The following is a 115343-nucleotide window of genomic DNA, read 5'->3' on the forward strand; positions in this document are numbered from 1 at the left end:
TCTTGAATTCTTCGGGGTAACGTTTGTTGCTCATGCTCACCTCTGTTTGAGTCATTTTCTCTAACTCAAAGGTGTCTAGCAAACTGGTGGCGATTCACAGCTTGTTCTGCAGTGTGGCTTTCACATCTTCTCTGAACACCAGCAGTACAGTGACGGTCACGATAATAGCGACCCAGCCCAGATTACTTAGGAAAGTATTGAAGAACTGCATTCCCTCTGCTTTGGCTAGGCCTTGCATCCATTGTGGGCCGGTCTTCATGGCAATCAGTCGGGAGTTCACGGCAACGGAAAGCGGCAGGGTAGCCATCGCCCATGCGATAGCGAAGGCTGACGAGCGGCTGATGAGCCATGCAGCTCCACCAGCCATTAGGACTGGAATGAGTATGGCCAGTGATGACATCGGTAAGTGTGGCAGGGTGCCGTTCGTCAGAGACAGGCCGTATTTTCCCAGCGTCAGAATAATAGGCATAAGGATCAGCATTGCGGTGTTGAGCTTCAGGTTCATAGTCACGTCCTTGGTAAGAGTCCTGCCACGTATTCGCTAATAATCGGGCACTTGATGTAGCCATCGGTGCAACGCTTATTCATGTATTTGATGAAGTTGGTATTGATATTAACGAAGGTATCCCTTCTGGCTTCAGAGGGCTCATCGCCCATCGGAGGGTTGTTCTTCATCTCATGCATGAAGAACACCGCAATTTGTCTCAGAGTACGGACATCTTCGCCTGTGCCTAGGAATCGGCTGATGGGAATATCATTGGATGCCTTGATATAGGCCATCTCATGAATCAGGCTGGATCGGAAGTCCCCTTTCTGGGCGAATTCAGCGAAACGTTTGAATTGTGGAATCTCATACTCTGTACCGGCTTGGGTTATGAATAGCTGGTCGTCTCTGAAGCTGAACTTCACCTCGTCGCTCTGTAGAAGCTGTCCCACTGCATAAAATGCGGTCAGGCGCATAGCGGAATCGCCCGTCTCATACAGGTGGAGGAAGGACGTGAATACTTCTGAAGGCGTCAGGTCATAGGGTATATCCAGCGATAGCCAGAGCAGATGGAGGCCTTCTTCTGGATTGTTGCCCTCGTTCATATAGAACAGGCCCAGCTCATTCTGAGCGAATGTATTGCCGGCATACGCTGACTTATCCAGCCACATGATGTACTCATCATGCTTATTCGCAGCCTTAGCCTGCTGAGCCATTGTGTATGTACTGCGTCTGTTGCCGTGTTCTGCACTCTTGGCGAGCCAGAGTGCAGAGTCCTCGTCGTTGGCGGTAATCAGCCCCCTAGTCTTTAAGTTGAACAGTACGTTGTAAGCAGGCAGGTAGTCCTGTTCGGTAGCCTCCCTGAGAAGCTGTTCTGCCTTCTGATACTGCTCAGAATCGACAGCAGTAAGAGCTAGGTGAACCAGAGTGTTGGGATCTTCCTTCAGGCAGCCAGTCAGGCAGAGGCTCATTAAGAGAGCTGTTAGGTACTTCATAGCGCTTCCTTTTTACTAAGAATCGAACATTATTCACTTATAAGTGAATAATACTCACTCATGGCCTGTGGAGGAAGATGGAATAGGCCGGGAACATTGCTCAACTGCAAGCAATGGTCCGAACAATGACTGACAGAGAGCTACTACTCGCAATAGGAAGGAATGTCCGCAGGCAGCGCTTATTGCTGGACATTACTCAGGAAGAGTTATCCGCCCGCTCTGGGCTGCATCCTACATATATATCTGAGGTCGAGAGAGGAAAGCGGAATTTGACGGTTGTCAGTCTGTTCCGGCTGGCTGGAGCGCTGGAAACGGAGCCATCCAGAATTCTGGAATTGGTGAATAGTTCCCCAGTCATAGCAGACGATCAATAAGGCTGATCACCGTTGTTATAAGCACTCTGGATACACATGAGGAGTGCTTATGGACTACGTAACAACCCAACCAATGACCGCCCGCGAAGTTCTGGAGGTAGCTGCTCGGCTGCTGGCAGAACGCTACAAGCGGGGTGACTCATTCACTTCCCCTCATACAAGCCGTCGCTATTTGACAGACCGATTAGCTCACTATGAGCATGAGGTCTTCGCCGTACTGTTCCTAGATAGTCAGCATCGCCTGATCGAGTATAGGGAGATGTTCAGAGGGACTATCGACGCAGCGGCTGTATACCCACGAGAGGTCTTGAAGGAGGCGCTGAGGCTCAATGCAGCGGCTGTGATTCTGGCTCATAACCATCCTTCAGGTGTAGCTGAACCCTCTCAGGCTGACCGGGCGATTACAGATCGTTTGGTTCAGGCTCTGGGGCTGGTGGACATCCGGGTACTGGATCATCTTGTAATAGGTGATCAGTGCTCGGTGTCCTTTGCTGAACGTGGATACCTATGAGGAACTGCAATGAACATAGCAATGCGGATAGCTACAGTGGTGCTGGTGGCCTTGGCTACCTATCTAGCTGAGAGAGTGATGGAGGAAGATGGGCCGAAAGAGTAGTTGGTACAAAAATAAGTACCCGTAAGGGTACTTTTTAGACTTTTAAGTTATTTAACTGTCTTTATTAATTCGTTTACTAAACAATAGATGGGTTATGCACAATCTATCCAGATGTTATCCACAGAAAGATGGCTAACAACCCTTAGTTCGGGGGTTGTATTCGTACAAATGGGAGGTTATCTTTTGATCAAGCTATCTGGAACTTATTGAAAAATAAGGTTTTTTGACCGGGTCGTCAGATTGTTCAGATATGGGTAAGCAATAGCCTTGCCAATATGTTGAATGTTTAGATTGGCTATGTTACTTTGAAGCTAGTCACAAATTTAGGGGTAGGTAGCCCCTACCCTACTACGAGGGAGGGGCATACTACATGACCCAGAAATGATTTACAAGACTTTTGCAGCCTAAGCTGCCGCAGCTGTAAAGCAAGAGAGATCTGTAGTGTTTCGGCAAATTCACTTTAGCATCTCTACTTGAGAGCGCAATACTGTATAGGCATCAGGAGTCGTACAGTCTGTTGTGCTCGCCTAGCCAAAGTCGGCAGCCAGTCCTTATGTAGGAGTCTGGTTATGGCTAATCAACATAAGCCAGCACCTAAGGGGTTTCGATGGGTTTTTTGCCGCTATCGGCGGGTTAAAAATTCTGATCGGTATCTTGATGCTCACGATTATGGTCGTGAGGCGTGGTGCTTCTTAGTTCGGTGTAAATAGCGCCTAACAGGAATCGAGGGTTAGGTTGCTGTTAGCCCTCGATTTCCTAACTAATTTTAAATGTTAAATGGCTTAAGTGAGGTTCACATGGCTAAAGAAAGGAAAACAGTTGATCGGTATCGTGATGCGGATAAGGGACATTTCATTACGGAAAAGGCAGCCAACAAACGGCCACCTTCTACGTGGGTGAAAGAGCGTGTTCCCAAGCCCGGGAATGGTATTGGAAAGTAGAAGGTGCTCAGTGTCTGGAAATAAAATTCCAGACACTTCCGATGCTCTAGTTCAATATTGGAGGCGTGAGTTCTCTCCATCCTCCCTTAATGTCGGAGATACGGAAACCGTTGTATTGGAACTTATCCATTTCAGTTTTTAGCTGTTGCATAGAGAAACCGTCTGAATAGGTTGCGGTTTCGTTCAGATACTTAGGCTCGTGCCCAACCATCTGCTGCAGCTTATGAATATCCATGTCGCAGCGCAGTGACTGGCTGATAAAAGCGTGCCGGAATGAGTGAAATACTTTCTTTTCCTCTTTGAATTGAGGAAAGCATCGCTCACGGTAGCGCTCATTGGACCATTTAGATGCAACCTCGCCGGGTTTTTTCGTCCCCATTTTAATCTGAGGAAGAATCCGGTTAATTCCTGCTTTTTTCAAGCGCTCGACGTAGTCAAGGAATCCCAGATCTATCAGCGCCGCGTGTATGGGCAGAGTACGAATACCAGCATTAGTCTTTACAGACATATCCTCGCCATCATCCGTGATGGTCAGTGTTGGGATCTCAGCGGTTTCGTTGATGTCTTGCGTTCGGAGCTGTACCAGTTCACCAATCCGAGCGCCGGTAAATGCTGCCAGCACCATTAACCACCAATGAGACTGCGTACCTGTTCGGGTGCTGCGCCTGTACTTTGGATCACTGTAGATGGCTGAACTGAAAATGGTCTTCAGATCCGCACTGGTGAATGCTTCATAGCTGTTGGTTTCGGCTCTAAGCTGAAGTCCTGTAAATGGATTCTTAGACGCTGCATCTGTCTGGATCAGATAGTCGAATAACGATGACAGATTGGCCAGCTTGCCATTAATGGTTTTGGGGGAAGGCTTCTGGCTATCTGGCAGATTCAGCCTCAGCAGGTCGGTTATCGACATGCTCTTATATTGGCTTTTGGCTCTGTGTTGCTTGGGCAGTTCCTTCAGCGTATTTCGGAAGTGTTTGGCCGAGTCGTGAGTAACTTCTGATACAGTCTGAATCTCAGTGATTTCGCAGAAGTCACGAACAGCTGCTCTGTATTCGTCCAGAGTCGCAGTCTTGATGCTGGGGTCTTTGGCTTGTTTCTCCTGCAGGAACTCTTCCAGAGCATCCCCTATCAGAATCACCTTGGCAGACGTGGCGGGAGCCGAGACGCTGGCAGTGTCGGACTCCAGTTGTAATCGTGGGTTGCGGTACTTCCGAACGTATGCCCGCTTCATCTCCACGAATAGAAGATCTGCTTTTGCGTCTCGTAAGCGCTCATCGTCCAGTTTTCCGTCGTAGACCAGTTCGCACAGGTCGGAATAGCCGCCATCGTCACTCTCTTGCATTGACTCCAGATAAGCGAGCCGCTCCCGTTCAGGTATATCTAGTGCTTCAAAGCCCAGCACCCAGTCTTCGTACAGTTCACTGGCTAGGCGCTTAGCCTCGTCTTGTATTTGCTTCGGATTCATCTTCTGACGCACGCAACGATTCAGGTGTATGTATATAAGGAGGGCGTGCTCCTTCGCCTGCTTTCTGTCAGTCAGCTTCAGGGACAGGCGGATGAGCTTACCGTGCAAGCGGCGGTTGAAGTAGTAGGTAGAGCCTCGCTGGATCAGATAGTGTGTCACAAATGTGTACCATATGTGTGACAGCCTGAACGGCGGGCATAAAAAAGCCCCGCATTAGCGAGGCTCTTAGAAAGCGTGGTGCCCAGAGGCGGAATCGAACCACCGACACGGGGATTTTCAATCCCCTGCTCTACCGACTGAGCTATCTGGGCGTCTTGTTGAACAACGCTGTGTTCGTCAAGTGGCGCGTATTAAACCCGTTGGCTGAGGGAGTGTCAACCCCTCGCAATCGGTTTATTTATCTTTATTTTCAGGAACATAGCCTTCGGCCTTGTCGAACTCGTCGCCGCTGAAGAATTTGTCCCGTTGTTCGGTCAGATATTTGCGCGCCTGCATGTCCATCATATTGAGGTGCTTCTCGTTAATCAGGCGGGTCTGGTGCACAGTCCACTCGTCCCAGGCTTTACGGGAAACATGCTGGAAGATCTCTTCGCCTTTCGGGCCGGGGAAGGGCTGGCTGCTCAGGCCTTCAAGTTCCTGTTGGTACTTTTTGCAGAAAACGGTGCGGGTCATAACAATTCCTCGGACGGTATGCCGGATTCGGCGCTGGTGCCGGCCATGCTTTGCAGCAGCATTTTTACCGGTGCTGCCAGGCCCAGCGTGCTGGGGTTGCGGGGATTGTACCAGTGTTGCTGCTGGTCGCCAGTTTCGCCTACGGCGAGATGGCTGTGCGGCAGACGGATGAGTATCGGCTGAATATGCAGGTGATAGTGGCTGAATGTGTGGCGGAAAGGGGGCAGCCACTGCTCTTCATCATCGCCGCTGTGATGATTGAGCTGTTCCTGCAGCAGTTGCCGGGCCTGTTGTATGTCCTGCGCCTCCGGAAAGCTCCATAAGCCGCCCCAGATACCTTTTTGCGGACGCTGCAGCAGCAGGTATTCGCCAGCCGGGTTCTGAATCATCAGCAACAGGCTGTGCTTTTCCGGTTTTTCTTTTTTCGGTTTGCTGTTCGGGAACTGTGTCGGCTTACCGGTTTGTAAGCCCTCACATTGTGGCTGCAGCGGGCAGATACCGCAGGCGGGTTTGCTGCGTGTGCACAGGGTGGCGCCCAGATCCATCATTGCCTGGGTGTATTCGCGTGAACTGTGTTGCGGCGTCAGTTCTTCCGCCAGCGTCCACAGCTGGTTCTGTACTTTCGTTTCGCCGGGCCAGCCTTCAATCGCGAAGAAGCGGGTCAGAACGCGTTTGACGTTGCCGTCGAGAATCGGCGCATTGATATTCATGCTGATGGAGGCGATGGCGGCGGCGGTGGAGCGGCCGATGCCCGGCAGTTCGCTTAAGGCTTCGACGCTGCGCGGAAACTCGCCGTTAAAGTCGCGCACCACGGCCTGAGCACAGGCGTGCAGGTTGCGTCCGCGGGCGTAGTAACCGAGGCCGGTCCACAGGTGCAGAACGTCGTCCTGAGTCGCGGCGGCCAGCGCCTGCACATCGGGGAAGCGCTGCATAAAGCGTTCAAAATAGGGAATAACGGTGCTGACCTGGGTTTGTTGCAGCATGATTTCGGAAACCCAGACCCGGTAAGGGTTAATCTGCTGCTGCCAGGGCAGGTCTTTGCGGCCGTGTTTGTGATACCAGCCGAGCACGGCATCGGCGAAAGAAAATGAGCGCGTCATAAATACAGATGATTAAGATTTGGGCGCCAGTATAGGTATTTCAGCGTTGTGGAACGAGGGCTTATTGCAGCAGGCTGATATGGTTGCCCTGCTGACGCATGCGCTCGTTTTCGTTGAGGAACTGATGCAGCTGGCCCAAAGACAGTGGCCGGCTGAACAAATAGCCCTGGCCCTCATCGCAGTTGTTCTGCCGTAAAAAGTGCAGCTGCTCCTGGGTTTCGACGCCTTCAGCCACCACCGTCATGCTCAGTTTATGCGCCATGGCGATTACCGCGGCGGTGATTGCCATATCGTTCTTGTCGTCCGGGATATCCATAACAAAGGAGCGGTCGACCTTCAGTACGTCAATCGGGAAGCGTTTGATATAGGCCAGAGAGGAGTAGCCGGTACCAAAGTCATCGATGGCGATGGCCACGCCGATTTTTTTGATTTCCTGCATGATCTGAATCGCGCTTTCTACGTCTTCCATCAGCGTACTTTCGGTAATTTCCAGCTCCAGACAGTGGGGCGGGATCTGGCTGATTTCGATCACACTGTTAATACGGGCCAGCAGGCTCGGGTCGGTAAACTGACGGGCCGAGAGGTTAACCGCAACCTTGGCGGTATTGGGCAGTACATTGCTGCGGATCAGTGAGCTGATCTGACGGCAGCTTTGCTCCAGTACCCAGCTGCCGATTTCAATAATTTGTCCGGTTTCTTCAGCAACGGGAATAAAACGGTCGGGAGTAATCATGCCTTTGTCCGGGTGCTGCCAGCGGATCAGGGTTTCAACACCGGTGACGCTGTAATCGAACAGGCTGATTTTAGGCTGGAATACCAGACTGAATTGTTCGCGGTTAATGGCTTCGTTGATTTCTTTTTCCAGTGACAGGTGTTCGAGAATCGACTGGTTCATATCCTCGGAGAAAAACTGGAAATTGTTGCGTCCAAGCTCTTTGGCGCGGTACATGGCCAGATCGGCATTTTTCATCAGGGTGTTAACGTCAGTGGAATCGTCCGGCGTCAGGGTAATACCGATACTGACTGTGGTGACGATGTCCTGACCTTTGATGCGGATGGGCTTGGCCAGTGCCAGCAGCAGTTTTTCGGCGACCACCAATACGTCGGAGGTGTGATGAACATCGGTCAGCAGGATGGTGAATTCGTCACCGCCGATGCGCGATACGGTGTCATTTTCGCGCACGGTAGCGCTTAAGCGGTTGGAAACTTCTTTCAGCAGAATATCGCCGGCATCGTGACCCAGAGTGTCGTTGATGCGTTTGAACTGATCCATATCGAGGAACATCAGCGCCATTGAAGAGCCGGAACGCAGTACGCTTTTAACGGCTTTTTCCAGACGATTTTTAAACAGGCGGCGGTTGGCAAGGCCGGTCAGCGGGTCGTAAAAGGCGAGGTTTTCCATCTGAATCTGGGCGGCTTTCAGCTCGGAAATATCTGAAATAGCCCCTAAATAACCCAATAATTCGCCATGACGGTCGTGCAGCGCACTGGCCAGTAACTGAATCCAGGTATGGCTGTGATCGCGGCGTACCAGACGCAATTCCAGTGCGATACTTTCCTGTTCGCAGATCAGCCGGTTCCAGGCTTGCTGGGTGGTGCTGAGATCATCCGGGTGAATACGGGCAAACCAGTCCTGCAGGCTGGGTAATTCATCGGGAATGCCATGAATATCGCGCCAGCGCTGATTCACATATTGCAAACGCTGCTTGCCATCGACCTGAAAAATACCAACGGGCGAGAGGGCGGTGAGTTTGCGGAAACGTTCTTCACTGGTTTTCAGCGAGGCGTTTTCGTCTTCAATAGTCAGCAGCAGACCGTTGAACAGATCGACCAGATCGCCCAGTTCATCGTTATTTTCTTTGGCTGCGCGGGTGGAGTAGTCCTTGTTGAGCATAATATGGCGCAGGGTATTGCCCAGATCTTTCATGGGCCTGGCGACGACATCCTGCAGCTTGGTCGCCAGGAAAATTGCCAGCAAAACCGCTGCTGCGAGAATCAGCAGTGAAAAAATCAGAAACTGATTAATTCGTTGCAGCAGGTCTTTGTGGCTGATCTCTATATAGAGAGTACCGATGGGGTTGTTGTCCAGCAGAATGGGGAAAAACTGGGCGAAATTATGGTGCTGATTATTTTGCAGGCCCTGCAGGATTTCCGGGCACTGTGTTGCGCCGTCTTCCGGATGATAAGACGCTGCCAGCGCCTGGCTTTCGGCATAGATACAGCCACGCACAACACTGCTATCGGCGCGCAGGGTATTCAGATTGGTGCGCAGTAAGGCGAAGTCGCTGAAGGTCAGCGCGGCGGTAGCACGGTTGGCAATAACTTCACCCAGTACGGTCAGTTTTTTCTGGGTGTCCTGGCGGCTCAGATAGTATTCGAGAGAAATAAAGGCGAGGTTTGAAACCAGCAGCGTCAGGCCTGTGGTAATCAGAGCGATGATAACCAGCTTACGGCGCAGCGACTGTGCGCTGAGAGAGCGGATCACAGCTCACTCTCCTGCGCATGCCCGGGATAACCCTGTGTGCAAATCATCGGATGGATACGATTCTCCCGTTGAATAAAACTGCTTATGCGACCCTGCTGCACAACACTCTCCGATTCCCTGCTGCTGGCAATATGCCCCAGGCTGAATACCTGCCAACAATCCTGTTGAGTGGCCGCGACAGAGGCATCTGCATGATTCTGGCGGCCGGAGACAGACAATAAACTGCTGTGCCGGATTGCGGAAGATATTCCTTCGCGGCGGAGGCGGGCTTTGCCGAGTATGTCCGCCTGCGTACGGCACCTTCTTCAGCTTAGGTAAGGAGTGTGAGGATTACCATTGTCTGGCGAAATGCAGGCATAAAAAAACTGGCCGCAAGGGCCAGTAACAGGGGAGGAAAAAAACAAGAAAGAGAGACTTGCTGTAACTTAGTTGGCGTCCTGTGCAGAAAGTTCCGCCAGCAGTTCATTCATGCTGATATTTTGCAGACGCTCGCTCAGTTGCTCGCGGTAGGTTTTCACCATACCCAGGCCAGCAATGACGGCATCGTAGATACGCCATTCCTGGCTGTCTTTATCGCGGTACAGGCGAAAGTCCACAGGAATTGTGTTGCCATTGTTCTGTTTCAGCGTGCCTTTAACCAGTGCTTTATCGCCGCTGTCGTTAAAGCGCGCTTCATCAAATTCGAACTGTTCGCCATTAAAGGCTTTAAAGGCACCACTGTAGGTGCGGATCTGCAGCTCACGGAAGCGGTCAATAAAGGCCTGACGCTGCTCCGGGTTGGCGCGGCGCCAGTACTTGCCCAGTGCGCCCATGGCGATTTTTTCCTGATCAATAGCGGGCACGATATAGGTCTGCACCAGGCGGCGGACTTCCTCTTCGGTGCGCTGTTCCGGCTGCAGTTTGTTCAGCTCGTTAATGATGCCCAGCGTTGCTGAAGCAACCACATCGCGTGGCGCAACTTCAGCCGTAACGGCTGTCGTACCAGTCTCATTGGCTGCAACACCGGAGCAGGCAAGCAATGCGGCTAAAAAAACCGCAAAGGTTGATAATGTCTGGATGGCGATTCGCATATTGGTTATCCGTCAGGAGACTTACAGTTTGACCAGTATGGCTATCGGCGCCGGAGATGAAAAGGTGGCGGTTTATGAATTTTTTGTTGCGTCCATGCAACGATGATGGGTTATTTGTCTGGATTGTATGTCCATAGGTTATCTTTCAGCGTGAATCCGCGGTGCTGCAGAGCAGCAGTAAGGTCGTCCGGGCAGGCTTCAATAAGGAGTGTTTTTCCTTCGTCGGTCGCCCACTGCTGAATAAAATGCAGTAACTGGTGCATCACGCCACGGCGCTGGGTGATGGTGCGTACCGCCGCCTGTTGCAGAAGTACTCCCTCGTTGCTTTCGTTTGCCAGCATCACGCCGATAATACGGTCGTTAAAACGTCCGGCCATAATCCAGCCACCACTCTGCAGGTGTTGCTCCAGTGCGGTGCGGTCAGAAAGCAGGCCGTTGGTTGCGGTTTCCTGATGAATTTTGTCGAGATCGTTCCAGTCGGCATCGGCCGGTGACTGGATATGTTCCAATTTAACGGGCACAGCATGGCTCCATAGGATGGCGGAATAGCAGGCCGGAGCGGAATATTACCGGGAATTTGTCCCGCCGCCTTGTCCCGGCCTATTTTCTTAAGCGCTTTGCTTTATAATGCTTTCTTTTCCTTTTTGCGAGAGTTGGAGCAAGCCCATGGCCCGCAGCGCAACGGTCGAGCGTAATACGCTGGAGACCCAGATCAGCGTCACCATCAACCTGGACGGCACCGGTAAAGCACGCTTTGATACCGGCGTACCTTTTCTGGAACATATGATGGATCAGATTGCCCGCCATGGTCTGATCGACCTCGATATCACCTGTAAAGGTGATAACCACATCGACGATCACCACAGCGTGGAAGACATCGGTATCACCCTCGGTCAGGCATTCGCCAAGGCCGTCGGTGATAAAAAAGGTATCGTCCGTTATGGCCATTCCTACGTGCCGCTGGATGAGGCGTTGTCGCGTGTGGTTGTCGACTTCTCCGGCCGTCCCGGTCTGGATATGAAGGTAGAATTCACCCGCGCCAGCATCGGCAAGCTGGATACTCAGCTGTTCTGGGAGTTCTTCCAGGGCTTTGTTAACCACGCCGGTGTGACTCTGCATATCGATAACCTGAAAGGTTTTAACGCCCACCATCAGGCCGAAACCATTTTCAAAGCCTTCGGCCGCGCACTGCGTATGGCGCTGGAGCTGGATCCACGCATGGCCGGTGTGATGCCGTCCACTAAAGGTTGCCTGTAAGCACAAGGGATAAATGAATGAGCAGTAAACTCTGTGCAGTGATCGATTACGGCATGGGCAATCTGCACTCCGCCCATGGCGCGCTGCAGACTGTGGCGCCGGATACTAAAGTGGTGGTTACCAGCGATGCCGACGTGATCCGCAAAGCCGATCACGTGGTATTGCCCGGTGTCGGTGCTATCCGTGACTGTATGGCAGAAATCCGCCGTCAGGGAATCGATCAGGTAGTGGCCGAAGTGCGTAAAAGCAAGCCACTGCTGGGCATCTGTGTGGGCCTGCAGGCCATGATGGAACGCAGCGAAGAAAACGGCGGCGTTGAGTGCATGGGATTATTTCCCGGCGAAGTAAAATTCTTCGGCAATGATCTGGTAGAAAACGGCGAGCAGCTGAAAGTCCCGCATATGGGCTGGAACCGTGTTGAGCAGGTTGTGCACCCGCTCTGGGCCGGTATCGCCGATAACAGCCGTTTCTACTTTGTGCATTCCTATTATGTGCAGGCGGCTAATGCTGCTCAGGTGAAAGGCCGTGGCCATTACGGCGTCGACTTTGCGGCAGCCATGGGCGAAGACAATGTCTTTGCAGTGCAGTTTCACCCGGAAAAAAGTCACAACGCCGGTCTGGCGTTACTGAAAAACTTCCTCGCCTGGGATGGTCAGGCCTGATTCAAAATTCAGAATGTAAGGTAAAACAATGCTGGTAATTCCTGCGATTGATTTAAAAGATGGTCAGTGTGTGCGTTTGCGTCAGGGCCGTATGGAAGATTCCACCGTCTTTGGTGATGATCCGGTTTCTATGGCCAAGCGCTGGGTCGATGCCGGCTGTCGCCGCCTGCACCTGGTGGATCTGAACGGTGCATTCGCCGGTACTCCGGTTAACGGTGAAGCGGTGACGGCAATCGCCAAAGCGTTTCCGGGTCTGCCGATTCAGATTGGTGGCGGTATCCGCACGCTGGAAACCATCGAGCATTACATTAAGGCTGGCGTCAGCTATGTGATTATCGGTACCAAGGCGGTTAAAGAACCGGAATTTGTTAAAGAAGCCTGTAAGGCATTCCCGGGCACCGTCATTGTCGGTCTGGATGCACAGGATGGCTTTGTGGCTACCGATGGCTGGGCGGAAGTGTCTGATGTTAAAGCCGTTGATCTGGCCAAGCAGTTCAAAAACGACGGTGTAACCTCCATCGTTTATACCGATATTGCCCGTGACGGCATGATGCAGGGCGTGAACGTCGAAGCCACGCTGCAGCTGGCGGTTGAGGGTGGTATCCCGGTGATCGCCTCCGGTGGCGTCACCAATATCGAAGATATCCGTGCGCTGTCCAAAGTGGCCAGTCAGGGCATTCTGGGTGCCATTACCGGCCGTGCGATTTACGAAGGCACGCTGGACGTCGCCGAAGCTCAGACGCTGGCTGACGAGTTAACAGGAGCCTGATATGGCGCTCGCCAAACGTATTATTCCTTGTCTGGATGTTGATAAAGGCCGTGTTGTTAAAGGCGTGAACTTTGTTGGTATCCGCGATGCCGGTGACCCGGTGGAAATCGCCAAGCGTTATAACGACCAGGGCGCCGACGAAATTACTTTCCTCGATATTACCGCCAGTCACGAAGGTCGTGACACCACTGTGCATATGGTGGAAGCCATCGCCGAACAGGTATTTATCCCGCTGACCGTGGGTGGTGGCATCCGCGAGCTGGACGATATTCGCCGTATGCTGAATGCTGGCGCTGATAAGGTGTCGATTAACTCTGCTGCGGTATACAACCCGGAGTTTGTTAAAGCGGCGTCAGATAAATTTGGTGCACAGTGTATTGTCGTTGCGATTGACGCCAAGCAGGTCGGCGATAATCACTGGGAAATCTTTACCCACGGTGGCCGCAAGGCGACCGGTATTAATGCGGTAGAGTGGGCGGTAAAAATGGCGGAATTCGGCGCTGGTGAAATCCTGCTGACGTCTATGGACCGTGATGGCGTGAAATCGGGTTTCGACCTCGGTGTTACTCGTGCTATTGTTGATTCTGTTAATATACCGGTGATCGCCTCAGGTGGTGTGGGCAACCTCGACCATCTGGTGGATGGCGTGAAGATCGGACATGCCGATGCGGTGCTGGCCGCCAGTATTTTCCACTTTGGCGAATACACAGTGCAGCAAGCCAAGCAGCATATGGCTGCGGCGGGCATCGAAATGCGGCTTGATTAACGACCATCTGCAGAAACGGTGATGCTGGTTCTGCAGGTCAATGAAAAAGATTCGCTGGGAGGCGGATCTTTTTATGTTAATTAGCCTGTCAGAATTTAAGGAATGACAATGGGACTTAAGGAAAAAAAAGCAGCACGTGATTTCGAACAGGATCGTTTGAATTCATTGAAGGCTCAGATCTTCGAAGCTGCTAAGTTCGAGTTCGAAATTGAAATTAAGTGGGACACCATTACCATTGATGGTTACTCACATCTGTATGATCAAACCTGGCCTTTGATTTATTTTGAGCCAGTAATTATTGCACTTAAAGAATTGTGCGCCGATGATTTTTGTCAGGAAGCCGTCCAGGCCGATCTGAAAAAGATAGTTATTGAAAATGATGGCGATATTCATAACTCCGATAAATGTGCCTCATACAGCGATGGTGTGTTAACGATTAACCACTCGCCAATTATCAATGCAGAGAATCAGGTGCAGGATCGTGCGAAAACCATTCGGGAAGTTATCGAAAACGCACTTTAAGTAACGACGCTCTTATTGTAATAAAAAAACAGACCGCATATTGGCAGTCTGTTTTTTTATAAGCTGCCGTAAAATATTATTCATCACATAAAAATTGTCAGGTCTGTGATACCAGTCGGTAAGTTCTGTCGTCCTGAATCGCTGCTGCACAAGCATTCTGTATAGATTCCGCCCTGTGTTTATGGGCTCTGGCCGATTTGTTGCGGTATTAACAGGCATGCCGTAATTGTGTACTATCTGGCCACTTATATGGGGCAGGGATGCATAATGAAATCGGGGAACAGGCGCGGGTATGCGGGCCGGATACTGCTTTGCTCATGCATGGTAATATCCGCCACCTCTGTGGCTGCAGAGTTTGATGCCTTTGAATTCGAGCCCGATATCCCTCAGGTTTTAACCCCGGTTCGTCTGCAGCAACCGCTGGCTGAAGTTCCCGCCGCTGTTACCGTTATTACCGCCGAACAGATCCGTCTCTGGGGCGCGGCCGATATCCCTTCTTTATTCCGCTTTGTTCCCGGACTGTTTGTCGCCCGCGAACTGGATTCCAATCGTACCAGTGTGGTTTATCACTCGGGTGAGGTATCGCTGGCGCGGCGGCTGGAAGTGCTGGTGGATGGCCGCTCGGTGTATAAAGCCTCCTTTGCCAATGTCGACTGGGATCAGCTCGGCATTGCCCTGCAGGATATTGAACGCATCGAAATTACCCGCGGCCCGAGTGCGGCCAGTTACGGTATGAATGCCCTGCAGGGCGTTATTCACATTATTACCCGACACCCGGCTGACAGTGCGCGTTTGCGCCTGAATGGCAGCTTTGGCTCAGAGCAGCGTCCGCAATTCTATGCCAGCATCAGCCAGCAGGGCGTGCAGCAACAAAGCCGCCTCAGTCTGTTTGGCTGGCGGGAAGGTGAGCATGGTGGCTACCACGCCGATGCTGGCGATCAGGGGGGATTTCCGGATCTGCGTCAGGTGCGTGGGCTGAACTGGTCCGGAGCCTGGCAGGCGGATATGGATAACGAGCTGCGCTGGCAATTGGGGCGCCAGCAATTGCAGCGTGATTATCTCGCCGACAGTCATTTTCAGACCGACTCGCCACAGCAGACGGCACAGTCAGATCTGGGCTGGCTGCGCTGGCGCAGTCAGCGTTCGGCCGATCATGAGGTTCAGCTTCAGGCTTATTGGCAGGCCGATAACAGTGAAGTGGATTACCACGCCTGTGCGCCGTCCATGGCATTTGATGCACAACTGAGTGAGTTGTATCAGCAGCATCCGCAGCTGGCAGAAAAGCTCGGTTATGGCCTGATGCCGCTGCAGAATCCGGCGTTAAGCAGCAGCGAGCGCAGTGCGATTACTCAGCTTTATCAGGGGCTGGCAGCGGGTGTATTTGATGCCGTGCAATTGCAGCAGGGGCTGGGATTAACTGCGGCGGTAACGGCCGGTGAATACAGCTCGGCGCAGCAGATTGTGCAGCGTGCTGTGGCTGCCAATGCTCTGGATCAGATGTTATGCGGGCGTGGGGATCTGGATGTCTATGAGCAACGCTTTGATATTGAACTGCAGGATACCCGGCGCTGGAGCGAGCAATTGCGTTCGGTGCAGGGGATTGGATTGCGGCGTGATCTGGTGAATTCAGCAACTTATCTGCAGGGTGAAGTCCGCAACGACCAGTGGCTGGCCTTTGCCAGTGCGGAATATCGCCCGGCACCACACTGGCTGCTGTCAGCCGGACTGATGGCACAGTATCAGAGCGAAGAGGAAGTCAGCTACCTGCCACGACTGGCGCTGAATTATCTGCCCGCCGCCGATCAGAGTATCCGCGTGCAGTATTCGCGCAGCCGCCGCACTCCGGATATTGCCGAGCGTTATCTGAATGGCCGTGCGGTACTCACGGATGTAAGCAGTAATTATCTCAATCTGGATCAGGGGGGCTTGTTTATTAATGCCAACGCCGATGGCTGGCGTGATGGTTTGCGCGATGAACGTATTCAGGCCTGGGAGTTGGGCTACTTTTTACATTTACCGCAGGCGGCATTGCAGCTGGATATCAAGCTTTTCCGCGAACTGCTGGATGATCTGATTGGCAGTAATGTGACCCTGAACAGTGCCTCGCTTGCCAATGAAGGTCAGATGACCCTGAGGGGTGTTGAGTCACAGCTGCAGTGGCAGCCTTCGGGGAATCACAGTATCTGGCTGACATTGTTGCGCCAGCAGCGTGACAGCAGCCGTGCCGGCGAGCTGCTGCTGGGGGCAGAGAGCAGTGCGCGACTGGTCTGGACCCACAGTGCCGAGCAGCAGGAGCAAATGCTCGGTATTCTCTGGGATGCAAACCGGCAGAATAATGATTCGGGGCAGGGGCGCTACCGGCAGCAGCGTTTGCTGGCACGCTGGAGCTGGCGTACCTGGCTTGGGGAGTTGTCGCTCAGCAGTCAGTATGATGCCTTGCCTGAGCAGGTGCTGTATGAAACCACGCCGCGCTGGCTGAATCGCCTTGGTTGGCAGATGAGCTGGTGATAGCGGTACGAAGTAACAGATAAATAGCAGGCATAAAAAACGGCAGCCAGGGCTGCCGTTTTTTATGCCGCAATCACAGGGATTACAGCGGAACCGATCAGTACAGAACGCGGGCGCGGATAGTGCCTTCGACAGTCTTGATCTTTTCCAGAGCCAGTTCAGAAGCGTCTGCAGCAACATCAATCACCACATAACCCACTTCTTCAACAGTCTGCAGGTACTGACCTGAGATATTGATACCGTTCTCGGCGAAAATGCTGTTGATCGCATTCATCACGCCAGGAACGTTCTGGTGAATGTGCAGGATACGGTGCACGTTTTTGTTGCCTGGCAAAGCCACTTCCGGGAAGTTAACAGAAGAGGTCGTGGTACCGTTATCACTGTACTGAGCCAGCTTCTCGCCCACTTCTTTACCGATGTTTTCCTGTGCTTCAAGGGTAGAACCACCCACGTGCGGAGTCAGGATGACGTTGTCGAATTCACGCAGCGGAGTAATGAACTCTTCGCCGTTAGCGCGTGGCTCAACCGGGAATACGTCGATCGCTGCACCCAGCAGTTTCTTGCTGCGGATGGCTTCGGCCAGAGCGTCGATATCAACCACGGTACCGCGCGAGGCGTTGAGCAGGATAGAACCCTGTTTCATCTGTGCGAACTGCTCAGGACCCATCATCCACTTGGTGGCTGCGGTTTCCGGTACGTGCAGGGAAACAACATCGGCCAGATTTAGCAGTTCGTTCAGGGAACCAACCTGCTTGGCGTTACCCAGTGGCAGTTTGGTAACCACGTCGTAGAAGTACACGTCCATACCCATGCTTTCAGCCATTACAGACAGCTGAGTACCGATGGAACCGTAACCGATGATGCCCAGTTTCTTACCGCGGATTTCGTAAGAGTTATCCGCAGACTTGTTCCAGCCGCCACGGTGACACTGGGCATTACGCTCAGGAATACCGCGCATCAGCATGATGATTTCAGCCAGAGACAGTTCGGCAACGGAACGGGTGTTGGAGTACGGTGCGTTGAACACTGCAACACCACGCTTGGTGGCGGCTTTCAGGTCAACCTGGTTGGTACCGATACAGAAGCAGCCTACGGCGATCAGTTTTTCGGCGGCTTCGAAGATTTCGTCGGTCAGCTGAGTGCGGGAGCGGATGCCGACAAAGTGTGCGTCTTTGATGCGGGCTTTCAGCTCGTCATCTGGCAGCGAGGTCTTCAGGTACTCGATGTTGGTGTAACCGGCGGCATTCAGGGTCTCGAGAGCCGACTGGTGTACGCCTTCCAACAAGAGAAATTTGATCTTGCTTTTATCGAGGGAGGTTTGAGCCATGATGGTACCTATATGCAGTATGTAGAACCGTTGCGGTGAATCCGGCCGGTGCTTGCACGGTACAGCACAGGTAACGACAGGCGCCGGACTCACTTCCGGAGCGAAAACCACTCCGAAAAATAAGGCGCGTATGCTAGCATACCCGGCCTGTTAACGTGAGCCTCAAACTCGCTTTTCATCGCGAAGAATACTCAATTTGAGGTGAATGACATTCATCTATGCGGAATCTCCCATGACTGCCCTGACTCAAGACGCCCTGATTGAACGGTTATCGGCCATTGTTGGTGCCGATAAGGTTCGTACCGATGCAGACTCTCTGGAAACCTTCGGTAAAGACTGGACCAAAATCTACGCGCCCAAGCCAACTGCGATCGTGTTCCCGAAAACCACCGAGCAGGTGCGCGATATTGTACTGCTGGCCAATGAGCATCAGCTGGCACTGGTGCCATCCGGTGGCCGTACCGGTCTGAGTGCCGGCGCGGTGGCAGCCAATGGCGAAATCGTTGTGGCCTTCGATTATATGAATCAGATCAGCGACTTTAATGCCGTTGACCGTACCGTTAAATGCGGTGCCGGGGTGATTACCGAGCAGCTGCAGAATTATGCCGAAGAGCAGGGTCTGTTTTATCCGGTGGATTTCGCTTCTGCGGGCTCCAGTCAGATTGGCGGTAATATCAGCACCAATGCCGGCGGTATTAAAGTAATCCGCTGGGGTATGACCCGTGACTGGGTGGCTGGTCTGACCGTAGTAACCGGTCAGGGCGAAATTCTGCGTCTGAATAAGGACCTGCTGAAAAACAACACCGGCTACGATATGCGTCAGCTGTTCATCGGCGGTGAAGGCACGCTCGGCTTTATTACGGAAGCCACCATGCGCCTGACCCGTACACCGAAAAACCTGACCGTACTGGTGCTGGCGATTCCTGAACTGGACGACGTGATGAAGGTGCTGAACCAGTTCCAGGGCAGCATGGATCTGACTGCATTTGAGTTCTTCTCCGATAAAGCCATGCGTAAAGTACTGGCGCGCGGCGATGTGCCTGCGCCGTTCGACAGCAGTGCCGATTTTTATGCGCTGATCGAATTTGAAGCCGTCACCGATGCCGATATGGATCTTTCCATGAGCCTGTTTGAGCAGTGTGTGGAAAACGGCTGGGTGGTTGATGGTGTGATCAGTCAGAGTGAAACTCAGGCGGCGAATCTGTGGCGTCTGCGTGAGGATATTTCTGAAACCATTTCCGAGTGGACGCCGTACAAGAACGACATTTCTGTGGTTGTTTCCAAAGTGCCGCCATTCCTGAACGATATCGATGAAATCGTAACCCGTGAATATCCGGATTTTGAGATTATCTGGTTCGGTCATATCGGTGATGGCAACCTGCACCTGAATATTCTTAAGCCGGATGCGCTGGCGAAAGAAGAGTTCTTCGAACGTTGTGCCAAGGTATCCAAATGGGTATTTGAAATCGTGCAGAAATACGACGGTTCTGTTTCCGCCGAACACGGCGTAGGCATGACCAAAAAGCCGTATCTGAAATATACCCGCTCGGCGGCTGAGCTGGCTTATATGAAAGCGGTGAAAGCGGTATTCGATCCGAATAACGTGATGAACCCGGGTAAGCTGGTGGACCTGTAAGCGCCGTTTTATCGTTTGAAATAAACACAAAAAAGCCGGTTGATCCGGCCTTTTTTATGTCTGTATTTCGTCTTCAGCAGTGTTCGTTAGAACAGCTGCTCCGGCACCAGCTCAGTTTCACCACTGCCGTTGGTTGGTGTGATTTTAACCGGCTGGCTGGGCACATCTTCTTCTCTGAAGTATTCAAAAATGGCATTGTTTTGCCCCGGCGCTGCCAGTAAGCCGGTTTCCGGATCAATGCGTACGCTGACGATTCCTTCCGGTTGCTCGAATGGATGCTCGGGCACACCGTTCAGGGCGCTGCCCATATAATCGACCCAGACCGGCAGGGCGGTGTTGGAGCCAAATGCCCAGCGGCCAAGGGTTTTCGGCTGGTCAAAGCCAATCCATACGGTGGTTACCAGATCGGGGCTGAAACCGGAGAACCAGGCATCCTTCTGATCATTGGTGGTACCGGTTTTACCGGCCAGATCATCACGGTTCAGTGCCAGCGCGCGTTTGCCGGTTCCCAGGCGCACCACGTCTTTCAGCATGCTGATCATCAGGAAGTGGGTGCGTGAGTCCATGACGCGTGGTGCGGTGGGCAACGCTTCTTCCTGCTCTTCCGGCTGCGATTCTGTTTCCGGGTTCAGCTGTTGTTGCAGTTGCTGCTCCAGCAATTCGCTGGCGGCAAATTGTGCCTGACCAGCCTCGGTCGCCTGCTGTTTCTCACACTCGTGACACACGGTACGGGGTTTGGCACTAAACAGGATGTTACCGCTGCTGTCTTCGATACGGCTGATCAGATAAGGATCGACGGCATAGCCGCCGTTAGCCAGCACGCAGTAACCGGTGGCGAGCTCCATAGGAGTAACGGCTGATGCCCCCAGAGCCAGCGACAGGTCGGCATTCAGCTTGCTGCGCGGGAAGCCGAAGGGCTCAATATAATTGACGGCTTTGCCTGGTCCGACCTGCTTCAGAATACGGATAGACACCAGATTCTGCGACTTATAGAGCGCTTCGCGCAGACGGGTCGGGCCGTAAAACTTGCCGCTGTTATTCTGCGGGCGCCAGGTGTTTTCCAGGCTGGCGTCTTCGAATACCACCGGCGCATCATTAATAATGCTGGCGGGTGTGAAACCGTTAGCCAGCGCAGAACTGTATATGAACGGCTTGAATGCAGAGCCTGGCTGGCGCTCGGCCTGGATTGCGCGGTTGAATTTGTTGCTGCCAAAAGAGAAGCCTCCAACCAGAGCCTGTATGGCGCCATCTTTTGGACGCAAAGAAACGATGGAGCCTTCAACCTCGGGAACCTGGGCGAGCAGCAGGCCGTCGCGGCTTTCTTCTACCCAGATGCGCTGACCAATACTGAGTACATCGGATGGTTGCTTGGGCTCGGCACCAATGATGTTGACGTCAACGTAGGGTTTGGCCCAGAGCATGCCGCTGAATGGCAGCCAGCGTTCGCTGTTGTTCTGGTAGATCCAGGCGCCATCGTGCTCGACGCTGCGGACAATTGCCGGAGAAATCAGCCCCATATCATCCTGATCGCGCAGAATGTCATTCCACTGGTCGAGGGTTTGTGGCCAGTCGGTATCATGAGCCTTGTCGGCCTTGCTGAGCCAGGGTTCCAGTTCGGGATTGTCAGCCACTTCAAGGGTCATGACCGGGGCCATCGGTTTGGGCTGGCGGTAACCGTGATCGCGGTCATATTTCAGCAATCCGGTCTGCAGTGCCCGGTTGGCTGCCAGCTGGCGGCTGGCATCAACGGTTGTGTAGACTTTGTAGCCTGCAGTGTAGGCATCATCACCATAGCGCTCGACCATTTCGCGGCGCACCATCTCGGCAACGTAGGGGGCAAGAACTTCGGAGGTTGCGCCATGATAGCGGGCGGTAACCGGAGCTCGCGCAGCCTGGTCAAACTCTTCGGCACTGATCATTTCAAGGGTGCGCATACGTGCCAGTACATAGTTGCGACGATCGAGGGCGCGGCGCGGGTTGTTAACCGGGTTGGCCGCTGAGGGTGCCTGGGGCAGGCCAGCGATCATGGCCAATTGCGCCAGATTCAGCTCCTTGATGGATTTGCCGTAGTAAACCTGCGCCGCCGCTTCGATACCGTAGGCGCGCTTGCCCAGATAGATTTTATTGATGTAGAGCTCGAGGATTTCCTGTTTGCTCAAACTTTGTTCAATTTTCAGAGCCAGCAGAATCTCGGTGAATTTACGCGCAAAGGTCTTCTCCGATGACAGGTAATAGTTCTTGGCCACCTGCATAGTGATGGTGCTGCCACCGGATTTTTTCTTGCCGGTGCGGATCAACTCGAACACCGCGCGGGCAAGGCCTTTCAGGTCGATCCCGAAGTGTTCAAAGAAGCCGTCATCTTCAGAGGCGAGCAGGGCATTGATGAATTGTGGCGGTGTTTCAGCAAAGGTCAGAGGTGTACGGCGCTTCTCGCCAAACTCACTGATCAGCTTGTCGTCAGCGGAGTACACCCGCAGTGGCGTCTGCAGTTCGATGTCCTTCAGTTCTTCGGTATCCGGCAGGGTCGGAGCGAGATAAAGGTAGATTGCCATCATCAGTATGCCGGCGCCGGCAAAAATGGACATTACGAGCCAAAAAAACAATTGCAGGAGCGGGTGTGACTTAGTCATAAAAAAAGATTGTCATCGCCTCGGGAAGCCAGTGAATATGCGGGTTGCGGCATTATAAGGGTTTTTTGTTCTTTTAATAGGAATGTGCTTATAATGACTTCGACTATATAGGATCTGAGTGAGCTTGTGCGTGCAAGTTCGCGAATTTGATGGGGATTTTGTCGTGCTGGCTAACTTGTTTAATAAGAAGAACAAGGCAATTCTCGGGGTGGATATCAGTTCCACCTCGGTAAAAGTCCTTGAGTTGAGTCGCAATAACGATCGCTATCAGGTTGAAGCTTATGCCGCTGAACCCCTGCCTGCCAACGCTGTGGTTGAACAAAGCATCAGCAATGACGAAGCGGTTGGCGAAGCAATACGTCGTGCTTTGAGTCGTTCCCGTGCCGGTGCCAAGCGTGCAGCTATTGCTGTTGCCGGTTCTGCGGTAATCACTAAAACAGTGCAGATGAACGGCAAGCTGAAAGATGATGAAATGGATTTCCAGATCCGCGCTGAAGCGGATCAGTATATTCCCTATCCTCTGGAAGAAGTTGCGCTGGATTGGGAAATCCAGGGCCCGTCCGACTCTGGCAATGACATGGTGGATGTTCTGCTGGCGGCCTGCCGTTCTGAAACTGTTGAGCGCCGTAAAGACGCGGTTGAATACGCTAACCTCGAAGCTGCGGTTGTGGATGTTGAAGCTTTCTGTACCGAACGCGCCTTCTCTTTATTAGCAGGTCAGCTGGATGGTGACGAGATTGAAACCGTCGCTATTCTGGATATCGGTGCCACTATGACTACGCTCAGCGTGTTGCATGAAGGCAAATCCATTTATACCCGTGAACAGTTATTCGGTGGTAAGCAGCTGAGTGAAGATATCATGCGCCGCTATGGCCTCAGCGAAGAAGAAGCGACACGGGCTAAGCTGGAAGGTGGCTTACCGGATGACTACGAAAGTGAGGTTCTGGAGCCTTTCCGCCGTGCGGTAGTTCAGCAGGTCAGCCGTTCGCTGCAGTTTTTTTACTCGTCCAGCCAGTTTAATGATGTTGATTACATCATTCTTGCCGGTGGTACTTCTTCTATCCCCTATCTGTCGGACCAGGTTCAGGACGCTATGGGTATCGCAACTGTGATTGCCAATCCCTTTGTGAATATGACGCTGTCGCAGAAGGTTAACGCGAATCTGCTGAATGGCGACGCGCCTTCGTTGATGATTGCGTGCGGGCTGGCGATGAGGAGCTTTGATTAATGGCCAATATTAACCTGCTGCCGTGGCGTCAGGCGCTGCGGAAAGAAAAACAGAATGAATTTTACGGCGTGATTGCTCTGGTTGCTTTTGCTGCGGCTGCGATTATTTATCTTGTTAATGATTATTATGAAAGCGGCATTCAGACTCAGAACCGAAGAAATGCCTACATTACCAATGAAACCAAGGTTCTTGAAGCGAAGATATCCGAGATCCGTGAGTTAAAAGATAAACGTAAACAGCTGATTGAGCGGATGGAATTGATTCAGGCATTGCAGGGTAATCGTCCGATTATCGTGCGTGTGTTCGATGAAGTGGCTCGTTCTGTTCCGGAAGACCTTTATTTTTCATCCCTTAGTATCAAGGGGACTGATGTAACAGTTAAAGGGGTCGCTAAGTCTAATAACCGGGTAGCTGCTTTGATGCGTAACTTTGATCAGTCTGACTGGTTTGCCGATCCTGCTCTTATTCGCGTTCAGGCCAAATCAGAGGGCGTGAATGAATTTGAGGTTACGATGAAGCGTGTTCAGCCAAAAGCGGCAGAGGAGTGACAGCATGGCTGACCTGAAAAAAATAGACCTGAAGGCCCTCACCGAGAAGCTTAATGAGTTTCAACTTGATGATCTGAATAATATCGACTGGGAAAATATGGGCTCCTGGCCTTTTCCCGGAAAGGTTGTTTTCTGTGTATTGATTTTTATTGCAGTGCTGGTCGGTGGCTACTTCGGCATAGTGGAAGAGAATCTTGATCGTCTTAGTCGGGAAGTCAAAAAAGAAGCGACTCTGAAAAAAGATTATGAAAATAAGGCTTTTAGCGTGGCCAACCTGGCCGCGTACAAGTCGCAGATGGTCGAAATGGAAGAAAGCTTCGGCTCGCTGCTTAAACAGCTGCCGCGGGATACTGAAGTTCCTGGTCTTATTGACGATATCAGCTCAGCGGCGTTGAGTGCTGGTCTTAAACTGAATGCTATCGATCCGCAGAAAATGACCAAAACAGAATTCTATAACGAGCTGCCAATTGATATTGAAGTGGTTGGTGGTTATCACGAGATGGGGGCGTTCGTATCATCGGTTGCTTCCCTTCCGCGTATTGTGACCTTGCATGACTTTTCTATCGAAAAGTCAGGTAAAGATGGCGCTCTGAAAATGAAAATTCTGGCCAAAACGTATCAATACAGCAGCGATGAGGGAGGTAAGTAATATGAGTAAACTGATGCTGCCTCTCCTTGTCATCTCTTCTGTTTTTTTGACGGCCTGTTCTGGAACTTCAGACAGTGCGGATCTGAAGCGCTTCGTCGAAGATACTTTGAATAAGCCCCGTGGGCGTATTGAGCCTATACCTGTGTTTAAGCCCTATGAGTTTTTCAGCTATAGTGCCGCCGGCTTGCGCTCCCCTTTTGAATTGCCTGTCGTTGTTGATGCTGAAGTTAATATGCAGCCAGCAAGTGATATTCGCCCTGATATTGAGCGTCCCCGGGAGCATCTTGAGCAATACGCACTGGGCTCTCTTTCTATGGTGGGAACTCTGGCGCGTGATGACGGCGTGCTCTGGGCTTTAATCAAAGACGGTGACAGCAGCGTTGTCCGGGTAAAAGAAGGCAATTATATGGGCCAGAATCATGGCCGTATTCTGTCGATCTCCGAATACAGAATAAATCTTATTGAAATTGTACCTAATGGTATTGGTGGCTGGATTGAGCGGCCGAGAACTTTGGCTCTGGAAGGACTGGGTGGAGAGTAATTTTATGAATACGGTGAAAGGTTTTCACGCAATGATAAAGGCGCTACCAGTCCTGATGCTGGCTTTTATGGCCTCGCTTGCTTCTGCAGCGACACTTAACGATCTTCGTTTTTCATCTTTACCCGGTGATGTGACCGAGATCCGGATGGAATTTGATGGAACACCGCCACAAGTCAGTGGCTATACCATTGAGCAGCCAGCCCGTATTGCGCTGGATTTGCCAGGTGTGGTCAGTACGCTGAAAACAAAGCGCCATCAGATTGGTTCCGGTAATGCACGCAGCGCCACCCTGGTGTCGACCAAAGATCGTTCCCGTCTGGTTATTAATCTGACCCGCCTGGTGGGTTACACCACTAAGGTTGAAGGGAACGCTCTGCTGTTACGGATTGGGCAGACGGAAGGTGACAAAGTATTTGCTGCTGATGTTAAATCCAGTTCCCCAACAGGCATGCTCAATAATGATCTGAAAGTAGTTAATGTTGATTTTCGTCGTGGTGAGCTGGGAGAAGGTCAGGTTCAGATTATGCTGAATGACCCTCGCGCATCTGCCAATATCCGCCGCGAGGGCAATAAAATTATTGCCGATCTTAAAGGCGTACGCCTGCCGGAAGCTTTGAGCCGTCGTCTGGATGTCACTGATTTTGCCACGCCGGTTCGTTATGTTGATACCAAACGCGAAGATAGCTCTACCCGTATCGTAATTGAGCCTGTGGGCGATGATTTTGAATATCTGGCTTATCAGACAGATAAACTGCTCTCTATTAACGTATCTGTAGTGCCGGAAGAGCAGAGAGAAGAGCGTAAGAAGCAATTCCCGTTTACCGGCGAAAAGCTGTCGCTTAATTTCCAGAATATTGAAGTTCGTGCCGTGTTGCAGCTGATTGCCGACTTTACCGGTTTAAATCTGGTGGCATCAGACACTGTTCAGGGCAGTATTACATTACGTCTGCAAAATGTGCCGTGGGATCAGGCGCTGGATCTGGTGCTGAAAACCAAAGGGTTGGGTAAGCGCCAGATGGGGTCTGTACTGTTGATCGCGCCATCCGAGGAAATTGCTGCGCGTGAAAAAATCGAACTGGAAGCGGTGAAGCAGGTTGAAGAACTGGCTCCTCTGGTTACTGAGTACATGCAGTTAAAATACGCTAAAGCCAGCGATCTGGCGAAGCTGCTGACTTCTGAGCAGGGCTTGTTGTCTGAGCGTGGCTCTGCGGTCGTTGATGAGCGCACCAATACTCTGTTGATGAAAGACACTGCTGGTAATCTGGAAAAAGTCCGCGAAGCCCTGAATATGCTGGATGTGCCTGTACGTCAGGTTCTGATCGAAGCCCGTATTGTTGTAGCGACGACCAGTGTCGGTGAAGAAATGGGTGTTAAGTGGGGTGGTGCGGGCTTTAAAAATAACGGCAGTAACTGGACTACGGTTGGTGGCAGTCAGCAGACTCTGACCGAAGGAAATCAAATCTTACTTGATCGTGTCAATGGCGACGAGCCAGAAGCCATTAACCTCACTGCTGCCAATATTGTTGACTTTGGTGTGACTAACGCTGCGGCGACAACCTTCGCTGTAGGTTATCAGACGGCAGATTACTTGTTGGATCTGGAGCTGGCAGCGATTGAAACTGATGGCCGTGCGGAAATCGTATCACAGCCACGGGTTATTACTGCCGATGGCCAGACCGCTTCTATCGAGTCCGGTACTGAGATTCCATACCAGCAGGCAAGTTCCAGCGGTGCAACTAACGTGTCGTTCAAGTCTGCGGTTCTGCGTCTGGAAGTAACTCCGCAGATTACACCGGACGACCGTATCATTATGGATCTGGTGATCAATCAGGACTCCGTTGGTGAGTTGACCCCTGCAGGACCAAGCATCAATACCAATGCGGTGGAAACTCAGGTGCTGGTCGATAATGGTGAAACCGTGGTGCTGGGTGGTATTTTCCGCTCGGAAGAAGTGACGGCAATCAGTAAAACCCCATTCTTCGGTGATCTGCCGTTGATTGGTGCACTGTTCCGTTACACCAGCCACTCTGATGATAAGAGTGAGTTGCTGGTGTTTATCACCCCGCGTCTGGTTAAGGATTCGCTCAGCAACCGTTAATCCATGAAGCGATCACAATCAGTCTTTCTTATAGGGCCAATGGGTGCTGGAAAAAGCACCATTGGCCGTTTGCTTTCCGCTGAACTCAAGCTGGAATTCTTTGACTCTGATAAGGTCATTGAAGAGCGCTGTGGTGCCAATATTCCCTGGATCTTTGATATGGAAGGGGAAAGTGGATTTCGTGAGCGTGAAGAGCAGGCCATTGATGAGCTGACTCAGATGGGCTCAATTGTCCTCGCGACAGGCGGTGGTGTGGTTATGCGTGAAGCGAACCGTCGCCATCTGAGCGCACGCGGTACGGTCGTTTATCTTTGCACCTCGGTCGAGCAACAGCTTGCGCGTACGGCCAAAGATAAAAACCGTCCGTTGCTGCAGGCTGAAAACCCGGAGCGTATTCTGCGCGACCTGTTCAGTGCCCGCGACCCGTTGTATCGGGAAATTGCAGACATCATTATTGAAACCGACCAGCGCAACCCGCGCTGGGTGGTGCAGGAACTTAAAAGGCTTATAAAAGGCTGACACACATGAATACCCTCACCGTCGATCTGGGCGACCGCAGCTACCCGATTTTTATCGGAGCCGAGCTGCTCGGCGATTCTGCGTTATACACCCCTTATATTAAAGGCCGCCAGGTTCTTATCGTCACCAATGAAACCGTCGCTCCTTTATACCTGCAGCAGGTAAAAGCGGCGTTGGCGGATTATCAGGTGGATGAAGTCATCCTGCCGGATGGCGAGGCCTACAAAGATCTCAGTACACTGAACCTTATCTATGATGCCCTGCTGCAGAAGCAGCATAACCGTACGACAACCCTGCTGGCCCTTGGTGGCGGCGTTGTTGGTGATATGTGCGGTTATGCTGCCGCTTCGTATCAGCGTGGGGTGAACTTTATTCAGGTGCCCACTACGCTGCTGTCGCAGGTTGATTCTTCTGTCGGCGGCAAGACCGGTGTGAATCATCCGCTGGGTAAAAACATGATCGGCGCCTTTCATCAGCCGCAGTGTGTGATCGCCGATACCACCACCCTGAATACTCTGCCTGAGCGTGAGCTGTCAGCCGGTCTGGCGGAGGTGATCAAATACGGTCTTATCTGTGACTCCGCTTTTTATCAGTGGATTAAAGACAATATTCAGGCTCTGATGGCGCGTGAACCGCAGGCTCTGGCGTATGCGATTGAACGATCCTGCCAGGATAAGGCCGAAGTGGTGGCGCAGGATGAAACGGAATCCGGTATCCGCGCGATTCTGAATCTGGGCCATACCTTTGGTCATGCGATCGAAGCCCATCAGGGTTATGGTCAGTGGCTGCATGGTGAGGCTGTTGGTGCCGGCATGCTGATGGCAGCTGACCTTGGCTGGCGGATGGGGCATATCAGTGCTGATGAATTGCGTGAGCTGCGCTCATTGCTGCAGGCGGCGCAGTTGCCTGTGGTTGGGCCGGCCAATATGTCAGTGGAAGACTATCTGTCACGTATGCAGGTGGATAAAAAAGTGCTGGACGGTCGTATCCGCCTGGTACTGCTGCAGCGTATTGGCGAGGCTTATATGACCTCGGATGTACCAAAAGACCTGTTGACGCAAACCCTGCTGGCAGGGGATAAACTCGGTACGGCTTAACTCAGACCCTGAAGGAGGCACTATGGAAACCGATTTTAATCTGGATCTGGACGCGCATCGCAACAGCAGCACTGCAGATCCGGAAAACGGATACCACTTGCCTTTGCCGCAGTTACTGTCTGGTCAGCGCAAGCATCTCGAGTTGCTTGCGCATCTGGCGTCTTACAGCGAGCTTCTGGTTGCCGTAACCGGGCCTGAAGGCAGTGGTAAGACCGTTCTGTCCCAGGCTCTGGCTGCTCAGCGTGAAGAACCGGAAGAAAGCCTGTTTATTACCGCAGATCTGATGCTGGGTATGCCGGCCATCCTCAATCAGATTGCCCGCTACTGGGATATGCCGCAGCTGGCCGATGATATTGTTCATGCCCGCGAAGCCATCAAAGATATTGCTCTGCTGCGCTACAACGATGGTATCAGCCTGCTGGTGATTATTGATCAGGCCGACCAGCTTGATGCTGATACTCTTAATGAAATAGCTCACTTTGCGCTGCTGGCCCCTCAAGCAATATCTTTTGCGTTATTTGGTCAGCCGGGTTTTGAGCTGGCATTCCGCGAAAGCCCGGCGCAGGCGCCTGTGCATGTTCTGCATCTTGAGCCTCTGTCACTCGACGATTCCGCCGCGCTGATTCAGCAGGTGTTCAGCCCGGGTCAGCCATTGGCGCTGAGTCAGGATGAACTGCTGTTTATCTGGCAGCAATCGGGTGGCTGGCCGCAGTCGCTGTTGCATCAGGCTGAAGATTATCTGCTGTCACCCGGAATGGCTGAAGCGGTACCGGCAGCCAAAGCAACGGCTCAGGCCAACCGTTTTCCTTTATTGCATATGCTGGCGATTGCCGGTGTGGCTGCGGCACTGATTGTTTCCTTTCTGTACCGCGATGCTGATGAGCCGGCGGCGCTTGTTCCCGCCACCTTGCCGGATAACTCACTGGCGGTTACGGATACACTCACTGACAGTGAGCAATCACCTTTTATCAGTACTCCGGACAACGGCAATGAGCCTGTTGAGGCTGAGCGTATTGAAACAACAGAAATCACTCCACCTGTGGTGAAAACCGACAGTACAACCGGAGAGCCTGATTACAATTATTCCGCAGCAGAAACCTCTGCCGGAAGTGCTGAAACACAGCCCGAAACTGTGGCCTCTGCGCCGACTCAGGTGCCGGTTGCAGAAACAACCGCTATCGCCACGCCGGTGACCAGACAGCCGGTCAGCACTCCTGCTGTAGCTGAAGTGACCGCGCCTGCCGTTGTCAAACCGCAGCGCAGCCCCGATGAGCGTGCCTTGCTGGCAGCGAACAGTGGTTTTGTTGTGCAGCTGTTTGGTAGTTATCAGGCGGAGAATGCCAAAGGTTTCCGCCAGCAGTGGCAATCGCAGGTTGCAGGTTCGCTATACCAGTACCGTACCGAGCATAATAACCGTCCGTGGTTTGTCGTGGTGGCGGGTGTTTATGGCAATCGCGCTGAAGCCAAAGCTGCGGTAAATGCGCTGCCGCGGGAACTACGTACGCAGTCTCCCTGGATTCGTGAGGTTTCTGCGGTGCAGGATGTACTGCGCTGAGAAGGCTTTTCTGACTGCTATTTGACTCCTCAGGCAGCCTTCCGTCGCTGCCTTACAACAATACGCAAAAACGCTCATATTTGTGACAGGGCCCTCAGATGTGTAGAATGAGCGTCCTTTTGTCTCGATGCTGCTTAAATTTTGAGCATTAGGCTGTTGTAAGCCCTTGATTTTTCAATTGTTTTTACTGATGAGAGCTGTTCTATGAGAACTGGTCTGTATACTCCAGGCGACTTTAAGGACAACTGTGGATTCGGTTTGTTAGCCCATCTGGAAGGGCAGCCGAGTCACAAGCTGTTAACGACAGCAATCGAATCCTTAACCTGTATGACACACCGTGGCGGTATTGCTGCGGATGGCAAAACCGGTGACGGATGCGGTCTGTTGATCCAGAAGCCGGATTCTTTCCTGCGTGCTGTATCTGCACAAGCAGGTATTGAATTACCGGCTCAGTACGCTGTTGGTATGCTGTTTATGGATCTTGATGATGCCATTTTCAGCAAGCAGAAAACCGCCGTTGAGCAAGCTCTCAGCAGTCAGGGTCTGTCTGTCTTGGGCTGGCGCACCGTGCCAACCAATAATGACTGCCTGGGACCGATGGCTATCGACTGCCTGCCGCGTTTTGAGCAGGTATTTATTGCTGCCGACTCTGAGCTGGACGAAACCACGTTCGCCGTGAAGCTGTTCTACGCGCGTCGCTACGCCGAGAAAGCACTGAGCGAATATCCGGATTTCTACATCGCCAGTCTGTCAGACCGCGTGCTGTCCTATAAAGGTCTGACCATGCCGGTCGATCTGCCGAACTTCTTTCTGGATCTCGGTGACGAGCGTATGGAAACCGCTATCTGCGTATTCCATCAGCGTTTCTCTACCAACACCATGCCGCGCTGGCAGCTGGCTCAGCCATTCCGCATGCTGGCGCACAACGGTGAGATCAACACCATTCAGGGGAACCGCAGCTGGGCCAATGCCCGTACCGGTAAGTACCAGAGCGATCTGCTGCCTAACCTGAGTGATCTTGCTCCTATTGTTAACACCACAGGTTCTGACTCTTCCTCCATGGACAACATGCTGGAATTGCTGGTTACCGGTGGTATGAACCTGTTCCGTGCCATCCGTATGATGATTCCGCCTGCCTGGCAGAACGTCGAAACTATGGATGCCGATCTGCGTTCTTTCTATGAATACAATTCCATGCATATGGAGCCGTGGGACGGCCCGGCGGGTCTGGTTATTACCGATGGCCGTTACGCCGTGTGTGGCCTTGACCGTAACGGTCTGCGCCCATCGCGCTGGGTTATCACCAAAGACAACTTCATCACCGTTGCATCTGAAGTCGGTGTTTACGGCTACAAGCCGGAAGACGTCGTGGCCAAAGGCCGTGTCGGTCCGGGTGAAATCCTCGCGATTGATACCAAAGAAGGTAAGTTGCTTAACGCCGCAGACATCGACAATGCGCTGAAGTCTGAGTTCCCGTACAAAAAATGGCTGAAAGAAAATGCCATCCGTATGGAAAGCCAGCTGTTGCTGCAAAAAGTTGATGATGCTGAAGCGCTGTCCGGCGATCAGCTCAATACTCATCAGAAGCTGCAACTGGTTACCAACGAAGAGCGTGATCAGGTGCTGCGCCCTATGGGCGAAGAGGGTCAGGAAGCGACTGGCTCTATGGGTGATGATACGCCGATGGCTGTGCTGTCTCAGCGCGTACGCCATATGGCCGATTATTTCCGCCAGCAGTTTGCGCAGGTTACCAACCCGCCGATCGATCCGCTGCGTGAAGCTATCGTGATGTCGCTGGAAACCTGCATCGGCGCCGAGAAAAACGTGTTCGAAACCGGTGCTGATCATGCCAACCGCATCATCCTGACCTCACCGGTACTGTCACCGCTGAAATTCCATGGCCTGAAAACCACAGGTCTGGAAGCGTTTTCTCATACTACCCTGTCGCTGGCATTTGACCCGGCAGTTGGTCTGCAGCAGGCGGTGATCAACCTGGCTGATCAGGCTGAACAGGCGATGCGTAACGGTACCGTTATGATCATCCTGTCGGACCGCGATGTGAACGACAGCCAATGGGTTATTCCTGCGGTTATGGCAACCGGTGCGGTGCATCACCGTCTGGTTAAACAGGGCCTGCGTACCAACGGTAATATCATCGTTGAAACCGGTTCTGCCCGTGACGCGCATCAGTTTGCTGTGCTGTTGGGCTTCGGCGCGACCGCGGTTTATCCGTGGCTGGCTTATGACGTACTGACCGATCTGCACCGCACCAACGAATTACTGGGCGATCCGCTGAAGTCTCAGCAGAACTTCCGCAAAGCCATCCGTAAGGGCCTGCTGAAAGTGATGTCCAAAATGGGTATCTCGACCGTGGCCTCTTACCGTGGTTCGCAGCTGTTTGAAGCTGTGGGTCTGAGCAGAGAAGTTGTGGATTTGTGCTTCTGTGGTGTTACCAGCCGTATTCAGGGCGCAACCTTTGCCGATTTCGAAGAAGATCTCGAGCTGGTGCGTAAGAACGCCTGGAAGACCCGTAAGAAAATCGACCAGGGTGGCCTGATCAAATACGTGCACGGCGGTGAGTACCACGCCTATAACCCGGATGTTGTGAAAAATATTCAGGAAGCCGTACAGACCAACAGTCAGGCAGCCTATGACCGTTTCGCCGATCTGGTGAATAAGCGTCCGGTAGCGACTATCCGTGACCTGCTGAGCCTGCGCAAAGACATCACGCCAATCGATATCAGCGAAGTGGAACCGGCTGAGAAGCTGTTCCCGCGCTTTGATACCGCCGCGATGTCTCTGGGTGCGTTGTCGCCTGAAGCGCACGAAGCACTGGCTGAAGCCATGAACGAACTGGGTGGCCGTTCCAACTCTGGTGAGGGTGGTGAAGATCCGGCCCGTTACGGCACCAACAAAAACTCCAAGATCAAGCAGATTGCTTCCGGTCGTTTTGGTGTAACCCCGGCCTATCTGGCCAGCGCTGATGTGCTGCAGATTAAAGTCGCTCAGGGTGCCAAGCCGGGTGAAGGTGGTCAGCTGCCGGGTGGTAAGGTTAATGACCTGATCGCGACCCTGCGTTACTCCGTGCCTGGTGTAACCCTGATTTCGCCTCCACCGCACCACGACATCTACTCGATTGAAGATCTGGCACAGCTGATCTTTGACCTGAAGCAGGTGAATCCGAATGCTCTGGTATCGGTGAAGCTGGTATCTGAGCCGGGTGTGGGCACGATCGCGGCCGGTGTTGCCAAGGCGTACGCCGACCTGATCACCATCTCGGGTTATGACGGTGGTACTGCGGCTTCGCCGATCACCTCGATTAAATATGCCGGTTCGCCATGGGAGCTGGGTCTGTCCGAAGCTCACCAGGCGCTGCGTGCCAACGACCTGCGCGGTAAGGTCCGCGTACAGACCGATGGTGGTCTGAAGTCTGGTCTGGACGTGGTGAAAGCGGCGATTCTGGGTGCTGAATCTTTCGGTTTCGGTACGCTGCCAATGGTGGCTGTGGGTTGTAAGTACCTGCGTATCTGTCACCTGAACAACTGTGCGACCGGTGTTGCCACCCAGAACGATGGTCTGCGTGAAGAGCACTACATCGGTACCGCCGAGATGGTGAAAAACTACTTCCGCTTCCTCGCTGAAGAAGTACGCGGCTGGATGGCTCAGCTGGGTGTGCGCAGCATGGAAGAGCTGGTTGGCCGTACTGATCTGCTGGACATGCTGGAAGGCCTGACCAGTAAGCAGCGTAATCTGGATCTGATGCCGTTACTGGCTAACGACCATATTCCTGCTGATAAGCCGCATACCGTTAAGGTCGAGCGCAACACTCCGTACGATGAAGGCCTGTTGGCTGAGCGCATGGTGCAGGATGTTCTGCCAGCTATTGAAAATAAAGCCGGTGGTGAATTCAGTTTCCGCATCACCAACTGCGACCGCTCTATCGGTGCGCGTCTGTCCGGTGAGATTGCCAAGCGTTATGGCAATCAGGGCATGGCTGACAAGCCAGTACGCATGAATCTGACCGGTGTTGCCGGTCAGTCATTCGGCGTGTGGAACGCTGGTGGTCTGGAAATGGTGCTGGAAGGTGATGCCAACGATTACGTGGGTAAAGGTATGACCGGCGGTAAGCTGGTGATCTTCCCACCAAAAGGTTCGGCCTTTAATTCGAATGACACCTCTATCGTTGGTAACACCTGTCTGTATGGTGCGACTGGCGGTAAATTGCTGGCGGCCGGCCGTGCCGGTGAGCGTTTCGGTGTACGTAACTCCGGTGCGCATGCGGTTGTTGAAGGCGCAGGCGATCACTGCTGCGAATATATGACCGGCGGTATGGTCTGTGTGCTGGGCGCAACCGGCTATAACTTCGGTGCAGGTATGACCGGTGGTTTTGCGTATGTACTCGACCTCGATAACAGCTTTGTCGACAAGTACAACCACGAGCTGGTGGATATCCATCGTATCTCCAACGAACTGACCGAAGCACACCGCAGCCATCTGCGCGGCGTGCTGCGTGAATTCGTCGGCGAGACCGGCAGCGCCTGGGGTCAGACCATTCTGGATGACTTCGATGGCTTCATCGGCAAATTCTGGCTGGTGAAACCAAAAGCGGCCGACTTACAACAATTGCTGAATAACACCCGTGCTCGTCCTGAGTAATCGGTACAGGACGAGAGAGAGAGGTTCGAGATGGCGCAACGTCTGAACAATAATTTCCAGTTTGTCGAAGTGGGTCGTCAGGACCCGGCAAAAAAATCCATCGATCTGCGCAAAGCGCAGTTCGTGGAGATTTATGAGCCTTTCAAACAGGAACAGGTTAATGACCAGGCACACCGCTGCCTGGCGTGTGGCAACCCATACTGCGAGTGGAAGTGCCCGGTACACAACTACATTCCTAACTGGCTGAAACTGGCCAGCGAAGGCAACATTCTGGAAGCGGTAGAGCTGAGCCATCAGACCAATACCCTGCCGGAAGTCTGTGGCCGTGTATGTCCGCAGGACCGTCTGTGTGAAGGGGCCTGTACCCTGAACGACGGCTTTGGCGCAGTAACCATTGGTAATGTTGAGAAATACATCACCGATACGGCCTTCGCCATGGGCTGGAAGCCGGATATGTCTAAGGTGGTGCCAACCGGTAAGCGCGTTGCCATCATCGGTGCCGGCCCTGCAGGTCTGGGTGCAGCCGATGTGCTGGTGCGTAACGGTGTTACCCCGGTGGTATTCGACAAGTACCCGGAAATCGGTGGTCTGCTGACCTTCGGTATCCCTGAATTCAAGCTGGAAAAGAGCGTGATGGTTAACCGTCGCAAAGTCTTCGAAGGCATGGGTGTGGAATTCCGTCTGAACACTGAAGTGGGCAAAGACGTTGATTTCCAGAGCATCATCGATGAATTCGATGCGGTGTTCCTGGGTATGGGTACCTACAACTACATGAAGGGCGGTTTCCCGGGTGAAGATCTGCCGGGCGTTCATGACGCACTGGATTTCCTCATCTCCAACGTCAACCGTAACCTCGGCTTTGAGAAAGGCGCTGCGGATTTTGTCAGCGTTAAAGGCAAAAAAGTTGTGGTTCTCGGTGGTGGTGATACAGCGATGGACTGTAACCGTACCTCCATCCGTCAGGGGGCAGCCAAAGTAACCTGTGCTTACCGTCGTGATGAAGACAACATGCCGGGTTCCAAGCGCGAAGTGGTTAACGCCCGTGAAGAAGGCGTGAACTTCCTGTTCAACCGTCAGCCGGTCGCCATTGTTGGCGATGGCAAAGTGGAAGGCGTAAAAGTCGTGACCACGCAGATGGGTGAGCCTGATGAAAACGGCCGTCGCCGTCCGGAAGTGGTGGAAGGTTCTGAAGAGATCCTGCCAGCAGACGCGGTACTGGTGGCTTTCGGTTTCCGTCCAAGCCCGGCGCCATGGTTTAAGGATTTCGGTATCGAACTGAACAGCTGGGATGGTGTGGTTGCACCGGAAGAGCAGGAATTCAAGTTCCAGACCACCAATCCGAAAGTGTTTGCCGGTGGCGATATGGTACGTGGTTCTGATCTGGTGGTTACTGCCATCTGGGAAGGCCGTAACGCCGCTGAAGGTATTCTCGACTACCTCGACGTATAAGCCATTTTCTGCCTGTTTTAGGCAGAATGTGACAAACGGCATAAAACGCGGCTTACCCGGTGGGTAGCCGCGTTTTTGTTTATGGCCTCTTTAACCGCAGCAATGCTATCCTAACCGGCAATAAGAATACTGTTGGGACAATTACAAATGGAGCGCGCGCGCATGTTCAAGCCCACTGCATTAATCAGTCTTCTGCTGACCCTTCTTCTGACCGCCTGTGGTGGTGATAGTGGTTCGGTGGTTGGAGGTTCAAATAATTCTGATGGCGATACCACAACGGTTGGTACCGGGGATAATGTAACTACTGGTTCTGATATAGATAAGCCGCGTTTGGGCACGGGGAGTGGTTCTTCGTTTACTATTGCTGCGCTTGATATCGCAGTTACTACGCTAAGTGCTGGTGGCACAACAAACATCAGTGCAAACATCGTCGATATTGACAATAACAATGCAAAAATTGCATCAAAACAATATGGCGTTGAGTTTACCTCTGATTGTGCGGATACCGGCAAGGCAGAATTCAGTAAAGCGGATGACGTTACATCGAATGGTTCGGTAAGTGTCACATACAAAGCAAAAGGCTGTGCGGGGGCTGATCTGGTCTCGTTTAAGCTCTATGCTGCGGAAGATGGCAGTATTGATAAAGGTAACGTCTTACATGCAGCGTCAGGAAGTCTCACGGTAATTCCGCCGGAGGTGGGCGCAATTACTTTTGTTGGACTTAGTAACACAGCGATTTCGATTAGTACAATTGCCAATGCCGTTTTACCCAAGTTCACAGAAGTGACCTTTAAGGTTTTAGATCAAACTAACAACCCAATTGAGGGACGTACTGTTGAATTTGCACTGACAAATGAAGTTGGTGGCCTTAGCTTGAATTTAGCCAATGGCATTACCAATGAGAATGGGGAAGTGGTTGCTATTGTTCAATCTGGCAGTACCCATGCAGTAACATCTCTTGTTGCTACAACTCTGGCCAATGATGGCGTCACGAAAATAAGTACCAGTTCGTTACCAATATCGATTACATCCGGGATTGCAGATCAGAATAGCTTCAATGTTGTTGCTCAAGTGCTGAACCCACTTGCGTTTGATGTAACTGGCTCGACGGTACAGATTACCGCCTATGCTGGTGACGCATATGGAAATCCGGTTGCAGACGGCACTGTAGTTAACTTTATATCGGAGTCTGGCATGGTGGTGCCATCGCAGTGTCCGACTAGCAATGGCAAGTGCTCAGTTGAATGGGTAAGTACCTCGCCAGTTTCAGGTGGTACTCTGAGTGATGGCAATTACAAGACAGACCGGGTTGGTTTTCCAGGTTATGATGCATCTTGGACGGGAGGTCGCGCAGGTGTTAATACAATTCTTGCCTATACGCTCGGAGAGGCGGGTTTTGCCGATAATAATGGAAATGGTCTTCTTGATGCTGTAGGAGCTACTGATGATGAGAGCTACCTTACACTGTCAGAGGCTTTTTTAGATGCCAATGAGAATGGGGGATTCGATTTAAGTGATGCCGATAATCCATACGAGAAGCTGGTTGAATTTAATGGTAACGGATCTTTTGATTCGGCACCAAGTACATATCAAGGCGTTATGTGCACCGAGGCAACCAAAGCTCAGGGGCATTGCGCAAACTTAGTCCATGTGCGTGATAGTGTAACCATTGTTGCTGCGGCAGGAGTTAACTATGTACCTGTCATTAATCTCACAGCTATTACTGGTAGTGTAACTTCTGATTTAAGTGGTAACAGTTGCATTAATGTTCGCAATGAATCACCGGTTTCTTTTTCCTTTAATCTGACTGACGTCAATGGGAATGTTCCACCAATCGATACAGGTATCTCATTTACTGCGGACGGATTTGATGTCATTGAATTCGCTCCTACCAAGGTTAGGAATGTTTTCAGTACTACCGGTTTTCCTTTCACCGTTATTATTGGTGCGGATGACACTTTTGATAGCGGGATCGCTAAGTTAGTTGTTAAAACGACACGAGATGCTCAGACTAGCTGGTCATCAGTTCGGCTAACAGATGATCCAAGAATAACCGTGACTCCTGACCAGTATCTGTTGGATGTGTCGGGTGGTAATCAAACGGTTACTTATACATTTAAAGATGCCTGTGGTAATGCCCCCGCAGCTAATACTGTAATTCTCTTCCGTTTAGGGAATGGCCAGTTTGCTGGTGGTGGTACCAAGCTGCAGATTAGCGGCGCTGATCTGACAGCGGGTGCTTACACAGTGACATATGCAACGGATGGTACGCCAAGTACTGGTAACGTAAGCATTACAACAATTGAGTCAAATGATGGGATCAGTAACTCGGTTGACTATGAAATCGAAGACTGATTTTTCATAACAAAAAACCCGGCCCCGGCCGGGTTTTTTGTGTCTACCTCTGGCTTGCAGGTGCTGTTCTGCCCTTTGCTGCGCAAAGTCAAAAATCGCCTAGGCGATTTTTTGGTATGATAGCGCGCAAATTCTCTGGTGCTGATTTAGGTATTCCATGTCTGAACTGAAAAATGATCGTTTTCTGAAGGCTTTGCTCCGTCAACCGGTTGACCGCACTCCGGTGTGGATGATGCGTCAGGCCGGGCGTTACCTGCCGGAATACCGCGCCAGCCGTGCTCAGGCCGGTGACTTTATGTCGCTGTGCAAGAACCCCGAGCTGGCCTGTGAAGTCACCATTCAGCCGCTGGACCGCTTCCCGCTGGATGCTGCGATTCTGTTCTCTGACATCCTGACCATTCCTGATGCGATGGGGCTGGGTCTGTACTTTGAGACCGGCGAAGGCCCGCGTTTCAATAAAATCATCCGCACCGAAGCCGATGTGCAGAGTCTGAACGTGGTGAATACCGCCGCCGATCTGGATTACGTGCTGAAAGCGGTTTCCACCATTCGCCGCGAACTGAATGGTCGCGTACCGCTGATCGGCTTCTCCGGCAGTCCGTGGACGCTGGCGACCTATATGGTTGAAGGTGGCTCGTCGAAAGATTTCCGCCACGTGAAGGCGATGATGTATGACACGCCGGAAGTGATGCATCAGCTGCTGGATGTACTGGCAAAATCTGTGATCGATTATCTGAATGCGCAGATCAAAGCCGGTGCCCAGGCGGTACAGATTTTTGATACCTGGGGCGGCAGCCTGAGCGATGTGGCTTACCGTGAATTCTCGCTGAAGTATATGCAGCAGATTGTGGCTGGTCTGATCCGCGAACACGATGGCCAGAAAATTCCGGTTATTCTGTTCACCAAAGGCGGTGGTCAGTGGCTGGAAGGCATGGCTGATACCGGTGCCGATGCGCTGGGTCTCGACTGGACAACGGATCTGGGTAATGCCCGTGGTCGCGTGGGTAACCGGGTGGCGCTGCAGGGTAATATGGATCCGTCTGTGCTGTACGCTTCACCGAAAACCATCCGTGCCGAGGTTAAACGCATCCTCGACAGCTACGGCAATGGCTCTGGCCATGTGTTTAACCTGGGTCATGGCATTCATCAGTTTGTTGATCCGGAACATGCCAAGGCCTTTGTTGAGGCTGTGGTTGAGTTAAGTCCTGAGTACCACCAGGGCTGAGCGCGACGATTATCCCTTAGCTATCCGGGCCGGAGTTTCGTAAGGAACTCCGGCTTTTTTATAACTGCATGATTTCTTTGTATTTATTCTGGTTATCAGGTTAGGCACGGCTGACAATTCTTTGCATCGCAATGTCGCCTTTTGTGTAGCGCGGGCGCTGATCATGCTATCTTTTGGCGGTTCAGGTCATGGTGGATGACCGTCACCTTCAGGTATGAGGCTTTCATTTTTATGAATCTGCTCTGGATTCCGTTGCTGCCATTGCTGGGAACTTTGGTGCCATTACTCAGCTATCGCTTTGGTCGTACGGCGACGGCCGCGCTGACCGCATTACTGCCGGCGATATCATTGATTCTGGTGGTGCAGGCTATTCCGGCGGTTTTTGCCGGTGAGGCTTTAACCTGGCAGGCCAGCTGGATTCCGCAGATAGGTCTGAATCTGGCCTTTCACCTCGATGGTCTGGCTCTGCTGTTTAGCCTGCTGATTCTGGGGATTGGCCTGCTGGTTATTCTGTATGCGCGTTATTACCTGTCTGATAACGATCATATGGGGCGCTTTTATTCGTATCTGATTCTGTTTATGACCGCCATGCTCGGCGTGGTGCTGTCGAATAACCTGCTGCAGCTGTGGTTCTTCTGGGAGCTGACCAGTATCAGCTCCTTCCTGCTGATCAGTTTCTGGTCACATAAGACTGATGCCCGTAAGGGTGCCCGTATGGCGCTGACCATCACCGGTGCCGGTGGTCTGGCTTTGTTGGGTGCGTTGATTCTTATTGGTCAGACGGTGGGCAGTTACGACTTACGCACCGTGTTGGCGAGTGGTGATGTACTGCGTGAGAGTGCGGTGTATCCGGTCATTATTGTGCTGTTCCTGCTGGGAGCGTTTACTAAGTCAGCACAGTTTCCGTTCCATTTCTGGCTGCCGCATGCCATGGCGGCACCGACGCCTGTTTCCGCCTATCTGCACTCGGCCACTATGGTGAAAGCCGGTGTATTCCTGCTGGCGCGTTTTTATCCGGTGCTGGCGGATACTGATCTGTGGTTTGTGATTGTCAGTATGGTGGGTCTGGCTACCTTGCTGCTGGGCGCTTATACCGCTTTGTTCAAACACGATTTAAAAGGACTGCTGGCGTATTCCACCATCAGTCATCTGGGTCTGATTACGCTGTTATTTGGTCTGGATACCGAGCTGGCGGCCATTGCCGCGGTATTCCATATTATTAACCACGCAGTATTCAAGGCGTCATTATTTATGGCGGCGGGGATTATTGACCACGAGTCCGGTTCGCGTGATATGCGTCAGCTGAATGGTCTGTGGAAATATATGCCGTATACCGCAACGTTAGCGATGGTGGCTGCAGCATCCATGGCGGGCGTTCCCTTGCTGAATGGCTTCTTATCGAAAGAAATGCTGTTTGCCGAAACTCTGCATCAGGCCACGCTTGGGTCGTTATCCTGGTTGATTCCGCTGCTGGCCACCATTGGTGGAGCACTGGCGGTGGCTTACTCGCTGCGTTTTATTCACGACGTATTTTTTAATGGTGAACCGATTAATCTGCCGCGCACACCTCATGAGCCACCACGCTATATGCGTGTACCGGTAGAAATTCTCGTTGTGCTCTGTCTGCTGGTCGGTATCGTCCCTGATTTTGCCGTTGGTGATTTATTAAATGCGGCTGCCAGTGCTGTTCTGCATAAGCCACTGCCGGATTTCAGTCTGGCGGTATGGCATGGTTTTAACGGCCCTTTACTGATGAGCCTGCTGGCGGTGGCTGGTGGCGCTACGCTGTATTATAACCGCCGCCATCTGTTTGCCTTTCAGGGACAATTTGCCGACTTCGATGCAAAAATCGAATTTGAAAAAGGCATTCAGTGGACCACCGAGAAAGCCGCAGTTATTCACCGCTGGCTCGATAATGCCTCACTGCAGCGTTATGTTTTCCTGCTGATTATATTCTCGCTGTTTGTTACCGCCTGGCCACTGCTGCAGCTGGAAAATGCTCAGGGCAGCCGGCCACAGTTACCGGTTAATGGCATAGTACTGGTGGCTGCCGGATTGCTGATTATCGGCACACTGGCAACGGTAATCTTCAGTCATCTGCGCTTACTGGCGCTGATTATGATTTCTATTGTCGGCTTGATTGTGGCTATCGCCTTCGCTTACTTTTCTGCTCCCGATCTTGCACTGACTCAGCTGTCGGTAGAGGTGGCGACCATTATCCTGTTTTTGCTGGCGCTGTATTTTCTGCCACAGAAAACGCCACTGCGTGACAGCTCACCACGGCGGATTGTGCGTGATCTGAGCATTGCCTCGCTGGTGGGTGCAGTGATTGGTACTCTGTGTTACGCCATGCTGACCCGGCCATTGCACAGTATTTCCGAGTTCTTTATTGCCAACAGTAAAACCGGCGGTGGCGGCACCAATGTGGTGAACGTGATTCTCGTGGACTTCCGTGGTTTCGATACGCTGGGTGAAATTACCGTTCTGGCGATTGCCGGTCTGGGTATTTATAAACTGCTGGCCGGAATGCGCTTATACGTTCCTGCTGCAGATTCTGAAGGCCGGCCATGGGCTAAAGATAAAAACCCGATGATGCTGGCGCTGATTTCACAGAGCCTGTTGCCACTCGCTTTGCTGGTGTCGGCCTATATTTTCCTGCGTGGCCATAACATGCCGGGCGGTGGTTTTATCGCGGGCCTGATTACCGCCATTGCTTTAATCCAGCAGTACATCGCTCATGGTGTGGCATGGATGAAAATCAGACTGAATTTCCCGTATCACTGGCTGATTGCTGCAGGTTTACTGTTGGCAACGTTCTCTGGTTTGGGTAGCTGGCTGTTTGACCAACCCTTCTTAACCACCTGGTTTGATTATTTCTCGCTGCCCTGGATTGGTAAATTCGAACTGGCCAGTGCCATGGTATTTGATTTAGGGGTTTATTTTACGGTGATCGGTGCAACACTTCTGATTCTGGCAAATCTTGGTCAGCTAACCACCAGTGAGCGGCCGCTGCCGGGAGGAAAATAATGGAAACAATTTATGCAATCTGTGTAGGGATAATGACTGCGGGTGGTGTGTTTCTGGTGCTGCGTGGTTACACCTTCGCGGTGGTGCTGGGGCTGACACTGCTGTCTTACGCGGTCAATCTGTTTTTATTTGCCAGTGGACGTCTGGTCATTAACGGGGCCGCCATTCTTGGTGAGTCGGAGGTGTACGCCGACCCCTTACCACAGGCGCTGGTATTAACCGCGATTGTTATTGGTTTTGCCATGACGGCTTTTGCCTTGATTCTGGCACTGCGTGCCCGTGCTGATCTGGGTAATGATCAGGTTGATGGAGATAACGACTGAATATGCTGCAGCATCTGATCTTTTTCCCGGTTTTATTGCCTCTGCTGGCAGGTATCTTTTTATTGCTGCCACCACTGCATGGGCATGTTCAGCGCCAGCGTGTGACCGTATTTCTGGTCAATATTCTGCTGCTGGCCAGTGCCGTGCTGCTGTTGCAGCAAAGCCTGCAGCACGAACCGCAAATGTACATGATGGGTAACTGGCAGGCGCCGTTTGGTATCGCTCTGGTTAACGATAAGCTGGCGGCCATTATGTTGCTGTTAAGTGCAGTGTTGGGCTTTGCCGTGCATTTATACGCCTGCGCCGGCGATGATCAGCGAGGACCTTTTTTCCATCCGTTGTTTATGTTTCAGCTGATGGGGATTAACGGTGCATTTTTAACCGGCGATGTATTTAACCTCTTCGTATTCTTCGAAATTCTGCTGATCGCTTCATACTCGTTGCTGATCCATGGCGGTGGTAAGCAGCGGACTCAGGCTGCCGTACATTATGTGTTTCTGAATCTGGTGGGCTCGGCCTTTTTCCTCTTTGGTCTGGGAATTATTTACGCCACTTTCGGCACGCTCAATCTGGCCGATATGGCGCATAAGGCTGCGCAGTTAAACAGTGAAGATGTCGCACTGGCAAAAGCGGGCGGGCTGTTATTACTGGTTGTATTTGGTCTTAAAGCCGCGTTATTACCTCTGCACTTCTGGCTGCCGCGCACTTACGCCCATACCTCTACACCGGTTGCCGCGTTGTTTGCCATTATGACCAAGGTGGGCATTTACAGTATCTGGCGCGTGCATACGGCGGTGTTCGGTGAATTTGGTGGTGAACTGGCAAATATTGCCATCAGCTGGTTGTGGCCGCTGGCACTGGCAACGTTGGTTGCCGGCATTATCGCTTTGCTGGCCAGCCAGACACTGAAAATGCTGGCGGCTAATCTGGTGGTGGTTTCTGCGGGTTCATTACTGCTGACGATTGCGCTTAATACTCCGCAGGCAACCGCCGCGGGGTTGTATTATTTAATTCACAGCACGCTGATGGCCGCTGCTTTGTTCCTGATTGCGGGCCTTGTACATGAACAGCGCGGGCAGGCACAGGATCGTTTTGTGCGTTCGCGTCCGGTGAATCAGCCGGCACTGCTTGGCGGCTTATTTTTTATCGCAGCTCTGGCATTAATCGGTATGCCACCGCTGTCCGGCTTTGTCGGCAAAATCATGTTATTGCAGGCTGCGGGTGCGGGAGCAGACGCTGCCTGGATCTGGCCGCCGCTGCTTATTTCCGGTCTGGCAGCGCTGATTATGTTTTCCCGCGCGGGTACCACTTTATTCTGGCGTGTGCAGGGAACGTCACAAAATCAGGTTATGGCACATCCGCTGCAGATTACAGCGATCATTGTGTTATTGCTGACGTCGCCTTTGATGGTGATCTGGGGTGGTGCTCTGACAGATATGACAATCGCCGCTGCCAATGAACTACACCGGTTACCCCAGCCGCTGAGTCCGGCGGTAAGTACATTGCAGGAGGTGCTGAAATGAAACGTTGGTTACCGATGCCACTGCACACTTTGCTGCTATTGCTGGTCTGGCTGTTGCTGAATGGTTTTTCTGCCGGGCACTTTGTTCTCGGTGGCTTTCTCGCCTGGCTTATTCCGCTATTAACCGCACCTTATTCGGATCATCAGAACCGGGCCGGAAAGCCACTGGTGGTTATCCGTTATGTCCTGCGTCTGTTGCTGGATATTGTGTTGTCCAATATTGATGTCGCACGGCGGGTGCTGAAATCCAACCGGAGCCTGCAGCCGGGCTTTGTTGCTTTTCCCCTGGCACTGCAGGGGGATTTTCCGCTGACGGTTTTAGCCAGTACGATTTCCCTGACTCCCGGTACGGTGAGTGTGGATTTTTCCGAAGATAAACAGTGGCTGTATATTCATGCATTGCATATTACCGATGAGCAGGCACTGATTAACGATATTAAGCAGCATTACGAAAAACCCCTGCAGGAGATATTTTCATGCTGAGCCTGACAATATTGCAGGGTGCCGTTTTACTGACATCGACTCTGGTTGTGGTGGCGCTGATTTTAAATATCTGGCGTATGTTGCGTGGTCCGGATATCACTGACCGTATTCTGGCTCTGGATACGCTTTACATAAACAGCATTGCGCTGATTATCCTGCTTGGCCTGTATAACGGTTCGGCCCTGTACTTTGAAGGCGCACTGCTGATTGCCATGCTGGGTTTTGTCAGCACGGCGGCGTTGTGTAAATACCTGTTGCGTGGCGACATTATCGAGTAATGCTTATGGAATCTGTAGTACATATTATCGCTGCGGTGCTGTTGTTAACGGGTGGTTTCTTTGTTTTTGTCGGCTCTGTCGGCCTGTTGAAACTGCCTGACTTTTTTACCCGCCTGCATGCACCAACCAAGGCGACCACAATGGGTATTGGCGCGATTCTGCTGGCCTCTATGGTACTGACGACCATGCGCGATGGTCGTTTGAGCATTCATGAGCTGGTCATCAGCCTGTTTTTGTTTATTACCGCGCCGGTATCTGCACATATGTTGGCCAAGGCGGCACTGCATCGCCGGGTGAAATTGCTTGATCACAGCAAAAATGCACAACTGGCACCGAAGGCGGCAGAGCAGAAAACACCGGAGTGATTTTCGCCGGGCAGATTACAGATCATTGCTATACTTATCAGTATATAGTCTGAGAAGATTCTGCCGTCTGGGCAAATCACCACCGGAATCAACATGCGTAATGGCAGTCAGTACCAGCAATCCCAGGGGTTGCTGCTGTTTAAAATCAACGAACGGCAGACCTTTGGCCTCGGCACTCTTAAAGTAAAAGAAATTGTGCCCTGGCAGCCATTAACTTCTATTCCACAATCCCATGCAGTTGTTGCCGGAACGGCTTATATCCGTGGTGTTACTATTTCGGTAATCGACCTGGCGGCTGCTATTGGTTATCGCCCGGTCAGTCCGGCAGAAATGAAAGACTGCTTTATTATTATTACCGACTGCCAACGCCAGAATGTCGGTTTTCTGGTGCGTAAAATTGACCGCATTATTGATTACAGCTGGCGCAATATCAGCCCGCCCCCCAGTGCTGCCGGGCGGCATATTTATTCCACCGGTATTATTGAATATGACAAGAAGCTGATTCAGCTGCTGGATATTGAAATGGTGCTGTCGACCATCTTTCCGGCCGACGAAGAAGCATTGCATGCTGATATCAGCCGTGAAGAGCAGAGCCGCTTACGCGCGCATCCTATTTTACTGGTGGATGATTCCAGCGTCGCACGCCGGCAGCTGGCGGAAGCACTGAATCATGTCGATGTGCCGTTTGAGGTTTGCTCCGATGGTAAGCAGGCGTTAACGCTGCTGACCGAAGCTGCAGCACGCGGTACACCGTTCGATATTCTGGTCAGCGATATTGAGATGCCGGGGCTGGATGGTTATGAACTGGCCTTTGAAGTGCGTAATAACAGCACGACTCAGGGCATGTACATTATTCTGCACACCTCGCTTTCCAGCGAAATCAGCGTCGACCGTGCCCATCAGGTGGGTGCCAACGAAGCGCTGACGAAATTTGATGCCGCCGAGCTGATTCATGCCATGCTGCGCGGCGCTGAGCAGGTTGAGCGTGGCGATGTGATTCCCGGCGTGGAAAGCCGTCGCCAGAATTAAAACGGATTCCTGCGACGACTTTCCTGCCGGCTTATCAGCGCTGCTGTTAAACGGCGTTGATGGCTTCCTGTAATTTATCCACACCAATAATGGTCATGCCGGGTATTGCCTGACGCGGAACATTGGCTTTCGGCACGATAGCGCGGGTAAAGCCATGCTTGGCGGCTTCTTTAATGCGTTCCTGACCGGAGGGCACCGGCCGGATTTCTCCGGATAAACCCACCTCACCAAACACGATTAACTCCTGCGGCAATGGCTGATTACGGAAGCTGGATAACGCAGACAGCAACAAGGCCAGATCGGCAGCGGTTTCTCCGACTTTTACCCCTCCGACTACGTTGATATACACATCCTGGTCACCCAGATGCACGCCACCATGGCGATGCAGTGCTGCCAGCAATAAATTCATGCGGTTCTGGTCGAGGCCAACGGCCACCCGCTTAGGATGGCCAAAGTGGCTGTCATCGACCAGCGCCTGAATTTCGACCAGCAACGGCCGCGTACCTTCCCAGATCACCATCACCACGCTGCCGGCGGCGGGCTCTTCGCTGCGGCTTAAAAAGATCGAACTGGGGTTTTTGACTTCTTTTAAGCCGCTGTCGAGCATGGCAAAGACGCCCAGCTCATTAATGGCACCAAAGCGGTTTTTAATACCGCGCAGGGTACGGAAGCGGCTGTCGCCGGAGCCTTCGAGCATGATCGAACAGTCGATCATATGCTCCAGTACTTTCGGCCCGGCCAGGGTTCCGTCTTTGGTCACGTGGCCGACGAGAAATAATACGGTGTTGGTTTGTTTGGCGTAGCGGGTCAGGGCGGCGGCGCTTTCGCGTACCTGTGACACGCTGCCCGGCGCCGATTCCACGCCTTCAACGTGCATCACCTGAATCGAGTCGATCACCACAATCTTCGGCTTATGCTGCTGCAGGGTATTAAGCAGGCGCTCGACGCTGGTTTCACTCAGCATATTCAGCTGGTCGGTTGGCAGGCCTAAACGTTTGGCACGCATGGCTACCTGTTGCAGGCTTTCTTCGCCGGTAACGTATAAAGCGGGCATATTCCCGGCTAGCGTGCACATAGTCTGCAGCAGGAGTGTGGACTTACCAGCACCGGGATGGCCGCCGATTAAAATGGCCGAGCCCGGCACCAGACCGCCGCCCAGTACCCGGTCAAATTCCAGCATGCCACTGCTGATACGCGGTACTTCGGCCAGATCAACATCGGCCAGACGCTGAATTCCCTGACTGCCCGCGGCGCCGGCATAACCTGCGTAACTGGCATCACGGGACGGAGTTTTGGATGACGATACAACAAATTCCTGCAGCGTATTCCAGGCACCACAGTCGGTACATTGCCCCTGCCATTTGGCGTGTTCAGAGCCACAGTCGTTGCAGACGTAAGCGGTTTTTTTCTTGGCCATAGCGATTTCTGTGCAATAAGCGGAAGGGGAGAGTGTAAGGCATTGCGCGTTCAGCGTCAGGGCCGTTACGTGTTCATCGTCAGGCTCGGTAAAGAGGCTGCATTCTCCCTATGGCGGCGCGGTACAAATTGTTAAACTCCCTGCTTTCCGTCAAACCTGACAATAAGGATAAGATCAGCATGAAAATTGAAACTCAGGCGATTCACGCCGGCTTTGCGGATGATCCGACAACCCGTGCCGTTGCGGTGCCTATTTATCAGACCACTTCTTACAGTTTTCGCGATACTCAGCACGGTGCTGACCTGTTTGACCTGAAAGAGCCGGGTAACATTTACACCCGCATCATGAACCCGACCAACGATGTGCTGGAACAGCGCGTTGCGGCGATGGAAGGCGGTATCGCCGCACTGTGCATGGCATCCGGTATGGCCGCCATTACCGCCAGCATCCAGACCCTGGCCCGTGCCGGCGATAACATCGTCAGCGTCAGCCAGTTATACGGCGGCAGCTATAACCTGTTTGCCCACACCTTCCCGCAGCAGGGCATCGAAGTACGCATGGCCTCCGGTGATGACGTTGCTGCACTGGAAGCGTTAATTGACGATAAAACCCGCGCATTATTCTGTGAGTCGATCGGTAACCCGGCGGGTAACGTGGTGGACATTCAGGCGCTGGCCGATATGGCACATAAGCATGGCGTACCGGTCATCGTCGATAACACCGTTGCCACCCCTTACCTGTGCCGTCCGTTTGAATTCGGTGCCGATATTGTGGTGCATTCGCTGACCAAATACATCGGTGGTCACGGTACCACCGTTGGCGGCGCGATTGTCGATTCCGGTAAATTCCCATGGAAAGATAACCCACGCTTCCCGCACTTTAACCAGCCTGATCCGTCTTACCACGGCGTGGTGTATGCCGATGCCTTTGGTGAAGCGGCCTTTATCGGTCGCGCCCGCGTGGTGCCGCTGCGCAATATGGGTGCAGCCCTGTCGCCGTTTAATGCCTTTATGATTTTGCAGGGGCTGGAAACTCTGGCTCTGCGTATGGATCGCCATGTGGAAAACGCGCAAAAAGTGGCTGAATACCTGGCCGCCCATGAGCAGGTTTCCTGGGTGAATTATGCCGGCCTTAAAACCAGCAAATACCACGAACTGGCACAGCGTATGCTGAATGGTAAGCCATCGGCGATTCTCAGCTTTGGTATCAAAGGCGGTGCCGAAGCCGGCGCTAAATTTATTGATGCCCTGCAGATGATCAAGCGTCTGGTGAATATCGGTGATGCCAAGAGTCTGGCCTGTCATCCGGCAACCACCACACACCGTCAGCTGAATGAAAAAGAACTGGCATCCGCCGGTGTCAGCACCGATCTGGTCCGTCTGTCGATTGGTATCGAGCACGTTGACGATATCATTGCCGACGTTGAGCAGGCGCTGAAAGCTGCTCTCTGAGCAGGTTGTATCTGAAAACGTCCGGCGCTGTGCGCCGGACATTCTCCGGAGTTTTTTGGTTATGTCTTTTGGTCAGTTTATTGCCCTGATCTGCACAGTACTATCACTCGGCACCATTGCCGTGACTTATGCCGTTGGCGTAAACGAAGGTACTGCTGTTGCCTGTAATCCTTTCTTTGATGGCTGTACTGACATTACCCATACCGGAATGAAAGGCGATGCCGGATTTATTTTCCGTGGTGGCATGATTGCCGGCTGTGCATTTTTTATTGTCTGGTGGCAGGTAATGCGTACCTGGCTGGCCGGACACAGTGGCCGTATGGCTTTAAATGCCATGCAGTTTTTTGGTGTGATCGCTGCTGTTGGTTTATTGGTCGGGACTGCGGTGCTGGTACCGGAAAAAGACGCAACCCGCTGGGGTGTGCATGTGCGTGGCGCGAATCTGTTTTTTCAGGGCATGCTGATTGCTCTGACAATTAACTATGTATTGATTTTCCGCGCCCGTAAGGCCGGACTGGAAGTGCCGTCGTTTATCGCCAAAAGCGTACTGATGGCGATTCTCTGGCTTATGTTTGTCGCCTTTGCCGGTGTGACTGTTGGCGTGGAAATGAGTAACGGCAAACGCATTATCGAGTGGTGGGCCACGCTCTTTATCGGCCTGTACTTTTTGACCTCTTATTGGGACTGGCAACGGGTTCGTCTCAGTCATTATTAAACCGCAACTGTAAAATAACGGAACAAGGATGTTGTTATGACCTTACCGCAACGAACGGCGCTGGTAGCTTGCCTGCTGCCAATAATTACCATTGCGCTGAGTTATTTTCTTACCGTGCAGGGCGGACATAAGCCCTGGTGTATTCCCTATTTTGAGGGGTGTACCACCATTACCGCGACCGGTATTTATTATCCGGCGGCCTATGTATTCCGCGCCGGGTTAATCAGTGCCGCCGTAGTGTTTATTCTCTGGTGGTATTGCGTGCGCGCCTGGCTGGAAAGTGTTGGCCGCCCTGAACATCATCCGTGGATTCACCGTATTGTTACTTTCGCCATTATTGCCAGCATGCTGCTGATCGCCTCCATTGCGGTGCTGGGAGAGCATATGCTGCCGCCTTCTGATCATCGTTTTTTATGGCGTTTTCACACGGTGACGGCGGGGTTGTTTTTTCTGGTAACGGCGTTGTGCCAGATCATGATGACGCTGCGTATGCGTCAGTTGCAGCGTGAGCTGAATATTAAATTCAGCCGTATTGCCAGCAAACAGATTCTGGCGGTTTTGCAGTTGTTATTACTGGCAGCCTTTGTACTGATTCTGCTGCTGGATTTAAAAACCGATGGCGTGGAAGAGATTTTTGAATGGTGGCTGGCAACCTTCAGTTGCTTATATTTTTACACTACCTTCCATGACTGGCGCGATTTCCGTCTGACCCGGCGGGAAAAAGAGCTGGCGTTGCAACAGGATGAAACTCTGCAGGAGGTGACCGCATGACTTTACCGCAACGCATTGCCTTAAGCAGTTTCTGGTTATCACATCTCACCTTCTGGCTGACTCTGGCGCTGAGCATGGCCTGGGGGGTAACCGATATTTGTATTCCTTATCTGACCGGATGTACCAGCATTACCGCTACAGGTATCCCCGATCCGCAGGCGTTTATTTTTCGCGGTGGTTTAATTGCTGCCTGCGTTCTGTTTATTGTCTGGTGGTACTGCATGCAGGCCTGGCTGATTGAAATTGCTCCTGAACGGCCGATCTGGACGGTACGTTATATGGTAACCGCCGGCATTATCAGCTCGGTCTGCCTGATTATCGCAACGGCCGTATTAAGGCCCGATAAAGGCAATTTACCCTGGATATTGCATACCGTTGGTGCGGCTTTATTTTTCCTGATTTCACTGGCGGTACAGACGCGTATCACCTATTGGCTGAAACATCTGGCCAAGCGTGGTGTGGATATTGGTTCCAGCCTGCCGCAGAAATTTATTCTGGTGTATGCCCAGTGGTTTTTCCTTGGGGTAATGATCGTGCTGCAGGTTGCCGATAGCGATGATCGCTGGAAAAACGTGGTTGAATGGTGGATGGCGTTGTTGATAGGGCTGTTTTACCTGACCAGCTATCGTGACTGGGCGGATTTTCGCCTGACAGATACAGAATAACTGACCGGAATCATAGCTCCGGCGGCGGCAGCGGTTTATGCTGTGTTTTCCTGGCGGGTGTATTGAAACCGCTCACTGACAAGAACAAGAGGACAGACCCTATGCCGATTTCTCAGGATTTACTGCAGGAGATGAATCTGCTGGCACAGTTTGATCTGCACAGCATGCAGCAGGGAATTAAAGTACATTCTGATGCCGCGCCGGAAATTGTCGCTGCTGCACAGCGGTTGTTTGATAAAGGCCTGATTGATCAGGCTGATGGTGGTTATCTCACCAGTCTGGGACTGGATGCCGCCGAGCATGTGCAGAACGTTTTACAGATATTGCGCGGCTGAGTTCTGAAATCTCAGCTGAGCGTCTGCTCAGCTGAAATCTCCCCACTGAAACTGAAACACGCTCAGCGCTGCAAGGGCTGCGGTTTCGGTACGCAGAATTCGCGGGCCCAGTGTCAGTCCGGCAAAGCCGCTGCTCATGGCCATTTCCACTTCCTGTTCGCTGAATCCACCTTCTGGTCCGACCAGCAGGGCGACGCTTGCCGGCTGCGGATAGTCACGCAGTGGCTTCTGCCGGTGAGGATGCAGTAACAGACGCACATCGGCGTTATTGTTTTTTGCCCAGTCGGCAAAATATTGCGGCTGATTAATGGTTGGTATGCGGTTACGACCACTCTGCTCACAGGCAGAAATCGCCACTTTCTGCCAGTGCTCCATTTTTTTATCCAGTCGCTCGCCTTTTAAGCGGACTTCACAGCGCTCACTCCACAGCGGGGTAATATCGCTGATGCCCAGTTCGGTCGCTTTCTGAATAGTGAAATCCATGCGGTCACCTTTGGATACCACCTGCCCAAGTTGCAGCTTAAGTGGGGTATCTGCTTCACTGCGCAGAATGTCGCCAACCAGCACCGACGCACTTTTTTTCTGCACATCACACAGTTGTCCGGCGTATTCATGGCCGTCACCATTAAACAGGCGGACAGGATCGCCGTCGTTCATGCGCAGCACGCGGATCAGGTGGGCAAAGGCCTGATCATCCAGTTCAGTGCGCAGACCGCTGCTGAGAGCGGCGGCAGAATAAATACGGGGGCCGGACATAATGAACGGATTCCTGCAGAAGGTAGAGCTCTGCATGATAACAAAAAAGTGCAGAAATCAGAGAGTGGACAGAGAATCGGGCGGCGCCAGGCTGGCCCGGCGCTGGTATTTTATTCGTGATCGCGTTGCTGGCGTAAGGTCCGGCTTTGCAGCTGGAACAGGTGCTGAATCAGCAGTTCCTGCTCGGTTTCTTTCAGGCCTTCAAAGTTAACCCGCACCATATAAGGAGCATCGCTTTCACCGCTGTCATCGATAGAAACAATATTACCCGCCAGAGACAGAATGGCATTGGACGGTTTCAGCTGCAGGTTAAACAGCAGGTGGCTGCTGCCGCGCAGGTCGGCGTCGGTGTTAAAGGCCATACCACAGGCGCTGAGGTTGACCCTTACCCGGGCTTCCGTCATCGACAGGTTGAGCTCCGGGTGAGTGGTACTGTTGCCGTTCAGCAGATTGAGTTTGCGGTTCAGTAATTCGAGCACCTGACCAATTGCCGGATGTACCGAACGCACCTGATGAATCAGATTGCCGATATCCTGTTCCAGTTGCTTCAGTTCGCTCTTCTGTTGGCTGTGATTCTCTTTCCAGTGGCTGAATTCATCCTGGGTGATGGCCTGAAAATCCATCACCACCTCATCATCAAGGCGAAAAAAGCGGCGTCTCTCTTCCATTATTTTTATTATCCCAATCAGAATATTTCGTCAGGGCTCAGCTCGAAGTCTTCGGGCCGGGCATTTACCGCATCTTTTACCTGTCCGTCTTCCGGTTGTATTTCCGGAACATCGTCATCGTCATTTTCGTGGGTACGCAGAATCACGATTTCCACCCGGCGGTTACGGGCGCGGGATTCAGCATCGGTATTCGGTACCAGTGGCTGAGTATCGGCATGGCCGACAATCTGAAAACGGCTGGAGTCCAGTTCCGGTGCGACAAACAACTCTTCGGCAAAGGCTGCAGCCCGGGCGGAAGACAGCGTCCAGTTGGAACGGTAGCGGCCACCGGCAACCGGAATATCATCAGTATGTCCCTCAACGGAAATCCGTCCCGGAAGTGTTACCAGCACTTCACGGATTTTATCGATAACCGGCAGGAATTTATCGTCGATATAATCCGAACCTGAGCGGAAAGCGCCGCGCTGCTCGATGCGGATAATAATTTTCTTACCCACGGTTTCGATTTCCAGCTGACCTTGCGCTATTTCGCTTTCCAGTTTGGCTGCCACTTCCATGGCTTCAGCTTCGGTCTTTTTATTTTCAATATCTTCTTTGGGAACCACGACCTCACGGGTTTGCTGCCCCTGATCGCCCTGGCGCTCTTCCTGCTGGGTAACTTCATCCTGGCACAACACTTCCAGTGAGCTTTTGGTGATATCGCTGGTTTTTTGCCGGACTTCATTAATAGGCGTCGGCTCCGGAATCGACGGACTGAAATGACGGGCAATAATACTGGTTCCCTTTGGTGGATCACTGACGTTCACAACCGTTTGCACGCCAAAAGCCTCGCGCAGCTCACCGGCCAGGCGTTTAAACTTTAAGGCGTCCATTTCTGAAAATGACAGCAGCAGCACGAAAAAGCACATCAGCAGTGACATCAGATCGGCAAAGGTCATTACCCAACCGGGAATACCGGCCGGACAGGGTGGACATTCCTGTTCTTCTTCAGCGGCCATAATGCTCAATCACCTGATGTGTTGCGTTTGCCTTCCTGAATATAGGCCTGCAACATGGTTTCAATAACGCGTGGATTCTGGCCGCTCTGAATGGCAAGCAGCGCATCAATAATCATAGCTTTCAGCCGGTCTTCTTCGTTTTTACGCAGCGTCAGCTTGTCGGCAATTGGCAGCGACAGCATGGTCGCCATCATTGCGCCATAGAGAGTGGTCAGCAGTGCAACCGCCATGGCCGGGCCGATGGATTTCGGATCGTCCATATTGGCCAGCATGGCAACCAGACCGATCAGTGTACCGATCATGCCCATCGCCGGAGCCACATCACCCAGCGATTTAAAAATCGTGATACCAATATCGTGGCGTTCGCTGGCCTGCTTCAGTTCTTTATTCATTAGAGTCCGGACAACGTCCGGATCGTGGCCATCGACCAGCAGCTGAATACCTTTACTGAGAAAGTCATCACTGACTTCTTTGCCTTCCAGAGAGAGCAGGCCGCCTTTGCGCGCCATACCGGCCATTTCCACCACTTCTTCAATAATGGCTTCGGGTTTACTGAGCTTGAATGAAAAGGCTTTGGCGGCGACTTTGATGGCGCTGAGAAACTGGCCGAGTTCAAACTTCATCATAACGGCGAACATACTGCCAACGATCACAATCAGGATCGAAGGCACGTTCACAAACATACTGATATCGCCGCCCAGAACCATCGCCATAACGACGATGCCAAAGGCGCCGACTACCCCAACTAACGATGCGAGATCCACTGATGCTCCTTGCCACTAAACCATTCACTGCCTCTGAGTTTAGTCAAACATTCGTGATCTTCCTTCGCATTGACGAAATTGTTGGCAGGCTGATTTGTTTGCCGCCAGAGGGCAGACAGGGGCCGCCATAAGCGCACAGGTTGACCCGCCGGAGCCTTGGGTTTAGTGTGGCCGCTCTCCGGGAGAGCGCGATATATGACTGGTAAAAATGCCCCTTTTGAATTTGAAGCAGCACTGACTGAGCTTGAGCAATTGGTCGTGCGTATGGAAAACGGCGACCTGTCGCTGGAAGACTCGTTACGTGCCTTTGAGCAGGGCATCGGCCTGACCCGTCAGTGTCAGCAGGCGCTGAGTGCTGCCGAACAACGGGTACAGCTGCTGCTTGAACAAAATGGTCAGAGCGTGGCACAGCCTTTTGCCGCAGGTGAGGAACCCTGATGGCACCGGATTTACAGCCATTGCAGCAACAGCTGCAGAGCGTCCAGCAGCGTCTGGAACAGCAACTGCATCAGCATCTTCAGGCTCTGCAACTGGCGGATTCGCGCCTGGCGGAGGCCATGACTTATGGCGTGTTAAATGGCGGTAAACGCCTGCGGCCATTTCTTTGCTATGCCGCAGCGCAGGCGCTGGGTGGTAACTGGGAGCAGGCGGATGCCGCGGCTACCGCGCTGGAAATGGTGCACAGCTACAGTCTGGTGCACGACGATCTGCCGGCCATGGATGACGACGATCTGCGCCGTGGTAAGCCAACCTGTCATATTGCTTTTGATGAAGCCACCGCCATTCTGGCCGGTGATGGTCTGCTCACGGCAGCCTTCGAAGTACTGGCCAATGCACCACAGCAAACGGCAGAACAACGCCTGACCCTGATTCGTCTGCTGGCACAGGGGTCCGGTGGTGCGGGAATGGTGGCCGGACAAAGCATCGATCTGGGCCATGTTGGCAAGCCGATGACGCTGCCCGAGCTGGAACGCATGCACCGTCACAAAACCGGTGCGCTGATCCGCAGTGCGGTGTTAATGGGCGCTCATGCCGCCTGCGCCGAGGTGGATCAGGCAACCGAGCAGGCGTTGGTACGTTATGCCGATGCTGTCGGTCTGGCCTTTCAGGTACAGGACGATATTCTCGATATCGAAGGTGATACGGTCACTCTGGGCAAAACCCAGGGCGCTGACCTTGCACTGAACAAACCAACCTATCCGGCATTGCTGGGCCTTGATGGTGCGCGGGCCAAAGCCCGTGAGCTGGTGGCCGACGCCCATGCGGCACTGGCTGGTCTGGGTGGTGATACCTCGGTACTGGCGCAGCTGGCCGATTACATCATCAACCGCGATCACTGACCTGCGTTAAATCTTATTCGTGCAGTGGCAGGGGTAAAAGCACAGTCTCTTAGCTGTCAGACCGGGACATATACGTCACAGTGCTACTCATTACCGTCAACAGCCGTTAGAATGGCAGCCCTTTTGCGGGGCTGCCTTACGGTTTACGGTTCTTATTGTTTCCTGAACATGCCCCCTCCCGACGGATACCGCGACCGCGCTGATATAAGCTGATGACATTGACTGAAATTCCGGGCTCCCGCCCCAGTACACCGCTGCTGGACAGCATTGACTCTCCGGCCGAGCTGCGTGCGCTGGATGCAGACCTGTTGCCACAGGTGTGTGCTGAGCTGCGTGAGTTTCTGCTCTACAGTGTTGGCCAGTCCGGTGGTCATTTTGCCGCAGGTCTGGGTGTGGTCGAGTTGACGGTTGCCCTGCATCACGCATTTAACACCCCGGAAGATCGTCTGGTCTGGGACGTGGGTCATCAGGCGTATCCGCATAAAATTCTGACCGGCCGCCGTGAGCAGATGCCAAGCATCCGCAGCGCCGAAGGGCCGGCAGCGTTCCCGCTGCGTGAAGAAAGCGAATACGACACCTTTGGCGTGGGCCACTCCAGCACCTCTATCGGTGCGGCCTTAGGTATGGCGCTGGCGTTGCGCGCGCAGCAGAAAGAACAGCAAACCGTGGCCATTATTGGCGATGGTGCCATGAGCGCCGGTATGGCTTTTGAAGCGCTGAATCACGCCGGCCACGTTAAAGCCGATATGCTGGTGATCCTGAACGACAACGATATGTCGATCTCCAACAATGTCGGTGCACTGAACAAATACTTCACCCGCATCTGGTCGAGCCGTACCTATTCCGCTTTGCGTGAAGGCAGTAAACGGGTGCTGGAGAAGATTCCGGCGGCGTGGGAATTTGCCCGCCGAACCGAAGAGCACATGAAGGGCATGGTCGCGCCCGGCACCTTATTCGAGGAACTGGGCTTTAACTACTATGGCCCGATTGATGGCCATGACCTGGATGAGCTGCTGCTCACCCTGCAGAACCTGAAAAAGCTCAAAGGCCCGCGCTTCCTGCATGTGGTTACCCGTAAAGGCAAAGGATTTCAGCCGGCCGAAGATGATCCGATCAAATACCATGCGCTGAAAGGCAGCAATGCCGACGCTGGTGTGAAAATGCCGAGCTATTCCAATGTGTTCGGTAACTGGCTGTGCGATATGGCCGCTGCCGATGAGCGTCTGATGGGTATTACCCCGGCGATGCGTGAAGGTTCCGACCTGATCCGCTTCTCGCAGGAATTTCCTGAGCGTTACTTCGATGTAGCCATTGCCGAACAGCATGCAGTAACTCTGGCTGCGGGCCTAGCCTGTGAAGGGGCCAAGCCGGTGGTGGCGATTTATTCGACCTTCCTGCAGCGCGCTTATGATCAGCTGATTCACGACGTCGCATTGCAGAACCTCGATGTACTCTTTGCCATCGACCGTGCCGGCCTGGTCGGCGAAGACGGTCCCACGCATCACGGTGCCTACGATTTAAGTTACCTGCGCTGCATTCCGAATATGGTGGTGATGACCCCATCAGATGAAAACGAATGCCGCCAGATGCTCTATACCGGCTATCAGCACGAAGGCCCGGCCGCGGTGCGCTATCCGCGTGGCTGCGGCACCGGAGTTGAGCCAACCACAGATATGCAGGCACTGGCGCTGGGTAAGGGCATTATCCGTCGTGAAGGCAATGCGGTTGCAGGTAAACGCGTTGCCATTCTCGCCTTTGGCGCGCCGTTACGCGAAGCTCAGCTGGTGGCTGCCACTCTGGATGCCAGCGTCGCCGATATGCGTTTTGTTAAGCCACTGGATACCGAACTGGTATTACAGCTGGCGGCAGACCATGACCTGCTGGTCACTCTGGAAGAAAACGCTGTGATGGGCGGGGCCGGCAGTGCGGTGCTGGAAGCGCTGGCAGCCGCCAATGTGCAGATTCCGGTACTGACTCTGGGCATCCCTGACCGCTATATCGAGCATGCTTCTCCTGCCCAGCAGCAGCGGGATATTGCGCTGGATACCGATAGTCTCCTCAGCAGCATCCGTTCGCGGTTGGCGCAAGGCTGATCTACCTTTAATAACCCCTCGTTTTTCTCCCAGACAGTGCTTTACTGATAGCTTAAGCAATGTCCAGGGAGAGGAACTCATGGCTAAACGTCATGTTCTGCTCAGTCTGCTGATTTCCACCATTATTGGATTTGGAGTCTACGAGCTCAGCGTCCGCGTAGAGCAGCAACGTACTGCCGCTGTTTCCCACGATTTACTGCAGCATGTATACATCCGTTCGCTGCGTGAGTATTACCAGCTGCTGGCAGATGCCGAACAACTGCTGAACGATCATCCGCCAGGCTATGTTGAGCTGCAGCAATACCGGCAGAATTCGCCGCTGGGGCCGTTCATGCTGATCAGTGAGGAAAGCAGTGAAAAGCTGGCCGTTACCGGCGACTGGTTGCTGCATATGTCGCTGCAGGATCTGAAAGCCGATATCACTATTCCCGGCCGTCTGGTCGAGCGTCCCGGTCTGGTGCTGACTCTCCATTCCGCGATGAAAGAGCGCAGCCTGATTGTCCGGCTTGAACTTTATGAATGGTTGCAGCAGATCACCTCCGATATGGGTTATGGCGATATTCCGATGCTGGTGATGTACCACGCCCAGCCATTATCCGATCCGGCGCCGCAGCAGCGTCAGCAGATGATGGTATTCAATGATTTTCTGTTACCGGAATTCAGCCTTTATCTCGATCGCAGTCAGATCGAAGGACACTTTTTTCAGACCTATTTGCCATATTCGGCTGCCAGTGCTGCTATGGCGCTGAGCCTGCTGTTACTGATTGTTCTGTTTTATCAGTATGGCCGCCGTATGCAGGTTAGCCGTGAGCTTGAAGGCCGTTCAGCCGAGCTGGCAGAAACCAGTCATATTCTGCGTACCCAGATGGCGCTGAATGCGCGCAGCCAGAAAGAACTGTTGAAAAGCAATTATCAGTTGCGCGGTCTGAACCGTGATCTGGAAAACGCCCAGACACGGCTGAAACTCTCGGAGCGGCTGGCCGGGTTGGGAGAGCTGTCGGCTGGTATTGCCCACGAAATTAATAATCCTGTGGCTTATATCAGCAGCAACCTGAAAGAACTGGGCCATGATCTGCAGGCGTTGCTCGATTTTGTCCAGTCCATCGATGAAGCCTCTGACCTTCTGGATATTAAGTCAGATTTCTATCAGGAGCTGCTGCTCGCCTATCAGCGTCTGGATATCCCGCATGTGTCCAGTGTGGCACCTTCTCGCCTGCAGGACTGCATTCGGGGTACCGAACGTGTTACCCAGATTATTGCCGATATGCGTAAGCTGAGCCGTACCCAGTCACATATGCAATGGTGCCAGCTGAATGATGACGTCAGCAGCATTATCAATATCGCCCGTTCCCGACTGCCCGACAACGTAAACCTGACGGTAGAGCTGATTGATCTGCCGGAAGTGTTCTGTAATCCATCGCAGATTGGCCAGGTCGTACTGAATGTGCTGATCAATGCCATTCAGGCGCTGGAGGGCAGTGGCGGCAATATTTATATCAGTGAAGCACTGGATCAGAATGTGCTGAGTATCAGTATCCGCGATGATGGCCCCGGTATGGAGAACAATGTTGCATCCCGGGTGTTCGAACCCTTTTTTACCACTAAACTGGAAGGAGATGGCACTGGTCTAGGGCTGGCGCTGTGCTACAAACTGATGCAGGAACATCAGGGAGGGATTGAGCTTGAGACCGCTCCCGGTAAAGGCGCTTGTTTTACCCTGATTCTGCCGATCGGAGAAAAGAACCATGCTGAGTGACAACGTCCAGACTCTGGTACGGGAAAAACACGGCCGCTTACTGATCGTGGATGATGAAGAAGCCGTGCTGCAGGCACTGAAACGCTTATTTCATCGTCACTACGATGTCGTGCTGGTTACCAGCGGAGCCGCCGCCGTGGAGCTGCTGCAGCAGGAAGAGTTTGATCTGATCATTTCCGATATGCGCATGCCGGGCATGAGTGGGGCTGAACTGCTGAAGCATTGCTTTGAACAATATCCGGAGATGATCCGTATTCTGCTGACGGGCTACTCCGACCTGGAATCCGCCATCAAAGCGGTTAACGAAGGCAATATCTATCGTTATATATCCAAACCCTGGGATAACGATCAGCTGCGCAATATCGTGGCCGAAGCGCTGGATACCCGTGAGCTCAAAGCCGCCAATATTAAGCTGAATGCGCATATTACCGAGCAGAATGCCGAACTGGCGCGCCTGAACCGTGAGCTGCAGGATAAATACCAGCAGAAATCCGATCAGGTCGGCGAGGCCGAGGCCAAGCTGAGTGACGCTTACCGCACGTTGCGGCAGGAGTTTAACAGCATGGTGCACATTCTGGTTGGCATCATGGAGGCACGTAATGGTGAAGAAAAAGGCAGCAGCGAGCGTCAGGCGCGGCTGGCCAAATTATTTGCTGAGTTTTCCGGTCTCGACGGGCAATCCATTCAGGACGTTTATTACGCCGCTCTGCTGAAGAATATCGGTAAGGTATCGCTGCCGGACAGTGTGCTGGGCAAGGCGCTGACTCAGATGAGCGCCAACGAAAAATACGAATATGCCCACTTCACAATTAATGGCCAGACCAGCCTGATGCTGCTGGAACCTTTACAGAATGTCGCCAATATCATCCGCTCACATATGGAGCTGTATAACGGCAAAGGCTTTCCCGACAAGCTGAGTGGCAATGCCATCCCCAAAGAGGCGCGCATACTGCGTATCGTCAGCGACTATGTTGAGCTGCAGCGCGAACATAACTTTCTCGGCGAAACCCTGGATGAAGAAACCGCCAGAGCCTATCTGCTGAAAATGGCCGGGCAGCGTTACGACCGCGAGCTGGTGGATGTCTTTATGACGGTGCTGGATGACTTTGAAGAAGGTGTGGTGCCGAATCTGGAGCGTATCAACATCAAAGAGGCGCGCGTTGGTATGATTCTGGCCGGCAATCTGGTCAGTCCGGCGGGGGTGGTTCTGCTGTCAGAAGGAACACAGCTGACGGAGCGTCATGTGGCCAAACTGCAGGCCATGGAGCGGCAGTTCGAGGGCCATGAAATCAAACTGCACGTGCGGCGGGAATCCGCCGCGAAAAAGTAAGCAACAGGCCGTCGCTTACTTCTCAGTGTCGTCGCTGCTGCCCGGAATATCATCATCCTGATGAGTGACAATACCGGCCGCCGATTGCGGCAGATAATGTCCCAGCTTGCTGGCTTTGGTGTTCAGATAGCCATCGTTATGCGGGTTGCGTCCCACCTGTAACGATACCCGCTCAACCACATCAACCCCGGCTTCGCTCAGTGCTTTTACCTTGCGGGGGTTATTGGTCATCAGACGGATAGCGTGAATTCCCAGGTGATCGAGCATTGGCCGGCACATACTGTAGTCACGCATATCGGCGCCAAAGCCCAGCTGTTCGTTGGCTTCAACGGTGTCTGCTCCCTGATCCTGCAGGTTATAGGCACGGATCTTATTCAGCAGGCCAATGCCACGGCCTTCCTGACGCAGGTACAACACCACACCACGGCCGGCTTCGGCCACAGCGCGCAGCGCTTCTTCCAGCTGGTAGCCACAGTCACAGCGCATACTGAACAGCGCATCGCCGGTCAGACATTCAGAATGTGCCCGTGCCAGTACCGGCTCGCCATTGGCGATATCGCCCATGGACAGAGCTACGTGCTCTTTGCCGTTGCTGCTGTCTTCAAAGCCATGCATGGTGAAGACACCGAACGGTGTCGGTAATTTGGACGAAGCAATGAATGTGATACTCAATGGGAGTACTCCTGGGTAAAACAGGGCGCGTATTCTAACAGTCTGACACTGCCCTGCCTAATGCGATGTCGCCAAAGACCGGCGGCTTGTTATCCACTGTGGCTTTGTTGTTGCCGTGGCGATTGTGCATCAATGCCCCCGGGAGCAGGCGGAATACAGGGAAAAGTGCAGTAGAATTGCACCATCAGAACGTCGCTGGCGGCGTTATTTTTTTCTCAGCGAACAATGAATACAGGAAACCGACCCAATGATCTGGCTGCTGTTGGCCTTGTTAGTACTCGCGATTCTTATTTTACCCGGCGTATGGGTGCAGCATGTGCTGAAAAAGCACAGTGCTCCGCGCAATGATTATCCGGGTAACGGTGGCGATATGGCGCGTCACCTGCTGGCCAAACTGGAGCTGAATGATGTGCAGGTGGAAGCCACCGATCAGGGGGATCACTATGATCCACGCAGCAAAACGGTACGTCTGACCAGCGATAAACTGGACGGCAAAAGTCTCACCGCGGTAGTGGTCGCGGCCCACGAAGTCGGCCATGCACTGCAGCATGCGCGTAAAGAAACCCTGTTTCAGAGCCGCACCGGCTTTGCCGTGCTGGCCTACTGGATGCAGCGTATCGCTCCATTGGCGCTGCTGCTGGCGCCGTTTCTGGCGGTGGTTGCCCCTGTTGCCTCGCGTTTTGCCCTGGTTGTGGCGGTTGGAGCCATGCTGATCGGCACTCTGGTGCATATTGTTACTTTACCGGTGGAGTGGGATGCCAGCTTCGGTAAAGCGCTGCCATTGTTGCGCGAAGGAGAGTATCTGGACGAGCGCGATATGAAAGCCGCGCACAGCATTCTGACGGCAGCGGCTTTAACCTATGTTGCCGCTTCGCTGGTCAGCCTGCTGAATATTGGTCGCTGGCTGCGCCTGCTGCGGCGCTGATATTGTGCTGCCTTTTCGTTTAGGGCCTGTTAACGTGCACGCATGGACACCGTAGTGAGTGAAGGATGAACCTGTCTCAATATTCCAGCCGCCGTTATTTCCTGTTACTGCTGGCACCGTTTCTGGCAGTACTGTTGCTGGCGCCTGCCGCTCATGCGGCTTTACCCGGAATCGACTGGCCCGGATTGGCAATGATGCTGCGTGCAGAATGGCAGCAATTGCACACCACCTTAAATAATGTTGTCAGCGCCTGGGACAGTCTGCTGCATGGCATTCCCGAAGGTCAGCGCACACAGGTAATTATGAACAGCGGTGCACCGCTGCTGCTGGTTTTTCCCCTGCGCTGGCTGGCCAAACTATTTGCCAGCTGGACTGCCAGTATTTTAGCGGCACTGCATAACCGTCTGATTGGTGGCGGTATTCATCATCAGGGACTGCGTGCGATTACCCGGTTTATCAGTGGTATTACACCACTGCTGCCCTGGGTGCTGCTGCTATGGCTCAGCACGTTGCTGCCGCCTATGCAGCAAGAAACCGCCGGAGTCGGAGGCGCACTGCCTCTGCTGATGCAGGTTTATATTCTGTATGTGTTGCTGAAACTGGCTTCGGAGTGGTTTCTGTTCAGTGTTTGTCAGGGCGCTGGCAGTTATTTAAATGCCGACAGCACCGCGCTGCTGGAGCAGCGTGCCCGTTCATCGACTTCCTGGTTGTTGTTGCCCTGGGCGCTGATTGCGCTTGCCGATTATCTGTTTCACCGTTCGATGATCAGTCAAATGGTGGGTGGTTTTGTCTGGCTGTTCAGCTGGGTGGTTATCAGCTACCTGCTGCATTTTTACCGCGAAGAATTAATACAGAATCTTAAGCGTCTGTTGCCCGAACAGATGGACCCTCTGATTGAAAAAGCCGGTCATGGGCGCTTTATGAATCTGATTCTGCCGCTGTGGATTCCTTTTAATCTGCTGCTGTTCCTGCAGGCATTTATTGCCCAGTTGCTGGTGGAATTTACCTGGTATCAGAAGCTGAATGCACGCTGGTTCCGTATGAAAAATACGGTGGCTGATAACGGCGAAGAAGATGATCAGGGTGAATGTACCGACGACAATTATCTGCGCTGGTTTAATGCCGGCAATGACTGGGATTATCCGATTATCGATACCGGTCTCAGTGCTGCTATCCGCAAGAATTTTGATGCCTGGGACGCCGAACGCAGCGACGATAACGTTATGCTGATTACCGGCGAGCCGGGAATCGGTAAAAAATCGGCGGCCAAACGTTTTGCCAATGCCCTGCAGAATGAAAACAGGGAGGTACAGATACGGCAGCTGGACGTGCCGGCAAAAACCACGAATGCCGCCGACATTTATCGCCTGATAGGTGACGCGCTGGAAATAGATTTAAGTGCCGGCCCGGCAGCGCTGGCAGCCCAGGATGAACAGCTGCAACCAACGCTGATTATTCTCAATAATGCTGAAAACTCATTCCTTGCCGACGTAGGTTGCCTGGATGGCTGGCGCACACTGCTCAGCCTTACCAATACCCGTGTACAGAATATCTACTGGCTGATTGTTATTAATAATCAGAGCTGGGCTTATCTGTGTAATGTGTTTGGCCGTGATTATCAGATGCGTAATGTGATCCGGGTAAAACGCTGGACGCAGGCAGAAATCCGTTCGCTGATTTTGTCGCGCAACCAGAAGAGCGGTTATCGCCTGCAATACGATGATGTGCTGATTGATCCGCGCTCGCCGGTTGCCGGCGCATTGCGCAATGCCGAGCAACGTTATTTCAGCCTGCTGTGGGATGCCTGTCACGGTATTCCGGTCACGGCGCTGATGCTATGGAAAGAGTCGGTCAGTACCCAGCGTGGTGTGGCTACAGCCAGCATTCCACGTTTGCCTGCCAGCACCGGCTTTGAAAAATCCGGGCCGCGCATGCTGTTTATTTTTGCGGCCATTGTAACCCACGGCAATCTGACTACGGCGGAACTGGTACGGGTAACCAATACCGCAGAAAACATTGTACGCTTTGCTCTTAAAACCGGGCTGGAAGCCGGTATGATTGAAAAAGGCAATGATGGTCGCTACGGCATTACCGCGCTTTGGTATCACACCGTGGTGAGCACACTGAACAGGATGAATATGCTGAATGAATGAAACCAACGGTCTGGTCGATGGCCTGCTCAGCATCGCCGGTATTTTTAATCTATATGCGATTTTCTGGCTGATTATCGGTGGCTTTGCGCTGTGGGGTGGCGCTCAGGGATTAAATAACCTCAGCCAGCGGTTGATGGGAAAAATTCCCGCCCGGCGTTTTTTAATTCTGCAGATTTCCACGCTGCTGACGTTTGCGCTGTATATCTTCGGTACCGTTGGCTTATTTATTGCCGTGCTGCAACCGCCGAAAGAGCTGCTGTTTGCCGCCGCCGGTTCCGTGGCTGTTGCACTGGGTTTTGCCTTAAAAGATATTGCTGCATCGCTGGTGGCCGGTATTCTGCTGCTGTTTGACCGCCCGTTCCGTGTTGGTGACCGCGTCAGCTTTGGCGATACCTATGGCGAGATTGTTTCTATTGGTCTGCGTACCGTGCGGCTGGTGACACTGGACGATAATCTGGTCACTATTCCCAACTCGCGTTTTATTACCGATGTTGTCGCCTCCGGTAATGCCGGTGAGCTGGACATGATGGTGGTTACTGATTTTCATCTGGCCCTCGGCGCCGATCTGGCTGAAGCACAAAAGTTAATCGAAGAAGTGGTGGTGACCAGCCGTTACGCCTACCTGAAAAAACCTGTGGCTTTTACTCTGGAAGAAGTTGAAATAGCTCATGTGCTTGCCATCCGTCTGCGGGTAAAAGCCTATGTGCTTGATGTGCGTTACGAGAAAGCCTTTCAGTCGGATATCGTTCTGCGTGGCACGGCGCTGCTGGCACAACATGATATTGCGCGTCCTAAACCGCTGCAGGCTTTATAGTGGTTTAGTGTTTCTGGCCTGAGGTAACAATTGATATGATGCTGCCTTCAGGAATTCTCACCAGGGACATAAAAAAATGAACATTCTCTCTCTGCTTAAAATGCCGCTTATTGCCAGTGTTGTACTGCTCAGCGGCTGTATCGACGGCTTTGAAAAACATCTGCAGGATGCCATCAGCTTGTATGGCGAACGCAAAGTGCAATACAGCGAACAGACCGGTGGCGCCACCGATGCTTTGTTTGACCGCTTGATTCTGACAGAAACCCTGTTGCTGCCGGTTGCCAAAACCTATGATGCGCGCGCTTATCCGTTTACCGAACAGGGCATTGCGATTATCCAGAATGACTTTGTGCCGATGGACGATAACCGTGGCTTTGATTACCCGTTACCGCCTGCTGCGGAGCTGACCGCAGAACTGGAACAGCAGGCACGGGATATTATCCGGCAATTATTTGCCATTGACGGTCAGGATGCCTTTGCCGTCAGTGATGCCGTTAATAACGTGCTGCGCAGTATCGATGTGCTGGAACACCGTCACAATATTTATCTGCCTATGAGCAAACACCTGATTGAATCTTTGGGCTATGGCGCGCTACACAGTTTGTATTACCGTTGCGAAAGTGCCAATAAAACCTACCAGCTGGGGCAGGATCTGATGGCACTGCAACTGCTGGCGATTAAAATCGGCAACCCGCTGGGTTACGACCGCGACGCTAACGTATTTCATCAGCAGCGTGTCGGCGTATTACTGAATGATCTGCCTCATATTCCTTTTCTGCAGGAATACGACCAATACATAATGAACGACAGGGATCGCCTGCAGATTTGCCTGCAAGCGTTTTAAGTCCGGATTGATCGACGGAAAAACGGTTATGACCATCGAATTTATTTACCATCCCGCCATCGTGCCAGGCGAAGACAGTCCGCAAACTCTCAGCCTGTATTTTCTTGGCGAGCGTCTGCTGCTGAAGCCCGGGGTGATGGACAATGCAGAGCAAGCCATGCCGTGGACAACCGATTCCGTTGAACAGGACCCACGGCTGGAGTTATTGCTCGGCAGTGTTAATGGTGTGTCGCTGCGAGTGGTTGGTCTGGCCGATATTCCGCCGGGGTTTGAAGAGGTGGCATTGCGCGATTATCTGCTCGCCGCCAGCGACGATATTTTCCGTGTGGTAAATGCTGCCGCACAGTTACGTTACTGGCGCAGCACGCAGAACTTCTGCAGCCGCTGCGGCACGCTGCTGAAGCCTATTGTGAATGACCGTGCACTGGTTTGCCCGGCATGCAGCTATCGTTCTTATCCGAAAATATCCCCGTGTGTGATTGGCGTTGTGCGCAAAGGACGGACATTATTGCTCGCTCACTCCAACCGCCACCGCACCGCCATGTATTCCTGTCTTGCCGGTTTTATTGAAGCCGGCGAAACCGCCGAGGAAGCACTGGCACGGGAAATATTTGAAGAAGCCGGAGTTCAGATTAAAAATCCGCGCTACCTCGTCTCGCAGGCATGGCCATTCCCGCACCAGTTAATGCTCGGCTATTTATGCGACTACGACAGTGGTGAACTGAATATCGACACCACTGAACTGGAAAGTGCCGACTGGTTTGATATCGACAACCTACCGCAACTCCCGGCACCACAGACCGTGGCGCGTAAATTAATTGAAGCGGCGGTGGAGCTGATTAAAGAAGACGAGGGAAGTTGCTGATTACTGCAGATAGGAGCAATGGTTGTTGCGGATAACTACTGTGGTTTTTCTCCGTTAATCAGCATCGTTAGGAATTTTTCAAATCTTGCCTGTCGGGTTTCGGGCTTTTTTGCTTCCGCCAGACGGAAAGCTATCAGGGTGCGGCTTGATTTGGGCAGCGTTGCAAAAAACTGCTTTGCCTCTGGTCTGCTTTCCAGCGCCTGCAGAAAGTCGGCGGGAACTTCCATATCGCTGACGCAATAGGCTTTTTCCCAACGGCCATCCGCTTTGGCTGCGTGTACGTGCATCAGGCCGGGTTCCTGCATCCGGCCTTCTGCGATTAAGCGTTCTATATGTTCAGTATTTTTCTTCGACCAGATACTGCGCGGGCCTCTTGGCGTAATCCGCTGCAGATAAGCCTGTTCATCAAGAGATTTGCGGATACCGTCAATCCAGCCCCAGCACAGAACTTCTGATACAACATCTTCCCAGACAACGCTGGGAATACCTGTGTTTTTCTTAAAAATCTTCACCCACAATTCACGCTCAACCGCGTGGTTCTGCCTGAGCCACAGGCCAAGTTCTTCAGCCGTGGCAAAGGCAATGATTTTCTGCGGATCGGGGACAGGCATAAGGCTGGAGCCTCCTCAGTCAGAACAGCGACTGGCGTTCTCAGTCATCGCCAGCGTGGTTACATATTTTTTGCACCAAAGGCTATTTTGTTGTTATCCAGATCACGCACATAAGCCGAGAAACGCGGCCCTCTCTGGCCGGGTTTGCCTTCACAGCTTCCGCCTAATTCAATGGCTTTGTTATACAGACGGGTAACTTCATCCTCAGAATCAAGGCTGAAACCCAGCATTGTGCCATTGCCATTGGTCGCTGTGTTTTGATCAAAAGGAATTGCCACGGCAAAGGCTCCGTCTTCATCCTCACCCTGCCAGAATGTCATACGCTCGCTCGCAAAGGTCTGGCGCATTTCCGTATTTTCGAACAGGGCATCATAGAACTTAACCGCTGCTTCCATATTGTTGGTGCCAAACACAAAGTAATTCATCTTCATTATGGTTCTCCTTCAGAAAGCAGCGAGGATAGCGGCGGCTGGTGACAGAAAGCGTCAGCAGTATTGATATCACAATACTTCGCCGACATAGCAATGAGTCGCCGGCATGGCCAGCTCCTGCGACATGTGTTGCCGCAACGGCTTTGCAGCATATTAATGTGCCAGCAGGCTGGCGAATTATCCCAGCGCCAGTACCGTTCCCTGCAATACCAGCAAGCCAAAAATTCCGGCAATCACATCGTCAATCATAATGCCGAAACCGCCATGGACTTTGGCATCCAGCCATTTAATCGGCCATGGTTTGAGGATGTCGAAAAAGCGGAACAGCACAAAGCCGTACAGCAACCAGCCAAAGTCGGTGAGCACATCGCCGCTGTGCGGCAACCAGAGCAGTGTTATCCACACACCGATCCATTCGTCCCAGACAATGCCGCCGTGGTCATGTACGCCGAGGTCGCGCGAGGTGATTTCGCACAGCACGACGCCTAAGGCAAAACCGGCAATCAGAATGCCCAGATACGGCAGCGTTGGCATGCCCTGTAATAAAAAATACCAGACGGGTAATGCTGCCAGAGTGCCGAAGGTGCCGGGTGCTTTTGGTGCCAGGCCGGAGCCTAAACCGAAAGCCAGCAGGTGAATGGGGTTTTTAAGATTGGGGCGTACAGCAGACTGGTTGACTGAGTTACTCACAGGGTTCTCCGGCTGACCTGTTTCAGGCCAGCAGCTGACCCTCTTTAATAGCGGTGGATGATAGCAGCCGGGCGGGATTAATTTCCATGATGGTCACTTCATTACCGGCGATGCGGATGCCTTTCAGCCAGCCACGGGCAAAGGGCGGCATATAGTCCTGCTGCTCTTTTTCCAGCTGTGCGGCGCTGCAACTGAACACTTCGCCGACGTCATCGACCCGCAGACCGAGGGTTTGCTGTTCACTGCTCTGCAGCATGATTACGGTCGGGCGGATGCTGCTGCGTACCATGTTCGACGCTTCGGCAAACAGGTCGCGCAGGCGTTGCAGCGTACTGCTGCCCTGATGACTCAGAATGTTCAGGGCTTCTTCGGCCTGGTCGTTATCACGCAGGGTGAGCAGCTGATCAGCGAGTGCGTGAATACGTTTATGCGGTTCGTCAAAGCTGCGCAGTACATGTTGCAACTGGCTGTCGTCGGTGCGGAAGTTGTCGTACCACTGGCCGAATTTGCATTGGTGCGGGTCGCGCGCCAGATCAAAGCTGCCGCCATGCTGCAGGCAGTCTTTTAAGGTGTTAAGCCAGAGAACATGGTCCTGCTCACGGGCCTGCAATAACTCGAGTAGTTCACGGCTTTTGCTGCGTTCGGATGGCTGATTGAGCAGACGTGCCAGCGACAGAATAATGCAGGCCTGGCCTTCAAATTCCACCATATCGAATTGCTGGCCTTTACCGGTGGCAACCTGCGTGGGCGTCAGAGCACTTTCGGCGGCAATAAAACGCACGCTTTCAATGGGAACGGCAAAGTGCTGGCGGGCGTGACGGAAGCTGAGGTATTCCATGGCGGGTCCTTGCGCGGGCATTAGGTTGGCAGTGTGCAGTGGCTATCCTGATAAGTAAGACCAAGTATAGATGGCGCTCGTTATCCTGCCGGACAGTCTGCTGTCTGCCTGTTCAGAGAGTGTCGATGGGGTCGATATCCAGATTCCAGCGCACCTTTGATAAGCCCTTGTGCTGCTCAAGAAAATGCACCAGTGCCGCTGCGGTACGGTGCAGCACACTGCGTTCGGCAGCGTAAAACTGTAACTGAAAACGGAAGCGGCCATTGCGCCGTTCCATGATGGCGGGGAAGGGGCCAAGCAGGGTAACCGGTGCCTGCCAGCTGGCGCCGCTGTGGGTTTGCAGCCATTGCTGCACAAAGGCACGCGCCTGTTGCAACAGTTGCTGCGCCTGCATACGGTCTTCGCATTCGCTGCGCAGTAATGCCATATGGCTGTACGGCGGCAGCTGCTGTTGTTGGCGTTCCTGCAGCAGCGACAGTGCCAGTGCGTGGTAGCCGCTGTCGAGCAGCAGGTTAAGCAGCGGATGTTCGGCGTACAGGGTCTGAATCCACACTTCGCCCGGTGCTTCTTCACGCCCGGCGCGGCCGGCCACCTGACAGATTAACTGCGCGCTGTGTTCCATGCCGCGGAAGTCGGCGCTGAATAAACCGGCATCGGCGTCCAGCACTACCACCAGAGTGACATCGGGAAAGTGGTGGCCTTTGGCCAGCATCTGCGTGCCGACCAGAATGCAGGGGCCGCCGCTGTGAATATCGTCGAACAGATTATCGAACGCCTGCTTGCTGCGGATGGTGTCGCGGTCGACCCGGCGCACCGGCACCTGCGGGAACAGTACGGCAAGCTGATCCTGAATTTTCTCGGTGCCCTGACCAATCCCCTCAACGTGCTGACTGCCACATTGCGGACACACCGCAGGAATACCCTGCTGGAAGTCGCAGTGGTGACAATGCAGATGCGGCGGATACTGATGCAGGGTCAGGCGTGCATCGCAGCGCCGGCATTCGGCCATCCAGCCGCAGTCACGACAGGCCAGCAGTGGGGCAAAACCGCGGCGGTTAATAAACACCAGCACCTGTTTGCCGTCGCTTATATGTTTATGCATGGCGTTCAGCACGGGCTGGGCGAAACCGGCGGTCAGTGGCTGGTGCAGAATGCTGTGCAGCTTCATACCCGGTGCTTTGGCATCACCGGCGCGCTGGCTCAGTTTCAGGTGCAGGTATTTACCGCTGAGCGCGTTGTGCAGGGTTTCCAGCGAGGGCGTGGCCGAACCGAGCACAATAGGTACGCTGGCTTTGTGCGCCCGTACCAGAGCAAAATCGCGCGCCGAATAGCGCAGGCCATCCTGCTGCTTAAATGAGGCATCGTGTTCTTCGTCGAGAATAATCAGGCCGAGGTCGGGCATCGGCGTGAATACCGCCGAACGGGTGCCGATGAGAATGCGTGCGCCGCCCTCACTCACCTGACGCCAGCCCTGCAGACGCTCGCGGTCGTTCAGGCCGGAATGCAGCATGGCGATGGGTACATTAAAACGCGCCTGGAAACGGCGTACGGTTTGTGGAGTCAGACCGATTTCCGGTACCAGTACCAGTGCCTGTTTGCCCGCCGCCAGTACCTGCTCGATCAGACGCAGATAGACCTCGGTTTTGCCCGAGCCGGTTACGCCTTCGAGCAGGCAGGCGCGAAAGTGATGCAGCTCCGGTTCAAGTGCCTTCAGTGCACTCTGCTGTTGCGGGTTCAGGCTGTGAAAACGCTGATTCTCCTGAATAACCGGCGGCAGTGGCAGCTGCTGGCGTTCTTCAATCAGTCCGGCGTCGGCCAGGCTGCGCAGCTGGGCAAGGGTAAATCCCTGAGAGGTCAGCTCGCTGTGTGGCCATTGCGGGCTTTGCTGAAATAACTGCCACAGCGCCTGTTGTTTGCTGCCGCGCAGGGCTTTGGCCGGCTCGTCTGCGGTTTTCAGCCAGACCCGTTCGTCGGCCTCGCTCAGCTCACAGCCACGGCGCAGCATGGTTGGCAGCATATGCTCCAGCACTTCGCCCATGCTGTGGTGATAGTAATCGGCCAGCCAGCGGCACAGCGCCAGGCTGTGTTCATCAATAAGTGGGGTGTCGTCGAGGCGGGCCAGCAGTGGTTTGAGCTTATTGCTGGGGACATCCGACTGATCACGGCAGCTGAGCACGATGCCGAGCAGCAGCTGACGGCCAAATTCCACCCGTACGCGTTGGCCGGGCCGATAGTGATCCGGCGTTTCTCCGGGCAGCGGCAAGTAGTCAAAAGTGCGGCGTAGCGGGAGGGGAAGAGCAATTTCGACAACAAAAAAGGACATGAAAAGACTTGCTGCTTAGGTCGGCTCTGGTATTATGCGCGTCCTTATTGCCCATGCAAGGGCAAGTTTTTGTAATCCAGTAGCGCGGTACTTGTGGAGAGAAGATTCGCAAGTGGCGGCGTGAAGACCCAAGAGGTGTCCCATGAAAGAAGGTATTCATCCTGAGTACGCTGCTCTGGAAGCAACTTGCTCCTGCGGCAACGTGATCAAAACCAAATCCACTAAGCCTGGTACTATGTACCTGGACGTGTGTTCAGCTTGCCACCCGTTCTACACTGGTAAGCAGAAAGTTGTTGATACCGGTGGCCGTATCGACCGCTTCAACAAGCGTTTCGGTGCTTTCAAGAAGTAATAAAGCCCGAACCGAAAAAACCCGCCTTGTGCGGGTTTTTTTATGCCCGCCGTCCGTGGCGGGCACCCTGCGGGCCATTGCTGCGCAATGTTGATCAACGCTCCCGGCGTTGATGCTATGCCCGCCGTCAGAGGTCAGTCGTCCGACATCCGACGATCACTCTCACTGCGCTGCAAGCTCCCAGCTTTGCTGGCAGCGCTGCATATATTGCGCATAGATCGTCAGGCCGACCGCAGGGCCAACGGCAGCGCTGTCGGCGCACAGGTTGGCAATCAATTCTTCCGATACCCGGCTAAGTCGGTTAATCCGCTGCTGCAGGGCATCGCCTTCGCGTTGTTCCAGCGCCAGTGCTTTATCCACACTGGCCAGACGTTGCTGCCACTCCTGTTGTTGCGCACTGGCTTGTTGCTGCTGAGCCAGTAACTGCTGCTGTGCGGCAGTGATCTGGTGTTGGTATTCCTGCTGCGTATGCCGCCATTCGGCCCGTTCCTGCTGTTGTACGGTTAACTGCTGCGCCAGTTGTTGCTGACTGGATTGCAGACTTTGCTGCAGGCTCAGGAGTTGCTGTTGCAGGCTGTGGATATGTTGCTGCTGGCTGAATGTGAGGCTGGCAGCGGTGATGCACAGTAACAGCAAGGCAAGCAGCATCATGCGTGGAGCAGTAATGGCAGACCAAAGGGAGGCGCTGGAGTCTGCAGAACAATCCGTGCGCATCAGGGGAGGTTGTTGCGGCGGCAGGTTTTCTGCACCCGTGATGTGGGCTGAGACCTCAACAGCAGCCTCGTCCGGGCTGGTTGCCACAGGTTCGTTAAGCAGACTCTGGCGGGCGGCAATCAGCTTATTCAGCGACAGGCAGAGTGCCTGCTGTTCGGCGGGCTGGTGCTGCTGCAGTAGCTGGGTGGCCGTCTGACGCAGTTGATGCTGATAGGCCGCCTCAATGTCCTGTGCCTGATTGCTAAGGGTTCCCAGCAGCTGTCTGGCTGCAGCCTGATCGGTCTCCGGTGGTGTATTGCTGGTCTGTGCCATCGTCTGCTCCTTCACGCGATGAATGTGGCGTACCATCCTCGGCTGCTCTGCGCATGGCGGCAATCAGGCGAAGCGACGAATCTGCGTTTGCTGAACGAAGAATGCGCCAATGTTGTCAGAGGTGGTCGGGTGGTAACGCAGACTGTGCCGCGCCGGGATGACTGTTGTATGACGCTGTCAGACCGGTGGTGTTGGTGTATCGGTTTGTTGATTGGCGCTACAGCCAATCCGTTACTAAACTTATCCTGCCATTTGTATACAGAGAGTTTTTTGTGACAAGACATGAAGAAGGCGAAGGTGAGCTGAGCGAAGCCCAGCGTCTGGCAATGCTGGAAGACACCGTATCCACTAACCGGGTTGTACTGATGATCATCGCTGTACTGGCGGTGGTGGCGATTTCTGTGGCGGTAACCATCGCGGTGGTGAAGCTGATGCAGCCGGATGTGGCTTATGTCGACAGTAAGAGTTTTGCCAAGCTGGAGCGTGATGTTGGCATTCTGAAAGAAGCGGCTATCGCTTATGAACAGAGCATGACCGACACCAAAAATATTCTCGACAGCAGTAATGCCACGGCGTTTAAGGCGTTGATGCTGGAGCAGGAAAAAAGCTATCAGCTGCACCTGAATGCGCTGAAGCAGGGGATGCGTGATCTGGCGCGTATGGTGCCCGGTTCGCGCACCTGGCTGGATATTTACGAGGAGCAGATGGATGAAGCACTGGCTGAGAGCCGGGCGCGGATGAACCGGTTATCGCGTCTGCAGACCTCGGCCCTGCCAAATGTTGAGGCAATTCCTCTGCCGGACAGGGGAGAGCCGGTACCGGTGCTTAACTGATGACTCTGCCTGGAATAAAAAACGGCGTGCTCTGCACGCCGTTTTTTTATGTCCGTTGTTTACCGGGCAGGGTGATCAGCCGCGGTGATCGGAAACAAAGGGATTGGTACGGCGTTCGTGGCCAAAGGTGGATTCCGGGCCGTGACCGGGAATAAAGGTAATGTCATCACCCAGCGGAAACAATTTGTCGCGGATGGAAGACACCAGCTCGGCATGGTTGCCCTTGGGGAAATCGGTGCGGCCGATGGAGCCCTGAAAAATCACATCACCGACAATGGCCAGCTGGTCGGCAGCGCTGTAAAACACCACATGGCCGGGTGTGTGTCCGGGGCAGTGAATCACATCCAGCTCAACCCCGCCGACCTGTACTTTATCGCCATCGTTAAGCCAGCGGTCCGGGGTAAAGATCTCAGCCGGCGGAAAGCCAAACATCGCGGATTGCTGTGGCAGTCCCTGAATCCAGAACAGATCGCCTTCGTGCGGCCCTTCAATCGGCAGGCTCAGACGGCGTGCCAGCTCGGCGGTGCCGCCGGCATGATCGATATGGGCATGGGTCAGCAGAATTTTTTCGGCTCTGGCACCCATGGCATTTACCTGCTGCAGAATACGTTCAATATCGCCGCCCGGATCGACAATGGCTGCGGCCTTGGTGGCATTACACATCAGGATGGAGCAGTTCTGGGCGAAGGCGGTAACGGGAACAATAGCGACAGATAACGACATGAACAGGGGCTCTAGGTTTGCAGTAAAGGCGCAAGGGTAGCCTAACAGGAAGGATGGGAGAAGCCCGCAGGCTTCTCCCGCTGGTGCAGTAACGGGCGGCTCAGAAGGCCATGATTTTCGGTTTGACCCCGGCAAACTGCGGCATGGTCATACCGGCGTCGGCATTCACATAGGTGGGGTCGGCGATGGTGTAGCGCTTGCCCTGCCAGCTCCAGTTATCGCCCTGCACGCCGCCGTTAAAGGCGACTGCGGTGGCAACGTGCCCCGGAAAGTCGAGAATCACGACATCCAGCCCCAAAAGCGATTCGGTCAGCCAGGCAAACAGTGCGGCGCGGTCTTCGCAATCGGAGTAGGGGTAGTGCAGGGTTTCCAGCGGGAACAGGTAATTTTCCTCGTGGAACTGCTCATCGTCGGTCTGATAGGCAAAAGCGGTCTGCACAAAACGCAGCAGGTGATTCACCGCTTCCTGCTCACTTTTCCCGGCCACGACCGGACGCAGCTGATTGAGCAGCGATTCGCTGGTTACCGCCGGTAAGCCGGCTTTGAAATAGTTCGGCAACGACAGCTGCGGATAGCTGCTGAAGTAGCTCACGAAACGCTGTGGATACGCTACTTTGATGCTGTACGACTGGTCACGGTATTTAAATTTCAGCTGGCGCTGTTCTTCGCTGCCGCCAATGGCAAAACGATTCGGCTGGCTGAAATCAAGGGCGCGTGAGCCTTCGTCATGCTGGCCTTCGTAGGTAAATACTTTGCCGGGCTTCAGTGCTTTTTCATTCAGATTGATGGCGTAATATTTTTTATTACCGAGGCGGAAAAAAGTAACACCAAATATTTCCTGTTCGGATGTCAGCAGCAGATGAACTTTGTCGTTATAGGCGACACGGGCATCGTAACCGGCTTTTACCAGCAGGAACCAGCTGGTCAGCTTACGGCTGGTGCTGTCTTTATGCAGGGCGCGGGCAAACTGATCAAACAGCTGGGCGCTGCCCCAGTCGTTCAGACCCAGACGTTGTGCTTCAGCCTGCAGTGCCTGCACCGTTGGTTTGTGCTCAGCACTGGCCAGCTGCTGCCAGTATGAAGCAATTTTTTCGTTATTAATTTTACCGCTGAAATTGCGTTTGAATTTGGCGTTGTACGGAATTTCGATGGCATTTCCGTAGAAACCAAAACGCGCAACCGGACCGCTGACCGGAGATTTTTTCGCGGGTTTTTCTGCTACTGGTTTATCCAGCGTTGGCTTTTCTGCACCAGGTTTGTCGTCAATCGGTGGCTTGGTCAGTGGTGGCTTGATCAGCTCCGGAGCCGGTGGTTTGGGCGCAGGAACTTCTGCGACCGGCGGCAGCTTGGGCAGGACGACTTTAGGCGTATCATCTACCGCAGGTTTGGCATCTGGCTTGGCAGAAGCCGGAATTTCCGGCAGATCAACCGGCTTGGGTTTCGGATCACGCTGCTCGGCGGGTTTCACATCAACCGGTTGCCATTTCTGCTGCAGAAACTGAATAAAGGCTTTGTCGTTTTCATCCAGATAGGTCTGAAAATCGCCACGGGTTTTCTTTAACCATTGTTCATATTCAGACTCGGCTGTTGCTATAGCCGACAGACTGAGTACTGGTAAGACACAAAGGTAAACAGAGAGCTTTGCTGGAAATTTCATCGGGATTCCTCGCATAAAAAAGCCGGCAGACGCCGGCTTCTTATTATGATCGTGCGTCAGCGTTAAACGCTTACTGCATGTTGGAAATTTCAGAAGCCAGTTCGTCAAAAGACTTCTCGGCCTGGAATTTCTGCCACAGGGCACGTTCATTGTTCATAGAGGTTTTGATTGCCTGTTCCGCCAGTTTATTAACGGTGTCAGCATCCAGACCAACCAGAACTACGATACCGCCGCTTGGGGTTGGCATCTGACGGAAGATTTTAGAACCTACCAGAGTTTCTTTGGTGATCTGTTTGGTTACAGAAGTATTAACGCGATCAACGGTTTCAGAATCACCGGTACCAGTGGTTTCGGCGTACTGTTTGATCATGTTCTGCACTTCCACTTTCATGGTTTGTGCCAGTTCAACACGGGCAGCGGTTGCAGCCATCTGCTTCATGAAGTTAGGGCCGGCAGCAGACTTGTCAGCGTAACCAACAGCAGACAGATCCAGACCATCAACCGGAGCGCCACACACCCACTCAGGAGCGGCCTGACCAGAACCATCGGCGAATACGCAGCTGGCTACCGGAGCTTGAGTTGGTTGGTTAGAAGCACAGGCGACCAGCAGAGTGGTCGTCGCTACAGCGAATAAAGCGCGAAGTTTCATCTTCCTCTCCTTGAATGAAGTGAGCGGTTTAATAAAAGTAAACTGCTATAAAAGGTGTGCCGAGAATAGCGGATGCTATGGCAAAATGCCACACGGGATTATGGCGGATGTGAGACGTGTCAAAGATGAAAAATACAGCGCTGGCAGCAGCATTATTGATCACAGTTTTATTACAGTATGGCTGTGCCGGAGCTAAGGTTCAGGATGGTGCCCCGGCGTGGATTATGAATCCGGGCAACGGCGTTGTGGCATCCTGCGGGTTTAATATTAAAGGCCGTTATGCTCAGGAAGAATGCGCATTGCAGCGTGCCCGCGAGCGTCTTGCCGCGCAGCAGGGGGTAGAAATCAGCAGCGTGTCTTATTTATCGGAACGGGTACGCAACGACGCCAGCAGCGTCAGCCTGAATAAAGAAACGGTGGAAAAGGTCAGCGGCGTAACGGTAAAAGCGCGCATCCGTGACACCTGGTATGACGCTCAGCGGGATGAATATTACGTCTGGCTGGAAAGCCATTAACGATCAAAAAATAGGCTGAACGGCCGGTGGCGGAACAATAAATTCCGTTGCGGGCCGTTCAGTCTGGGTTCAGTCAGGGGCTGTTTTCTCTGATTAAACAGCCTTAGTGCTGGTGGCCACCGGCACCGTGGGCATGCTTATGCGCAATCTCTTCGGCGGTTGCAGCGCGTACAGCAACGACATCCACTTCGAACTTCAGTGTCTTGCCGGCCAGCGGGTGGTTGGTATCGACGTCAGCCATAAAACGGCCAACTTTAACGATGGTTACCTGACGGGTGCCCTGTTCGGTTTCGACCCAGGCAACCATGCCTTTCTTCCAGCTTTTCGCGCCCTGCAGGTGTTTTACCGGCACGCGTGCGACGGCATCGGCCTGACGCTCGCCATAGGCCTGATCCGGGGTCAGGGTGATGCTGATATGCTCACCGGCTTCTTTGCCGGCAACGGCCTGTTCAAATCCGGCAATCATATTGTTGTGGCCGTGCAGATAAGCGATTGCTTCGCCGCCGGCATCTTTATTGGTGCTTTCGATCAGCTGGTCCTGCTCGTCGAACAGGCTGTAGTGCAGCTGCACCACGGTATCCTTGGCGATGATCATGATGACTTCCCCATAAACATTAAAAGGCGCGAGTATCGTTTCCGGCCCGGTCTTTGGCAACACCTGTCGCGTTCTGGCGGTTACGCAGGGGAGTGACTTGATTTGTCTGCGGCGACCCCCATATCGGTTATTCGTGCATCAGAAAGCAGGAAATTTTCATGACAACTATTGTATCCGTACGCCGTGGTAATGATGTGGTGATTGGCGGTGACGGGCAGGTTTCTCTGGGTAATACCGTAATGAAAGGTAATGCCCGTAAGGTGCGGCGCCTGTACAACGATCAGGTGCTGGCCGGTTTTGCCGGGGGAACGGCAGATGCCTTTACCCTGTTTGAAAAATTTGAAGCGCAGCTGCAGAAGCACCATGGGCAACTGACCCGTGCTGCGGTTGAGCTGGCGAAAGAGTGGCGTTCTGACCGTGCGCTGCGCAAGCTGGAAGCGATTCTGGCGGTTGCCGACCATACGGCGTCGCTGATCATCACCGGTAACGGCGATGTGCTGCAGCCGGAAAACGATCTGATTGGCGTAGGCTCCGGTGGTAATTATGCGCTGGCATCGGCCCGTGCGCTGCTGGAAAACACCGAGTTAAGCGCCCGTGAAATCGTCGAAAAAAGTCTGAATATTGCCGCAGATATCTGCGTATTTACTAACAGCAACCTCACTATCGAAGAACTGAAGGCGGGAGAATAATCCATGAGCCAGATGACCCCGCGCGAAATCGTGCATGAACTCGACCGCCATATTATCGGACAGCACAATGCCAAACGTTCGGTTGCCATTGCGCTGCGTAACCGCTGGCGCCGGATGCAGCTGCAGCCGGAACTGCGTGATGAAGTAACGCCAAAAAATATCCTGATGATCGGCCCGACCGGTGTTGGTAAAACCGAAATTGCCCGCCGTCTGGCGAAGCTGGCCAATGCGCCTTTTATTAAGGTTGAAGCCACCAAATTCACCGAAGTCGGTTATGTAGGTAAAGATGTTGAATCCATTATCCGCGATCTGACCGAAACCGGTCTGAAACTGCTGCGTGAGCAGGAAATGGTCAAGGTTGCCAGCCGTGCCGAACTGGCCGCGGAAGAACGTATTCTGGATGTACTGTTACCGCCGGCGCGCAGCAGCACAACCAGCTGGGACACTACCGAAGAACCAAAAACAGAAGACAGCTCAACGCGCCAGGTTTTCCGTAAAAAGCTGCGTGAAGGGCAGCTGGATGACAAAGAGATTGAAATCGATCTGGCACAGGTCAGCGTTGGTGTGGAAATTATGGCACCTCCTGGCATGGAAGAAATGACCAGTCAGCTGCAGAGCATGTTTTCCAACCTCGGTGGCGAAAAGAAAAACAAACGTAAATTAAAAATCAAAGAAGCCTTCAAACAGCTGCGCGACGAAGAAGCCGCCAAAATGCTGAATATGGACGAGCTGAAAGCCCGTGCACTGGAGGTGGTGGAACAGAACGGCATCGTCTTTATTGATGAAATCGATAAAGTCGCCAAACGTCATGAAAGTGGTTCTGGTGGCGACGTTTCGCGTGAAGGTGTACAGCGTGATCTGCTGCCATTAATCGAAGGCTGCACCGTCAGCACTAAATATGGCATGGTCAAAACCGACCATATTCTGTTTATTGCCTCCGGTGCTTTCCATCTGTCCAAGCCTTCCGATCTGATTCCGGAATTACAGGGCCGTCTGCCAATCCGGGTGGAACTGGAAGCGCTGACGCCGGATGACTTTAAGCGTATTCTGACCGAGCCAAAAGCATCGCTGACCGAACAGTATAAAGCGCTGCTGAAAACCGAAGGGCTGGATATTAACTTTACCGAGGATGCGATCAAGCGTCTGGCAGAAATTGCCTTTGAGGTGAACGAGAGCACAGAAAATATTGGTGCCCGCCGTCTGCATACCATTATGGAGCGACTGCTGGAGCAGGTATCTTTTGATGCAACCGATATGACTCAGGCGGTCGAAATTGATGCTGCCTATGTTGAGAAGCAATTGGGCGATCTGGCCCGCGATCAGGATCTGAGTCAGTTTATTCTCTGACACAGATACGGATAAAAAAAGAGGCCTGCAGGCCTCCTTTTTTTATGTGTAACGCTATTTGGCGCAATTTAAATCCTGAAGCGCTCAATTAATCTGACCAGAGCTTCACTGCTGTCGGACAGCTTCTGTCCATACTGATCGGTTTTTACCATATTGTCGGCAATATGCCCTGAAGATTCAGCGATCCGTACAACGTTGCCGCTGATCTCGTTGGCGGCGGCGCTTTGTTCCTCAACCGCACTGGCAATGCTCAGGTTCATTTCGGTAATAGTGCTGACTGCTGTGCTGATGGTTGATATCGCGTCCAGTGCCTGCTGTGAAGTGACGGAGGTGGATTCAGAATTTTTCACGTTTTCTTCCATCGAATGTACAGCGCTGGCGGCCTGATCCTGCAGGCGGGAAATCATTTTATTAATTTCTTCAGTCGATTCCTGGGTGCGCGAGGCGAGGGTGCGTACTTCGTCGGCGACCACGGCAAAACCGCGGCCCTGTTCACCGGCACGGGCGGCTTCGATGGCGGCGTTCAGTGCCAGCAGGTTGGTTTGTTCGGCGATACCACGGATAACATCCAGTACCGAACCGATAGCGTCGGTTTCACTCTGCAGACCCTGAATCACCTCGCAGGAGCTCTGGATATCGGCGGCCAGGCTACCAATGCTTTGCTGTGTGGTTTGCATGGTTTTCATACCACGGCGGGCGTTGTCATCGACTTCCCGGGCGGCGGCGGCAGCGCGTTCGGCATTGCCAGCCACTTCGTGAATAGTCTGGCTCATTTCATTAGAGCCTGTGGCAGCAAGATCGGTCTGTTGCAGCTGATCGTCGGTGAGGCGGCGTGTTTCACTGCTGACGGTGGCAATCTCACGGGTCAGTTGCGCCAACAGTTCTGAGGCGGTTTTACTTTCGCTCACAACTTTGTGAATCTGACCAATAAAGGTATTAAAGGCCTGAGCAATATTGGTGATTTCGTCCTGACCTTTGGAAGGTAAACGCTGGGTCAGGTCACCTTCGCCGCGGGCAATATCATCCATCGCCTGAGTGATAACCCGCAGCGGATGACGGATGCTGTTCGATACCAGCATGATGACGGCAATCAACAGAATAATAAAAATCAGACTGGTGGTAATAAGGCCGGTGGCACTGTGCCAGAAGGCGGTCATTACGTCGTCGGTATAAACACCGGTGCCGACAATCCAGTCCCAGGGTCTGAACTGTTTAACGTAGCTGACCTTGGATACCGGATCTGAGCTACCAGCCTTGGGCCAGTAATAGTTAACGTAATTGCCTTCGGGTTTACTTTTTGCCGCTTTTACGATTTCACGAAACAAATACAGGCCATTGGTGTCTTTAACGTCGTTAACGTTTTTTCCTTCCAGCTCTGCTTTGGCGCCATGCACGACGACAACAGGCGCGGAGTCGTTAACCCAGAAATATTCATTGCCGTTATAACGCAGCTCGCGGATGGCATCCTTTGCCCGTGTTTGTGCTTCTGCTACCGGCATTCCCTGCTGGCTGAGCTGGTAATAATGCTCAATCAGGCTGTATGCACTGTCGACCTGCTGTTTTACCGCCTGTTGTTTCGCATTGCTTATAGTGTCGTAAATATGCTGCATGGCTTGCAGTTGGATCAGCAGAACACATATTACGGAAGCACTGAGAATTACCCATAAACGGGCACGGATACTGATATTGCGTAAAGAATTCATAGGCAGCTCAATCTCACCGATAGTAAACTACATCAGGTACAACCGGAGCCTGATATTGGGCGACACACCATGTATGCCTTACATAAAAGTGTAGCGCGCTTTATCTTATCCGCCCGTTATCCTTACTCCCGGAGTGGAATAACAGTGATTCCAAAAGCAATAAAAGTGAAGAAAGTCAGCCACTGTCTTGAGTTGACCTATGGTGAGCAGCCTTATGAGCTGTCTTATGAATTTCTTCGTGTGCACTCACCTTCGGCAGAAGTCCGTGGTCATGGTGTCGGCAATGAGGTGTTGCAGAGCGGTAAAAAAGATGTGGTATTGCTGCGTATTGAACCGGCCGGTAATTATGCCCTGAAACTGGTGTTTGACGACGGCCATGACTCAGGTCTGTATGACTGGAGTTATCTCTATCATTTGTGCACGCATCGTGATGAACTGTGGGCTGATTACCTGCAGCGCCTGCAACAGGCCGGAAAAAGCCGCGACAGCGCGCAAATCAACTTTAAAGCCCTGTAAATACGTGTGTAACCGTTATACTGGGCGCAAATTAATTATAGGAGCCGCACATTGACGGATTCCAACGCACCAAAAGCCCCGTTCCATGACCCAAATGCCGAGGCCGAAGCGCAAAAATATGAAAACCCGGTTGCCAGCCGTGATGCCCTGCTGGCATTGCTGGAGCAACTGGGCCACCCGGCTACCCACGCGGAAGTCTGCGAAGCACTGGGTGAAACCGATGAAGACCGCGTAGAAGCTCTGCGTCGCCGCCTGATTGCGATGTCGCGTGATGGCCAGCTGATCAGCAACCGTCGCAGCCAGTTTGCACCGCTGCGCAAAGTCGATCTGGTTACCGGTGTGGTGATGGGCCATCGCGATGGTTACGGCTTTGTGCTGCGTGACGGTGCTGATGATGTGTACCTGTCTAACCGCCAGATGAGCAAAGTCTTTCACGGTGACCGCGTTGCGGTACAGATTCTTGGTCTTGATCGCCGTGGCCGCCCGGAAGGCAAAATTGTCGAAGTGCTGGAGCGTAATACCCAGCAGATTGTCGGCCGTTACTTCGATCAGTCCGGTGTCGGCGTCGTACAGCCGGATAACAAACGTGTGGCGCAGGAAATCCTGATTCCGCCGGTTGGCCGCAAAGGCGCTGAGCATGGTCAGTTTGTGGTGGTGCAGATTGTTGAGCAGCCCAAGCCCGGCGGCTTACCTATGGGTGAAGTGGTCGAAGTGCTGGGTGATCATCTGGCACCGGGGATGGAAATTGATGTTGCCATCCGCAGCCATAATATCCCGCACGAATGGCCGGAGGCCGTGCTGGTAGAAGCCAAAAAACTGCCGGAACAGGTCAAAGATAAAGACAAACACAACCGCATCGACCTGCGTCAGCTGCCTTTTGTCACCATCGACGGTGAAGACGCCAAAGACTTCGACGATGCCGTCTACTGCGAACCTAACCGCAAAACCGGTGGCTGGCGTTTATACGTTGCCATTGCCGATGTATCCCATTACGTACAGGCAGGTTCGGCACTGGATGTTGAAGCTCACGGTCGTGGCAACTCGGTGTATTTCCCTGAGTTTGTGGTACCGATGCTGCCGGAAAAACTGTCCAACGGTTTATGCTCGCTGAACCCGGAAGTAGATCGTCTGGTGATGGTATGTGAAATGACCATCTCCAAAGCCGGTAATATTTCCGGTTATCAGTTTATGGAAGGTGTTATCCACTCCCATGCGCGCCTGACCTATAACAAGGTCTGGAAAATGCTGCAGCCGGAACGTGGTGACGACGGCGATGCCTGGCGTGAACATTACAAAGACGTTGTGCCGCATCTGGAAAATCTCTACGTCCTGTATAAAACCCTGCGCGCCAAACGTGAAGAGCGTGGTGCGATGGATTTCGACTCGGTCGAAACCCGTATCGTGTTCGATGCTGAGCGTAAAATTCAGGAAATCGTACCGACCGAACGTAACGCGGCCCATATGCTGATTGAAGAATGCATGCTGGCAGCCAACGTCTGTGCTGCCGATTTCTTCCAGCGTTATGACGTGCCGGCACTGTATCGTGTGCATAACGGCCCGAGCGCAGAAAAACTTGAGAACCTGAAATCTTTCCTCGCCGAAGTCGGTTTATCCATGCCACATGGTCAGGACCCGTCGCCGAAAGATTATCAGGCATTGCTGAGTCAGATTGGCGACCGTCCGGATTCACATTTAATCCAGACCGTGCTGCTGCGCTCGCTCAGTCAGGCCGTTTACAAGCCGGATAACGAAGGTCACTTTGGTCTGGCTTATAAAGCCTATACCCACTTTACTTCGCCAATCCGCCGTTACCCCGATCTGCTGGTGCACCGTGGTCTGCGCAGCGTGATCCGCAGCGAACGCGAATGCAAACACGTAAAACGTGCCGACGGTGCCAAACCACTGGCCCAGAAAACCATTTACCCATACGACACCGCAGCGATGGTGGTGATGGGTGAGCACTGCTCGATGACCGAGCGCCGTGCCGATGATGCTACCCGTGATGTGGTGGATTTCCTCAAGTGCGAATTTATCAGCGACCGTATCGGTGAAGAATTCGAAGGGGTTATTACCGCGGTTACCGGCTTTGGCTTATTCGTTGAATTAAAAGACGTCTATGTCGAAGGTCTGGTGCATATCAGTGGTCTGGCAAACGATTACTACCACTTTGATGCAGTGAAACATCGTCTGGTCGGTGAGCGCACACGCCGCAGTTTCCGCCTTGGCGATAAGCTCTGGGTAAGGGTCATGAACGTGAACCTCGACGAGCGCAAAGTCGACTTCGAACTGACCACAGCACCGGTTAACGCCAGACGCAGCAAAGCCAGCGATCTGCCAACGCCTGCGCGTTTACCGCGCCGCCGTAATAAACAGGCCGATGGCAAAGTAACCGAAGAAACGCTGGAGCCAAGCCGCCAAAAAAAAGCACGGGCACCCTCGACAGAATCTGGAGATGGTGCCAGAAGTGGCGGTAATAAAAGCGGCGCTAATAAAAGCGGCGTTAAAAAAGCCGGTGTTAAGCGTACGGCTGACAAGGGCGCTAAAACCTTTGCTGCTGACGATTCTGACGGCACTAAAAGCAAAAAGAAAAAGCCCAAGCCGAGCAAACGGCAAAAGCTGAACGCCAAAAAGAAAACCGAAAGCAAAAAAGCGGTAAAGAAAAAGACCGCCAAGAAAAAACCGGCCAAAAAGGCCGGAAAGAAACAGGTTGATTAATCAATGAAGTTAGAAGCCGTTTACGGTTTGCATGCCGTTACCACCTTATTGCAGCGCAGTCCGGATCAGGTGGTGGAGCTGTGGGTGATGAAAGGCCGTCAGGACCAGCGTATGCAGCGCGTGCTGGAACTGGCTGCCGAACAGGGGCTGGATATCCGTGAGGCCGATAAAGGCCTGATGAATCAGAAAGCCGATGAAGGTAATCACCAGGGCATTATTGCCTGGCGTAAGCCTGTGCAGAATAAAAACGAGAAACACCTGCCGGATATTCTCGACGGTATCAGTGGCAATGCGCTGATTCTGATTCTGGACGGCGTTACCGATCCGCATAATCTGGGTGCCTGTCTGCGTACGGCAGACGCCGCCGGCGTGCAGGTAGTGATTGCGCCGAAAGATAAATCCGCACCGTTAAATGCAACAGCCGCCAAAGTGGCCTGTGGTGCAGCCGAAGCCGTGCCTTATATTCAGGTCACCAATCTGGCGCGCACCATGAAAGAACTGCAGGAGCGCGGTATCTGGATTGTCGGCACCGCCGGTGAAGCAACGCACAGTATTTATCAGCAGGATTTTACCGGGCCAACGGCTCTGGTTATGGGTGCTGAAGGTGCGGGTATGCGTCGTCTGACCCGTGAACATTGCGATTATCTGGTGAATATTCCGATGGCCGGCGAAGTCAGCTCGGTTAACGTGTCGGTGGCTACCGGCATTTGTCTGTTTGAAGCGGTGCGTCAGCGTCAGTTGAGCTGAGTACCTGTTTGCGGGCAGGTAACCGCTGTTGCCTGTCTGCGCAAAATTCCCTTCTGAATAAATGGAGTCTTCTGCGTGGAGTGGTGGAACGAATTAATTTCACAGAATTATGACTGGTTCTGGGATGTCAGCATTGCCCTGAGTATCACGCTGATTGCCGGTGCGGCATGGCGCTTTACCCGCAAGCGTCTGGTTAAGCTGGCGCTGGCGACCAAGAACCGCTGGGACGATATTGTGCTGGAGGCCATTGGCGTTCCTATCAGCTGGATTATTTTTGCCATTGGTGCGACCTGGATTGCCGACATTACCGCCGGTCATTTTTCTTCTGAAATTATTTCCAGTATTCCGGTAGTACGTCAGCTGGCGCTGATTATTCTTACCGCCTGGGCGCTGTGGCGTCTGATTAACCGCGTGGAAGAACGGCAGATTGTGAATGGCATCGATCCGACCACGGTACAGCTGGTGGGTAAGGTGGCCAAACTCAGCGTTACCATTCTGATTATTCTGCCGATTTTTCAGCTGCTGGGCATATCCATTTCCGGCATTCTCGCCTTTGGTGGTGTCGGTGGTCTGATCGTCGGTATGGCCGCCAAAGATCTGCTGGCCAACTTCTTTGGCTCGCTGATTATCTATCTCGACCGCCCGTTCAAAGTCGGTGACTGGGTGCGTTCGCCGGACCGCAGCATCGAAGGGACGGTAGAGCATATCGGCTTTCGCGTAACCCGTATCCGCACCTTTGATAAGCGTCCGCTGTATGTGCCGAACTCGGTGTTCACCAATATCTCGGTGGAAAACCCATCGCGCATGACCAACCGCCGTATCTACGAAACCATTGGTATCCGCTATCAGGATTCGCGTCATCTGCCGGCGATTATGGAAGGCGTGCGTGCCATGCTGCGCGAACATCCGGAAATTGATAATAACCAGACCATGATCGTGAACTTCAACAGCTTTGGTGAATCCAGTCTGGATTTCTTTATCTACACCTTCACCAAAACCACCGACTGGGTAAGGTTCCACGAGATCAAGCAGGATGTACTGCTGAAAGTACTGAATATCATCCACGAGAAGGGTGGCGACTGCGCCTTCCCGACCCGCACGTTGCATGTCGATTCTTTACCACCGCAACTGGCGGGCACGGCCCCGGCCCAGCGCTGACAAGGCTCAGGCTCTGCCCTGTAACCCAGGGCAGAGCACTTATCCTCCGGACTGTTAGTCAAACGGTTCAATAGCTATACCTAATAGCCTTCTTTGAAAAGATCAATTTAACTAATCAAGAGCATACCCCTACTATAGATCCTGTTCCCAACACAAACCTATGGAGTAAGACCACATGATCAACACTGAAATCAAACCATTTGCAGCAACCGCTTTTAAACAGGGCGAGTTCGTAGAAATCACCGAAGCTGATGTTAAAGGCAAGTGGGCAGTATTCTTCTTCTACCCAGCCGACTTCACTTTCGTATGCCCGACCGAACTGGGCGATCTGGCTGACAAATACGAAGAACTGCAGAAGCTGGGCGTAGAAGTATTCTCTGTGTCTACCGACACTCACTTCTGCCACAAAGCATGGCACGACAGCTCTGAAACCATCGGTAAGATCAACTACTACATGGTTGGCGACCAGACCGGCACCATCACCAACAACTTCGGTGTAATGCGTGAAGGTCAGGGCCTGGCAGACCGCGCTACTTTCCTGGTTGATCCACAGGGCGTTATCCAGGCGATGGAAATCACTGCTGAAGGTATCGGCCGTGATGCAGACGACCTGATGCGTAAAGTAAAAGCTGCTCAGTACGTTGCTGCTCACCCAGGTGAAGTGTGCCCGGCTAAGTGGAAAGAAGGTGAAGCGACTTTGGCTCCTTCTCTGGATCTGGTCGGCAAAATTTAATCGAAGCTGGCTGCGTTGACATCGCGTTGTTAAAAGCCGATTCAGAATGCTCACTTAGTCCACTAAGCTCCGCTTCTTCATCGGCTTTTGCCTAGCGCTGTCGGCCTCGCCAACGCTTCGGGCCGGCATTTGCCAAATGCTGCCGGCTTCGGGACGCGGGCCGACACTGTAATTGCAATACCCGGCTCCGGTTTTCCGGAGCCGTTTTAAAAATCTTCAATCGGACGGTATTTCCATGCTTGATGCAAATATGAAACAACAATTAGGCACCTACCTGAACAATCTGCGTAATCCGATTGAACTGCAGGTGTCTGTTAATGATTCGCCAAAATCCAAAGAACTGGAAACCCTGGCGCGTGAGATCGCAGAACTGAATGATCAGATTTCCCTGACGGTGACCAACGAAAAAATCGGTGGCCGTTCTCCGGTAATGACCATTGCCAAAGCGGGCAGCGAAGCCCGTGTCGCCTTTGCCGGTGTGCCAATGGGCCACGAGTTTACCTCGCTGGTGCTGGCTTTATTACAGGCGGGCAGTCACCCGTCGAAAGAAGATCAGGCATTGCAGGATCAGGCAAAATCCCTGACGCGCACCCTGAATTTTGAAGTCTATGTATCGTTGTCGTGCCACAACTGTCCTGATGTTGTACAGGCGGTGAATTTAATGGCCGCGCTGAATCCGAACGTAACCGCCACCATGATCGACGGCGGCGTATTTCCGGACGAAGTGAAAGAACGCAATATTATGGCGGTCCCTTCGCTGTACCTGAACGGTGAAGTGCTGGCCAACGGTAAAATGACGCTGGCAGAAATCCTCAATAAAGTGGATGACGACGCCGATGCCAAAGCCGCGGCGGCAATGGCCGATAAAGATCCGTTTGATGTGCTGGTGGTGGGTGGTGGCCCGGCGGGTGCTTCAGCTGCCATTTACGCGGCGCGTAAAGGTATCCGTACCGGTCTGGTGGCCGAGCGTTTTGGTGGTCAGGTATCGGATACTGTTGGCATCGAAAACTTTATTTCTGTGCCTTACACCGAAGGTCCGAAGCTGGTTGCACATCTGGAAGAACACGTTAAAGAATACGACGTGGATGTGATGAAAACCCAGAAAGCCGTTGCGGTACGCAAAACCGATTCCGGCTTAACCGAAGTCGAACTGGCCAACGGTGCGGTACTGGCGGGTAAGTCGGTGATCCTCGCGACCGGTGCGCGCTGGAGAGAAATGAACATACCCGGCGAGCAGGAATACAAAGCCAAAGGCGTATGCTTCTGCCCGCACTGTGATGGCCCGTTATTTAAAGGTAAGCGTGTTGCGGTGATCGGTGGTGGTAACTCCGGTATTGAAGCCGCTATTGATCTGGCCGGACTTGTTGAGCACGTCACCGTACTGGAATTTTCCGATGTACTGCGTGCCGATGCGGTGCTGGTGAAAAAAGCCGAAGCCACTGCCAATATCGACATTATTAAAATGGCGATGACCACTGAAGTGATTGGCGACGGTGAGCGGGTAACGGCGATTAAATACCAGGACCGTAATACCGGCGAAAGCCATGTGATCGAACTGGCGGGTATTTTCGTACAGATTGGTCTGGTGCCGAATACCGAATTCCTGAAAGGAACGGTCGAGCTGACTGAGCGTGGCGAGATTATTATCGACGGCCATGGCCAGACCAATGTACCGGGCGTATTCGCCGCCGGTGACTGCACCAACGTGGCGTACAAGCAGATTATTATTTCGATGGGCGCGGGTGCAACCGCTGCACTGGGTTCCTTCGATTACTTAATCCGCAACTGAGCGACCGCATAATTTAAAAATTCAGCACCCTGAATGCTTGTTGGGAACAGACAAGCAGCCCGCGGCCCGGAAGCAATGATTGCTTCCGGGCCGTTTTTGTTTTTAATCGCATCAAAGTCCGCTATTGTCAGGCGGAGTGTTGGATTATTAACAGGAATGGATGCAGATGATCTCTTGTATTGCGTTATTACGCGGCATTAATGTCGGCGGTAAAAATATTCTGCCGATGAAAGATCTGGTCACCGTGTTTGAACAGGCCGGCTATCAGCAGGTTAAAACCTATATTCAGAGCGGTAATGTTGTTTTTCAGAGCGCTGCACAACCTGTGGCTGCAGACAGTACGCGGCTGCGCAGTCTGATTGCTGCTCAGCATGGATTTGAGGTGGACGTTCTGTTGCTGAGCGCGGCTGAGTTACAAGCAGTTATCGCTGCCAACCCTTACCCGGTGGATGATGGCAAAATGCTGCACTTCTTCTTTCTGGCTGCACAGCCAAAGACCGTAGACTCAGAACGCCTTCAGGCTCTGAGTAAGGCATCGGAATCTTTTCAGTTGGCTGACGGCGTATTTTATCTGTATGCGCCAGAAGGTATTGGCCGTTCAAAACTGGCGGCAGGTGTGGAAAAAGTTCTTGGGGTTCCTGTAACCGCCAGAAACTGGAACACCGTCAGCAAGTTAGAAAGCCTGCTGAACGCTGTGGATTAACTCCGTTAACATTCAGGTATGCCAGAGCGCGGGAACTTTCCTTGACCCTCTGGCTGGTTCAGGCATGCTCAGTCATTCACGGACAGACAGCAGCGCACGGAGCCACTATGACCACGACAGTCAAAACCCCGGGTGTTTATATCAATGAGATAAACACCTTTCCTGATTCGGTTGTGCCCAGTGCAACCGCTATTCCTGCGTTTATCGGTTATACGCCTGCGGCACAATTAAACGGTCAGTCACTGCTGAATAAAGCGGTGCTTGTACAATCTTACGAAGAATTTGTCTCGCGCTTTATGCATCCGGACGCACTCCAGCCGGTACAGTATTACCCACAGGGCGGAGATGATAATTACGAACTTATGCCCGATCCGGCAACGGTGTATTACCTGTGTAACAGTATGCGGCTGTTTTTTGAAAACGGGGGTGGCAGTGCTTATGTTGTATCGGTCGGAAATTACGGTAAGCCGAGCGGAAACCCCTTAAATAGTGCGCAGGCAGCGATTATTAATCCGAATATTCTGTTGGCTGATCTGCTGCGTGGACTGCAGGTTCTGGCAGAAGAATCAGAGCCGACGCTGTACCTGTGTCCGGACGCAACACTGCTGTCGGTGGCAGAAAATGCAACACTGATGCAGGCCATGCTGTTGCAGGCTGAACAGCTGGAGTATCCGTTCTGTCTGTTCGATGTCATTGGCGGGTGCAATCCTGACCCGGTGTTATACAGCGAAGATATCCGGAATTTTCGCGAAAACACGGGCAGTAACGGGTTAAAAAATGCTGCCTGCTATTATCCGTTTATCGGCACCACGATGGTGGGAAGTAACGAGCTGAATTACACCAATTTGTTTGGCGGTAATCTGCATCAACTGGCGGAGTTTCTTCATGCAGAGTCTGATGGTACATCGGCAGTCAGCCGCATTCTGGCGGATGTCGCAGCCTTAGCAGAGCCATCTGCAGCGCAGATCCGGCAGCACGATATGGCATTACGGAATGCCAGTAAGCGTTATAACAGCTTGCAGCAAAGACTGAATACCGAGGTCAATATTTTGCCGGTCAGTGCGGCGATGGCTGGCATTTATGTGCTTAACGATAGTAACGAGGGCGTATGGCGTGCACCAGCTAATGTCAGCATCGTTGGCGCAGCTGCGTTACCTATCCGCTTATCAGATCATCAACAGGCTGAGCTGAATATTGATGAAGCTTCCGGCAGATCCATTAACGCCATCCGTTTTTTTAATGGCCAGGGCATTCTTGTCTGGGGCGCCCGCACGCTGGATGGTAACAGTCAGAACTGGCGTTATATTCCGGTGCGGCGCACGGCGATTTTTCTTGAGCGTTCAATTCAGGAGGGCATGAAGCGTTATATTTTTGCAGCCAACGATGCCAACACCTGGAATGCTGTAAAAGCCATGATTGAGAGTTTTCTCACCAGTATCTGGAAAGAAGGTGGTCTGCAGGGCTCGTCTGCCAGTGATGCGTTTAATGTTGCGGTCGGGCTGGGGAGTAGCATGACCAGTGACGATATTCTGAATGGCTGGCTGCGGGTTAATGTAAAAGTAGCACTGGTTCGTCCTGCTGAATTTATTGTGCTGAACTTCGAGCAGCAGCAGGCAGATTCCTGATGCTGCCGGAAACGCTGACTGGCCGGTAATCCCGGCCAGATTGTTCAGCAGAGCTCTTCGTCGCGCAGCTGGGAGCTCATGCCGTCGCAACTTTCTGACCAGGCGCTGAGCCAGTCTGGCAGCGGTGGTGATTGCGGAGCAAGATTCATTTCGGCGATAAACTCCTGCGGATCGACCAACCCTTTTGCCGAACGGAACAGGCCACGCATCATCACCACGCCAATAACCCGTTCTTTGCGCATAAAACGGTGTTCAACAAAGACCCATTTATCATCCCAGCCGAGCATACGGCTGTGAATTTCAAAGGCTTCAAACAGCCGCAGCTCACGGCGGAATTTCCCCCAGACATCACCCACAACCGGAAACGCTTTATGGCGCAGAGCCACTTTGTAGGCGCCGCTGCGTAATACGTAATCCATACGCCCGACATCGGCCATGGTGAAGTAACGGCCATTGGTTACATGGCGGTTAAAATCCAGATCCAGTGGCCATACGCGCATTTTCACCACCGTGGTGTCCAGGCCGCCGACCGGCTTGCGCCACGGGCGGCGCAGCAGCATAAGTAACAATCGAAACCAGAGATTCATCTTTATTTTCCTGACTGCTTAAACAGGCGGCCACTCTAAGGCTTGCGGGGGCGGCGTTGTATATGCATAAATGACTTGTTTCACGCGAAATCTGCAATCGAGGCATTATGCACGTTACTTTGCTGTTGGCTGATCAATGCTCTGCGGCCAGTGCGACTATGGCGCAGGAGATCTTTTATGCCGCCAACTTATTTTCCGGTCAGGAGAAGCCGCTGTTTGAGTTGAGCCAGGTGTCGCTTGATGGCTTGCCGGTTACGGCCTCAGCCGGTCAGCAGCTGATGGCAGACTGCGGGATTGCCGATATCCGCCAGACCGATCTGATTGTGATTCCGGGTTTTCTCTTCAGTCTGCAGCAGGCGATGCCGGAGTTTGGCCGCTACCGGGCGTGGCTGACGGAGCGTTACCGGCAAGGCGCGACGATTGCCACCATGTGTAATGCAACGTTTTTATTGGCCGAAAGCGGTCTTGCCGATGGTATGCGGGTGACGACTCATTGGGCTTTCGCCGGGCTGTTCCGGCGCAGTTTCCCGCAGGTCCGGCTGGATGAGCAGCAAATGTTATGTGAAGACGGCCAGCTGATCAGCAGTGGCGGAGCGACGGCGGTGCTGGATCTGCTGCTGCACCTTATACGCCGTTTTGCTTCATTAGAGCTGGCACAAACCTGCAGCCGTTATTTGCTGATTGATAATGTCCGCAGCGTACAAAGCCCCTATGCCTTATGGGCCGCGCCGAAAAATCACACTGATCAGGATATTCTGAAGGTACAGAACTGGCTGGATGAACACTTTGCCGGAGCGCTGGTCATCGATGAACTGGCCAGCCGTTTCGGCTTTGGTGTGCGTAACTTTAAGCGGCGTTTTAAGGAGGCGACGGGGCAGGCGCCGCTGGCTTATCTGCAGGCGCTGCGCATAGAAAAAGCCAAGCAGCTGATTGAGTCGACCCGCATGACCATTGACAGCATTACGCTGGCGGTCGGTTATGAAGACAGTAATTCATTCCGCCGTCTTTTCCGTCAGCGGGTGGGTTTATCGCCGGCGGCTTATCGTAAACAGTTCCAGCCAAAGTCCAGAGCGGAGTCATCTGCAGAGTAATTAACGTATTGCATAATGATATACAATGTATATCATTAAGTTCTCTTCATCTTATTGGGTTTCAGGCGTCGTGGATAAGGCAAAGGCTTCAGCCAAAACTGGCCGCAGTAAAAAGGCCAAAGCTGTAAAGAATGATGCACAGCTGCTTATCCGTATTAATGGCGAAGAGCGGGAGCAGTTTCTTGCTCTGTGCGAAGAGCTGGACACCAGTGCAGCCCGTGAAATCCGGCGATTTATCCGCGGTTTTATCCGGAAAAATCAGCAGACTGAAGAGTCATAGTGCTTAATGCACCCATCGGAATAAAGAAGGAATTTGTTATGTCTAAGAAAGTATCCAAGAAAGTCGTCAGCCTGAAAAAAGAGATCAAAGCGCGTAAGGCCAAGATCTCCAAGCAGGAAAGCAAACTGAAAGTGCTGAAGAAAAAGCTGAAAAAAGCCGCTTAATCGCAGGCTGATATAAAAAATGACACCTGCGGGTGTCGTTTTTTTTGGTCAGGACTTCAACTGTGGGTTACGTAAAAATACCTGCTCGAACTGTTTAATATTCTGCTGAATATAATCAATAAAAGCCTTCATGGCCGGGGTCGGATGTTTGGCCTGCGGATACACCACACACCAGCTGCGGCGCAGTGGAAAGCCCGGAATATCCAACACCCGCAGCGTCCCCAGCTGCAGTTCCGGCAGGATGCTGAGCTTAGGCAGCACGGCTACGCCAAGGCCGGCAATCACGGCGTGTTTAACGGCGTCGTTCGAGCCGATTTCCATGCTGGGTTTCACCCGCAGGCGTTGTTGCTGGCAGTGTACTTCCAGCGCCAGGCGGCTGCCGGAACCCGCCTCGCGCATCAGCAGGTTGCTGTCGAGGAAGTCCTGCGGGCTGACCGCTTCCTGCAGTAACAGCGGATGTCCGGCCGGCACCACCGGCACCAGCTCATTATTCAGAAACGGCAGCGAGGCCAGCGGCTTCTCGCTTGGCACCATGCCCATAATCACCAGATCGTCACGGTTATCGTTCAGGCGCTGAATCGCTGCGGCGCGGTTCACCACGCTGACGCTGACGTTGATCTGTGGGTAAAGATTAAGGAAAGCGCGCAGCAGGTAGGGCACAACATATTGCGCCGTATTCACCGCCACCAGTTTCAGCTCGCCAGCCACTTTACCGTCCAGCTCGGCCAGATCGGTCTGCAACCGGCGCAGTTCACCGAAAATACCATCCACGCTCAGGGCCAGCTTCTCTCCGGCCGCTGTCACAAATAAACGGCGACCGACGTATTCGAATAAGGGCATTTCCAATGCCTGCTCCAGCTGGCGCATCTGGCTGCTGACCGCCGGCTGGGTCAGTCCGAGCAGCTCGCCCGCCTTGCTGTAACTTTCCAGCTCATATACTGCGTGGAATACCTGCAATTGGCGAAAAGTCAGGCGGCTGGCTAATTTTTGTACGCTGATTGGCATGCTATGTTGCTCGTTGGTCTTTATGTATAAGTAATACCTTATAGGTTGGGTAAAAAATATCAATTTTTGCTTTGGTCTGGTGTTGTCTAAGCTGATCTGACCCTTTCACTCAGGGACTACGAACGAGGAGTTCCCCATGCTGAAGAAAGTTCTTATTGCTAACCGCGGCGAGATTGCCGTCCGTATCGTGCGCGCATGCGCCGAGATGGGCATCCGCTCGGTGGCTATCTATACCGAACCGGACCGCTATGCGCTGCATGTTAAGCGTGCGGACGAAGCTTATATGCTGGGTGAAGATCCGCTGGCCGGTTATCTCGATCCGCTGCGCATTGTGAATCTGGCATTGGAAACCGGCTGCGATGCCATTCATCCGGGCTACGGCTTTTTGTCAGAGAACGCTGAGTTCGCCCGCCTGTGTGAACAGAAAGGGGTCACCTTTATCGGGCCGAAGTCGGATGTTATCCACAAAATGGGCGATAAAACCCAGGCCCGTGATTCCATGCGCGCCGCTGGCGTACCTATTACTCCGGGCTCCGACGGTAATCTGGCCGATCTGGATGAGGCGCTGAAACTGGCCGCCGAGATTGGTTATCCGGTGATGCTGAAAGCCACTTCCGGTGGTGGTGGCCGCGGTATCCGCCGTTGTGATTCTGCCGACGAATTAAAATCCCAGTACCCGCGGGTTATTTCTGAAGCCACCAAAGCCTTCGGTTCGGCCGATGTGTTTATGGAAAAGTGCATCGTAAATCCGCGTCATATCGAAGTGCAGATTCTGGCCGACAGTCAGGGCAATGTGGTGCATCTGTATGAGCGTGACTGCTCTATTCAGCGCCGTAACCAGAAGCTGATTGAGATTGCGCCAAGCCCGCAATTAACGCCGGAACAGCGCCAGTATATTGGTGGGCTGGCGGTGAAAGCGGCCGCAGCCGTCGGTTATGAAAATGCCGGTACGGTCGAATTCCTGCTGACCGGCAATGAAGTGTACTTCATGGAAATGAATACCCGTGTGCAGGTCGAGCACACCATTACCGAGCAGATTACCGGGGTGGATATTGTGCGTGAGCAGCTGCGCATTGCCGCTGGCCTGCCGCTCAGTTATCGCCAGGAAGATATTGCCTACCGCGGTTTTGCCCTGCAGTTCCGTATTAATGCCGAAGACCCGAAAAACGATTTCCTGCCAAGCTTCGGCCGTATCTCTCACTATTATGCGCCGGGTGGGCCGGGTGTACGGGTCGATACAGCAATTTATACCGGCTATGAAATTCCGCCGTATTACGACTCCATGTGTTTAAAACTGGTGGTCTGGGCGCTGACCTGGAAAGAAGTGATTGCCCGTGGGCAGCGCGCGCTGGATGACATGCGTCTGCACGGTATTAAAACCACTGCGCACTATTACCAGCAGATTCTCAGTAACGCCGATTTTAAACGGGCGGAATTCGACACCAGCTTTGTGCCGACCCATCCGGAATTATTGAATTATTCAGAAAAACGTCACCCCAGCGAAGTTGCGCTGGCCATTGCCGCAGCCATTGCCGCACACGCCGGCTGGTAATCCGCAGGAGGAATGAATGATGAGTAACGTGAAAAAGATTGAAGTCACCGATGTGGTTCTGCGTGATGCACACCAGTCGCTGATTGCGACCCGTATGCGCACCGAAGACATGCTGCCGATCTGCGACAAGCTGGATAAAGTCGGCTACTGGTCGCTGGAAGTCTGGGGTGGAGCCACCTTTGATGCCTGTGTGCGTTTCCTTAAAGAAGACCCGTGGGAGCGTCTGCGTCAGCTGAAAAAAGCGCTGCCCAATACCCGTTTGCAAATGCTGCTGCGTGGTCAGAACCTGCTCGGTTATCGCCATTACGCCGATGACGTGGTGGAAGCGTTCGTGCAGAAAGCGGCTGATAACGGCATTGATGTATTCCGTGTATTCGATGCGCTGAACGATCTGCGTAACATCGAAACCGCAATGAAAGCGGTTAAAAAAGCCGGTAAACATGCGCAGGGCACCATCTGCTACACCACCAGTCCGGTGCATACGCCAGCGCTCTTTGTTGAACAGGCCAAAGCCATGCAGGCCATGGGCGCCGACTCTATTGCCATTAAAGATATGGCGGGTCTGCTCACACCATACGGCACCTATGAGCTGGTAAAAGCGATTAAAGCCGAAGTGGATTTACCGCTGGTTATTCACAGTCATTCAACGGCAGGTCTGGCACCTCTGTGTCAGCTGAAAGCGATAGAAGCCGGTGCCGACCGTATCGATACCGCGATTTCTTCCTTTGCCTCAGGTACCAGTCATCCGGCGACCGAGTCGCAGGTTGCTGCGTTAAAAGGCACAGGCTACGACACCGGTCTGGATCTGGAACTGCTGGGTGAAATTGCCGATTACTTCCGTGAAGTGCGGAAAAAATACCACCAGTTTGAAAGTGAATTTACCCGCGAAGATGTTTCCGTGCAGATTAATCAGGTGCCGGGCGGCATGATGTCTAACCTGGCCAATCAGCTGAAAGAACAGAACGCGCTGGATAAAATCCGTGAGGTGTTTGCCGAAATTCCACGGGTACGTGAAGACCTTGGTTTTCCTCCGCTGGTAACGCCAACCTCACAGATTGTTGGTACTCAGGCGGTATATAACGTGCTGGCGGGTCAGCGTTATAAAACCATCACCAACGAAGTTAAGCGTTACCTGCAGGGTGGCTATGGTGCAGCACCGGCGCCGGTGAATGCTGAGCTGCAGAAAAAAGCCATTGGTAACGAGAGCGTTAATGATGGTCGTCCGGCGGATTTATTAAGCCCGGAAATGAATAAACTGCGTGATGACATTGGTGCTCTGGCGCAAAGCGAAGAAGATGTTCTGACCTTTGCCATGTTCCCGGATCTGGGCCGTGAATTCCTGCAGCAACGTGCTGATGGCACCCTGAAACCGGAAGAACTGCTGCCACCGGACCAGAAAGGCAAAGGCCGTATGGGCGAAGCGATGGCAACTGAATTCCGTATCGACGTACACGGTGAAAGCTATGAAGTGGCTATTACCGGTGTCGGCGACTCCGGTGCCGGTAAACGCAAACTGTACCTGTCGCTGGACGGTATGCCGGAAGAAGTAATTTTTGAATCGCTGAACGAATACGTCGCCGAAGGCAGCAGCAATCATGGCCGTAAGCGTGCCACTCAGCCGGGTCATGTTACCGCAGCAATGCCGGGCAATATCGTCGATGTGCTGGTGAAAGAAGGTGATAAAGTCGAAGCCGGCCAGTCGGTGTTGATTGCCGAAGCGATGAAAATGGAAACCGAAGTTCACGCCAATATCGCCGGTACCGTACAGGCGGTTTATGTGAGCAAAGGGGACCGGGTAACGCCGGGTGAGGTATTAATCGAAATCGGTTGATACCGGGAAGGATTGTTGTGTCGTCAGCGGCACAACAGTCCGCTGAGAAAATCATGTTTCTTACGGAGGGAATACCGTATTCTTAGCGCCGTTGATAAGGGGAGATTGCAGTGGAAAAACTGATACGTGGTGTACTGAATTTTAAACAGAATGTGTATCCGCAACAGAAAGACCTGTTCGGCACGCTGGCTGACGATGGCCAGAATCCGGACGTACTCTTTATTACCTGTTCGGACTCCCGTATCGATCCGAATATGGTTACCGGCTCAGCCCCTGGTGATCTCTTTATTTGCCGTAACGCCGGTAATATTATTCCCCCACACTCTAACGAAACCGGTGGCATGACCGCATCTATTGAGTATGCCGTTGCGGTATTAGGCGTACGCCATATTATTGTGTGCGGACATACCGATTGTGGTGCGATTAAAGGCGCTCTGGATATGACCAAGCTAAAGGGGCTGCCGCACGTTAAAGAATGGTTAGGTCATTGCCGTTCCGCGATGGAAATCGTGCGCGAACGTAATGGGATTCCATCGGATATGTGTCTGGGTCATGAGCACCTGAACGAAGCCATTGAAGAGAACGTTTTGCAGCAGGTTCAGCATTTACGTACCCATCCGGTGGTGGCCGCCAAGCTGTCGACACAGAAAGTACATATTCACGGCTGGGTGTATGACATTAAAAGCGGTGGCATTCGTTGCTGCAGCCATAACAGCGATACCTTTAACGATTTCTCGGCTCATTATGCCGATATTATTGCGAGCGTCGGCGAATAATCGTCCGGGCCGGTTTCTTCACCGGCCCTGATTCTGCAATCAGCAGGTCCAATAAATTTTATTCTCCAGATCAACGACCGCCGGACCGTCGCTGCAACCGCCAACATCTTTTGCCTCTTTATCCTTCGGTTCATAGATAATAATCCAATGACCGGAGCGGGCATGCCAGTACAGCTCTCCCTCATCAATTAATCCCAACGGAAATACGCCGTCACTATCGTTATTGGTCAGAGAGATCCTTCCCTGTTTTATTTCGGTATCCAGATTGATGCCCTGCATCTGTGGGTGCTCGGCGTAGCGTTGCTGAAATACATACTGACCATCGGCCAGCGGTAATTCTGGTGCTGCGTACGCTGTGCCAAGGGTCAGGCTGGTTAGCAGCAACAGGGTGTGTGTCAGAGTGGGGGTCATCTTCATTCCTTTGAATTTACAGGGTACTGTGCGGACGTTATTTCTCTTTATAGCGTGGCAAAACCAGATTCCAGCGGATGGCGCTGAGGCGCAGCAGAAAAATAAAAATACCGGCAACCAGAGCAGCGGCGCCGATATTAATATCGTTATGAATCAGCAAAATATACAGCAGAGAACCGCTCCAGGCGGCGGTCGCATACCACTGCCCCTGAAATACCAACGGGTCCTGATTGAGCAGTATGTCCCGCAGAATCCCACCGGCCACACCGGTAATAACACCCATAAATGAAGCGACCAGCATATCGGCACCAACACCCAGGGCAGCCTGAGTGCCGGCTACGGTATATAAACCCAAGGCCGCAGCATCCGGTAGCACAAACCAGCGGCCGGATAATTTAATCCAGCGTGCCAGAAAAAAAGTGGCCAGTGCACCAAACCAGGTAAAAATCAGATAGCTGGAATCCGCTACCCAGAATACGGTGCGGTCGAGCAGGGTATCGCGCAGGGTGCCACCACCGAGGGCGGCACAAAACGCGATAATCATAATGCCGAACAGATCAAACTGTTTGCTGCGCGCATCCAGCACACCGGCGGAGGCCGACAGAATCGAAGCAAACATGGTTGACCAGTACATCACTTCAGCGGTGCTCAGAACCATAGTGATCGTCCGGCGTTAAGTAATATTAAAAAACCAGCAGCGCTTATTGCGCTGCATAACGGTTCTGCAGATATGCGAAAACGGCACGCATACCCATGGCTTCACCACCCACCGGACGGCCCGGTAATTTACGGCGGTTCCAGGCCATTACGTCAAAATGCACCCAGGGCGTGTTATCAACAAAATGCTCCAGATACAGCGCGGCGGTAATCGCGCCACCAAAGGGCCCGGGTACAGAGTTCACCAGATCGGCGATATCGCTTTTCAGAGAATCGCGGTAAGCCTGATGTAGGGGCAGGTGCCAGACCGGATCGGTAATGCGCTGACCGACCTGCATTAAATCAGAAGCGAGCTGCATCTGATTGGTAAAGAAACCCGGTAATTCAGTACCCAGCGCGACCCGGCAGGCGCCGGTGAGCGTGGCGAAATCGATGACCAGATCCGGTGACTCACTGACCGCTTCGGTTAATGCATCGCACAGAACCAGACGGCCTTCGGCGTCTGTGTTGTCAATTTCAACGGTTGAGCCTTTGCGCGTATTCAGTACATCACCGGGACGGAAACTGTCAGCGCTGACGGCATTTTCAACCGCCGGAACCAGCACGCGTAAACGCACCGGCAGCTGTTGAGCCATAATCAGGTAAGCAAGACCAACCACATGGGCAGCACCACCCATATCTTTCTTCATGGTGCGCATGGCATCGGCAGGTTTTAAATCCAGACCGCCGCTGTCAAAGCACACACCTTTACCCACCAGAGTGACCAGCGGATGTTTTTCATCGCCCCAGCGCAGATCGAGCAGACGCGGAGCATGGGCACTGGCGCGCCCGACCGCATGAATCATCGGATAATTTTCGCTCAGCAGATCATCGCCGACAATCTGAGAAAACTGTGCGCCAAACTCCTGCGCCAGATTTTCCAGAGTAGCTGCCAGATGCTGCGGCATCATATCGGCGGCAGGAGTATTGACCAGATCACGGACATGACGGGTTGCGCTGACCAGCTGCTGGGCGTACGCCAGTGCGCCGCTGTCGGCCAGTAATAAACGCGCCTGTGGCTTACCCGGTTTGACATAGCGTTCAAAGCGATAGGCGCCAGCGCCCCAGGCAAAGGCAATGCTGATTAATTGATCGGTATCGCTGATATTGTCGATCACATAATCCGCTGCGGGCAGCAGGTTGGCCAGCTCGCCACAGGCGAACATATCGTCGAGGTTATCGCAGACAAAGAGCGCGCTTTGCAGGGAGCCATTGGCTGCCGGTAATAACTGTACTCCCTTGCCGCTGTAGCCGCAGGCATCCAGCCAGGCTTTAACGCTGTCAGCCTGTTGTTCGAGCCAGCGCGGAAAATCGCTGCTTTCAAGAATGGTAAGAGGGATACCCTGCTGGCCTGCGGCTAAAACATCAGACATGGAAACTCCGGACTACTGAAAATAATGTTCACAGTATAGGTAATTCCCGCAAATTACAGAATGGGCGGCACCAGCGACCTTGGTGGTGAATATCAGCTTGCTGCGCGCGGAAGCGCCAGCAGACGCGCCGGCAGACGTAACCCGGCACATGGATTAGAATACCCCACGGTTTTATTCAGGTATCTCTTCTATGAACGAATTTATTCCGGAGCTGATCGGCGGCACGCTGATTGGTCTGGCGGCAAGTCTGTTGTGGCTGGGCATTGGCCGTATCAGTGGTATGACCGGGGTGTTATCCAGTCTGTTTTTGCTGCGCGAAAAGCAGCGCTACTGGGCACTCTGGTTTCTGGCCGGACTGGTGCTGGCTTACCCCTTGTATCTGGCTCTGGGTTACAGCGCGGCTATCGTCGTCACCAATAATACGCTGTTGCTGGGCAGTGCTGGTCTGCTGGTCGGATTCGGCACTTATATCGGCAATGGCTGTACCAGTGGTCATGGTGTGTGCGGTATGGGGCGGTTATCGCTGCGTTCTGCGGTGGCCACAGTCACTTTTATGGTTGCGGGTGTGGCTACTGTTGCGGTTATGAATCTGGCCGGAGGTATTTTATGAACGCACGCCTGCTGGGTCCGCTGGTGGCTTTGGCCAGTGGTCTGATTTTTGGGCTGGGGCTGCTGATTTCCGGAATGAATAACCCGGCGAAAGTGAGGGCATTTCTCGATGTTTTTGCTGCCTGGGACCCATCGCTGATCGCGGTTATGGGATCGGCCATTCCGGTGTTTGCGCTGTTTTTCTATTTCAGTAAGCGCCGCAAAACGCCGTTCTGCGCCACGGCTTTTCATGAGCCTAAGCTGACACGTATTGATCTGCGTCTGCTGGCCGGAGCGCTGCTGTTTGGTATTGGCTGGGGCCTGGTTGGTCTTTGTCCGGGACCGGCGCTGGTGAACCTGCTCGCATTTGAGCCGGGTGTGCTGATCTTTGTGCTGGCCTTGTTAGCCGGCAACCGTATTGCACACTGGCTGGTAGGGCCTGTGCGATAACAGAGTCAGGCGGCTTTGTCGGTACACATCATACCGTCACACAGAGCGGCAGAGCCGGCAATACTGCCGGCATCGTCTTCTGAGCTGATGCGTAACGGTTCGACAACGGCGCTGTTGTTTTTCGCCTGACGGTTGCTGGCCATGGTTTCGCTAAACTGACGGGTGATGCCGGGCAGCAGGTCGAAATAGGCGGTAAAGTGGCGCTGTGGCTGTTGCTCTTGTTGTGCTTCTGCACTGGATTCCTGTGGAAATTCCATCTGAGTATCTTCCATTCTGGTTATTGAATCTGCACTGTAACGGACTGAGTCTGAACCTGAGCTGAATTTCCCGTTCAGCTGGCGTCGTTATTTATTCAGCTTTGGTTCACCTGCAGCGGGTATCCTGTTTAAATTGCCCGAATACTGATGTACAGGTACCCCACTCTTGATCCTCACTTTCATGTCGCTGCAATCTGTATTCAGTGCCCGGATGGCATCGCCTGCGTTGTCCCGGTCTGCTGATCGCCGTGCGCTGCGGTTGCTGTTATGCCTGCTGCTACAGGCGCTGGCATGGCCGGTGCTGGCCGGGCAGGATGACAAGCCGGAAGAAGAATCCGACTGGGTAGAGGAAACCATCAACCCTAAAACGGAATGGGTTGAAGAGGTGTTTACCCCATTTAACCGCTGGGTTGAGCGTAAAATTCAGGGCAAACCCGCTAAATCAGAACCGCCGGCGGTACCACCACCGGATGTGTTCTCACACCGGGTCAACCCTCCGGCAAATGCTATTTCGCCACAGGAAGCCGGGCGCTTATTGCGTTTGCTGTATCCGGGAGAAATCCTGCGTATTCATTTTGAGCCAGGCCCACCACCTTATTACCTGATCAAGCTGCTTGGCAGTAAGGGCAATATTGCCAGTTACTATATGCACGCAATCGATGGCACGCTGCTCGACACTATTCCCCCTGCAGCTGATACCGTCCCGGCGCGGCAGAACGAAGCACAAGGAGAACAGCGATGAAAATCCTGATTGTGGAAGACGATGCAAATCTGCGCAGCCAGCTGGCCGAAGGTCTGGATAAAGCCGGCTTTCAGTGCCAGTTGGCAGCCGATGGGCTGGAAGGTTATTTTCAGGCCAGCGAATATCCATACGATATGGCCATTATTGATCTGGGCCTGCCCAAAATTGATGGCATCGAGCTGATTCGTCGTCTGCGTAAAGATGGCTGTGCTTTTCCGCTGCTGATTCTGACAGCCAGAGGCGGCTGGAAAGCCAAGGTAGAAGGGCTGGAAGCCGGAGCGGATGACTATCTGGAAAAGCCCTTTCATATCGAAGAATTAATTGCGCGTAGCCGGGCGTTATTGCGCCGTATTACCGGCCACAGTGCCGTACTCAAAGCAGGCCCGCTGGAACTGGATGTGCAGAGTCAGCAGGTTTTGCTGGCAGGAGCCCGTCTGGAACTGACCGCATTTGAATACAAAATTCTGGAATATATGCTGCGTCACAGCAGTGAGGTTATTTCCAAAAATACCCTCACCGATTATCTGTATGCGCAGGATTTTGACCGTGACAGTAATGTGATTGAAGTACTGATTGGCCGGCTGCGTAAAAAGCTGGCTCAGGCGGATGGCTTCAGTCCGATTGTTACCCTGCGGGGGCGGGGTTATCAGTTTATAGCGGAAAACGGTTAATGCTGAATTCGCTGCGTGCCCGGCTGATGTTATTGACAACATTATTGTTGGCAGTATTAATGCTGGGTATTGGCGTATGGCTTTATCAGTCGTTTTATTACGCGCAGGTTAATGGTCTGCAGGAGCGTTTGCGCCTGCACAGCTATTCACTGCTGGCTTTGGCTGATTATCGCTCGGGCAAACTCTGGGTTCCTGATTACCTGCCGGAAGAACGCTTTAATCATACCGGCTCCGGTTTGTACGCTCAGATTCTGGATGCCTCTGATCAGATTGTCTGGCGCTCATTGTCCGCCAAAGAATTACCACCGGTGAGCGGCAGCAACGCCGCGCCTGGGGAGTGGCGTTACAGCTTTGCACGCATGCAGGGCGAAGAATATATGATTGCCCGGCTGGGGGTTAACTGGGGAAATGCCGGTAATAATAATCCGCAGTTTAATCTGCTGATGATCGAGAATCTGCATGATTTTAACCGGCAGCTGATCGACTACCGCAACAGTATGGATTATGCGCTGCTGACATTTGCGTTACTGCTGATCGTTATGCAGCTGCTGATTCTGCGCTGGGGGTTGGCACCGCTACGTCGTGTCAGCCATGATCTGGAAAAACTGCAGCGCGGTGAACAGGCCGATTTAACCGGTGAGTATCCGCGTGAACTGCAGCCACTGACCACCAACCTGAATCAGTTACTGCAGAGTGAGCGGGCACAGCGTGAACGCTACCGTAATATGCTCGCCGATTTATCACACAGTCTGAAAACGCCGCTGGCGGTGATGAGTGGCATGGTACATCAGCCGCAGATCAGTGATGATGACCGGCAGGAGCTGGAGCGGCAGATTAATACGATGAGCGAGCGCATCCGGTTTCAGTTGCAGCGCGCGGTCAGCCAGGCACAAAGTTTCAGTCTGCAGAAAGTAGCGGTAAAACCGGTGGCTGAATCGCTGCTGGGTGTTATGAAAAAAGTGTATGCCGATAAACATCTGACGTTACAGCTGGTTGCTGATGACGATGTATTCTTTCTGGGTGATGATAACGACCTGACCGAGATTATCGGTAATCTGCTGGATAATGCCTGTAAATATGGTCGCCGGCAGGTGCTGATCAGTGCGCATAATACTTTATCCGGCTGGCAGCTTTGTGTTGAAGATGACGGCCCGGGGGTTGCCGAAGAGCAACATGAGCATGTTCTGCAACGTGGTGTGCGCCTGGATACCATGACCGCGGGGCAGGGACTTGGGCTGGCACTGGTCAGTGATATTCTGGCATTGTATGACGCCCGCCTCAGTATTCGCGAGTCGCTGTTGGGCGGAGCCTGTTTTATTCTGGAGTTTGAAAATCAGGGAGCTCTCTGAGGTGTCGATGAACAAGGGATTAATCCGATGCAGCGTATTACGCAATATCAGCGTAATGCGTTTGTCTGTGCTGGCAGGATTGCTGTTTCTGACAGCCTGCTCCAGTGTCACTATTCGTCCTTATGGCGGCGAAAAAGACACTTCACCACCGGATTATCAGTCGAGCAAAACATTTTATCTGGCCGGGATTATTGGCGAACACGAAGTGAACACCAGTGTTATTTGTGGTGAACGGCGGGTTATGCAGATGCAGGCAATTACCAGCTTATCGGACTGGCTGCAGAGCGTACTGACACTACTGATTTATACGCCGCGTACGGCCAAGGTATGGTGTGATCATCCGGCACAGGAGACGCAGAATGACTGAATGGAAAATTGTCAGAACTGCAGCCGTTATTGCCTGCACACTGCTGTCAGCCTGCAGCACAATTCATTTTACCCATGACCTGAGCAGCAACCGTCAGCCGGCAGAACCTCTGCGCATCAAATGGCATGACACAACCATCGACGGCATGATTGAAATCAGCCCACCGGTGAATCTCTACCGTGAATGCCATGGCAAGCCCTGGAGTAAAGTAACGGTGGAGTACACCTTTGCCAATGGTCTGACCACTGCCCTGATCAGCGGCACCTTGGTCAGCGTGGCACCCGTTTTTAATTTGGTCAGTGTGTATTCCCCATGGTCGGTACAGACCTACTGTTCTGTCTCTGTCAGCGATCTGCAGGCTGCTGCAGTCAGCAACAGTGACTGATATGTTTATCGCAGCACCGGAGTGCTGCGATGTTTGCCGCGTATTAACGGCGGCTCTTTGTTGGATAATTCCTCAGAACTGGTAATTCACCTGCAGGTAAGTCCGGTCACCGCCTTCGTCTTTATCAAAGCCGTAGGCGTAGCCCAGACGTACCGGTAGCGCAAAACCATACATCACAACAACTTCTGTCATCAGCTCCATACCGGCGCTGGTAAGATAATGTGAGCGCCCGCCTTCCTGCCAAGCTGCACCATGATCGGCAAAAATATTGGCATTAATACCACCAAGACCAATAGGTAATAAATTCCAGCCACGTTCAACGTTCAGCAACGGGAAACGATATTCGAGGCTGTTGGTCTGAATGCGGTTACCTTGCTGCACATTTTCTTTATAGCCACGCAATGCCCATTGATCGCGGCCAAATAATGACTGCTCGAGAACACCTTCTTCGCCGCCCAGCTCAAAAGGTTCCGGTTGTTCGAAACCATAAGCGCCGCTGCTGTGCAGAGCCAGTACCTGATTGCCGGGTAAATCAATAAAATGACTGATGCTGGCATTAATGATGTCGCCATTGTAGTCGCTGTCGAGATAGTCATTGGATTCCCACAACAGGGTTGCCTGGGTTCCCCAACTGACCGAAATCGACTGGCTGTACATTTCGCGGTTATCAAAATCCAGACGGGCACCGACCACTGAATTATGTAAGCTGTTTTCCTCGCGCAATAAATCATCGGCCGGAATATCGTACTCGTGGCTGCGGTTAATACCGGCGCTTAACTGCAGTTTATTTTCCAGAAAATTGACGATATTCGTGCGCGCGAGTTCTACCGTATCTTCGCGGCGGATGCGTTGCAATCTGTCGCTGTTATCAAGGTAGTAACTGTGGTTGCGCTGTGCCAATAGCTGCCACTGGTTATTGTAGGAATACATCAGGTTGCCACTCGCGATGTCGTTTTCGGTATCGACAAACAGAGTGCTGCTGTAATTATGCCGCCCGAGGGCATCCTGACCGGAAGTGCTCAGTCCGATGGCATTATATTCTTCGTTGCCCGAATACACCGGCAGCCACTGCTGTGGCATCAGGCTTGACCATGGGCTGTATTCTTCGGCTTCGCTATGTGTCTGTGGCTGATTATATAAGGGGGCATAATCGTACTGGCTCTGCAGCTCGGACAGCGGCAATACCGCCAGCGGTTTACGTTCGGAAGCCGGCAGGCGTACGTGGCTGAAGCCACGGGCCTGATAACTCTGGAAATAAATATCATCGCCCACCAGAACTGGTTGCACTGCACCGCCTAATAAATGGGTTAGCTGGGACACCTCTCCGCTGGCCAGATTCAGACTGAAAATATTATAGGTAGCCGTCGCGCTGGCCAGATCAACACCTTTAACGTTGCTGTAATCGGCGCTGAAAATAATATGCTGATCGTCGTGGCTGAAATTCGGACTGCTTTCATTGGCGCGGGTATTGGTCAGCGGCAACCATTGTGGTTGCTCAGTCTGCATATTAAGTAACTCAAGGTTCCAGCCCTGTTGCTTGCGTTTAATGCTGGCAACGATTTTTTTCCCGTCGTGGGAGATGGCGTAATCACTGATAACATCATCCAGCGATCCCTGCCACAGAGTGCGGATAAAGTGCCCGTTCTTATCCAGCATATCCAGCTGGCTGATACCGGCCTGAATACGTTTGGCAATTAAATAGGGTTGTTGTGGGTCGGCTGCGTTTGGCATCCAGCGTACGGCACGATAGCGCTGACCGCTGGTCAGGCGTTGCTCGCCACCGTCACGCATAATAAAAATATCACTCCAGCCGCGCAGGTCGGCACGGTCGGTAATACGGGTATAGGCAATATCCCCCCGGGGACTGACATCCAGGCTGAGCATGCCGGTGGTTTGCAGTAATACTTCGCTGACCGGATTTTCGGCTGTGTTGCTGGCAGTGCGGACTTTAACCAGACTGTTACGGTCTTTACCGTTTTCGCGCAGGTAATAATAATTTTTACCATCGCTGGCGGCAGCATTGATGGATAAACCTTCGTTGCTGATAGCCTGTACCGGGGTGTCAGCTGTCTTTTTCAGCTCGGTAATTTGTGGGGAAAAACGCTGCTGCAGCCAGACTTTAAACTCCTGCCATAACACCTCATGGCTTTTGCCGAAGACTTTACGCGCTTCGTAATTCTGCAAAAAGAACGGAATAATATTGCGTGAGTATTCACTCAGGTAATCACGGATTTTGTCATCACCGTAGGTGTCGGCGATAAACTGCCAGTAGTAGTAACCGTACAGATAATGCTTACCCAGCGGCCAGTCACGCAGGGTGACGACAGCCTGGGATAAATCGTCGATGCCGTTAATCACTTCCATACGCATCATCATGTCGTAGGTCGTGCTCTGGCCACGGCCATACCCCTGAGCCGCGTTGGTTTCTTTATAAACCGCCAGTCCCTCAATGATAAAACCCGGCGTGTAGGCATGAGGAAAGGTCAGCGGATTACGTCCCAGAATCTTACGGATAACAGCCGGAATGCCGCGCGCCATATCAACATGAATGATATGCGTCAGCTCGTGGGTGATCAGCAGATTCAGCCAGTCGTCATAGGCTTCCAGAGTGCTGTTGCCATCGGGCGGACTTAAAAACAGCCGGATCTGATTAAAAGGCTCCGGATGTGCCCAGCCGTTGGAAAAATCAAAGTCGTCGGTCAGTACCACATGAACGCGGTCTTTGGGCGTCCAGTCAAAATCCTGCGTCAGTTCGCTCCAGGCTCGCTCGGCAATCACAGCGGCCCGTTCGGCCTGCGCTTTATGGGCCGGAATAAAATGAAAGTAAAAGTGGTCGCTGCTGAACGTTTGCCATTCCATACCGGGCAGGTCCGGGCTGACCGCCAGTGGGTTTTCGGCATGCGCGGCCGGAGTCAGAACCATGGCCGGGCCGGCCAGCAGCAGGCTGATGGCGCTGGCCAGTAACAGCTTCCGGCTCTTCAGGGTCTGTGCCGGCGGCAGAAGTGCATCAGAATGGGATATCAATAAGGTAGGGTGTGGATACGTCATACCGCAATCTCCGTTAAAAACCGCGGCAGTATAGAAATTGGCCACTGAACCCGTGGTGAACCACCGGGCGCTGAATGATTCAGTCGCGGTTCAGCTATAACGGTGGATGTGGCGGATTGTGCAAAGATTGATCCGTCGTCAGACCTCTGGTAGACTCCGCGCTCCTTTTTATCCGTATATTGGCCCTCGGGCGAACAACGGACTCCTTGCCTTACCGGATGGGCCGGAAGGCTGACTACCCATAAGGAGTTGACAATGCGTCACTACGAAATCGTTTTTCTGGTTCACCCAGATCAAAGCGAGCAGGTACCTGCGATGGTTGAGCGTTACACTAACTCAATCGAAGCCGCTAACGGCAAAATTCACCGTTTCGAAGACTGGGGCCGTCGTCACCTGGCTTACCCAATCAACGATGTGCACAAAGCCCACTACATCCTGATGAACATCGAATGTACTCAGGAAGTTCTGGACGAACTGACCACCAACTTCCGTTACAACGACGCTGTTCTGCGTAACATGGTGATCCGTTGTGATGAAGCCATCACCGAAATCTCTCCGATCAAAGCTGCTGAAAGCCGCGAAGATCGTCGTCGTTCCGAGCCACGCGCTGAAGAATCTGAAAGCGCTGCGGAAGAAGCGGATGACGCTGACGAGATCGATTCTGACGATAACGCTGAATAAGAGAGGATTTGAGTCATGGCACGTTTTTTCCGTCGTCGTAAGTTCTGCCGTTTCACTGCTGAAGGCGTAAGCCAGATCGATTACAAAGATCTGGATACCCTGAAAGGCTACATCACTGAAACTGGCAAAATCGTACCAAGCCGTATCACTGGTACCCGTGCTAAGTATCAGCGTCAGCTGTCTACTGCGATCAAGCGCGCGCGCTACATCGCACTGCTGCCGTACACTGATCAGCACGACAACTAAGTTCGCCTTTCCAAGCTGGCTGCGTTGATGCAGCGGCGTTAAAAATGCCCTCGGAATGCTCATGTATCACTTATACACTGCGCTTCCTCGGGCATTTTCGCCTTGCTTCATCGGCCTCGCCGACGCTTGGTTTGCGCAATTGAGTTAATAGTATGAAAGCACTGGCACGTTGGGCTATGACCGGACGCTGGCAGGCAGCGGTTGCTGCCGGTGGCTGTCTGGCTGTGCCACTGCTGTTCTGGATCGGAGCAGCCATTCTGGCGCTGGTTATCCTGCGTCAGGGTGTCCGTGAAGGGGGACAGGTGGTTTTATGGGCGGTTTTACCGGCCATCGCCTGGAGCGCCATTGGCGATCCGACCCCGTTACTCGTTGCCATTGGCACCAGCGCCATGGCCGCGTTGCTGCGCTACAGTATCCGCCTTGACTGGTCGATGCTGCTGGCCTGTGCTCTGGGCGTGCTGGTGTATCTGTTGTTGCCGCTGATGTTGTCTGAGGTTCTGCCTCAGGTTGTGGCCAGTAGTGAAACCGCCGTCAGTGAAGCACTGAAAGATCAGCCGGAATTACTGGCTCATCTGCAGCCACTGATTGCCCCGATGATCAGCGGAGTGCTTGCTGCTCTGCATGTGCTGGTATTTATTTTGTGTCTGTTACTGGGACGCTACTGGCAAAGCGAACTGTATAACCCCGGCGGCTTCGGCACCGAGTTTAAGCAGCTGCGTTTGCCTCTGGCCTTCAGCTTACCGGCGGTGCTGGTTTGTCTGACTGCCGGACAGTTGCAGCCTGAACTGGCAGGATTAACGCCCGTATTAACGGTACCGTTAATGATTGCTGGTCTGGCCTTGTTCCATGGTGTTGTGAAAATATCACAGGCCAGTCCGAACTGGATGTTGCTGGTATATCTGGCACTGATGTTGTTCGGGCCTTACATGTACACATTACTAATTTTCGTAGCGTTGCTGGATAGTTTACTGAACATCCGCGCGCGACTAAAAGACACGGCGGGTAATGCATAGCCGCCCTGTAATGAGGATTTTAAGATGCAAATTATTCTGTTAGAAAAAGTAGCAAACCTGGGTTCACTGGGTGAACAGGTTAACGTTAAGCCAGGTTATGCCCGTAACTTCCTGTTCCCACAGGGTAAAGCGGTTCCTGCGACCAAAGCCAACGTTGAGCATTTCGAAGCCCGTCGTGCTGATCTGGAAGCTCAGGCAGCTGCCAAACTGGCTGATGCACAGGCCCGTAAAGAAAAAATCGAAGAAATCGAACTGTCTGTTGCTGTTAAAGCTGGCGACGAAGGCAAACTGTTCGGTTCTCTGGGCAACCGCGACATCGCAGACCTGATCTCTCAGGCTGGCGTTGAAGTGAGCAAAGCTGAAGTTCGTCTGCCAAACGGTCCTATCCGTGCTGTTGGCGAATTCGACATCGCGATTCACCTGCACGCAGAAGTGAACGCAACTCTGAAACTGCACGTAGTAGCAGAATAATTCAGAGGCTTATGGCTGCCGCATCGGCGGATGCTGGCTGGCAGCGATGAGCAAGATAAGGCACTATTAGCGACCAGCTGATAGTGCCTTTTTTTATGTCCGCTCCATTGCCGGAAGGCGGGCCGCTATCACCTTTTATTGTCTGAACACCTCCGGGAACCGCCTGCATGAATGATGAGTATTCTGCGCAGCCATATGAGCAAAGGCAGGAAAGCAGCCAGCGCACGCCGCCGCACTCGGTAGAGGCGGAGCAATCGGTGCTTGGCTCGCTGATGCTTGATGAGCGCGCCTGGGAAACGGTTGCTGAAACCCTGCAGGACAGCGACTTTTACCGTCACGACCACCGCCTGATTTTCCGCGCGATCAAACATCTGGTTGATCAGGAGCAGCCGATCGACGTGGTGACGGTTGCCGAAGAGCTGGAAGAGCGTGGCAAGCTGGAGAGCGTCGGCGGCGCCGCCTATCTGAGCCGTCTGGTCGATATGACGCCATCGATCGACAACTGCTCAGCCTACGGTGAAATCGTGCGTGAACGCTCACAGCAGCGCCGCCTGATTGAAGCGGCCTCCGACATTATGGCCAAAGCTTATGAGCCTGAGGGGGAAACCTCGCTGACGCTGGTATCGGACGCGGAAAAAGCCATTGCCCAGATTGCCGAAGGCAGCCGCAAAGACGGCGGTCCGCAACTGGTAGCGCCGATTCTGAAAAATACCCTCGAACAGCTCGATCAGATGTTCAATCAGCCGGATGGCCTGACTGGTATTACCACCGGCTTTAATGAAATCGACAACCGCACTTCCGGCTGGCAGAAGGCCGACCTGGTGATTGTCGCGGCGCGTCCGTCGATGGGTAAAACCACGTATGCCATGAACCTGGTGGAAAATGCTTTATTGGCGACGAAGCGTCCATGCCTGGTGTTCAGTCTGGAGATGCCATCGGAATCCATTGTGATGCGTATGTTGTCGTCCATCGGCAAAATCGACCAGACCCGTATCCGTTCCGGTAAATTAATCGACGAAGACTGGCCGAAATTATCGGCGGCGGTGAATCTGTTAAAAGATCTGCCGCTGTATATCGACGATACCCCGGCGCTGACGCCACAGGAAATGCGTGCCCGTGCGCGTAAAGTCTACCGCGAAAACAACAACGATCTGGCCCTGATCATGGTCGACTACCTGCAGCTGATGCGGGTATCCGGGCCGTCAGAAGGCCGTACCCAGGAAATTTCGGAAATTTCGCGCACCCTGAAAGTCATCGCCAAAGAATTTAACTGCCCGATGATTGCCCTGTCGCAGCTTAACCGCTCGCTGGAACAGCGGCCGAATAAACGTCCGGTCAGTTCCGACCTGCGGGAATCCGGTGCGATCGAGCAGGACGCCGATATTATTCAGTTTATTTACCGTGACGAAGTGTATAACGAAGACACGCCGGACAAAGGTGTGGCCGAAATTATTACCGGTAAACACCGTAACGGTCCTATTGGTATCGACCGTCTGGCTTTTATCGGTAAATACACCCGCTTTGAGAATCTGGCCCGCCCTTATGATGGCGGCGATGATGAGTATTAATTAAAAACCCGCCACTACTATGGTGGCGGGTTTCATCTCCTGGATTTCAGTATGAAATTTACCCCCGAATTATCCTTCTCCGGTGGCCGTGTCCGGCCGCTGACCTACGATGATGTGGATGCATTATTCGAACTGTATCAGCACCCTGAATTACCGGGCCAGCGGGTACTGGACAATAAAGATAACCTGATCCGTATGGTCGACCTGAGCGTGCA

General features: G+C 53.0%; 109 protein-coding genes and 1 tRNA gene (1 of these 110 running past the window's edge). 75 read left to right on the forward strand and 35 right to left on the reverse strand.

The window, feature by feature from the left end:
* Window positions 1-94: 94 nt before the first annotated feature.
* Both LGT44_RS14495 and LGT44_RS14500 read right to left on the reverse strand, forming a co-directional pair.
* Window positions 95-505: a hypothetical protein gene (locus LGT44_RS14495; protein ID WP_230331211.1), complete on the reverse strand. Its 411-nt coding sequence runs from the start codon at window positions 503-505 to the stop codon at window positions 95-97.
* Window positions 506-507: 2 nt separating this feature from the next.
* Window positions 508-1479 (reverse strand): tetratricopeptide repeat protein, encoded by a 972-nt coding sequence (locus tag LGT44_RS14500; protein WP_230331210.1) that lies wholly within the window; start codon window positions 1477-1479, stop codon window positions 508-510.
* A 125-nt stretch (window positions 1480-1604) separates the two neighbouring features.
* Here LGT44_RS14500 and LGT44_RS20280 point away from each other — a divergent pair, with 125 nt between their 5' ends.
* On the forward strand, window positions 1605-1853 hold the full coding sequence (locus LGT44_RS20280; protein WP_408033932.1) for a helix-turn-helix domain-containing protein: 249 nt from the start codon (window positions 1605-1607) through the stop codon (window positions 1851-1853).
* A gap of 49 nt (window positions 1854-1902) precedes the next feature.
* Window positions 1903-2364 carry a RadC family protein gene (radC, locus tag LGT44_RS14505; protein WP_230331209.1) on the forward strand — a complete coding sequence of 154 codons (462 nt, stop codon included), beginning with the start codon at window positions 1903-1905 and terminating at the stop codon, window positions 2362-2364.
* 1092 nt (window positions 2365-3456) lie between these two features.
* Here the strand turns inward: radC and LGT44_RS20185 are convergent.
* The 7 genes from LGT44_RS20185 to LGT44_RS14540 form a co-directional block, all read right to left on the reverse strand.
* Window positions 3457-5034, reverse strand: coding sequence for a tyrosine-type recombinase/integrase (locus LGT44_RS20185; RefSeq protein ID WP_230331208.1), 1578 nt, complete (start codon window positions 5032-5034; stop codon window positions 3457-3459).
* A gap of 76 nt (window positions 5035-5110) precedes the next feature.
* A tRNA-Phe gene (locus tag LGT44_RS14515) sits at window positions 5111-5186 on the reverse strand.
* An 82-nt stretch (window positions 5187-5268) separates the two neighbouring features.
* On the reverse strand, window positions 5269-5547 hold the full coding sequence (locus LGT44_RS14520) for an oxidative damage protection protein (protein WP_230331207.1): 279 nt from the start codon (window positions 5545-5547) through the stop codon (window positions 5269-5271).
* The gene (gene mutY, locus LGT44_RS14525; RefSeq protein WP_230331206.1) at window positions 5544-6647 is read right to left on the reverse strand and encodes an A/G-specific adenine glycosylase; all 1104 of its coding nucleotides are present in this window, start codon (window positions 6645-6647) and stop codon (window positions 5544-5546) included. The genes LGT44_RS14520 and mutY overlap by 4 nt, the downstream gene beginning before the upstream one ends.
* Before the next feature lie 61 nt (window positions 6648-6708).
* Window positions 6709-9132 (reverse strand): bifunctional diguanylate cyclase/phosphodiesterase, encoded by a 2424-nt coding sequence (locus tag LGT44_RS14530; RefSeq protein WP_230331205.1) that lies wholly within the window; start codon window positions 9130-9132, stop codon window positions 6709-6711.
* A 425-nt stretch (window positions 9133-9557) separates the two neighbouring features.
* A complete protein-coding gene (locus LGT44_RS14535) occupies window positions 9558-10202 on the reverse strand; it encodes an MlaC/ttg2D family ABC transporter substrate-binding protein (RefSeq protein ID WP_145470712.1) in 645 nt (214 codons plus the stop codon).
* Window positions 10203-10312: 110 nt separating this feature from the next.
* Window positions 10313-10723, reverse strand: coding sequence for an acetyl-CoA sensor PanZ family protein (locus LGT44_RS14540; protein WP_230331204.1), 411 nt, complete (start codon window positions 10721-10723; stop codon window positions 10313-10315).
* 145 nt (window positions 10724-10868) lie between these two features.
* Between LGT44_RS14540 and hisB the strand changes: the two genes are divergently transcribed.
* The 6 genes from hisB to LGT44_RS14570 all read left to right on the forward strand — a co-directional run bounded on the left by hisB (window position 10869) and on the right by LGT44_RS14570 (window position 16686).
* Window positions 10869-11459: an imidazoleglycerol-phosphate dehydratase HisB gene (gene hisB / locus LGT44_RS14545; protein WP_145470716.1), complete on the forward strand. Its 591-nt coding sequence runs from the start codon at window positions 10869-10871 to the stop codon at window positions 11457-11459.
* Window positions 11460-11476: 17 nt separating this feature from the next.
* Window positions 11477-12121 carry an imidazole glycerol phosphate synthase subunit HisH gene (gene hisH, locus LGT44_RS14550; protein WP_230331203.1) on the forward strand — a complete coding sequence of 215 codons (645 nt, stop codon included), beginning with the start codon at window positions 11477-11479 and terminating at the stop codon, window positions 12119-12121.
* A gap of 28 nt (window positions 12122-12149) precedes the next feature.
* Window positions 12150-12890, forward strand: coding sequence for a 1-(5-phosphoribosyl)-5-[(5-phosphoribosylamino)methylideneamino]imidazole-4-carboxamide isomerase (gene hisA / locus LGT44_RS14555; RefSeq protein ID WP_145470719.1), 741 nt, complete (start codon window positions 12150-12152; stop codon window positions 12888-12890).
* A gap of 1 nt (window position 12891) precedes the next feature.
* Window positions 12892-13656: an imidazole glycerol phosphate synthase subunit HisF gene (gene hisF, locus LGT44_RS14560; RefSeq protein ID WP_145470721.1), complete on the forward strand. Its 765-nt coding sequence runs from the start codon at window positions 12892-12894 to the stop codon at window positions 13654-13656.
* Window positions 13657-13764: 108 nt separating this feature from the next.
* Complete coding sequence (locus LGT44_RS14565) at window positions 13765-14178, forward strand: hypothetical protein (RefSeq protein ID WP_230331202.1); 414 nt, start codon at window positions 13765-13767, stop codon at window positions 14176-14178.
* 342 nt (window positions 14179-14520) lie between these two features.
* Window positions 14521-16686, forward strand: a complete 2166-nt coding sequence (locus LGT44_RS14570) for a TonB-dependent receptor plug domain-containing protein (RefSeq protein WP_230331201.1) — start codon at window positions 14521-14523, stop codon at window positions 16684-16686.
* A 97-nt stretch (window positions 16687-16783) separates the two neighbouring features.
* Here LGT44_RS14570 and serA read toward each other — a convergent pair whose 3' ends face one another.
* Window positions 16784-18013 (reverse strand): phosphoglycerate dehydrogenase, encoded by a 1230-nt coding sequence (gene serA, locus LGT44_RS14575; RefSeq protein ID WP_145470727.1) that lies wholly within the window; start codon window positions 18011-18013, stop codon window positions 16784-16786.
* Window positions 18014-18245: 232 nt separating this feature from the next.
* On the opposite strand from serA, the gene LGT44_RS14580 reads away from it, so the two are divergent.
* Window positions 18246-19649 (forward strand): FAD-binding oxidoreductase, encoded by a 1404-nt coding sequence (locus LGT44_RS14580; protein WP_230331200.1) that lies wholly within the window; start codon window positions 18246-18248, stop codon window positions 19647-19649.
* Window positions 19650-19735: 86 nt separating this feature from the next.
* On the opposite strand, the gene LGT44_RS14585 is transcribed toward LGT44_RS14580, so the two are convergent.
* The gene (locus tag LGT44_RS14585) at window positions 19736-22204 is read right to left on the reverse strand and encodes a penicillin-binding protein 1A (RefSeq protein ID WP_230331199.1); all 2469 of its coding nucleotides are present in this window, start codon (window positions 22202-22204) and stop codon (window positions 19736-19738) included.
* A 205-nt stretch (window positions 22205-22409) separates the two neighbouring features.
* Here LGT44_RS14585 and LGT44_RS14590 point away from each other — a divergent pair, with 205 nt between their 5' ends.
* The 19 genes from LGT44_RS14590 (at window position 22410) to LGT44_RS14680 (ending at window position 47226) form a co-directional block, all read left to right on the forward strand.
* Complete coding sequence (locus LGT44_RS14590; RefSeq protein ID WP_408033933.1) at window positions 22410-23507, forward strand: pilus assembly protein PilM; 1098 nt, start codon at window positions 22410-22412, stop codon at window positions 23505-23507.
* Entirely contained in the window at window positions 23507-24055 is a 549-nt protein-coding gene (locus LGT44_RS14595; protein ID WP_145470732.1) for a PilN domain-containing protein, read from the forward strand. The genes LGT44_RS14590 and LGT44_RS14595 overlap by 1 nt, the downstream gene beginning before the upstream one ends.
* 4 nt (window positions 24056-24059) lie before the next feature.
* Window positions 24060-24704, forward strand: coding sequence for a type IV pilus inner membrane component PilO (locus tag LGT44_RS14600; protein ID WP_145470734.1), 645 nt, complete (start codon window positions 24060-24062; stop codon window positions 24702-24704).
* A gap of 1 nt (window position 24705) precedes the next feature.
* Entirely contained in the window at window positions 24706-25245 is a 540-nt protein-coding gene (locus LGT44_RS14605; protein ID WP_230331198.1) for a pilus assembly protein PilP, read from the forward strand.
* 4 nt (window positions 25246-25249) lie between these two features.
* Window positions 25250-27343: a type IV pilus secretin PilQ family protein gene (pilQ, locus tag LGT44_RS14610; protein ID WP_230331197.1), complete on the forward strand. Its 2094-nt coding sequence runs from the start codon at window positions 25250-25252 to the stop codon at window positions 27341-27343.
* Between the two features lie 3 nt (window positions 27344-27346).
* A complete protein-coding gene (aroK, locus tag LGT44_RS14615) occupies window positions 27347-27862 on the forward strand; it encodes a shikimate kinase AroK (protein ID WP_145470740.1) in 516 nt (171 codons plus the stop codon).
* Between the two features lie 5 nt (window positions 27863-27867).
* The gene (aroB, locus tag LGT44_RS14620; protein WP_230331196.1) at window positions 27868-28959 is read left to right on the forward strand and encodes a 3-dehydroquinate synthase; all 1092 of its coding nucleotides are present in this window, start codon (window positions 27868-27870) and stop codon (window positions 28957-28959) included.
* Between the two features lie 22 nt (window positions 28960-28981).
* Window positions 28982-30514, forward strand: coding sequence for an SPOR domain-containing protein (locus tag LGT44_RS14625; protein ID WP_230331195.1), 1533 nt, complete (start codon window positions 28982-28984; stop codon window positions 30512-30514).
* A 204-nt stretch (window positions 30515-30718) separates the two neighbouring features.
* Window positions 30719-35170 (forward strand): glutamate synthase large subunit, encoded by a 4452-nt coding sequence (gene gltB / locus LGT44_RS14630; RefSeq protein WP_225692404.1) that lies wholly within the window; start codon window positions 30719-30721, stop codon window positions 35168-35170.
* A 30-nt stretch (window positions 35171-35200) separates the two neighbouring features.
* Window positions 35201-36619, forward strand: a complete 1419-nt coding sequence (locus LGT44_RS14635; RefSeq protein ID WP_230331194.1) for an FAD-dependent oxidoreductase — start codon at window positions 35201-35203, stop codon at window positions 36617-36619.
* Window positions 36620-36781: 162 nt separating this feature from the next.
* Complete coding sequence (locus LGT44_RS14640; RefSeq protein WP_230331193.1) at window positions 36782-38974, forward strand: hypothetical protein; 2193 nt, start codon at window positions 36782-36784, stop codon at window positions 38972-38974.
* Window positions 38975-39131: 157 nt separating this feature from the next.
* Window positions 39132-40199, forward strand: a complete 1068-nt coding sequence (hemE, locus tag LGT44_RS14645; protein ID WP_230331192.1) for a uroporphyrinogen decarboxylase — start codon at window positions 39132-39134, stop codon at window positions 40197-40199.
* Window positions 40200-40430: 231 nt separating this feature from the next.
* Window positions 40431-43226: a monovalent cation/H+ antiporter subunit A gene (locus LGT44_RS14650; RefSeq protein WP_145470753.1), complete on the forward strand. Its 2796-nt coding sequence runs from the start codon at window positions 40431-40433 to the stop codon at window positions 43224-43226.
* Window positions 43226-43549 carry a Na+/H+ antiporter subunit C gene (locus LGT44_RS14655; RefSeq protein WP_145470755.1) on the forward strand — a complete coding sequence of 108 codons (324 nt, stop codon included), beginning with the start codon at window positions 43226-43228 and terminating at the stop codon, window positions 43547-43549. The genes LGT44_RS14650 and LGT44_RS14655 overlap by 1 nt, the downstream gene beginning before the upstream one ends.
* A gap of 2 nt (window positions 43550-43551) precedes the next feature.
* The gene (locus tag LGT44_RS14660) at window positions 43552-45072 is read left to right on the forward strand and encodes a monovalent cation/H+ antiporter subunit D (RefSeq protein WP_230331191.1); all 1521 of its coding nucleotides are present in this window, start codon (window positions 43552-43554) and stop codon (window positions 45070-45072) included.
* Entirely contained in the window at window positions 45069-45554 is a 486-nt protein-coding gene (locus tag LGT44_RS14665; RefSeq protein ID WP_230331190.1) for a Na+/H+ antiporter subunit E, read from the forward strand. Before LGT44_RS14660 ends, LGT44_RS14665 begins: the two co-directional genes overlap by 4 nt.
* Entirely contained in the window at window positions 45548-45832 is a 285-nt protein-coding gene (locus LGT44_RS14670; RefSeq protein ID WP_145470761.1) for a K+/H+ antiporter subunit F, read from the forward strand. The genes LGT44_RS14665 and LGT44_RS14670 overlap by 7 nt, the downstream gene beginning before the upstream one ends.
* A 5-nt stretch (window positions 45833-45837) precedes the next feature.
* Entirely contained in the window at window positions 45838-46197 is a 360-nt protein-coding gene (locus LGT44_RS14675) for a Na+/H+ antiporter subunit G (RefSeq protein ID WP_145470763.1), read from the forward strand.
* 93 nt (window positions 46198-46290) lie between these two features.
* Window positions 46291-47226, forward strand: a complete 936-nt coding sequence (locus LGT44_RS14680) for a chemotaxis protein (RefSeq protein ID WP_225692410.1) — start codon at window positions 46291-46293, stop codon at window positions 47224-47226.
* 46 nt (window positions 47227-47272) lie between these two features.
* Here the strand turns inward: LGT44_RS14680 and radA are convergent, their stop codons facing one another.
* Window positions 47273-48643, reverse strand: a complete 1371-nt coding sequence (gene radA / locus LGT44_RS14685; RefSeq protein WP_145470767.1) for a DNA repair protein RadA — start codon at window positions 48641-48643, stop codon at window positions 47273-47275.
* Window positions 48644-48822: 179 nt separating this feature from the next.
* On the opposite strand from radA, the gene LGT44_RS14690 reads away from it, so the two are divergent.
* From LGT44_RS14690 to LGT44_RS14710, 5 genes are all read left to right on the forward strand, one after another.
* Window positions 48823-50094, forward strand: coding sequence for a bifunctional O-acetylhomoserine aminocarboxypropyltransferase/cysteine synthase (locus LGT44_RS14690; protein WP_230331189.1), 1272 nt, complete (start codon window positions 48823-48825; stop codon window positions 50092-50094).
* Between the two features lie 61 nt (window positions 50095-50155).
* On the forward strand, window positions 50156-50809 hold the full coding sequence (locus LGT44_RS14695; RefSeq protein WP_145470771.1) for a Frag1/DRAM/Sfk1 family protein: 654 nt from the start codon (window positions 50156-50158) through the stop codon (window positions 50807-50809).
* 36 nt (window positions 50810-50845) lie between these two features.
* Window positions 50846-51580, forward strand: a complete 735-nt coding sequence (locus tag LGT44_RS14700; protein WP_145470773.1) for a hypothetical protein — start codon at window positions 50846-50848, stop codon at window positions 51578-51580.
* The gene (locus LGT44_RS14705; protein ID WP_230331188.1) at window positions 51577-52245 is read left to right on the forward strand and encodes a Frag1/DRAM/Sfk1 family protein; all 669 of its coding nucleotides are present in this window, start codon (window positions 51577-51579) and stop codon (window positions 52243-52245) included. The genes LGT44_RS14700 and LGT44_RS14705 overlap by 4 nt, the downstream gene beginning before the upstream one ends.
* A gap of 101 nt (window positions 52246-52346) precedes the next feature.
* A complete protein-coding gene (locus LGT44_RS14710) occupies window positions 52347-52580 on the forward strand; it encodes a TIGR02647 family protein (protein ID WP_225692415.1) in 234 nt (77 codons plus the stop codon).
* A 27-nt stretch (window positions 52581-52607) separates the two neighbouring features.
* Here the strand turns inward: LGT44_RS14710 and LGT44_RS14715 are convergent, their stop codons facing one another.
* The 4 genes from LGT44_RS14715 to pomA form a co-directional block, all read right to left on the reverse strand.
* Window positions 52608-53336, reverse strand: a complete 729-nt coding sequence (locus tag LGT44_RS14715) for a 16S rRNA (uracil(1498)-N(3))-methyltransferase (protein WP_230331187.1) — start codon at window positions 53334-53336, stop codon at window positions 52608-52610.
* Between the two features lie 110 nt (window positions 53337-53446).
* Entirely contained in the window at window positions 53447-54004 is a 558-nt protein-coding gene (locus LGT44_RS14720; protein WP_145470781.1) for a PilZ domain-containing protein, read from the reverse strand.
* Window positions 54005-54021: 17 nt separating this feature from the next.
* A complete protein-coding gene (locus LGT44_RS14725) occupies window positions 54022-55002 on the reverse strand; it encodes a flagellar motor protein MotB (RefSeq protein ID WP_145470783.1) in 981 nt (326 codons plus the stop codon).
* 5 nt (window positions 55003-55007) lie between these two features.
* A complete protein-coding gene (gene pomA / locus LGT44_RS14730) occupies window positions 55008-55766 on the reverse strand; it encodes a flagellar motor protein PomA (RefSeq protein WP_145470785.1) in 759 nt (252 codons plus the stop codon).
* Between the two features lie 195 nt (window positions 55767-55961).
* Here pomA and LGT44_RS14735 point away from each other — a divergent pair, with 195 nt between their 5' ends.
* From LGT44_RS14735 to LGT44_RS14755, 5 genes are all read left to right on the forward strand, one after another.
* Window positions 55962-56204: an exodeoxyribonuclease VII small subunit gene (locus LGT44_RS14735; protein ID WP_145470787.1), complete on the forward strand. Its 243-nt coding sequence runs from the start codon at window positions 55962-55964 to the stop codon at window positions 56202-56204.
* Window positions 56204-57106, forward strand: a complete 903-nt coding sequence (gene ispA, locus LGT44_RS14740) for a (2E,6E)-farnesyl diphosphate synthase (protein ID WP_230331186.1) — start codon at window positions 56204-56206, stop codon at window positions 57104-57106. The genes LGT44_RS14735 and ispA overlap by 1 nt, the downstream gene beginning before the upstream one ends.
* 212 nt (window positions 57107-57318) lie before the next feature.
* A complete protein-coding gene (gene dxs, locus LGT44_RS14745) occupies window positions 57319-59199 on the forward strand; it encodes a 1-deoxy-D-xylulose-5-phosphate synthase (RefSeq protein WP_230331185.1) in 1881 nt (626 codons plus the stop codon).
* A gap of 79 nt (window positions 59200-59278) precedes the next feature.
* Window positions 59279-60955 (forward strand): sensor histidine kinase, encoded by a 1677-nt coding sequence (locus tag LGT44_RS14750; RefSeq protein WP_230331184.1) that lies wholly within the window; start codon window positions 59279-59281, stop codon window positions 60953-60955.
* Window positions 60945-62285 carry an HD domain-containing phosphohydrolase gene (locus LGT44_RS14755; RefSeq protein WP_145470795.1) on the forward strand — a complete coding sequence of 447 codons (1341 nt, stop codon included), beginning with the start codon at window positions 60945-60947 and terminating at the stop codon, window positions 62283-62285. Before LGT44_RS14750 ends, LGT44_RS14755 begins: the two co-directional genes overlap by 11 nt.
* A 15-nt stretch (window positions 62286-62300) precedes the next feature.
* Here LGT44_RS14755 and ribA read toward each other — a convergent pair whose 3' ends face one another.
* Window positions 62301-62957, reverse strand: a complete 657-nt coding sequence (gene ribA, locus LGT44_RS14760) for a GTP cyclohydrolase II (RefSeq protein ID WP_145470796.1) — start codon at window positions 62955-62957, stop codon at window positions 62301-62303.
* Window positions 62958-63204: 247 nt separating this feature from the next.
* On the opposite strand from ribA, the gene LGT44_RS14765 reads away from it, so the two are divergent.
* From LGT44_RS14765 to nudC, 5 genes are all read left to right on the forward strand, one after another.
* On the forward strand, window positions 63205-63882 hold the full coding sequence (locus LGT44_RS14765) for a zinc metallopeptidase (protein ID WP_145470798.1): 678 nt from the start codon (window positions 63205-63207) through the stop codon (window positions 63880-63882).
* A 65-nt stretch (window positions 63883-63947) separates the two neighbouring features.
* Window positions 63948-66035: an ATP-binding protein gene (locus LGT44_RS14770; protein WP_230331183.1), complete on the forward strand. Its 2088-nt coding sequence runs from the start codon at window positions 63948-63950 to the stop codon at window positions 66033-66035.
* Entirely contained in the window at window positions 66028-66849 is an 822-nt protein-coding gene (locus tag LGT44_RS14775) for a mechanosensitive ion channel family protein (protein WP_230331182.1), read from the forward strand. The genes LGT44_RS14770 and LGT44_RS14775 overlap by 8 nt, the downstream gene beginning before the upstream one ends.
* Window positions 66850-66925: 76 nt before the next feature.
* Window positions 66926-67693, forward strand: coding sequence for a hypothetical protein (locus LGT44_RS14780; protein WP_225692421.1), 768 nt, complete (start codon window positions 66926-66928; stop codon window positions 67691-67693).
* A 28-nt stretch (window positions 67694-67721) separates the two neighbouring features.
* Window positions 67722-68558: an NAD(+) diphosphatase gene (gene nudC, locus LGT44_RS14785; protein WP_230331181.1), complete on the forward strand. Its 837-nt coding sequence runs from the start codon at window positions 67722-67724 to the stop codon at window positions 68556-68558.
* Window positions 68559-68593: 35 nt separating this feature from the next.
* On the opposite strand, the gene LGT44_RS14790 is transcribed toward nudC, so the two are convergent.
* The 5 genes from LGT44_RS14790 to LGT44_RS14810 form a co-directional block, all read right to left on the reverse strand.
* Window positions 68594-69169, reverse strand: coding sequence for a YdeI/OmpD-associated family protein (locus LGT44_RS14790; protein ID WP_230331180.1), 576 nt, complete (start codon window positions 69167-69169; stop codon window positions 68594-68596).
* A gap of 59 nt (window positions 69170-69228) precedes the next feature.
* Window positions 69229-69600, reverse strand: a complete 372-nt coding sequence (locus LGT44_RS14795; protein ID WP_230331179.1) for a VOC family protein — start codon at window positions 69598-69600, stop codon at window positions 69229-69231.
* 177 nt (window positions 69601-69777) lie between these two features.
* On the reverse strand, window positions 69778-70290 hold the full coding sequence (locus LGT44_RS14800; RefSeq protein ID WP_225692428.1) for a phosphatidylglycerophosphatase A family protein: 513 nt from the start codon (window positions 70288-70290) through the stop codon (window positions 69778-69780).
* A 22-nt stretch (window positions 70291-70312) separates the two neighbouring features.
* Window positions 70313-71128, reverse strand: coding sequence for a CZB domain-containing protein (locus tag LGT44_RS14805; protein ID WP_186436030.1), 816 nt, complete (start codon window positions 71126-71128; stop codon window positions 70313-70315).
* A gap of 112 nt (window positions 71129-71240) precedes the next feature.
* On the reverse strand, window positions 71241-73451 hold the full coding sequence (locus LGT44_RS14810) for a primosomal protein N' (protein ID WP_230331178.1): 2211 nt from the start codon (window positions 73449-73451) through the stop codon (window positions 71241-71243).
* A gap of 142 nt (window positions 73452-73593) precedes the next feature.
* Between LGT44_RS14810 and rpmE the strand changes: the two genes are divergently transcribed.
* Window positions 73594-73803 (forward strand): 50S ribosomal protein L31, encoded by a 210-nt coding sequence (gene rpmE, locus LGT44_RS14815; protein ID WP_145470828.1) that lies wholly within the window; start codon window positions 73594-73596, stop codon window positions 73801-73803.
* A gap of 162 nt (window positions 73804-73965) precedes the next feature.
* Here rpmE and LGT44_RS14820 read toward each other — a convergent pair whose 3' ends face one another.
* Window positions 73966-74829: a hypothetical protein gene (locus LGT44_RS14820; RefSeq protein WP_230331177.1), complete on the reverse strand. Its 864-nt coding sequence runs from the start codon at window positions 74827-74829 to the stop codon at window positions 73966-73968.
* Between the two features lie 272 nt (window positions 74830-75101).
* Here LGT44_RS14820 and LGT44_RS14825 point away from each other — a divergent pair, with 272 nt between their 5' ends.
* Window positions 75102-75662, forward strand: coding sequence for a hypothetical protein (locus LGT44_RS14825; RefSeq protein WP_230331176.1), 561 nt, complete (start codon window positions 75102-75104; stop codon window positions 75660-75662).
* Between the two features lie 75 nt (window positions 75663-75737).
* Here the strand turns inward: LGT44_RS14825 and LGT44_RS14830 are convergent, their stop codons facing one another.
* The 3 genes from LGT44_RS14830 to LGT44_RS14840 form a co-directional block, all read right to left on the reverse strand.
* Window positions 75738-76385 (reverse strand): MBL fold metallo-hydrolase, encoded by a 648-nt coding sequence (locus LGT44_RS14830; protein WP_230331175.1) that lies wholly within the window; start codon window positions 76383-76385, stop codon window positions 75738-75740.
* A 100-nt stretch (window positions 76386-76485) separates the two neighbouring features.
* Window positions 76486-78042, reverse strand: a complete 1557-nt coding sequence (locus tag LGT44_RS14835) for a hypothetical protein (RefSeq protein ID WP_230331174.1) — start codon at window positions 78040-78042, stop codon at window positions 76486-76488.
* 70 nt (window positions 78043-78112) lie between these two features.
* On the reverse strand, window positions 78113-78691 hold the full coding sequence (locus LGT44_RS14840) for an LPP20 family lipoprotein (RefSeq protein WP_225692434.1): 579 nt from the start codon (window positions 78689-78691) through the stop codon (window positions 78113-78115).
* Between the two features lie 116 nt (window positions 78692-78807).
* On the opposite strand from LGT44_RS14840, the gene LGT44_RS14845 reads away from it, so the two are divergent.
* Window positions 78808-79206: a hypothetical protein gene (locus LGT44_RS14845; RefSeq protein ID WP_145470840.1), complete on the forward strand. Its 399-nt coding sequence runs from the start codon at window positions 78808-78810 to the stop codon at window positions 79204-79206.
* Window positions 79207-79309: 103 nt separating this feature from the next.
* Here LGT44_RS14845 and LGT44_RS14850 read toward each other — a convergent pair whose 3' ends face one another.
* Window positions 79310-79801: an FKBP-type peptidyl-prolyl cis-trans isomerase gene (locus LGT44_RS14850; RefSeq protein ID WP_230331173.1), complete on the reverse strand. Its 492-nt coding sequence runs from the start codon at window positions 79799-79801 to the stop codon at window positions 79310-79312.
* Between the two features lie 158 nt (window positions 79802-79959).
* On the opposite strand from LGT44_RS14850, the gene hslV reads away from it, so the two are divergent.
* Together hslV and hslU are read left to right on the forward strand one after the other, a co-directional pair.
* On the forward strand, window positions 79960-80490 hold the full coding sequence (gene hslV / locus LGT44_RS14855; protein WP_145470843.1) for an ATP-dependent protease subunit HslV: 531 nt from the start codon (window positions 79960-79962) through the stop codon (window positions 80488-80490).
* Window positions 80491-80493: 3 nt separating this feature from the next.
* Window positions 80494-81837, forward strand: coding sequence for an ATP-dependent protease ATPase subunit HslU (gene hslU, locus LGT44_RS14860; RefSeq protein WP_230331172.1), 1344 nt, complete (start codon window positions 80494-80496; stop codon window positions 81835-81837).
* A gap of 68 nt (window positions 81838-81905) precedes the next feature.
* Here the strand turns inward: hslU and LGT44_RS14865 are convergent, their stop codons facing one another.
* A complete protein-coding gene (locus LGT44_RS14865) occupies window positions 81906-83540 on the reverse strand; it encodes a methyl-accepting chemotaxis protein (RefSeq protein WP_230331171.1) in 1635 nt (544 codons plus the stop codon).
* A 144-nt stretch (window positions 83541-83684) separates the two neighbouring features.
* On the opposite strand from LGT44_RS14865, the gene LGT44_RS14870 reads away from it, so the two are divergent.
* The 8 genes from LGT44_RS14870 (at window position 83685) to LGT44_RS14905 (ending at window position 93526) form a co-directional block, all read left to right on the forward strand.
* A complete protein-coding gene (locus LGT44_RS14870) occupies window positions 83685-84056 on the forward strand; it encodes a gamma-butyrobetaine hydroxylase-like domain-containing protein (protein ID WP_225692438.1) in 372 nt (123 codons plus the stop codon).
* Window positions 84057-84107: 51 nt separating this feature from the next.
* Window positions 84108-86771, forward strand: coding sequence for a ribonuclease R (gene rnr, locus LGT44_RS14875; RefSeq protein ID WP_230331170.1), 2664 nt, complete (start codon window positions 84108-84110; stop codon window positions 86769-86771).
* 3 nt (window positions 86772-86774) lie between these two features.
* A complete protein-coding gene (gene rlmB / locus LGT44_RS14880) occupies window positions 86775-87518 on the forward strand; it encodes a 23S rRNA (guanosine(2251)-2'-O)-methyltransferase RlmB (protein WP_225692440.1) in 744 nt (247 codons plus the stop codon).
* A 75-nt stretch (window positions 87519-87593) separates the two neighbouring features.
* Entirely contained in the window at window positions 87594-88676 is a 1083-nt protein-coding gene (locus tag LGT44_RS20190) for a mechanosensitive ion channel family protein (protein WP_145470854.1), read from the forward strand.
* A 175-nt stretch (window positions 88677-88851) separates the two neighbouring features.
* Window positions 88852-89409 (forward strand): alkyl hydroperoxide reductase subunit C, encoded by a 558-nt coding sequence (gene ahpC, locus LGT44_RS14890; protein WP_145470856.1) that lies wholly within the window; start codon window positions 88852-88854, stop codon window positions 89407-89409.
* Window positions 89410-89644: 235 nt separating this feature from the next.
* Entirely contained in the window at window positions 89645-91198 is a 1554-nt protein-coding gene (gene ahpF, locus LGT44_RS14895) for an alkyl hydroperoxide reductase subunit F (protein WP_230331169.1), read from the forward strand.
* Between the two features lie 166 nt (window positions 91199-91364).
* A complete protein-coding gene (locus tag LGT44_RS14900; protein ID WP_230331168.1) occupies window positions 91365-91901 on the forward strand; it encodes a DUF1697 domain-containing protein in 537 nt (178 codons plus the stop codon).
* Window positions 91902-92008: 107 nt separating this feature from the next.
* Window positions 92009-93526: a phage tail sheath family protein gene (locus LGT44_RS14905; RefSeq protein ID WP_230331167.1), complete on the forward strand. Its 1518-nt coding sequence runs from the start codon at window positions 92009-92011 to the stop codon at window positions 93524-93526.
* Between the two features lie 44 nt (window positions 93527-93570).
* On the opposite strand, the gene LGT44_RS14910 is transcribed toward LGT44_RS14905, so the two are convergent.
* On the reverse strand, window positions 93571-94113 hold the full coding sequence (locus LGT44_RS14910) for a thioesterase family protein (RefSeq protein WP_230331166.1): 543 nt from the start codon (window positions 94111-94113) through the stop codon (window positions 93571-93573).
* Window positions 94114-94220: 107 nt separating this feature from the next.
* Between LGT44_RS14910 and LGT44_RS14915 the strand changes: the two genes are divergently transcribed.
* The 3 genes from LGT44_RS14915 to LGT44_RS20045 all read left to right on the forward strand — a co-directional run bounded on the left by LGT44_RS14915 (window position 94221) and on the right by LGT44_RS20045 (window position 95648).
* Window positions 94221-95204 carry a GlxA family transcriptional regulator gene (locus tag LGT44_RS14915; RefSeq protein WP_230331165.1) on the forward strand — a complete coding sequence of 328 codons (984 nt, stop codon included), beginning with the start codon at window positions 94221-94223 and terminating at the stop codon, window positions 95202-95204.
* A 70-nt stretch (window positions 95205-95274) separates the two neighbouring features.
* The gene (locus LGT44_RS14920) at window positions 95275-95484 is read left to right on the forward strand and encodes a hypothetical protein (RefSeq protein WP_145470949.1); all 210 of its coding nucleotides are present in this window, start codon (window positions 95275-95277) and stop codon (window positions 95482-95484) included.
* 38 nt (window positions 95485-95522) lie between these two features.
* Window positions 95523-95648 carry a hypothetical protein gene (locus LGT44_RS20045; protein WP_255606124.1) on the forward strand — a complete coding sequence of 42 codons (126 nt, stop codon included), beginning with the start codon at window positions 95523-95525 and terminating at the stop codon, window positions 95646-95648.
* Between the two features lie 48 nt (window positions 95649-95696).
* Here the strand turns inward: LGT44_RS20045 and LGT44_RS14925 are convergent, their stop codons facing one another.
* Window positions 95697-96653 (reverse strand): LysR family transcriptional regulator, encoded by a 957-nt coding sequence (locus LGT44_RS14925; protein ID WP_230331163.1) that lies wholly within the window; start codon window positions 96651-96653, stop codon window positions 95697-95699.
* A 136-nt stretch (window positions 96654-96789) separates the two neighbouring features.
* Between LGT44_RS14925 and LGT44_RS14930 the strand changes: the two genes are divergently transcribed.
* The 3 genes from LGT44_RS14930 (at window position 96790) to LGT44_RS14940 (ending at window position 100812) form a co-directional block, all read left to right on the forward strand.
* On the forward strand, window positions 96790-98205 hold the full coding sequence (locus tag LGT44_RS14930; protein ID WP_230331162.1) for an acetyl-CoA carboxylase biotin carboxylase subunit: 1416 nt from the start codon (window positions 96790-96792) through the stop codon (window positions 98203-98205).
* 19 nt (window positions 98206-98224) lie between these two features.
* The gene (gene oadA, locus LGT44_RS14935) at window positions 98225-100036 is read left to right on the forward strand and encodes a sodium-extruding oxaloacetate decarboxylase subunit alpha (RefSeq protein WP_230331212.1); all 1812 of its coding nucleotides are present in this window, start codon (window positions 98225-98227) and stop codon (window positions 100034-100036) included.
* Window positions 100037-100146: 110 nt separating this feature from the next.
* Complete coding sequence (locus LGT44_RS14940; protein ID WP_145470874.1) at window positions 100147-100812, forward strand: carbonic anhydrase; 666 nt, start codon at window positions 100147-100149, stop codon at window positions 100810-100812.
* Between the two features lie 39 nt (window positions 100813-100851).
* Here LGT44_RS14940 and LGT44_RS14945 read toward each other — a convergent pair whose 3' ends face one another.
* Genes LGT44_RS14945 through LGT44_RS14955 form a run of 3 tightly spaced genes read right to left on the reverse strand, consistent with a single transcriptional unit; the run spans window position 100852 to window position 103292 of the window.
* A complete protein-coding gene (locus tag LGT44_RS14945; protein ID WP_230331161.1) occupies window positions 100852-101223 on the reverse strand; it encodes an NHL repeat-containing protein in 372 nt (123 codons plus the stop codon).
* Between the two features lie 37 nt (window positions 101224-101260).
* Window positions 101261-101881, reverse strand: a complete 621-nt coding sequence (locus LGT44_RS14950; protein ID WP_145470877.1) for a trimeric intracellular cation channel family protein — start codon at window positions 101879-101881, stop codon at window positions 101261-101263.
* Between the two features lie 43 nt (window positions 101882-101924).
* Window positions 101925-103292, reverse strand: coding sequence for a leucyl aminopeptidase family protein (locus LGT44_RS14955; protein WP_145470879.1), 1368 nt, complete (start codon window positions 103290-103292; stop codon window positions 101925-101927).
* A 190-nt stretch (window positions 103293-103482) separates the two neighbouring features.
* Here LGT44_RS14955 and LGT44_RS14960 point away from each other — a divergent pair, with 190 nt between their 5' ends.
* Window positions 103483-103902: a YeeE/YedE family protein gene (locus LGT44_RS14960; protein WP_145470881.1), complete on the forward strand. Its 420-nt coding sequence runs from the start codon at window positions 103483-103485 to the stop codon at window positions 103900-103902.
* On the forward strand, window positions 103899-104330 hold the full coding sequence (locus tag LGT44_RS14965; protein WP_222428620.1) for a DUF6691 family protein: 432 nt from the start codon (window positions 103899-103901) through the stop codon (window positions 104328-104330). The genes LGT44_RS14960 and LGT44_RS14965 overlap by 4 nt, the downstream gene beginning before the upstream one ends.
* A gap of 5 nt (window positions 104331-104335) precedes the next feature.
* On the opposite strand, the gene LGT44_RS14970 is transcribed toward LGT44_RS14965, so the two are convergent.
* Complete coding sequence (locus LGT44_RS14970; protein ID WP_145470883.1) at window positions 104336-104587, reverse strand: hypothetical protein; 252 nt, start codon at window positions 104585-104587, stop codon at window positions 104336-104338.
* Between the two features lie 166 nt (window positions 104588-104753).
* Between LGT44_RS14970 and LGT44_RS14975 the strand changes: the two genes are divergently transcribed.
* From LGT44_RS14975 to LGT44_RS14995, 5 genes are read left to right on the forward strand one after another with little or no spacing between them, the layout of a single operon-like run.
* Window positions 104754-105329: a hypothetical protein gene (locus LGT44_RS14975; protein ID WP_225692451.1), complete on the forward strand. Its 576-nt coding sequence runs from the start codon at window positions 104754-104756 to the stop codon at window positions 105327-105329.
* Entirely contained in the window at window positions 105326-106000 is a 675-nt protein-coding gene (locus LGT44_RS14980) for a response regulator transcription factor (protein ID WP_145470887.1), read from the forward strand. Before LGT44_RS14975 ends, LGT44_RS14980 begins: the two co-directional genes overlap by 4 nt.
* Window positions 106000-107349, forward strand: a complete 1350-nt coding sequence (locus LGT44_RS14985; RefSeq protein WP_145470889.1) for an ATP-binding protein — start codon at window positions 106000-106002, stop codon at window positions 107347-107349. The genes LGT44_RS14980 and LGT44_RS14985 overlap by 1 nt, the downstream gene beginning before the upstream one ends.
* A gap of 7 nt (window positions 107350-107356) precedes the next feature.
* A complete protein-coding gene (locus LGT44_RS14990; RefSeq protein ID WP_186436032.1) occupies window positions 107357-107716 on the forward strand; it encodes a Bor family protein in 360 nt (119 codons plus the stop codon).
* Window positions 107709-108101 (forward strand): hypothetical protein, encoded by a 393-nt coding sequence (locus LGT44_RS14995; RefSeq protein ID WP_145470893.1) that lies wholly within the window; start codon window positions 107709-107711, stop codon window positions 108099-108101. The genes LGT44_RS14990 and LGT44_RS14995 overlap by 8 nt, the downstream gene beginning before the upstream one ends.
* 72 nt (window positions 108102-108173) lie before the next feature.
* Here LGT44_RS14995 and LGT44_RS15000 read toward each other — a convergent pair whose 3' ends face one another.
* Complete coding sequence (locus LGT44_RS15000) at window positions 108174-111149, reverse strand: hypothetical protein (protein WP_230331160.1); 2976 nt, start codon at window positions 111147-111149, stop codon at window positions 108174-108176.
* A 255-nt stretch (window positions 111150-111404) separates the two neighbouring features.
* Between LGT44_RS15000 and rpsF the strand changes: the two genes are divergently transcribed.
* From rpsF to LGT44_RS15030, 6 genes are all read left to right on the forward strand, one after another.
* Window positions 111405-111830, forward strand: coding sequence for a 30S ribosomal protein S6 (rpsF, locus tag LGT44_RS15005; protein ID WP_145470896.1), 426 nt, complete (start codon window positions 111405-111407; stop codon window positions 111828-111830).
* A gap of 15 nt (window positions 111831-111845) precedes the next feature.
* On the forward strand, window positions 111846-112076 hold the full coding sequence (gene rpsR / locus LGT44_RS15010) for a 30S ribosomal protein S18 (RefSeq protein WP_145470898.1): 231 nt from the start codon (window positions 111846-111848) through the stop codon (window positions 112074-112076).
* A gap of 152 nt (window positions 112077-112228) precedes the next feature.
* Complete coding sequence (locus LGT44_RS15015) at window positions 112229-113089, forward strand: hypothetical protein (protein WP_145470900.1); 861 nt, start codon at window positions 112229-112231, stop codon at window positions 113087-113089.
* Between the two features lie 24 nt (window positions 113090-113113).
* Window positions 113114-113560: a 50S ribosomal protein L9 gene (gene rplI / locus LGT44_RS15020; RefSeq protein WP_145470901.1), complete on the forward strand. Its 447-nt coding sequence runs from the start codon at window positions 113114-113116 to the stop codon at window positions 113558-113560.
* A gap of 167 nt (window positions 113561-113727) precedes the next feature.
* Window positions 113728-115128 carry a replicative DNA helicase gene (gene dnaB, locus LGT44_RS15025; RefSeq protein ID WP_225692454.1) on the forward strand — a complete coding sequence of 467 codons (1401 nt, stop codon included), beginning with the start codon at window positions 113728-113730 and terminating at the stop codon, window positions 115126-115128.
* 51 nt (window positions 115129-115179) lie between these two features.
* Window positions 115180-115343, forward strand: the 5' end (the start) of a protein-coding gene (locus tag LGT44_RS15030) for a GNAT family N-acetyltransferase (RefSeq protein WP_230331159.1). The gene runs 454 nt beyond the window's last position; the window shows 164 of its 618 coding nt (coding positions 1-164); it begins with the start codon at window positions 115180-115182; its stop codon lies off the right edge, out of view.

The organism is Thalassolituus alkanivorans (assembly GCF_020447205.1).
Classification (GTDB): domain Bacteria; phylum Pseudomonadota; class Gammaproteobacteria; order Pseudomonadales; family Oceanobacteraceae; genus Venatoribacter; species Venatoribacter alkanivorans.

Excerpts from the sequence above, each read along its gene's own strand:
- LGT44_RS14495 (WP_230331211.1), bottom strand. The coding sequence starts at position 505 with ATGAACCTGAAGCTCAACACCGCAATGCTGATCCTTATGCCTATTATT.
- LGT44_RS14500 (WP_230331210.1), bottom strand. The coding sequence starts at position 1,479 with ATGAAGTACCTAACAGCTCTCTTAATGAGCCTCTGCCTGACTGGCTGC.
- LGT44_RS20280 (WP_408033932.1), top strand. The coding sequence starts at position 1,605 with ATGACTGACAGAGAGCTACTACTCGCAATAGGAAGGAATGTCCGCAGG.
- radC (WP_230331209.1), top strand. The coding sequence starts at position 1,903 with ATGGACTACGTAACAACCCAACCAATGACCGCCCGCGAAGTTCTGGAG.
- LGT44_RS14520 (WP_230331207.1), bottom strand. The coding sequence starts at position 5,547 with ATGACCCGCACCGTTTTCTGCAAAAAGTACCAACAGGAACTTGAAGGC.
- mutY (WP_230331206.1), bottom strand. The coding sequence starts at position 6,647 with ATGACGCGCTCATTTTCTTTCGCCGATGCCGTGCTCGGCTGGTATCAC.
- LGT44_RS14535 (WP_145470712.1), bottom strand. The coding sequence starts at position 10,202 with ATGCGAATCGCCATCCAGACATTATCAACCTTTGCGGTTTTTTTAGCC.
- hisB (WP_145470716.1), top strand. The coding sequence starts at position 10,869 with ATGGCCCGCAGCGCAACGGTCGAGCGTAATACGCTGGAGACCCAGATC.
- hisH (WP_230331203.1), top strand. The coding sequence starts at position 11,477 with ATGAGCAGTAAACTCTGTGCAGTGATCGATTACGGCATGGGCAATCTG.
- hisA (WP_145470719.1), top strand. The coding sequence starts at position 12,150 with ATGCTGGTAATTCCTGCGATTGATTTAAAAGATGGTCAGTGTGTGCGT.
- hisF (WP_145470721.1), top strand. The coding sequence starts at position 12,892 with ATGGCGCTCGCCAAACGTATTATTCCTTGTCTGGATGTTGATAAAGGC.
- LGT44_RS14565 (WP_230331202.1), top strand. The coding sequence starts at position 13,765 with ATGGGACTTAAGGAAAAAAAAGCAGCACGTGATTTCGAACAGGATCGT.
- serA (WP_145470727.1), bottom strand. The coding sequence starts at position 18,013 with ATGGCTCAAACCTCCCTCGATAAAAGCAAGATCAAATTTCTCTTGTTG.
- LGT44_RS14580 (WP_230331200.1), top strand. The coding sequence starts at position 18,246 with ATGACTGCCCTGACTCAAGACGCCCTGATTGAACGGTTATCGGCCATT.
- LGT44_RS14585 (WP_230331199.1), bottom strand. The coding sequence starts at position 22,204 with ATGATGGCAATCTACCTTTATCTCGCTCCGACCCTGCCGGATACCGAA.
- LGT44_RS14595 (WP_145470732.1), top strand. The coding sequence starts at position 23,507 with ATGGCCAATATTAACCTGCTGCCGTGGCGTCAGGCGCTGCGGAAAGAA.
- LGT44_RS14600 (WP_145470734.1), top strand. The coding sequence starts at position 24,060 with ATGGCTGACCTGAAAAAAATAGACCTGAAGGCCCTCACCGAGAAGCTT.
- LGT44_RS14605 (WP_230331198.1), top strand. The coding sequence starts at position 24,706 with ATGAGTAAACTGATGCTGCCTCTCCTTGTCATCTCTTCTGTTTTTTTG.
- pilQ (WP_230331197.1), top strand. The coding sequence starts at position 25,250 with ATGAATACGGTGAAAGGTTTTCACGCAATGATAAAGGCGCTACCAGTC.
- aroK (WP_145470740.1), top strand. The coding sequence starts at position 27,347 with ATGAAGCGATCACAATCAGTCTTTCTTATAGGGCCAATGGGTGCTGGA.
- aroB (WP_230331196.1), top strand. The coding sequence starts at position 27,868 with ATGAATACCCTCACCGTCGATCTGGGCGACCGCAGCTACCCGATTTTT.
- LGT44_RS14625 (WP_230331195.1), top strand. The coding sequence starts at position 28,982 with ATGGAAACCGATTTTAATCTGGATCTGGACGCGCATCGCAACAGCAGC.
- gltB (WP_225692404.1), top strand. The coding sequence starts at position 30,719 with ATGAGAACTGGTCTGTATACTCCAGGCGACTTTAAGGACAACTGTGGA.
- LGT44_RS14635 (WP_230331194.1), top strand. The coding sequence starts at position 35,201 with ATGGCGCAACGTCTGAACAATAATTTCCAGTTTGTCGAAGTGGGTCGT.
- LGT44_RS14640 (WP_230331193.1), top strand. The coding sequence starts at position 36,782 with ATGTTCAAGCCCACTGCATTAATCAGTCTTCTGCTGACCCTTCTTCTG.
- hemE (WP_230331192.1), top strand. The coding sequence starts at position 39,132 with ATGTCTGAACTGAAAAATGATCGTTTTCTGAAGGCTTTGCTCCGTCAA.
- LGT44_RS14650 (WP_145470753.1), top strand. The coding sequence starts at position 40,431 with ATGAATCTGCTCTGGATTCCGTTGCTGCCATTGCTGGGAACTTTGGTG.
- LGT44_RS14655 (WP_145470755.1), top strand. The coding sequence starts at position 43,226 with ATGGAAACAATTTATGCAATCTGTGTAGGGATAATGACTGCGGGTGGT.
- LGT44_RS14660 (WP_230331191.1), top strand. The coding sequence starts at position 43,552 with ATGCTGCAGCATCTGATCTTTTTCCCGGTTTTATTGCCTCTGCTGGCA.
- LGT44_RS14665 (WP_230331190.1), top strand. The coding sequence starts at position 45,069 with ATGAAACGTTGGTTACCGATGCCACTGCACACTTTGCTGCTATTGCTG.
- LGT44_RS14670 (WP_145470761.1), top strand. The coding sequence starts at position 45,548 with ATGCTGAGCCTGACAATATTGCAGGGTGCCGTTTTACTGACATCGACT.
- LGT44_RS14675 (WP_145470763.1), top strand. The coding sequence starts at position 45,838 with ATGGAATCTGTAGTACATATTATCGCTGCGGTGCTGTTGTTAACGGGT.
- LGT44_RS14680 (WP_225692410.1), top strand. The coding sequence starts at position 46,291 with ATGCGTAATGGCAGTCAGTACCAGCAATCCCAGGGGTTGCTGCTGTTT.
- radA (WP_145470767.1), bottom strand. The coding sequence starts at position 48,643 with ATGGCCAAGAAAAAAACCGCTTACGTCTGCAACGACTGTGGCTCTGAA.
- LGT44_RS14690 (WP_230331189.1), top strand. The coding sequence starts at position 48,823 with ATGAAAATTGAAACTCAGGCGATTCACGCCGGCTTTGCGGATGATCCG.
- LGT44_RS14695 (WP_145470771.1), top strand. The coding sequence starts at position 50,156 with ATGTCTTTTGGTCAGTTTATTGCCCTGATCTGCACAGTACTATCACTC.
- LGT44_RS14700 (WP_145470773.1), top strand. The coding sequence starts at position 50,846 with ATGACCTTACCGCAACGAACGGCGCTGGTAGCTTGCCTGCTGCCAATA.
- LGT44_RS14705 (WP_230331188.1), top strand. The coding sequence starts at position 51,577 with ATGACTTTACCGCAACGCATTGCCTTAAGCAGTTTCTGGTTATCACAT.
- LGT44_RS14710 (WP_225692415.1), top strand. The coding sequence starts at position 52,347 with ATGCCGATTTCTCAGGATTTACTGCAGGAGATGAATCTGCTGGCACAG.
- LGT44_RS14715 (WP_230331187.1), bottom strand. The coding sequence starts at position 53,336 with ATGTCCGGCCCCCGTATTTATTCTGCCGCCGCTCTCAGCAGCGGTCTG.
- LGT44_RS14720 (WP_145470781.1), bottom strand. The coding sequence starts at position 54,004 with ATGGAAGAGAGACGCCGCTTTTTTCGCCTTGATGATGAGGTGGTGATG.
- LGT44_RS14725 (WP_145470783.1), bottom strand. The coding sequence starts at position 55,002 with ATGGCCGCTGAAGAAGAACAGGAATGTCCACCCTGTCCGGCCGGTATT.
- LGT44_RS14735 (WP_145470787.1), top strand. The coding sequence starts at position 55,962 with ATGACTGGTAAAAATGCCCCTTTTGAATTTGAAGCAGCACTGACTGAG.
- ispA (WP_230331186.1), top strand. The coding sequence starts at position 56,204 with ATGGCACCGGATTTACAGCCATTGCAGCAACAGCTGCAGAGCGTCCAG.
- dxs (WP_230331185.1), top strand. The coding sequence starts at position 57,319 with ATGACATTGACTGAAATTCCGGGCTCCCGCCCCAGTACACCGCTGCTG.
- LGT44_RS14750 (WP_230331184.1), top strand. The coding sequence starts at position 59,279 with ATGGCTAAACGTCATGTTCTGCTCAGTCTGCTGATTTCCACCATTATT.
- LGT44_RS14755 (WP_145470795.1), top strand. The coding sequence starts at position 60,945 with ATGCTGAGTGACAACGTCCAGACTCTGGTACGGGAAAAACACGGCCGC.
- LGT44_RS14765 (WP_145470798.1), top strand. The coding sequence starts at position 63,205 with ATGATCTGGCTGCTGTTGGCCTTGTTAGTACTCGCGATTCTTATTTTA.
- LGT44_RS14770 (WP_230331183.1), top strand. The coding sequence starts at position 63,948 with ATGAACCTGTCTCAATATTCCAGCCGCCGTTATTTCCTGTTACTGCTG.
- LGT44_RS14775 (WP_230331182.1), top strand. The coding sequence starts at position 66,028 with ATGAATGAAACCAACGGTCTGGTCGATGGCCTGCTCAGCATCGCCGGT.
- LGT44_RS14780 (WP_225692421.1), top strand. The coding sequence starts at position 66,926 with ATGAACATTCTCTCTCTGCTTAAAATGCCGCTTATTGCCAGTGTTGTA.
- nudC (WP_230331181.1), top strand. The coding sequence starts at position 67,722 with ATGACCATCGAATTTATTTACCATCCCGCCATCGTGCCAGGCGAAGAC.
- LGT44_RS14790 (WP_230331180.1), bottom strand. The coding sequence starts at position 69,169 with ATGCCTGTCCCCGATCCGCAGAAAATCATTGCCTTTGCCACGGCTGAA.
- LGT44_RS14795 (WP_230331179.1), bottom strand. The coding sequence starts at position 69,600 with ATGAAGATGAATTACTTTGTGTTTGGCACCAACAATATGGAAGCAGCG.
- LGT44_RS14805 (WP_186436030.1), bottom strand. The coding sequence starts at position 71,128 with ATGGAATACCTCAGCTTCCGTCACGCCCGCCAGCACTTTGCCGTTCCC.
- LGT44_RS14810 (WP_230331178.1), bottom strand. The coding sequence starts at position 73,451 with ATGTCCTTTTTTGTTGTCGAAATTGCTCTTCCCCTCCCGCTACGCCGC.
- rpmE (WP_145470828.1), top strand. The coding sequence starts at position 73,594 with ATGAAAGAAGGTATTCATCCTGAGTACGCTGCTCTGGAAGCAACTTGC.
- LGT44_RS14820 (WP_230331177.1), bottom strand. The coding sequence starts at position 74,829 with ATGGCACAGACCAGCAATACACCACCGGAGACCGATCAGGCTGCAGCC.
- LGT44_RS14830 (WP_230331175.1), bottom strand. The coding sequence starts at position 76,385 with ATGTCGTTATCTGTCGCTATTGTTCCCGTTACCGCCTTCGCCCAGAAC.
- LGT44_RS14835 (WP_230331174.1), bottom strand. The coding sequence starts at position 78,042 with ATGAAATTTCCAGCAAAGCTCTCTGTTTACCTTTGTGTCTTACCAGTA.
- LGT44_RS14840 (WP_225692434.1), bottom strand. The coding sequence starts at position 78,691 with ATGAAACTTCGCGCTTTATTCGCTGTAGCGACGACCACTCTGCTGGTC.
- LGT44_RS14850 (WP_230331173.1), bottom strand. The coding sequence starts at position 79,801 with ATGATCATCGCCAAGGATACCGTGGTGCAGCTGCACTACAGCCTGTTC.
- hslV (WP_145470843.1), top strand. The coding sequence starts at position 79,960 with ATGACAACTATTGTATCCGTACGCCGTGGTAATGATGTGGTGATTGGC.
- hslU (WP_230331172.1), top strand. The coding sequence starts at position 80,494 with ATGAGCCAGATGACCCCGCGCGAAATCGTGCATGAACTCGACCGCCAT.
- LGT44_RS14865 (WP_230331171.1), bottom strand. The coding sequence starts at position 83,540 with ATGAATTCTTTACGCAATATCAGTATCCGTGCCCGTTTATGGGTAATT.
- rlmB (WP_225692440.1), top strand. The coding sequence starts at position 86,775 with ATGAAGTTAGAAGCCGTTTACGGTTTGCATGCCGTTACCACCTTATTG.
- ahpC (WP_145470856.1), top strand. The coding sequence starts at position 88,852 with ATGATCAACACTGAAATCAAACCATTTGCAGCAACCGCTTTTAAACAG.
- ahpF (WP_230331169.1), top strand. The coding sequence starts at position 89,645 with ATGCTTGATGCAAATATGAAACAACAATTAGGCACCTACCTGAACAAT.
- LGT44_RS14900 (WP_230331168.1), top strand. The coding sequence starts at position 91,365 with ATGATCTCTTGTATTGCGTTATTACGCGGCATTAATGTCGGCGGTAAA.
- LGT44_RS14905 (WP_230331167.1), top strand. The coding sequence starts at position 92,009 with ATGACCACGACAGTCAAAACCCCGGGTGTTTATATCAATGAGATAAAC.
- LGT44_RS14910 (WP_230331166.1), bottom strand. The coding sequence starts at position 94,113 with ATGAATCTCTGGTTTCGATTGTTACTTATGCTGCTGCGCCGCCCGTGG.
- LGT44_RS14915 (WP_230331165.1), top strand. The coding sequence starts at position 94,221 with ATGCACGTTACTTTGCTGTTGGCTGATCAATGCTCTGCGGCCAGTGCG.
- LGT44_RS20045 (WP_255606124.1), top strand. The coding sequence starts at position 95,523 with ATGTCTAAGAAAGTATCCAAGAAAGTCGTCAGCCTGAAAAAAGAGATC.
- LGT44_RS14925 (WP_230331163.1), bottom strand. The coding sequence starts at position 96,653 with ATGCCAATCAGCGTACAAAAATTAGCCAGCCGCCTGACTTTTCGCCAA.
- LGT44_RS14930 (WP_230331162.1), top strand. The coding sequence starts at position 96,790 with ATGCTGAAGAAAGTTCTTATTGCTAACCGCGGCGAGATTGCCGTCCGT.
- oadA (WP_230331212.1), top strand. The coding sequence starts at position 98,225 with ATGAGTAACGTGAAAAAGATTGAAGTCACCGATGTGGTTCTGCGTGAT.
- LGT44_RS14945 (WP_230331161.1), bottom strand. The coding sequence starts at position 101,223 with ATGACCCCCACTCTGACACACACCCTGTTGCTGCTAACCAGCCTGACC.
- LGT44_RS14950 (WP_145470877.1), bottom strand. The coding sequence starts at position 101,881 with ATGGTTCTGAGCACCGCTGAAGTGATGTACTGGTCAACCATGTTTGCT.
- LGT44_RS14955 (WP_145470879.1), bottom strand. The coding sequence starts at position 103,292 with ATGTCTGATGTTTTAGCCGCAGGCCAGCAGGGTATCCCTCTTACCATT.
- LGT44_RS14960 (WP_145470881.1), top strand. The coding sequence starts at position 103,483 with ATGAACGAATTTATTCCGGAGCTGATCGGCGGCACGCTGATTGGTCTG.
- LGT44_RS14965 (WP_222428620.1), top strand. The coding sequence starts at position 103,899 with ATGAACGCACGCCTGCTGGGTCCGCTGGTGGCTTTGGCCAGTGGTCTG.
- LGT44_RS14970 (WP_145470883.1), bottom strand. The coding sequence starts at position 104,587 with ATGGAATTTCCACAGGAATCCAGTGCAGAAGCACAACAAGAGCAACAG.
- LGT44_RS14980 (WP_145470887.1), top strand. The coding sequence starts at position 105,326 with ATGAAAATCCTGATTGTGGAAGACGATGCAAATCTGCGCAGCCAGCTG.
- LGT44_RS14985 (WP_145470889.1), top strand. The coding sequence starts at position 106,000 with ATGCTGAATTCGCTGCGTGCCCGGCTGATGTTATTGACAACATTATTG.
- LGT44_RS14990 (WP_186436032.1), top strand. The coding sequence starts at position 107,357 with ATGAACAAGGGATTAATCCGATGCAGCGTATTACGCAATATCAGCGTA.
- LGT44_RS14995 (WP_145470893.1), top strand. The coding sequence starts at position 107,709 with ATGACTGAATGGAAAATTGTCAGAACTGCAGCCGTTATTGCCTGCACA.
- LGT44_RS15000 (WP_230331160.1), bottom strand. The coding sequence starts at position 111,149 with ATGACGTATCCACACCCTACCTTATTGATATCCCATTCTGATGCACTT.
- rpsF (WP_145470896.1), top strand. The coding sequence starts at position 111,405 with ATGCGTCACTACGAAATCGTTTTTCTGGTTCACCCAGATCAAAGCGAG.
- rpsR (WP_145470898.1), top strand. The coding sequence starts at position 111,846 with ATGGCACGTTTTTTCCGTCGTCGTAAGTTCTGCCGTTTCACTGCTGAA.
- LGT44_RS15015 (WP_145470900.1), top strand. The coding sequence starts at position 112,229 with ATGAAAGCACTGGCACGTTGGGCTATGACCGGACGCTGGCAGGCAGCG.
- rplI (WP_145470901.1), top strand. The coding sequence starts at position 113,114 with ATGCAAATTATTCTGTTAGAAAAAGTAGCAAACCTGGGTTCACTGGGT.
- dnaB (WP_225692454.1), top strand. The coding sequence starts at position 113,728 with ATGAATGATGAGTATTCTGCGCAGCCATATGAGCAAAGGCAGGAAAGC.